Source organism: Pseudomonas sp. HP_14 (assembly GCF_055283875.1).
Genome location: NZ_JBTOQI010000042.1, coordinates 57,672 through 173,014 on the forward strand (window position 1 = coordinate 57,672; position 115,343 = coordinate 173,014).

Consider the following 115,343-nt stretch of genomic DNA (forward strand, 5'->3'; position numbering starts at 1 on the left):
CTTACCTGCCTCTGCCACCTCTTCAGGTACCGAAGAACCGAGGGTATTCAAGCCAAGCATTAGCGCAATTCGTGAACACGTCGCCCGCCAGGATGCGGATCGAATCCTTGATCAGTTTGCCGAGCGATTCACGGACGATAACTATTTCCCCGAAGGTGGTGACGGTTTGCTGTTCGCCATACTGACCTTGCTGCCTCAGTGGCCTGCGGACACGGGCATCGTTGTTGTAGATAACAAAGGTGGTTCGCTGGGCTCCTATCTCAAAGGCTCCGATTGGAGCGTTGTGGAGCAAACGATCACCTTTGTGCAGGGTGATGATGGTTCTTACTCTGCACCGGATAGCAACATGACCTACCTCACCGAGTCCTTGTTCTGGGTGATGTTCAGCCAACTCCCTCCAACAACCGAGATCGGTGACTGGGGGGAGGATAAGACGGTGCCGGGCCGGATCGTCAGGCTGCGGGCACAAGTTTCGGTGTGGGTGCGGTTGGAGCGTGCGAGGTTATTCGACGCCTTGATGGCGGATGACCACGTATCAAAATCAATGTCAGCAATTTCGGAGTCGAACCATTACCTTCCATTTTCGACAGTTGGCCTGCAAGACGGCTCCCCGGCCTTACTCTCGCTAAGCGAGTTAAACCCGCATCTACCTGTTGATCGTCTGGAAGATTTGTTGCGTACCCATGCACTGACTGAGCGCGAGGAAGCTGAGCTTTTAAATAACGGTGGGCTGCCTCAGCCCTTCTTTGTAGCGCTTCAAGATTCGCGAGCTGAATGGGCCCACGACCGAGCCATCGACGGGCTGCTCCATACTCGGGTTTTTGACCCGCAGACCGATGCTTTGGCCCGTACCTTGACCGAGCATTTACTGAGGACCCGACTGGGTCGCGAGATGCGTATCACGACCTACGAAGAAGGTCACCAATCGGCCGAGCGAGATAGCCATCACCTGGCCCTGGTGAGTTTCGGCGAAGGGATTTATGGGCGCAGCGACGAGGAGGGGGGGCGTTTCAGTCGCGCAGGAAATGACACCGACAGTTTCTACCTAGCCATCAGCTATCAACTGCAGGATTTCGAACGTAACGTTCTGGGTTTGAAGTCCGAAGACGATGTAACAGCTTTGCGAGGTGCCGTAGCCAAGCTCGCCATTGATGAAAACGGAGGCTGGTTCCCCTTAGAGGGGGTCGAGCGGCCCACGTGGTTCATTCAGGCTTCGACAGCCGATAAAGCAGCCTGGGAAGAGGCTGCCCATGAGTACATTCAGGCTTTAGTCGAAGCGCAAGCCCCTGGCGTACCTGATGTCTTGGCCTACGGCGACCCTGCGCAATTGCATAGGTATGTCCGAGCAGCTTCGCGCGAGAGAATAAAAATTGATCATGGGTTGGATCTGGAACCTGACGATGTAGTGATTGAAACCCTGACCCCCGTAGTGGAAGGAATAGTCATCATCGATGAGCCGGTGACTACTAAAAAGAAGTACCGGAAAGAACTGTGCAGCCTCACAGAATTGAGTCTGAAAAATTTCGGATTTCTCGATCTTCTGTCGAGTTCAACGATCACCGCACGGAATCATCTGGAAGAGCCCATCCCGGCTCTTTCCTTTGACTACCTGTACGACCTTGTTCGTGATCTGGATGTGGGCGAAAACTACGTTAAATTCCTGACCACGCGCTTGTCGACGTCTGCGGAAGGGATGTGGCGTAAAGAGCGCTATATGCAGGTGATGGAGGTGCAGATGCGCCTGCAAGCCCTGGAAGCAAGTATGTCAGGCGAGTTTGCTGAAGATGACCAGCCCGCAGGCCGCAGTGATCGCGCTTATCACTGGGTTATGGCGGCACTTGATCATCCGGTCGAGGGCGCCGAGCGAGCGAAAGTAGACGGTCATCAGATTACGGTTCAACGCATGAAGGTCGGCGGAGTGACGCTGGATGGGCTTTTGTTGATTGCTCCTGTCTCACGCGAGGCAGTGCCTTCGGTCGTTCTGTACATACCGCAAGCACCCGACGGGAAATGCTTTCGTTTATTCGAAGACGGGCGTGAGCTGCGCAAGGAAGTCTTTCGCAACCCCATTTTTCTAGAGTATTTGATAAGCCATGCGCCCTCGCCATGGCAGACGCAAGTCAGGAAGTCGTTGACCGTAGACGCACGCAACATCTTGATAGATTCAGTCCCCCTGCGCCGCAATCTCTATGACGCGGCCTATGAGGCACAAGTCGCGCATGTTATCTCGGCAGTCAACGAACAAACCAACACTAAGTGGGAGAGGAGTTGGCAGGACGCTTGGGATACCGCTATTTTTGTTGCAGACATCGCACTGATGTTTGCGCCTTTCTACATCTCTGTGCCCGTCACCGCGTTGCAAGTGGTTTATTCGATCATTCAGGGTGTAGTGAGTACCTACAAAGGGGAGCGAGAGGCCGGGTTGTATTTCAGCGAGGCTGCAATCTTGCTGATGGGCTTGTTCCTTGGAGCGGGAAAACGTCCGCCCAGAGCAGGGGGCTTGGGTAGGGTCAGTTTCAATCCAAAATCAGCGCTAAAAAGAGTGCCAGACGGCTTGCAGCGGCGCACCGATGGCGTATTTAACGGCGTTTATGAAAAAGGTCATAGCGGTGGCATTTCGCGCTTCTATGTCAAGGACGCCAGTAAAACCTATCTGGTTCGCTATGACCGTGATTATGCAACCTGGCGGTTGATTGATCCCCGCCGTCCGGATGCCTATTACCAGGCGCCGATCAGCTTCGAAGGCGGCGCATGGACGCACTCAAAAGTCGGGCTGTTGGGCGGCGGCCGCAAGGCTGTAAAAGAACCGACGCCTGGGCCCTCTGGTGCGAGTGCCGCACCCAAGCGCTATACCCTGGACGTTGCCGGATTCGAAAACTCCAAGCCGTTTAAAAAAGCGGATCCGCATATTCAGGACGCTTTAAGGCAGTCGGTAGAGAGAGTCACCGAAAAATACATTGAGAGAGGCGGCGGCAAATTTCATGGTTACGAGGAGAAGGGAACGGGCAGGTATATTTCCACGTTCGATTTAACCGGTATACCGGGTGGCAAGGGCAGAGGGCCGTGGCGATTGCAAGTGATCGAGCGCGTGGTACTTGATGAAAGCGGTCAGGTGGTAAAAGTCCCGGGGCAACCGGGGGTACTTGAGTTCTATAAGCTCCTGCCCAGTCATTGACTTGCTGGAGGTCCGAAGGCTATCTGCTTCAGGACCGGGCTCAGCCGAGACAGGTGTTGCTTCAGAAGTGAAGTATTCCCGCCTGAAGCCAGTCCCACGGCTGCGACAAATCGACCCGATAGATAAAAGGCACGGCTCCAGCCGTGCCTTTTGCGTCCACGTCTGAGAAAATGCCCGCACTTTTTTTGCGGATGCCGACATGACTGCCTTGAAGAACGACCGTTTCCTTCGTGCCCTGCTCAAGCAACCCGTGGACGTCACCCCCGTCTGGATGATGCGTCAGGCCGGCCGCTACCTGCCGGAGTACCGTGCCAGCCGCGCCAAAGCCGGGGACTTCATGAGCCTGTGCATGAACCCGGAGTTCGCCTGTGAGGTCACGTTGCAGCCGCTTGATCGTTATCCGCATCTGGACGCCGCGATCCTGTTCTCCGACATCCTGACCATTCCGGATGCCATGGGGCTGGGCTTGTACTTTGAAACGGGCGAAGGTCCGCGCTTCAAGAAAACCGTCAACACCCTGGCCGATATCGAAGCCCTGCCGATCCCTGATCCGCAAAAGGACCTCGGTTATGTGATGGATGCAGTAAGTACCATCCGCCGCGAGCTGAACGGTCGTGTGCCGCTGATCGGTTTCTCCGGTAGCCCTTGGACCCTCGCGACTTACATGGTGGAGGGCGGTTCGTCCAAAGACCATCGCAAGTCCAAAGCGATGCTCTACGAAAACCCACAGGCCATGCACCTGCTGCTGGACAAGCTGGCTGACTCGGTTATCGCCTATCTGAACGGCCAGATTCTGGCAGGCGCACAAGCGGTACAAGTATTCGACAGCTGGGGCGGTAGTCTTTCCGATGCGGCGTATCAGGAGTTCTCGCTGGCTTACATGCAGAAAATCGTCAACGGCCTGATCCGCGAGCACGAAGGTCGCAAGGTTCCGGTGATTCTGTTTACCAAAGGCGGCGGTCTGTGGCTGGAAAGCATGGCTGAAACCGGCGCTGACGCACTGGGCCTGGACTGGACCACGAACATCGGTGACGCCCGCCGTCGTGTAGGTGACAAAGTCGCTCTGCAAGGCAACATGGACCCATCCGTGCTGTACGCGAGCCCGCAAGCCATCCGCGCCGAAGTCTCGCGAATCCTCGCTAGCTACGGCAGTGGCAACGGCCACGTATTCAACCTCGGCCACGGCATCACCCCTGAAGTCGATCCGGCTCATGCGGGTGCTTTCATCGACGCTGTGCGCGAGCTGTCGGCGCAGTATCACGGTTGATGCACTGACCCTGTAGGAGCTGCCGAAGGCTGCGAAAGTGGATGCCTGACACATCGCGTTCGCAGCCTTCGGCAGCTCCTACAGAGAGCGCTTATATTTGTGTCTTGACCTGCAACGGCGGCAACTTCGCCAACCTCAGTGCCACCCCCAGCGCAATCAACAGCAGCACACCAATAAACAACCCGATGCCGTACCACCCGCCGTAATGCCAGCACACCCCGCCCGCCGTTCCGGCCACGCTTGAACCTGCGTAGTAACTGAACAGATAAAGCGACGACGCCTGGCCTTTGGCTTTGATTGCCCGTCGGCCAATCCAGCTGCTGGCCACCGAATGTGCACCGAAGAAGCCGAAGGTGAACATCAACACGCCAATGATCACCAAGGCCAATGGCTCGAACATGGTCAGCGCCATGCCGGCCAGCATCAACACGATCACCGCCCACAGCACCTGGCGGCGGCCCAGTTTGTCAGCCAGTGAGCCGATCTTCGCCGAGCTGTAGATGCCCGACAGGTACACCACCGAAAACAGTCCGACCACTGCCTGACTCAGGTGATAGGGCTCGGCCAGCAAGCGATAGCCAATGTAGTTGAACAGGGTCACGAAGCTGCCCATCAGCAGGAACGCTTCGAGAAAAAGCAATGGCAGGCCTGCGTCACGAAACTGCATGACGAAGCCATCAATCAGGCTGCGCGGCTGCAACGAGCGTGCGCGAAAGTTGCGCGATTCAGGGAGGATTTTCCAGAACACCGCTGCGGCGATCAGCGCCAAAATACCTACCACCATCAATGCCACGTGCCAGCTGACGTAGTCGATCAATACGCCCGTGATAACCCGGCCGCTCATGCCGCCAATCGCGTTGCCACCGATATACAGACCCATGGCCAGGCCAATGTGGTTGGGGTGAATTTCTTCACTCAGGTAAGTCATCGCCACCGCCGCCAGCCCGCTGAGAGACAGGCCCACGAACGCTCGGGTAATCAGCACGCCTTCCCAACTGGGCATCAACGCGCTGGCAAGGGTGAAGATCGCGGCGCAGAACAGCGCCAGCACCATCACAGGCTTACGCCCGAGCCGGTCGGAAATTGGCCCGGTGATCAACAAGCCGATTGCCAGCATGCCAGTTGATACCGACAAAATCAGGCTGCTCTGTGCCGCATTGATCGAAAACTCTCGGGACAGCACCGGCATCATCGGTTGCACGCAGTACAACAGCGCAAACGTCGCGAACCCGCCGGCGAAAAGCGCGAGCACCGTGCGCATGAACAGCGGTGTGTCTTTCTCGATGTAAACGTCACCCAGGGGGATGGCCGCTTCAATCGTTGTCGATTGGGTTTGCGGAGTAGAAGGGCTGACGGCAGTGTTCACGGTGGGCCTCAAAGAGCGTCTGGCGGGCAATGAGAAAAAAGAATATAGCTGGCTAATCATTCTTTCCAATATATTGTTCGACCTGTTTGATAGGTAAAACGACTCATTGGGAAGGCTATGGAATTACGTCATCTGCGCTACTTCATTGCGGTCGCCGAGGAGTTGCATTTCGGTCGCGCCGCGCTGGTTCTGGGGATCTCTCAACCCCCGTTGAGTCAGCAGATCCAGGTGCTGGAACAGGAACTGGGCGCGCGTCTTTTTGAACGCACCAACCGGCGTGTGGAACTGAGTGAGGCCGGGCGGCTGTTTCTGGATGAAGCCCGACTGGTGTTGGCTCAGGTCGATAAAGCTGCGGATGTCGCCCGGCGAGCGCAGTTGGGGGAGCTGGGTGAATTGAAGATCGGCTTTACGACCTCGGCACCTTTCACGTCGAGTATCCCGCAGGCAATCCTCGCGTTTCGCCAGACTTTTCCAGCGGTGCACCTGTCGTTGCAGGAAATGAACAGCAAGGAAGTGGCTGCCGGACTGGAGGATGAGTCGATTCAGGTGGGCATCATGCGCCCCTTGGCTTTACCGGATTCACTGGTCGTTCATGAACTGCTACGCGAATCGCTTGTGGCAATCATCAACGCCGACCACCCGTTGGCGCAGAGCAGCGACCAAGGCATCCATTTATCAGAGCTGGCGAATGAGCCCTTTGTGTTCTTCCCGCGCACCTATGGCAGCGGTTTGTATGCGCAGCTTGTCGATCTGGCCAGAGCCGCGGGCTTCAGCCCACTGATTACCCAAGAGGCAGGTGAGGTCATGACCATTATCGGTCTGGTCGCTGCCGGGCTTGGCGTAACCGTGTTGCCTGCTTCCTATCGACGTATGCGAATCGAGGGCGTGGTCTATCGCACGCTACTCGACCCGGACGCGACCAGCGCGGTATGGCTGGTGCAGCGCAAGGATCAGCAATCGCCGATGGCTAAAGCGTTTGTGGAGTTGGTGACGCGCCGGACGGAGGACGAATAACTCGTTAACTAAGGGGCACCAGGGTCAAGTTCTGTCGTAATCTGGTCAACATCCGTGACTTCTCGATCCAGACATCGGAGGGGGCCGGGCAGATAGATTCGGCCCGCCAGTCTCTTTCCGGACTGCCCCACGATCTGAAAACCATGGTTGGGCGCTTTCAGTTGTAGTACCGACTCTCCCGTAGAGGACTGCGACGCCGCGCTGCCGCGCAGCAAACGTGGACCCTGTAGAAGTGAGCTTGCTCGCGATAACGGTAGACCTGTTGAGAAATTATTCTCTGACCTGACGCTATCGCGAGCAAGCTCACTCCTACAGAAAGGTATTACAAATCAGAAAATTGTCGTTTGTTTAATGAGGGCTGCCGAAGGCTGTGATCGCCGTGTTTCGGGCTGAATGCTTCGCATCCTTCGGCAACTCCTACCACTATCAGCAACGTGGGATCAGTCCACCTTGCTCAAATCACCCTTCAACGCAACGCCAGCGATGAACGCGCCCGCGTGGCACTCATAGTTCACAGGGTCTTTGCGTTCGATGCTTTTGTAGTAGCTGGTGATGTTGGTCACGGCGTTGGCGTTGGCGTTTTTCGCTGCGCCGTACATTTGCAGAATGGCCGATTGCAGTACCCACTCACAGGCTTCTGTGTCGCTCTTGTTGAAGGCGTTGGTTTTCTTGTTGGTCACGGCGCCTGGGCTGACGACGGTGACCTTACCTTTTGGTGGCACGCCCGCCAGGTAGAACTTAACGCTGCCGTCGATTTTGCCAGCGGCGGTCATGTCATTGATGACTTTCTGAAACGGCAGAAACAGCGCCGTGTCACGAGCCTGGCTGACGCCTGGCAATACGGACAGGGCGATGGCGGCAGCGGCGATCCAGGGTTTCAATTGCATAACGGTCTTTCCTTGAGAGTGAGTGAATGAATCAGGACCAGCGACGGAAAATCAACGACGTGTTGACCCCGCCAAAAGCAAAGTTGTTATTCATGACGTATTCGTGGCTCATTTGCCGGGGTTCGCCGCGCAGGTAATCCAGATCGCCGCATTGCGGATCGACCTCATCGAGGTTCAACGTATGGATGTAGCGGTCGCGATTGAGCATCTCGATGCAGAACCACGATTCCAGTGCGCCGCAGGCGCCCAGGGTGTGGCCGAAAAAGCTTTTCTGCGAACTGATCGGCATGCGCGAGCCGAACAGGCTGCTGGTGGCGAGGGTTTCAGCGATGTCGCCTTGCTCGGTCGCCGTGCCGTGGCCGTTGACGTAGCCAATGGCTTCAGGGGGCAAGTTGGCATCTTCCAGCGCCAGCTCCATCGCGCGGCGCATGGTCGCCTGCTCAGGCCGGGTACTGTGTGCCCCATCGGCGTTGCTGCCGAAGCCCACCAGTTCCGCGTGAATGTGCGCGCCACGGGCCAGCGCGTGCTCCAGTTCCTCAAGCACCAGCATGCCGCCGCCCTCGCCAATTACCAGACCGTCTCGTCCGGTGTCGTAAGGGCGCGGGCTGGTGTGCGGCGCATCGTTCTTCAGGCTTGTGGCATACAGCGCGTCGAAGACCATTGCTTCGGTAGGGCAGAGCTCTTCGGCCCCGCCGGCCAGCATCAATGGCAAACGCCCGAATTTGATTGCTTCATAGGCATAACCGATGCCCTGGCTGCCGCTGGTGCAGGCACTGGAAGTCGGAATCAACCGGCCGGTCAGGCCAAAGAAGATACTGATATTCGCTGCCGTGGTGTGCGGCATCATCCGCACGTACGAGTTGGCGTTAAGCCCCACGGCCACGGAGTTGAGCAGCATGTTGCCGAAGGCTTTTACATCTTCGGTGCTGCCCGTGGATGAACCGCACGCGGTGCCCATGCGTCCGTCACGGATGATCGGGTCGTTGAGCAATCCTGCGCCAATCAAGGCTTGTTCGGATGCGCCCACCGCGAAACGGGAGACACGGCCCATGCTGCGCAGTTGCTTGCGAGTCCAGTGGGACGGCACGGCGAAATCATCGATAGGGCCAGCCAGGCGCGTATTCAGCTCGGTGAATCGATCCCACTCGTCCATGCGCCGAATGCCACTGCGGTTGGCATTGAAGTTGGCTTCGATGCTCGCCCAGTCGCTGCCTAATGAAGTGATCCCGGCCATGCCGGTAACGACGACGCGCTTCATCAGCACAGGCCTCCGTTGACTGCCAGCACCTGGCGAGTGATATACGCGGCTTCGGCGGACATCAGGAAATTCACCGCGCCCGCGACCTCTTCAGGGGTGCCCATGCGCTGCGCGGGGATCATCTTCATCAATTCATCCACAGGAACATTTTCGTCGAGCATGGCAGTATCGATCAGCCCGGGCGCGACGCAGTTAACGGTGATCTTGCGCTTGCCCAGCTCAATGGCCAGCGCCTTGGCTGCACCGATCACACCGGCCTTCGACGCGCTATAGTTGACCTGCCCGCGATTGCCGATCAAACCGGAAACCGAAGTGATGCATACAATTCGGCCTGCCGCACGGCGACGTATCATCGGCATCATTACCGGGTGCAGCACGTTATAGAAGCCATCGAGGTTGGTTCTGAGTACCACGTCCCAATCATCGTCGCTGAGGGCCGGAAATGCGCCGTCCCGAGTCAGGCCTGCGTTGAGTACGACGCCGTAATACGCACCATGGGTTTCCACATCGGCTTCCAGAATGGCTTTGCTGGCTTCGCGGTCAGCCACATCGAATTGCAGGATGCGCGCCTGACGACCCAATGCGACGATTTCCGCCTGGACGGCTTCGGCTTCGCTGCGCCCGTTACGGCAATGCAAAATCAGGTCGAAACCCGCTTGCGCCAGACGCAGCGCAATAGCGCGGCCAATGCCACGGCTGGAGCCGGTGACCAGTATCGAGTCAGTCATGTGTGGGCTCCTTCGGCCAGGTATTGGTCAGGGTTGGGCGGGCAATACACACTGAGGCGGGCGAAAGCGTCAATGGCCGGGCCGGTCAGACGGCATTCAAAAACCCCCATACCGCTGTCGTCCTGCAGAGAACGCAGCGCGTGAATGGTCAATTCGCTGCCAGCGGGAAAGTGGTCGACGTTGCATTCGAACTTGCGGCTGCCGAGCAGAAAACCGAGTACCACGGGTTGATCCTGAAGGCGCGCCTGACAGCCAGCGTAAGCGGCAACGCTCTGGGCCATCAATTCAATGCCAACCCAGGCAGGCATATTGCCGTTGGCGTCATTGAGCAGACCACCGGGCGTGACGGCCAGGCGAGTGTGAATCTGTTCTTCGTCGAACGACAGGACCTCATCGATGAGGATCATGTCGCCAGCATGCGGCAGCAGTTCGGCGAGCGGCCAGGCAATCATGAGGCGTCTCCGATAATCAGGCTGATGTTGTTGCCACCGAAGGCAAAGGAGTTGCTCATCAAGTAGCGCTGGGGCGTTTGCGCCAGGCGGGTGTGTGTATCAGTCCATTGCAAGGGCGGCAGCGCCGGGTCGGGCTGGCCATCCCAGGCATGAGGGGGCAGCGCATGGTCAGTGTTTTCCGTGGCCAGGCTCAGCCAGCAGAACGCGACTTCCAGCGCCCCGGCTGCGCCCAGGGTGTGGCCGGTCATGGGTTTGGTCGAGGAGCACGGCACGCCGTCAGGGAAAACGGCTTTCACTGCCAGGCTTTCCATCGCGTCGTTGTGCGGCGTCGCGGTGCCATGCAGGTTCAGGTAGCCGATCTGCGCGGCTGTCAGTCCGGCATTCTCCAGTGCCTGTTGCATGGCTTCACGAGCACCGCGTCCGCTGGGTTCTGGCGCCGAAATATGGTGCGCGTCGCAAGTTGCACCCGCGCCCAGCAAGGCAATCGAATGCTCGCCGCTGGCTTCGCGGGTCATCAGAAACAGTACGGCGGCTTCACCGATATTGATCCCGTCACGATTGCGCGAAAACGGATTGCAGCGCTGTGGCGAAACCGCTTCTAGCGAAGAAAAGCCATTGAGCGTGAGCTTGCACAGCGTATCGACCCCGCCGCAAAGCACTGCGTCGCACAGGCCGATATCCAGTGCACGCCGGGCACTGAGCAGCGCGCGTGCGCTCGAAGTGCAGGCCGTGGAAATCACATAAGACGGGCCGCTCAGTTGCAACCATTCCGAGAGGAACGTTGCCGCCGCGCCGAGTTCCTGCTGCTGGTAGTGGTAATCGGCGGGAAATTGCTGGTCGCTTAACCAGGCTGCAATACCGCGCCCGGCTTCGTCTATGCCCGAGGTGCTGGTGCCGAGAATCACGCCGATGCGATGGCTGCCATAGCGTTGGATGGCCTGACGGATTTCCGGCTCGATTTGCAGTGCTGCCGCCAGTAACAGCCGGTTATTGCGGCTGTTGTGGGCTGCCAGAGAGTCAGGGATGGGCGGCAACTCTGTTTTCACGGCGCCTACCGGCAAGACTCGCTCTGGTACCCAGCCGCCTTCCTCGACCATGCCGGACGTGTCCGCAGCGAACAGCCGACGCGCGACCTCTTCACGACCACTGCCTAAAGAGCAGATCAGACCCAACGCATTCAGGTAAGCGCTCACTGCACGGCCTCGCTGTTCAACGGGCTGATGCCATAATTGATTCTGTCGTTTTTGCCGATCAGGACGATTAATCGAAAGGTGTCCGCGCTGCTGTATTCCACGCCCCAGCGCTCATCAAAAATGCGCTGCGTCCCCCGGCGCTGCGCCGTGGGGTAATTGCGATTCAACTCGCTGTCTGGTGTCAGGGCAAACAACAATGCAGCAAACAACTCACGGGCTTCGGCGTTGGGCGGCAACAGACCGTCGGCCTGCCATTGACCCTCAATCAATTGCTGACGCGCTAAAGGAATACCCAGCGGGTCCATGAGTGACCAGCGCAAGCCTTTGGCTTCCTGCTGAATCACCAGCAACCAGTCTTGACGCTGATCGGCCTGCTGACGTTGCACGTGCAGTTGCATCGGCAAATGCAGATCGGGGACCGAGACAGGCAACGGTGCTCTGCTGGCGCAAGCGGTCAGCAGCAGGATTGAGGCGATCAGCAATGCGCGAATCATGTGTTATCACCCTCCAGAGGCTTGCGCGCCACCACGTTGACCAGCGTTTCTTCACGCTGGCCGACGGGGGCTGGCTTACGCAGTTTCAGACGTTCCAGCAAACCGAAATCGCTGGAGCGGCTCCACCAAAGATACGGGTAAGAAACATTTTGTGCACCAAACTGAAAGCCTTGGTCGCGGAGCATTTGCAGGTACTGTTCGGCGCTCTTCTGCACGTGCATTGGGTGGCGGAACAGCCAGCGGATAACCCACGTATCGATATAGGCCTCGGTGGATTCGGCGAATAGCAGATAACCACCGGGCTTGAGTACCCGGTAGAACTCGGCGAGGGCTTGCTCCTGCTCCACCAGATGGTGAAAGGTCTGATGGCAGAAGAGAATATCGACACTGGCATCTGCCAGTTTCAGCGCGGCGCAGTCACTGCCGATCAATTCGACGTCAATGCCGTGAGCACGGGCTTCTGCACGGCTCATGGTCAGGCTGTCGGGGTCAGCGTCTACGCCCAGCAAGCGGGATGGCGCAAACACGTCGCACAGTCGCTTGAATGACTTGCCCTGACCACAACCTGCATCGAGCAGTACCGGCTGGCTCGGCGGTGCGCCGTCGAACAGGCTGCGCAGGTCGTCGATTGCCACCCGCAGCACGCGGTGTTGCCAGGTGTGGCTGCGCAGGAACCACAAGCCGAAACGGGTTTCTTCGACGTATTTGTCGCTCAGGAATGGCCCGCTCATTGAGGTGTGCTCGCGCAGATTTCAGACAGCATGCGCAGGCGGCGCTTGGGTTCCGCTACAAACGGATTGCGCTCGTCCCAAGCGTAGCCAGCGAGGATTGCACAGATCATGCGGCGGATATCCCGCGTGCTTTCCGGGTAGAAGATGACATCCTGGAAGGTGCCCTCGTACCAGCCTTCGACATAGGCGCGGAAGGTGTCTACGCCACGCTTGAGCGGCGTCGCGAATTCAGTTTGCCAGTCGACCGTTTCACCTTGCAGTTGGCGATGCAGAACGCCTGCCGCCATGCTTGCCGAACGCATGGCTATGGTCACGCCCGAGGAGAACACCGGATCAAGAAATTCAGCGGCATTGCCCAGCAGGGCAAAGCCCGGGCCGTGCAGGGTTTTGACGTTGGCCGAGTAACCGCCGATGGTCCGTGCCGGGGTATCCCACACGGCGTCCTTGAGCAGTGTTTTCAGGTGTGGAGTTTCGTCGACGAACTGACGCAGGCAGGCGTCCAGGTCCGCAGGGCGGTCCTTGAAGCGCTCCGAGGCAGCAACGACGCCCATGGAACACCGGCCATTGCTGAACGGGATCGACCAGAACCACACGTCGCGCATTTCAGGATGGATGCTGACGAGGATCTTCTCGCGGTCAAAGGACGCCGGGAAATGGTCCTCGACGTGGGTGAAGACCGCTTGGCGTACCGGGAAATTCGACGGTGCTTCCAGGTCCAGCAAGCGCGGTAACACCCGACCATAACCGCTGGCATCCAGCACGAATTGCGCCTGCACCTGATACTCGCTGCCGTCTTCGCGGCGCACACTCAGTACCGGCTGAGGGCTATCGAAATCCCCCGCGATGATTTCTTCCTGATAGCGAATTTCCACACCCTGCAAGGCAGCCTGATCGGCCAGCAACTTGTCGAACTCGCCGCGTTGTACCTGAAAGGTCGATGGTTGCCCTTCGCTGAAGGTGTCGCCAAAGTCGAATGCGCTGTACTGATCACGCCACGCAAATGCAGCGCCGTTTTTCTTCTGGAAGCCAGCGGCTTTCACCGCATCGAGCATGCCGGCTTCTTCGACGAAGTCCAGGCAGTGCGAAAGCAGGCTTTCACCGATGGAAAAACGCGGGAACTGCTGGCGCTCGATGATCAGTACGTCATGGCCTTTGCGTTTGAGCAGCGCTGCGGCGATCGCACCGGAAGGGCCTGCGCCAATCACAACGACTGTACGACTTTCCCTATCAGTTATTGGCATACGACTTCCTTACTTGATCGACAGCGTTAACGGGTGGCAGAACCGGAGCGCGGCCCATGCCCAGCAGGGCAGGGATCAGCGTGGCGAGCAGGCTCATGAGCATCAGCGCGAAGTACAGCGTCGGGCTGATCAGTTGTTGTTGCAGGAGCATATTGAGAAAGACGATTTCGCTCAGGCCGCGAATATTCAGCAGCACGCTTTCGCGCCAGCGGCTGGCACCGGCGAAGGAGGGCGTTGCCCACCTCAAGCCCAGCCAGTTGCCGAGCATCTTGCTGGCAATCGGCAGGAAAATCAGCGCACCGAGCTGTGCCCAGCCGAGGCTGCCCATGGCGCTGTGCACATTGATCTGCACGATGCCGAAGGTCAGGATCAGCGGAATGGCCAGCCAGGTTTGCAGGCGCATGAACCACGCGCGGTTGATCGGCAACACCCACTGTTGCTTGAGTCGCGCCATGCACAGCAGGTAACCAATACCGAAAATCAGCGCATTGAGCCGGTAATGCTCGGCCACTACCAGCAGGGCGAAAAACGTCACGCTGTAAACCATAGGCTGGCGCAGCCGCAGGGCGCGAAGCAGCAAGGGCACGCACGCGCCGAGCAGCGGTATCAGCAGGCTATTGATGTTCAGGCTGCCTTGGGCGATGCCGAACAGGCTCCAGCACATCAGGTCAATAAGGATCGCGGTTTGCACCAGACGCCGGGTTGCTTCGGGCGGGTAATCGATATGACGTAGGTACAGGTACAACACCGGGATCGCGGTAATCGCGAACACCAAGCCAAGGGCCAGCGAGCTGATCCACGGTTGAGCCGGCAAAAACCACATCGCGCAGCACAACCCGGCCACGAACGGCACGGCAAAGCTCGGCAATGCGACCTTCAGGCTTTGGCGGTCCATTTTCACGTCGATGACGTCGCTGAGAATATGCCCCAAAACGATGGCAAAACTTAGGCCGTACAGGGTTTTCAGCCACACCGGCGCAACCAGTTGTGCGCCGCTCAATTGCCAGTGGGGTTCAATCCAGAACAGCATGATCAGCGGCAGGGCGAAGGTGGCCAGCAGCAACTGACTGACGATCGGGATCAAGCCGAAATAGCGCCCCAACCGAGTCGCTACGGCAAACATCAATAGAGCCATCAGCCAGAACAGCGCGGTCATCATCAGTGAGCCTCGCTTTCAATGGCAGGTTTGGTGTGTCGACTGGCGGCCCACGGTGCGAGCATGAAGCTGAACGCCAGACCCAGGCTTACCGACAGACCAAAGTTGCTGATCGCTGGCGTACTGGACACAGCCAGCAAACCGAACGAGAGCCAGGTGGTGACGGCTGCCAGCAGAGTGCCGAGCAGGCTGACCGCTGCGCCGCCGATCTGCTCGCGCATCAGGATCGCGTAATCGACGCTGATCGCAGTCACCAGCAACAGACCGAACAGGCTGAACAAGGTCAGTGGCTGGCCGAGCCAACCAAGGCTTGCCAGGCTGCACAGCGCCGCGAGCAACGGCAGAGCGACGATACGCAATGCGCCGCCAAAGCCGAATGGCGCGATCAGCAGCAACACGATCAGGACGCAGGACGCCAGTTTCAATTCGGCGGCGCTGATCTGGGTCGCCGCGAATACACTGTTGAGCTGCCCCAGACGATCAACCAGCCGCACACCCGGCAAGTCCTGGGCCTGCAAACGTAGCAGGGCGGCGCTGTTCAAACCCTGCAGGCTGACCATGCCTGCGACACCGTTTTTGCTGGCGCCCAGCCACAGCACCCGCCATGGCTCACCCAGCGGACCAGCAAGTGCTGCGTCGATGTCAGTGACCGGTAACGCCTGCAATTGAGTCAGTTCAGCCTGCAGAGCACTGCCTGGAACACCGAGGTCGGTCAGCGTTTGCCAGTGCTCAGGCAGCCGCCCCAGCGCGTCACGTACTGCAGCCTGGTCGGAGGGCGAAGCAATCAACTGGTTCAACGCCAGGTAACCGTTCAGTTCGTCCAGATTCACCAGTTGGTCAAGGCGGTTTGTTAATGCTTTCTGGCGCTCCAGCAGTTCTTGCTGATCCTTGCCTTCAACCAGAAAGAACTGGCTGGTGGGTTGATAACCCGTGATCCGCGCAATGGCCTGTGCTTCCTCGGTGAGCTGTGGCGGTGCCGATATCCATTGGCGGATGTCATTTTTGGTGTTCAGTTGCCAGAGCCCGGCCACGCAGAACATCAGCAACAGCGCGAGCAGGATGGGCGTGCCGATGCGGCGCAGCAAAGCTTCGCGCCAGCTCAGCAGGCGTTCGGCCAGATGCAGTGGCCATTGAGCAGGCTGTAATTGGGTATTGTTGAGCAGCGCGGGCAACAGGCAGACGGCGGTGAGATAAGCGCCGATCAGGCCCGCGGCAGAGAACACTGCGATTTGCGTGAGTGCCGGGAAGGGCGTCCAGGCGAGCGCAAGATAGCCGATGCAACTGGTCGCCAGACTGAGGCTCAGCCCTGGCAGGGTCAGACGCAAGGCAGGCCAGCTGCGCCAGGGTTTCAGGCTCCAGCTCTTGGACAGGTAATGCAGCGGGTAATCCACCGCCACGCCAATCAGGCTCGAACCCAGCACCAGAGTCATCACGTGCATGTGGCCGAAAAATGCGACGCAGGCGACGGCGCCGAATAGCATGCCGACCAGCACAGGCACGAACGCCAGCAACACACGCCAGCGTCGGAAAGCCAGTAGCAGCAACAGCAAAATACCCGCTGTAGCACCGCCACCTACCCAGGTTATTTCCCGGCTGGCCTGACGCTGACCGTCGGCTGCATACAGCAGACCGCTGGCCGCCAGTAGCTGCCCGTTGGCCTGCGCCGCCTGTTGGCGGGATGCGCTGAGCAAATCGGCGACCCGCAGCGGGAGTTGCATATCGAACGCATCGCCGTGGGTGCGTGCTCGCAGCAATACCCAGCTTTTACCGTCAGCGCTGGCAATCAATGCCCCGCTGCCAATGTCTGGCTGTACCGAACCATGCTGCGGCATGCCGTTTTGTATGCGTCCGGTCAAACCCAGCCAATCGTCCTGGCTCGGCACCAGACTGAAGCCGCTGAACGGGTCAAACAGGCTTTGCACGCGCTGTTGAATGAACGCTTCAGGATGTTCGATCAGTTGCGTCCGGTCCGCTGTCGGCAGCATCGCCAGTCGGCCTTGCAGCAATTGTGTACGCAACGCGGGCAGATCGGCCTGCAGGCTCCACTGGACCTTGTCGAACAAACCGCTGGCTTGCCATTGCTCGCCCAGTTGCCTGGCCAGGTTGATGGCTTGTTGCTGATCCGTATGGCCGACCAACACCAGCATTTCGCGGTTCAGTGGTTCTTGCATGCGCTGTTCGGCGCGCAGTTCCAACGCATCGGGGCTGCTGCCTGGGACCAGTTCCATGAGGTTGGCGGACAGCGGCGCTCCGTTACGCCACTGCCAGCCAGCGAGGGCCAGCACCGCCAGCAGGATGATCAGGAACAGGCGTGGCAACAGGCGTTCAATTCGCAAAATCAGCACGCTCCGCATCGTTCAGCGCAGGCACGCTCTGGCTATCGACCATCTTCAGTAACGTGCTGTCACCTTGGGTTTCCAGCAGTTCGATGCGCTGCACCAGTTCGCCACCCTCAATGTTGATCTGCCTGAACACTTGTTGCAGTAACAGTGAACGAGGTGTCAAGGTAAGTTGCCAGGCGTTGGCGTCGCCTTTGAGCTGCAATTCGAAGTCGCGCTGCAGGCCACTGCTGTCGCCCTGCAGGACGGCCAGAAACAGGCGGTTCTGTTCAGCGCCCGCGCTTTTGTTCGGCAGCAATTGCCAGCCGTTGGCGGCGTCGCGTCGAGCTATGCCTGCCGCGCTGATTCGGTAGTCCTGCTTGAGGGGCGTATTCAGCAGCCACAACAGGCCAAATTCCTTGGCCAGTACAAAGCGGCCTTTGCTGATCAGCGGTGTGGGCAGGGCACGCAGGTGTTTTTCCTGGATGAAGTTGCCGCGTACCACGACCGGTTTTGCCAGTTGATCGCTGAGCTGTTGCAGGTCGAAGGCGTGGGCCAGTGGCGACAGGCAGAGCAGAGCCAGAAGGCACCCCCCTGAAATGCATTTCTGTAGGAGTGAGCTTGCTCGCGATAGCGGTGTAGCAGTCAACACATTCAGCGATTGGAAAAACCAATCGCGAGCAAGCTCACTCCTACAGAGGGACGCGTCTACCGTATTCATGGCAACACCCTCTCAACCGCGTCGGTGAAGGCTTTCGGCGAAGCCAGCTGCATCTCGCGGGTTTCGATGTCTACCGCTACCTGAATCGAACTGGCCCGGGTCATGCGCTCGCCGGTTTCGGCGTCGCTGATCAGGTAGTTGATCTTCAGGCGGTTCTCCCACTCAACAAGGCTGGCGCGCACGATCAGCCGTTGGCCAAAGACCGCGCCGCGCACGTAGCGCAACTGGATGTCGATCACTGGCCAGCCGTAGCCGGATTCGAGCATCTGCGTGTAGTTGTGGCCGATATGGTCCAGCAAGGCGCAACGGGCGACTTCCAGGTACTTGATGTAATGACCGTGCCACACGATGTTCATCGAGTCGACGTCGAAAAAGGGCACCAGCACTTCAGTGTCGACATCAATTACGCCTTTACTGCGCATGCAACCTCCAGTGGCGATCAGCGATACGTTGCAGGCATAAGCGCAGTTCGCCCTCCAGTGCACGGTCTTCGATCACGGGTGGGAAATCCACGGCCAGTTGCTCGTGCATGGCGGCCAGTGCTGGCGGCAGAGGGCGCGCATCGGCGGCTTTACTGCGCAGCCAGACACCCTGATTGGCAGCGATCAGCGTGGCGGCGGCAACCTGTTCGGTCAGCTCCAAAACGCGAATGGCGTCGCGGGCAGCGATGGTGCCCATGCTGACCTTGTCCTGGTTATGGCATTCGGTCGAGCGAGAAAACACGCTGGCTGGCATGGTGTTTTTCAGGGCTTCGGCGGTCCACGCACTGGTACCGATTTGCACGGCTTTGAAGCCATGGTTGATCATCGCCCGGTCTGCTGGTGCGCCAGACAGATTGCTCGGCAAACCGTGGTTGTAACGCTCATCGACGAGGAGCGCGAGCTGGCGATCCAGCAGGTCGGCGACGTTGGCAACGAGGTTTTTCAGGCTGTCCATGGCGAAGGCGATATGACCGCCGTAGAAATGCCCGCCGTGCAGTACGCGCTCGGCTTCGGCGTCAATAATCGGGTTGTCGTTGGCGCTGTTCAGCTCGATTTCGATGAACGAACGCAGCCAGTTCAGGCTGTCAGCCAGCACGCCCAACACGTGAGGGGCGCAGCGCAACGAGTAGCGGTCTTGCAGGCGGTGCAGCGGTGCAGTGGGGGCGTCGATGGCCAGGTCTTTGCGCAACCACGCTGCTACCTGCATCTGGCCCGGATGCGGCTTAGCGGCGAACAGTCGTTCGTCGAAATGCTCCGGATTGCCTTGCAGCGCAACTACGTTCATCGCGGTAATACGTGTTGCCAGTTGCAGCAGGTAGTCAGCGCGGGCAAAGGCCAGGCACGCCAGGCCGGTCATCACTGCGGTACCGTTCATCAACGCCAGGGCTTCCTTGGGGCGCAGTACCAGCGGGTCCCAACCCAGTTCGCGATGCACATCGCTGGACAGACGGCGTTCGCCGCGGAACATCACTTCGCGCTCGCCGGACAAGGTCGCTGCGACGTAGGACAGCGGCGTAAGATCGCCACTGGCGCCCACCGAGCCTTCTTCAGGGATCAGCGGCAATACGTCTTGATCAAGAAACGCCTGCAGCCGCTCCAGCAGTTCAATACGCACCCCGGAAACGCCGTGGCACAGCGACTGCAGGCGCGCAGCCAACACGGCGCGGGTGGCTTGGGCGTCGAGTAGCTTGCCGAGTCCGCAACCGTGGAAGGTGTACAGGTGACGTGGCAACGCTTCAACATGTTGCAGCGGAACGGCGACCACACAGGAATCACCGTAGCCGGTGGTCACTCCGTAGATCACGCCTTCCTTGTCCAGCAACGAGTCGAGGAACTGCGCGCCTTTGGCGATGCGTTGACGGTAGGCGCTGTCGTTTTGCAGGGCCGTAGGCACTTGGCGGTTGGCCAGGGCCAGCACGTCTTCGATCTGCAATGCGCGCTCGCCGAAGGTAACCGGCTCAGGAACTTGATTCGTCATCGGACTTCCAGAAAGGGTAGAAATTGAACCACTGTTGCGGAGCTTGCAGGCAGTAGTGGCCGAGGCGGTCGGCATAACGCTGGGCGTGTTCTGCAATCACTTGCTGCCGGTCACTGCGCCGCCATTCGATGGCGTCGGCAAACGGCTCCAGCGTCACTTGATAACCGCTGGGACGCTTGAGACAGAAAATCAGGTTGATCGGGCATTTCAACAGCCCAGCCAGCAGCCAGGGACCTTGCGGGAAAGCAGCCTTGGCACCGAGAAAGTCGACCCGGGCATTGCGTCCGCCGTGCAGCGCCACGCGGTCACCGGCGATGGCCAGCCATTCCCCGTCATCCAGGCGCTGGCTCAGTTGCAGCATCACCGAAGGGTCCAGTTCGCTGACTTGAATCAGGCGCAGATTGGTCGCACCTGCCTCGCCCAGCAGCCGGTTGAAGCGCTCGGCGTGCTTGGTGTGGACGAGCACATTCATGGTGACTTTTTCGCCCAGCTCGGCGAGTGCACGGCACACTTCGAGATTGCCCAGATGCGCACCCACCAGCATCTGACCGCGCTCACCACGTAGCTGAGTGCGCAGCAACGCGGGGTCAACGATTTCGATCTGTTCCAGGCGCAGCTTGCCATTCCAGACGTCAAGCTTGTCCAGCAGCGAGTCGGCAAACGCCATGAACTGGCCGAACACGCTTTTATGTGTTGGCATCAGCTCTGGTCTGGCGCTCCATTCGGACAGGCGCTGCTGATATTCCCAGGCACTCTTGCGTGCCTGGCGACCGAACAGGAAGAAATACAGCACGATGCCGTGCAGCACCGGGCTCAGCACCCGACGACCCAGATGACGTACACCCCAAGCGGTGAGTTTCATCAGCAGGAAACTGCCGCGCTCTTCGTGCTTGGCCCAGTGCTTATCGCTCATCGCTGAACCTCCCGGTAGGAGCGAACTTGTCCGCGAGAGCGTGAGTACATCCGACGCACAATCGGCGCTTGGCATAGGGTCTTCGCGAACAAGTTCGCTCCTGCCGGATTTCTTGCAAACACATCGCTCATGGCAACCACCGCCGCCAGAGGATCAACGGGAAACGCCCCAACATGCCGAAGAACAGCTTGGTGTGCATTTTCGAGATCAGTGCGTTGTCATGGAACAACCGGAAGTGTGACAGGCCGTCCTGCGGGTAATGCACCTTGGTCGGCAGCCACACCATCGGCTGATTGAGCCAAGACAAGCGGACGAGGATTTCCGAATCGAAGTCCATGCGTTTGCCCACCTGCACGGTATTGATCAGATGCAGGACGGGCGTCAGCGGGTAGACCCGGAAGCCGCACATCGAATCCTTGATCTGCAGGGACAGACTGTTGACCCACACCCAGAAGTGCGTGAGGTAACGCGCATACAAACGGCCTTTAGGCACGCTTGCATCGTACTGCGGGTAACCACAGATCAGTGCGTTGGGCTGCTGGCGGGATGTATCGAGAAAAACTGCCAGATCAGCCAGGTCGTGTTGGCCATCAGCATCCACTTGCAGCGCATGGCTGAAGCCCAGGCGCTGGGCTTCGCGGAAGCCCGCCATGACCGCGCCGCCCTTGCCCTGATTGACCGGCAGGGTGACGAGATAAACATGTTCGGTTTGCGCTAGATCACGTAACACCGTGGCACAAGACGGACTGCTGGCGTCGTCCACCAGAACACACGGCAAACCAGCGGCGAGCACTGCATCAACCACTGCGGGCACCGCCAGTTCATGGTCGAACACCGGGATAATTGCGCAGGGGTTATGCATGGGAAGGAACCCCGCAGAAAATGGTCAGATGCAGGTTCCTATGGGAGCGGTGCTTGCCCGCGATAAGGGTGCCGCGATTCTCAGGCCAATCGCGTCCAGCCTTATCGCGGGCAAGCACCGCTCCCACAGGAACGGCGTTTGCCAAGCCGGTCGCAATTCCCTGTAGGAGCCAACTTGTTGGCGAGGTGTTTTGCCTGACACACCTTGTCAGGACTCTCGCGAACAAGTTCGCTCCTACCCGGAATTCGAGCGCATTTAAGTCAAGCATCACCCGCCTCCAGCAATATCCGGCCGCTGGAACATGGCGCATCTCCGTTGCGGAAGGCGAAGTACAGCTTGCCGCGTTCGGCGTCGAAGCGCAGGGTCAGGCTGATCTGGTCGCCAGGGCGTACCAGTTGCTGGAACTTGAGCACTTCCATGCCGGCAAATTTTGGCGGCAGATCCAGCAGGCGCTGACCCAATGCCATTGCCCAGTTCACTTGAACCACGCCAGGCAGTACCGGCACCGTCGGGAAATGTCCGCTGAAGTAAGCCAGGTCCGGCGGTACGCCCAGTTGCAGATGCCACTCGCCATCAACGTTGCGCTGCTCAAGCACTTCCGGTTCTTGCCCGCGAGGCGCCATCAACAGCGCCTGAACTTCAGCCTGAGGCAACTTGCCCTGTGCGTTCAGGGGTAACTGGCGCAGCATGCGCCAGCGACGAGGCAGGGCGATGGCTTCGCAATGGCCGCTTAAATGCTGGCGCAGGGTTTGTGTCAGATGACGCCGCCCTTGATTGCGGAAGGCGTACAAACCGCTGGCGCTGAGTACCAACAGAGCCCCAAGCGAGGCACGATTTTCCTGGACCACGGCGAGGCGCGCTTCAGCGACCCATTCATGACTGATCAGCGCTTGTTCCAGCAGCGGCAGGGAAATGCGCTTTTCTTCAAGCTTGACGATACGATCCAGCCGCCCGAGCAATTCAAAGCGGCCATCGTCGGCCATGCGAACGGCGTCTGCAGTCTGTTCGATGTGGCCAGCAGGCATGTAGGTCGAACTGATGCGCAAGGCTCCCTCTGCATCCTGACCTAATTCAACACCGGCGAAGGCTTGCCACAGGCTCTCGCCCTGGCGCCACGCAATCCCACCTGTTTCCGAGCTGCCAAGGATTTCAGTTGGCCACTGGCCCAGACGCTGGTGAAGGCTGACGGCTGCCTCTGTTGGCAGTGCGCCACCGGAGGAGAACACCCGGCGAACTTTGCCCAGACCTGGCCAGTCGAGGTTGTCGCCCATGCGTTTGAGCAGCGCGGGGCTTGCAACCCACGCAAACTGCGGGAATTCGCGGCTGGCGCGTTGCAGGTCTTCGGGGAACGGCAGTTGTTTGCGCACGAAGCAACGGCCCGCGCTCAAGGGCCACAGCACGCGGAACAGTAGACCGTAGATGTGCTGAGTCGCGACGCTGCCAATGATGCATGCCGCGCCAAGGTCGGCGCCCCACAGTTGTTCCAGTGCGTCGATCTCGTTGGCCAGTTGGCGCAGGCGCTTTTCGATCAGCTTGGGTTCACCGCTTGAGCCGGATGTGCACAGGCTGAGGCGACACTCATCAAGGTCCAGCAGCGCAGGCTGCAGTGGCTCGGCATGCAACTCATGCAGTTTGCTGTCAGCGGGTTGGTCGGTCAGCCAGGCATCAACATGCCCAGACCAGCGCTCACGCGTCTGAGCCTGCAAGTCGGCGGGCAGCAGTACGCTGATACCGGCTCGCCAGGCCGCAAACAGGGCAATCGCCAGTTCGCCTGCATCTTCAAGATGCACCGCCAGGCGCTTGATGCCTCTAGCCTGCAAGCCCGCTGCGACGCTTAACGCCTGCGCGCAGAATTGCGCATGGTTCAGCGTCGGGGCCTGCGTCAGCTCGCGGGCCGATTGCGGGTCTAGCAACAGACGTTCGAGTTTTATCCAGTCAACAACCATCCGGTTCATGCATTCCATTTCATGCCGCGCCTCTTACTCGGCGGCGGACTAACCATTCGCCTGCAAACAGCAGACCCATCAATCCATATGAAACAAGCCCGGTGTACAACGCCCACCAGGACAACGGAGCCCACAGCGTCAACCCCGCGGCTATAAACCCGTTCGCCAGAAAAAAGCAGCACCACACGACCGTTACCTGACGTGTGTAGCGAATGGCCTTTTCGGGCAGATGCGGGTCGCTCAGGCGCGCCAGTCGCTCAACGATCGGCGGGCCATAGATCAGGCTCATGCCGAACAGACTCAGCATTGAGGCGCTGATCAATACCGGATACCAACGCAGCAACTCCGGGCTGCCCAGCAGCGCCAACAACAGGCAAAAGCCAATGGCGATCAGGGCGGTGATCAGTGTTGCGGGACGCTTGCCAGCGGTGAGCGCCCGTCCCAGCCACAAGACACCCAGCAGCAGCGCAAACTGCCAGGGTGCGAAATGCTCGGTGCCGTAGTAAACCGCGAACGGGTACAGCACGCCCGCCAGCAGAAGACCCAGGCCGATCAGCCGTTTCATTCGGCGGTGTTGGCCAGACGGTAAACCGCCTCGACGACGTCATTGACGGTGCGTACTGCCTTGAACTCTTCGGCGGCGATTTTAGTGCCGGTCTTGCGTTTGATGTGGTCGATCAGGTCCACGGCGTCAATGCTGTCAATTTCCAGATCCTGATACAGATTGGCTTGCAGAGTGACTCGCTCAGGCTCAAGTTCGAACAGCTCGACCAGCGCATCGCGCAGGATTTCGAAGATGTCTTCACGGGTTTGCATGTCAAATCCTCAGGCCGCTTGTCGTGCGCTGACGAACGCCGCAAGGCTGTCCACGCTAGTGAAATGATCACGGGTGTCTTTGGCGTCCGCGTCGATCTTGATGCCGTAACGCTTCTGGATGGCCAGGCCCAGTTCCAGGGCGTCTACGGAATCAAGACCCAGACCTTCACCGAAGAGGATCTGGTCATTGCCGATGTCATGGGTGCTGATGTCTTCGAGGCCCAGGGCGTCGATGATCAGCTGTTTAATGTCTTGATGTAGAACGCTCATCTGAGGCGAGCTCCCTGATGAAATAGTGATGCAGGTGATCGTTGAGCTTGCGCGACGCGACAGGCGCCGGGCCAAGCGCAGCAAAGGCGTGTGGATCTATATCGGCACCGACGCGCAAACTGAAGTGCACACGACGCAAAGGGATGCGGTACCAGGGTTCGGCCTTGGTCAGCGTGGTCGGGCTGACCTGAATGACGACCGGCGTGATCACTGAGGCACCTCTTAGCGCAATTGCCGCTGCGCCGCGATGGAATTCTGGTGCGCAGCCGGGCTGAGTACGCGTGCCTTCCGGGAAAACGATCAGGGTCTGGCCGCTGCGCAATGCATCGGCGGCAGTGTCCAGCATCTCGGCGCTGCCATCGTTGCTGATGTAGCCGGTCGACCGCACCGGGCCGCATGTGAAAGGGTTTTCCCAGAGGCTGTGCTTGACCACGCAGTTGGCATCGCGCACCAGCCCGATCAGAAACACCACGTCAATTAATGACGGGTGGTTGGCAATGATCATCTGGCCGGGGCGCCCCAGTCGTTCTGCGCCTTCTACTTCGTAAGTCAGCACGCCGCTGCGCGCCATGCGCTGAATAAACACCCAGAACAAACGGCTGATGGTTCTTCTGGCCTGCTGGCGTTTTTTCTCGGCATTGCCTGGCAGACAGCGCAGCAGGGGGAAATACAGCAAGCGCAAACATAGCCCGCCCAACCCGAACAGGGCAAAACACATCGCAGTAGCGAACAGGCGCCAGTAATAGGCGTCCTGACGCTTTTTCAGTGGTTGCGTTGCCAGTTCCATAACCGGTTCTTCCAAGGGTGTTGGCAGTTGTTCTGTAGGGTGTTGAGCGCTCGCAGCAGATTCAAGGCATGGGGCCATTCGCTGCAGGGCACCGTTTTGTCGCTGCTGTCTTGCAAGGAAAGCTGCCAGTCCGTTCCCGGCGTCAGCAACAAGCCAACGGCATAAGGGAAGGGCACGTCATCTATCCAGTCTGAATAAGCGTGGGGCGGTTGTTCTTCAGTCACGATCAGCAATACCGCAGGTGCACCTTCGGCGAGCAGTGCGGCCGCTTCGAACGCGCCGTGCTCAAGCCCGTCGCCAGCCGCAGCCAGGGCAGTCATTTCGCTGGTTTCGCCCCGCATGATCGACCACAGGCCAATGACCGCGTTGTGCACGGACAGGCTGAACTGGGTCGGGGACAGCGGTTGGCTGGCCGCGACGTCGCGCAGAATTTCGAACGTGCGCGGCGTTTCACCATGGCGTGACACGAACACCAGGGGCAAACGCTCGTGGCCTTCAGCCAGTGGCCAGCCTACGGCGAATGCCATGCGTGCCAGGCGCCCCAGACGTCGACGCTGCATGGCGGGCAGGAACGACACGTCAGGAGCTTCATCGCTGCTCTGCAAAGGCGTGGGATGCTGGCTCCACTGCTGCCAGTCGTCGACCTGAGTCAAACCCGGTGCCCAGGCGCGCCATTGTGCGATGTCAAAGGTGATCAATGGATTATCTTCCCGCCCCTGCGGGCTACTGCTACTGCGATATTGCTGGCAATTTGCCGGGATCGTGCGTATTTCCGGGCAAACGTCGGGCATTATCCCGATGAGGATGAGGAGTAGCAATTTGTAAAAAACAAATATGCAGAAATTTGCCACTTTTCCAGCCGGATTTTGTCTAGCGGCTGGCTGTAGCACTCGCCCTTGTCACGTGCATTGCATAGACTCCAGCCATCCACTATTTCCCCTGTAGTCAATTCAGGGACCAAGGAGGTCAACTCATGCGTCGGGTGGTTTTCAATCAGAAAGGTGGCGTTGGCAAGTCCAGCATTGCCTGCAACCTGGCAGCCGTCAGTGCTAATGAAGGGTATCGGACGCTTTTGATCGATCTTGATGCTCAGGCGAACTCAACTCAGTACCTCACCGGTTTGACGGGTGACGACATCCCTATGGGTATTGCGGATTTTTTCAAGCAGACGCTTTCGTCAGGTCCATTCGCCAAGAAAAACCAGGTGGATATCTACGAAACACCGTTCGATAACCTCCATGTCGTAACGGCCACCCCGGAATTGGCGGACTTGCAGCCCAAGCTTGAGGCCAAGCACAAGATCAATAAGCTCCGCAAGTTGCTGGACGAACTGGACGGTGATTACGAGCGGATTTATCTGGATACACCCCCTGCGCTTAACTTCTATGCCGTTTCAGCGCTGATCGCCGCAGATCGAGTGCTGATCCCTTTCGATTGCGACAGCTTTTCTCGTCAGGCGCTGTACGGGCTGATCAAGGAAGTGGAGGAGCTTCGCGAAGATCACAACGAAGATCTGCAAGTTGAGGGGATCATCGTTAACCAGTTCCAGCCGCGGGCCAGTCTGCCTCAGCAAATCCTCGACGAGCTGATTGCAGAGGGGTTGCCAGTATTGCCGGTGTATTTGAATGCTTCGGTGAAGATGCGCGAATCACATCAGGCCAGCAAACCGCTGATCTACCTTGAGCCCCGCCACAAACTGACCCAGCAGTTCGTGGAGCTTCATCATTTGCTGGAGACCAGGGCTTAGGCAATCAAGACCTGCAGGAGCTGCCGAAGGCTGCGATCGCGGTATACCGGGCGGAACGTCTCGCAGCCTTTGGCAGCTCGTACAGAAAATGTATTCGCCTGAGACGTCAGGTTTTTCTTCTTGAGCGAAGGTCGCCAGGCTTCACTCCTTCTCTTACCGCAGCATTCATCCTGTCCGTGACAAGCCTTGCCCGTTTGGCCAGGCCTTTCGGGATATCAATTGCTGCATCCATATCTGCTGCCAGGCTTTGCTGCGTCGCGATCAACTGATGGCTGCCGGGGGCGCAGTCGCATTTAACGTGGTGGCCATGGGTTGCGACGGCGATGTATTCATCAATGAAGGTCGGGTTGCCCTGGGCGATGTAGCCGACCGTTGCGCAGACCGGGCACCAGACGGGGTCACCCATCCGCGCCAGTCTGCGCTGGTCCATGAGTTGTGTCGCCGATGCGCTCAATACAAAACCACCGGTGGTGGTTGGATCGTCTTCCCTGACTACATAGGACATGGATCTGCTTCCGTTAAACGAGTCGGACTCAAATCCTAGGTCTGAATAACGCAGCCGGGAGGGGCAAATCGCGGTTTCGGAAATCCCCTACGGAAAAATCAGCAAGGCGTAGTCACTGCCTTGCCGTAGACCGACTCAGATACCCTGGCTTTTCAGCCACGCCAACAGTTGCTGCAACGGAAACGCACCGCTCTGACGAGCGACTTCCTGACCGTTGCGGAACAAAATCAGGCTTGGGATCGAACGAATGCCCAATTGCCCGGACAACTGCTGATTGGCTTCACTGTCCAGTTTGGCCAGTCGGCAGCGCCCTGCCAGTTCATTGGCCGCCTGCTCGAAAATCGGCGCGAAGGACTTGCACGGGCCACACCATTGGGCCCAGACATCCACCAACAGCGGCAAGTCGCCTTTTATCTGGCTGGCGTAATCGCCTTGGGTCAGATTGAACGGCGTGCTCAGCAATACCTGCTGTTTGCAGCGGCCACATTTGGGATGGTCGCCCAGGCGCTCGTTCGGGATTCGATTAAGCCCGTTGCAGTGCGGGCAGGGGATCAGCATGGGGTCGGACATGATGCCTCCAAAATCTAGTGACGCGCAGATTGTACTGCTCGCTTCCCACTTGGCTGTAACTGGTTTGGGGAGATTAATGCCCCTAGGCTGGTTTCAATGATTCAGTGACGGAGCAAACCATGAAAACGCTGGGCGTTATAGGCGGAATGAGTTGGGAATCCACCGCCACCTATTACAAATGGCTCAATGTAGGCGTTCGGGATGCGCTGGGCGGCCTCCATTCGGCGCCGATCCTTCTGCATTCAGTCGAATTCTCGGGCATCGCTGCTTTGCAAAAGTCCGGTGAATGGCACGTTGCAGGCGAGCAACTGGCCCAGGTCGCACAAGGTTTGCAACGAGCTGGCGCGGGCGCGCTGTTGCTGGCGACCAATACCATGCACAAAATCGCTCCAGCCATTGAGGCTGCGGTGGACATCCCGCTGTTGCACATCGGCGATGCGGTCGGCCAGACCCTACAAGCCTCCGGCGTGTCCCGCGCCGCACTGCTGGGCACGCGCTTCACCATGCAAGAGGACTTCTATCGCAACCGCCTTGCCGAGCGCTTCGGCATTGAATGCCTGCTGCCTGACGCCCAGGCCATGGCCGAGATCGACCGGGTGATCTTTGCCGAGTTATGCCTGGGGCAATTCAATCAACCCGCTCGGGATTACTACCTGAGCGTGCTTGAACAGCTGCGCGATCAGGGCGCGGAGGCGGCGATTCTGGGCTGTACGGAAATCGGCTTGCTGCTCGAAAGCGTTAAATGTCCGTTGCCGTTGATCGACAGTACCGAGCAGCATGTGGCGATGGGGTTGCGGTGGTTGCTTGAGCTGTAGGATTGGTCCCTTCAGATAAATCGCCATACATCCAGCCAAATGCATTTCTTGTAGGAGCTGCCGAAGGCTGCGAAAACATTCATCCTGACACATCGCCATCGCAGCCTTCGGCAGCTCCTACAGAACCGGTGTTTGCAGTGCTATTGCGCTGGTACAGAGGTCGCTGACAAGTGCGGTAGTTATATATTGTGTTGTGTAGGGCAGTTCTTACAGTAAATAAAGAATGTTCGGAAATTGCTCTTTTCTTGCCTTTAATATCCAGCAAATGCGGGCTTTCTCCCGTTGGCTATCCGTTCGGATGGTTGTGACTTTCTGTGTTTGATGATTACCTTTTTCTCAGGTTTTAATAATAGATAAAGGTAAATAACAAATGAAATTAATTAATGCGTTGGCGTTCGCGTCGCTTTCTATCGCCGCTGTTTCAGGTGTTGCACTTGCGGGGCCTGAGGCTACCGTGACGTTCAAGAATAACTCGGACGATGTTGCGGACTATGATCCGGTGAGTATCAGTGCGTATACCTACGCTCACGCCAATCCAAAGCCACCTGTTCATGTCGAGTCGCGGTCAACCGGACTCTTTAGGGTCAAAGGTCCTACCGCTGATGTGACCTCGGTCATTTTTCAATACAAGATCGGGAGGAAAGTTTGCAGGTTTAAAACCAGCTATTTAAAACTTCCTGGCCGTAACGGTGCGCCAAGGTGGAATAAAAGTGTCGAGGAGACGGGCGGCGCACGTTGTGAAGTAAGAATTACCGCTGTTAATCAGTCAAATCACAATTGGGCTGTGGAATTCACGATGAGGTAGAAGTCCAGATTGATAGGTTGTCTGGTCGCAGGGCTGTTATTTAGTTCTTGTGGCCAGACGGCGTGTTTGTAATACCTTATCGCTTAGAGGTTAGTTATGATTAGTACTGTTTACAGTGCCTGCAGCGCTCACGTCAACTCGACCAGACAGAGCGGCGATATAACATCAGCATCTCTCCAGAAAAAAGAACCAATAACCCGTGATGCATCATCCGCCAATGCGACATTATCGACGCTTTCTCGGCAGCTAGCAGACAGTGCGTTACGTGCTGAACATAGAGACAAGACTATGGATCGCCGGCAGTTGGGGGCCGAAGCCAGCCGTATCATGAGCCAAATAGCTGAGAGTAACTGGCGACTACTAGACAGGGCCGATTACAAGATCGAGCTTCCCGATACAACCGACCCTGAGCTGTTGAAGAGGGCCCGTCAGGCCGCTGAGTTTGTCGCTCGTTATGCTCACAACCACGTGGGTGCTAAAAATCCTTTTGACGGGCTTTCCAGAGAGCAGTTGAACCTGATTGTCTATGACGATGAGGGACCGTATACGATGGACGAAAGAAGTGCAGCCTGTAGTGCTGTGTGTGAAATTGAACGCAAATGGAATCACGCTTTATGGGGCCCGGAGCGCCTGGAGTCAGCGGCCAATAACGGCAAAACGCCCATGTTCCTGACTGAGGTGCTGGCTCACTATCGGACGCTTGAGCCCATTGAGCAGGCCCAGTACCCCGATATTTACGAGGGCCGTTTAGAGCGCGAAATCAAAGAAGCCAGCGACCCAACCTCAACAGATAAAAAAAGCGACTTTGAATTGTTATCGCTTTTTGAGTTTCTCGCCCGCTATGGATTTCCCGGGGACAAGAAAAAACCTGGAATTCTCGACGAGGCCTTCAATGGCGAGGCCTCCATGGCTGTGAACAAAAAACAGGCACCCACCGTCAGGACGAGCAGCTTATCTCCAGGTGCTTCCCCCACTCCGGCGGCCGCTGAGCGTAGCTAGCCATACCCGGTTGTTCGTTGAACGGATCGCTGAGGACTTTATGCAGGCGGCGGACTTCTTCGTAATCACCGTTTTCAGCGGCATCGATGGCTTGTTGCGCCAGGTAGTTGCGCAGGATGTATAGCGGGTTGACCGCATGCATGCGCGTCTGGCGTTGCTGATCGGTGCCGCTTTCTTCACGGCTGATGCGCGCGACATACTGTTCGGCCCAGTTGTCGAAGCCTTTGATGTCGACGAAGTCATCGCGTAGCACCCGCAGTGCTTCGGCGGCTGGTGCGTCGCCAAGGCGACGGAAGAACAGTGTGTAATCCACGCCGCTGTTCTGCATCAGTTTGAGCAATCCGCTGATCAGTTGTTCATCAGCGTCTTCGCCGCTGGTCAGGCCCAGGCGACGGCGCATCAAGTCCAGGTAGTGAGCCTGATAGAGCGGCAAAAACAGGCCGATGGTCTCACGCAAGGCTTCAACGCTAATGAACGGGGTCAGCGCCTGGGCCAGTGCGCTCAGGTTCCATTGGGCAATGGGCACTTGATTACTGAAGGCGTAGCGGCCTTCGTGATCAGAATGGTTGCAGATGAAGTTCTGGTCGAAATCGTCGAGAAAGGCAAAAGGCCCGAAGTCGAAGGTGATGCCCAGAATCGACATATTGTCGGTGTTCATCACGCCGTGGCAGAACCCATAAGCCTGCCACTTGGCGATCAATTCGGCATTGCGCTCGACGATTTCCTTGAACATTGCCAAGTAAGGCTCGTCCTGTTCCAGGCACTGTGGAAAATGCATCGCCAGCACATGTTCGCCGAGCGCCTTCAACTGCTCGGGTTGTTTGGTGTAATAAAAGTACTCGAAGCTGCCAAAGCGCACATGGCTCTGCGCGAGGCGCAAGACCATTGCGGCGCGCTCCTGCTTTTCACGCCATACCGGTGTGCTTGAGCCGATCACGCAACCTGCGCGGCTGCTCGGGATACCCAATGCGAACAGGGCCTCGGAGGCGAGAAACTCGCGGATCGATGAGCGCAGCACGGCGCGACCATCGCCCATGCGCGAGTAGGGCGTCTGTCCGGCTCCTTTGAGATGTAAATCCCAGTGCTCGCCCGCATCGTTATAGGCCTCGCCGAGCAGCAGGCCGCGACCGTCGCCCAGACGTGGGTTATAGGAGCCGAATTGATGGCCCGAATAGACCATCGCCCGCGGATCGGCGTCAGCCCAGAGTTTGTGGCCGCTGAATATTTCGGCAAATAGCGGCAGCTCGGCTTGCGCGGGATCGAGGTCGAGCAGGGCCAGAGCTGCATCGCTGGCGACTACCAGCCGGGGCTCGGCAATGGGTTCAGGCAGGACCGAAGTGGAGAACGCATCGCCCAGGCGGGCAAAGCGATTGTCGAAGGTCAGTTCGTCGAGGGCTTTCACAGGCCTTCTCCAGCAGAATGTCCGAGTATTCTGCTGGGTTGATCCGGATGCGTCCAGCGCTCCCAGGTTTGTTGGAACGAGGCTTGCCCGCGAAGAACGCTAATGCGATTTGTCTGGCCTGCCGAGGCGCCTGGTTCGCGGGCAAGCCTCGCTCCAACGGGTCGGTATTTGCTTTAATCCAGCCGCAGCTCCGGCGGCTCTGGCTGGTCTTTCGGCGCGGGTTTGACCGGCTCCGCAGATTCCAGCTTGAGTGGCCCGCTTGGTTTTGGCTCTTCGTCGGTAGGCACCAGTTTGTACTCCTGGCCATGCAGGTTCTTGAGGTAAACCTCCATCTGCCGGAACGAGATGTTGATGTGCTGCTTCTTGAACTCTTTGTTGATGAAGCGGTTGATCTCGTCGAGCACCGGGTTACGGTCGCCCAGATCACGTACGTGCATGCGCAGCTCATGATCCAGCGTGCTCTCGCCGAAGTTCAGGAAGTACACGATCGGCTCGGGGTCTTTCAGAACGCGTGGGTTATCGCGTGCCGCCTTGATCAGCAGGGTGCGAACCAGGTCCAGATCAGAGCCATAATCCACGCCGAGCTTGAGCGTGACGCGGGTAATGGTATCGGTCAGCGACCAGTTGATCAGTTGCCCGGTAATGAACGTCTTGTTCGGGACAATGATGTCCTTGCGATCAAAGTCGGTAATGGTCGTAGCGCGGATACGGATCTTGCTGACCGTGCCCGACAGGTTGCCGATGGTGATCGTGTCGCCAATCCGCACCGGTCGTTCGAACAGGATCATGATGCCTGAGATGAAGTTGGCGAAGATCTCCTGCATGCCAAAACCCAGACCCACCGACAGCGCCGCCACCAGCCATTGCAGCTTGTCCCAGCTCACGCCAAGCGCTGACAGCGTAGACACGAAGCCGATACCGGCAATGGCGTAAGAGAGCAACGTGGTGGTCGCGTAAGCACTGCCTTGGGCAAGGCTCAAACGCGACAGCACCAGCACTTCCAGCAGGCCGGGCAGGTTACCCGCCAGCACAAAGGTGATGCCGATGATCACCAGTGCGCCGATCATGTCGCCGAGGCTGATCGGCACCATGCTCATGGTTGCACCCGTACCGCTGGTGTATTCGTACAGGGTGATGTTGTCCAGATACGAGAACACAGTGATCAGGTCCGACCAGACCCAGTACAGCGCGGCGACGAAACCGGCCAGCAGCGCCAGACGAATCAGACGCAGCGACTGTTGGTTGACCTGTTCGATATCGAGCGTCGGTTCCTCCACGACGGCGTCACCATCGCCAGCTTCTTTGGCGGCCTGACGTTTAGCCAGCGCTCGCTGATAGGCCAGACGGCGTGCGGCAACACTCAGCCCGCGCACGAAAGTCGCTTCGATCACCAGCCAGAGCATCATGAGATACAAGGTGTCGATCAACCGGTCACTGAGCTTCAGCGCGGTGTAGTAGTAGCCGAAGCAGACTGCGACAAACAACGCGATAGGCAGTGCTGTGAAGGCCAGGCCCATGGTTTTGCGGAACAGCGAGGCGTTGTGATTGCTCGGGCTGATCAACAGCAACCGGCACAGCAGTAAGGCCATCAGTGCATAGCAAGTCAGCACCACGCCAATGCCCAGTACATCATCGGCCAGCGCTGCAGGTTGATGCTCCGCCACGGCGACTACCGCCACCAGTGCCAGCACTACCAGGCCAAGTCTGCGTATCCAGCGTTGCAGGAATTCGACCTGAGCTTTTTCCCAGCGGAAATGCAGCTGGGCTACGCCACCCGGCGCGAGAATCCGGTAAGCGGTATAGAACACCAGCCATGCCAGTGCGATTTGCAGCAAGGCTTCGCCCAGGTTGGCATTTTGCCCTCGCGCATCGATCTGCAAGGCATAACCACACAGCGCCAGTGCCAGCGCCACTGGCATCGCCAGCAGGATATTGATCAGAATCGCCAGCGGTGTCTGCAACTGGCTGTCACGCTTGAAATGGCCAATGTCGGCATGCAGTTTGTTGAGCTTGTTGTAGAGCGCTTTGCGCCTCCAGGTCAGCACACCGATCAACAGCAGCAGCGGCAGGAACAGGAGCGGGCGCTGAGTCAGGCCATCGCTAAGCTCGCTGACGCTTGAGGCCACCGGCAAGGTTGCGACCTGTTTCTGCAGGCGCGGCCAGATGCCCTGAAACCATTCGATGTCGAGCGGCTTGTTGCTGGGGATCCAGAACATTTGCTCATCCAGCGTTGAGCGCAGGCTGATCGCCGTACTGACCAACTGCTTCTGGTTGAGCTGCAACGTAATGGATTCATTGAGCAACGCGCTGAGTTCGCGGTTCAGACGCTCCAGCAGGTCGCTGCGGGTTACGGCTAGGTCCAGCAGGGTTTTACGCAGTTGCGGAGTAATGTCTTCCGGCGGTTGCGTGGCCAGCAGTTTTTCAACGTAGGCGACCGGGCTGCTCATCAATTCACGTTGCTGATTGACCTCGAACTGATACAGGCGGATGTCTGCGATTTCGTCCGCCAGGCCTTTGTCGAGCTGCAAGTGCGGCAATGACTGCTTCTGTTTGTAGAGAATCTTTGACAGCAACAGGCTGCCGCGCAGCACGTTGATCTGCTCGTCCAGGGCCTGATCGGTCTGGGTCAGATTATCCAGCTGTTGTTTGGTCTTGAGGTTTTGCTGGGTCAGTTCGTTAAGGCGGTCGGTGCCACGTAACAGGTAGTCGGACAGCTTCAGGTTGGCAGCGCTTTCGGTCGCCAGCAGGCTGCTGCTTCCAGCTTTTTGGGCTTCCAGAGACAGCTGCGTCACCGTCTGTTGCGACTGGGCGCGACGCTTGTCGTTGATCAGGTTTTGCAGCTCCTGGATTTCCTGCTCCTGGCGGCTGACCTTCTCCACCAGCAAGTCGTGCTGGCTGTTACCCAGATCCTGCAACTGGCTGTTGCCGGCCAGTTCCTGGCGACGCAAGACGTTCAAGGCGTTGATTGATGCCAGTTCAGCGTTTAGCTGATTGCGTTGGTCGGCGCTGACGTTTTTACCGTTGTCTTTGCCCAGCTTGAGGGTGTTGTTGATTTGCTGGATACGGTTCTGATTGTTGCTGATCTCGGCTTGAGCCCGCTCGGGACGGGTCTGGGCGGTGATCACCATACTGCTGGCGTCGCTCAGGGCTTTTTGCAGTTCGCCTTGCTGAGTGCTGCGCTCGCTGAGCATGTTTTCCAGTTGCGGAACATCAAGGCTGCCGTAACGTTGGGCGACGGGGATGATCCTGCTGCCCTTCAGTCGCGTCAGTTCTCGCTGGTTTTCCGCGATCTGCTTCGGCGCATCGGCCAATTGTTGCTTGAGTGCTGTGAGCTTTTGATCGTAGTCCCGCTTGCTGTCGATAAAGCCAAGGGTCTGTTCCAGCACTTGCTGCAGGGCTTTTTGGTCAGCGTCCGGCAGTTTGCGGTCGGCTATCTTGTCCAGACTCTGCTGTACCACCTCGCGTGTAGGCGGGTCGGCGGCGAGCACCGGGAAAGAAGACAGGCAAAGGCCGAGCACAATGGCAGCAAAAAAAGTACGCAGGGGCAACATAGACACCGGTCGAGCTGATCGAATAGAAGGGCAGTTTAGAGGAACAACCCAGGGCCCGGGTTGCTTCCTTCCGGGAATCTGACGCCGACTTTGAGGATCTTGTTCCCCTCCATCACCGCAACTGTCCAAATAGTTCCATTCCATTCGATCTGGTCACCGACAACCGGCTCGCCACGATTCTTCTGCACGATGAACTGGCTCAGCGGCATGTTGCCGTCCTGGCCATCCAGCTTCAGGCCATACAAAGCCGCTACGGCGCTGAGCTGGGCGTCGCCCTCCAGCACAAAGTCGCCAAAGAAACGCAGGTCGAGACCGCGCTGCGGAGCCTGGCTGAAAAGCTTGCCCAAGGCTGGGAGGTCATGTTCGTGGCCGATGACGCAGAGCAAATCACCCACTTCCAGGGTTGTACTACCCGACGGGTGGAGCAGTTGCTGGCCCCGGAACAAGGCTGCGATACGTGTGCCTTCAGGCATTTTCAGCTCGCGCAAGGCGGCGCCGATACACCATTTTTCAGCGCCGAGGCGGTAGACGAACAGCTCCCATTCGCTGGTGACATGAACTTCCAGTGGCGCTCGGGAAATCGGCGCAGGCTCAGGCGGAACCGTGACCTTGAGCAGCTTGGCCATCCAAGGCAGGCTGGTGCCTTGCACGAGGAGAGAGACCAGCACGATAAAGAACGCCAGATTGAAGTACAGCTGCGCATTGGGCAGGTTAGCCATCAGCGGGAACACCGCCAGAATGATCGGTACTGCGCCACGCAAGCCGACCCACGCAATGAAGGCTTTTTCACGGCCATGGAACGCCTTGAACGGCAACAACCCGACGAGTACCGAGAGAGGTCGCGCAACGAGGATCATCCACAGCGCCAGACCCAATGCCGGGATTGCGATCGGCAGCAGGTCGTGCGGCGTGACCAGCAGACCCAGCACCAGAAACATACCGATCTGGGCCAGCCATGCCATGCCGTCAAGCATGTGCAAAATACCGTGGCGGCTGCGGATCGGGCGGTTACCCATGACCAGTCCGCAGAGGTAAACCGCCAGAAAACCGCTGCCGTGGACGGCGTTGGTCAGGGCAAAGACCGCCAATCCACCGGCGATCACCAGAATCGGATACAGGCCGGCAGCCAGATTTATGCGGTTGACCAACTGCAACATGACCCAGCCGCCGCCCAGACCGATGACGCCGCCGATGCCGAATTCGCGAATCAGGTGGGTCAACAGACTCCATTCGAGGCTGGTCTGGCCGTTGGCAAGCATGCCGATCAGCGTCACCGTGAGGAACACCGCCATCGGGTCGTTACTGCCGGATTCGATTTCCAGGCTCGCGGTGACCCGTTCGTTCAGGCCTTTGCCGCCCAGCAGCGAGAACACCGCGGCAGCGTCCGTGGAGCCGACAATGGCGCCGATCAGCAAGCCCTGGATCATGTTCAAATTGAACAGCCAGGCCGCGACCATGCCTGTCAGAGCCGTAGTAATCAGGACCCCAACCGTCGCCAGAGACAGCGCTGGCCACAACGCGACGCGGAAACTGGAGACCCTTGTACGAAGGCCGCCGTCGAGCAGAATCACAGCCAGCGCGAGATTGCCCACCAGATAAGCGGTGGCGTAGTTATCAAAAATAATCCCGCCGCCGTCTACGCCCGCGACCATGCCGACCGCAAGGATGATGACCAGAATCGGGATGCCCAGGCGCGAAGAAAGCGAGCTGACCAGAATGCTTGCACCCACCAGCAACGCGCCGATCAAGAACAGGCTGTTGATGGTCGTGGCATCCAAGGGCATTACTCCAGGCAGAAAAATGATAAAAAAAGAAAGGGGCAGATGAATGACCATGCAGTCACCGTGCCAACGGATTCTAACCTGTTGAATTGGTTGGCTGTCAAAGCATTGCTGTTGATTGGCTGAACAGGATGTTCAATAGATGGCTTGAACTGTAGGAGGGCTGCCACGTGTCCCTGGTAAGGCGCTGCCGTGAAGCAACCGGTGACGTGTAGGAGCCAACTTGTTGGCGAGGCGTCGGACCTGCACAGTATGGAAATCCGCTTCGCCTACTGGATTGAAATGCATTTTCTGTAGGAGCCGAAGGCTGCGATTGCGGTGCGTCAGGATAAATGCTTCGCAGCTTTCGGCAGCTCCTACAGAAAAGCATTTAACTCCAGGCATACCGCGTCATCGGCATGCCCCCGGGAGTGAACCCGCCTCCCGCAGAGTACGCGGTGTCCCCCTAAAACCAGGCTTCGTGCATGTTCAGGCATGTCCCGTCACGCGCTTCCAGAATCGCCAGTTCGTGATGACAACCTGGCACTTCCCAGGTCAGGAAGTAACGCGCAGCCTGAAGTTTTCCTAGGTAAAAATCCTTGTCTGCCGGGTTGCCCGTCGCCAGGCCCTGTTGTGCGTGTATCGCCTGCTCCAGCCAGCGCCAGCCAATCACGGTGTGCCCGAAAACCTTGAGGTACAGCGCCGAATTGGCCAGGGTCGTGTTCACTTTCCCCAACGCCAGATCGCCCAGCAGGCCGAGGGTCACGGCTTGCAGGCGTGCGACCAGTTGTTCCAGTGGCTGGCGCAGTTCAGTTAGTGCTTCATGGGGCTGGGCGCGTTGACTGGTATCGGCAATCAGCCGCAGCAACTGCTTGAGGCCCGCGCCGCCATTTTGCGCAAGCTTGCGGCCCAGCAGATCCAGTGACTGAATACCGTTGGTGCCCTCGTGGATCGGGTTCAGGCGGTTGTCGCGGTAATACTGCTCTACCGGATATTCCCGGGTATAGCCATGACCTCCCAGTATCTGGATCGCCAGCTCGTTGGCTTTCAGGCAGAACTCCGACGGCCAGGCTTTAACGATAGGCGTGAGCAAGTCCAGTAATTGTTGAGCCCACTGGCGAGCCTCTTCGGTTTTGCCAGTCGTGGTGTCGTCAAATAGCCGAGCGGCGTATAGCCCCAGATCGAAAGCGCCTTCGACATAGGCTTTCTGGGTTAGCAGCATGCGTTTGACGTCGGCGTGCTGGATGATGGGCACTGGCACGCTTTCAGGGTTTTTGCTGTCTGGCAGCCGACCCTGTGGTCGCTCGCGAGCGTAGTCCAGCGAGTATAGATAGCCCGCGTAACCGAGCATGACAGCGCCCATACCGACGCCAATACGCGCCTCGTTCATCATCTGGAACATGCAGTTCAGGCCCTGATGAGGTTTACCCACCAGATAGCCAACACACTGACCGTTATCGCCGAAGTTAAGTGCTGTTGAAGTGGTGCCGCGCCATCCCATCTTGTGGAACAGCCCTGCCAGAATCACATCGTTGTGGGGGCCAAGGCTGCCGTCATCGTTGACGAGGAACTTGGGTACGATAAACAGCGAAATACCTTTCACACCGGCAGGTGCATCCGGCAGCTTGGCGAGCACCATATGCACGATGTTTTCCGACAATTGATGATCGCCGCCGGAGATGAAAATCTTGTTGCCCCGCAGACGATAGCTGCCGTCCTCGTGGGGTTCAGCACGGGTGCGAATATCTGAAAGGGATGAGCCAGCGTGGGGTTCGGTTAACGCCATGGTGCCGAAGAAACGGCCCTCGATCATCGGTTGCAGGAAACGATTTTTCTGCTCTTCGCTGCCAAAACTTTCGATCAGGTTTGCCGCGCCCATGGTCAGGAACGGATAAGCCGTAGAGCCTGCGTTAGCGGCCTGGAAATGTGCAAAACAGGCTTGGGATAACAGCGTCGGTAATTGCATGCCGCCGTCTTCAAAGCTGCGTGTTGCATTCAGGAAACCCGCCTCGAGAAAAGCATCAACGGCAGGTTTTACCTCGGGAATCAGAACCGCTTCGCCATTTTCATAGCGCGGCTCGTTTTCATCAGCTTTGCGGTTGTGCGGCGCGAAGTACTTCTCAGCGACGGTGCGCGCCGTGCCAATCGCGGCATCGAACGTCTCCCTATTGTGCTCGGCAAACCGTTCGCGTTGGGTCAGCGCTTCGGCATCCAGCACTTCATAAAGCTCGAACGCCAGATTGCGGGAACTGAGCAGCAATTCGGACATGACCCTGTACCTTTTTGTTGAAATAGGTTGAGTCTAGGCGCGTGTTCTTGGGCTGCACAGGATGATTGATTTGGGTGATGGTGGGGGAAAGCAGGCGTGCGGCTGCTTGGCAGGCGCGGCTCATTGGGCGTGATTACCGACGTCTCGCGAACAAGTTCGCTCCTACCGAATAGCGTCGTGTCAGGTAGGAGGCAACTTGTTGCCGAGACGACCTGTCTGGCTTGCGTTTATCGAGCTTCAACTCCCGCCAAAGAGCGATCCACTTCGGCCCGGGCATGCCATCAGGTGAACGACGGAGAAGGCCAGGTCGCGTTTCGGGCCGTTGAGGCTGTCGCCGGATTCGTAGGCGGTGGCGGCTGCGCAACGCAGCAGGTCGGAGATGTGGAGCAGGGATTGTTCGAGGTTTTTTTGCGGTGGAGCTGGCGTTACTGTTGTCATTGTAAGTGTTCCTTAATTGAGCCACTCGCAATCGCTGCTAAACAATTGAGGGTGGCGGCTTTGTCGCGGGTTAGCAGACCGGGAAACACTTACCAAAACCGGCGCACTCGAAAGTGCCCCACGCAAAGCCGCCATAGCGTTGCGTCTTGCGTGGTAAGCGTTAATCAGGCTGCTAAACCCGATCACTGATGAGCAGTGACCGACGCAGCCTAAAGAGGCAAAAACACCCACGCAACGGGGTCAGGAGTTTCTAGGAAGTTTCACGCAGAAGAAAGGGAGAAGCCTGTCGGAAACGCCCATTTTACAGGGCGTTTCGTTAGCGAAAGTAACCGGGTTGCTGTGGGATCCAAGGCATCTGATTGAAATACTATCCCTGTGGGAGCCGGGCTTGCCCGCGATAAGGGCACCGCTATCTAAACTAAACCGCTTCCAGCCTTATCGCGGGCAATCCCGGCTCCCAGAGGTCGGCATCATTCAGTGGGACCCGCTAGCCATGTGGCCTGGTTGCGGCCGTAGTGGTCAGTCAGGTCTTACGCCAGCAACCTCAGTAGCGTTGTGATCGACCCGGATGTTCCGCCAATGAGAATCTTGCCGTCAGGCTGAACCATCACGCCTTTGACGAAGCCGATCTGGTCATTGGTAAACGTGATTGATCCTGTCCCTTCGTTGCCGAACTCGATGTCCAGCAAGCCATCAGGCAGGTAGCGGGTTAGCAGGTTGCCAGTCATCACGCCGCGATTAACCACGAGGATTCTGCCGTCAGCGTGCAGTGTCATGTCTTCGCCGACTTCGCCTGGGATGCGAACGGGTTCGCCGCGATTGAATGTCGGGTCGATTCGCCCGGTGGCGGTCAAACGAATCATGTGGCTGGCCGCGCCGATCTCGGAGCCTGAGTCGTTAATCAACGCAAGGACTTTGCCATCAGGCAGGTCAATCACCCTGCGGCAAGAGCTGTAACGGGCATCCACCATCCTGACCCTGTACACACCACCCTCGGCAAAGCCTTGATCGAGTTCGCCTGTACGGGTCATGCGCAGTATATAACCGTCATTGCCTACTTCACCGGCCAGATAAAACGAGTCATCAGCACTGCGCACCATGTGCAAGGTAGATACATAACTATTACCCGTCAGGAAAGTTGCCTTGCCATCAATGCCGAAATAAGGTTCGTCTGTTTCGTAGTTACGGCAATAAATAACACCCCCGTTACGGTCGGAGCTGGCCAATAAGACGGCTTCACCCATACCCAGTAGTCGCGGAGTGGAATATTGCGGACCCTCGGCCAGATCCATGACGTACATCAGTCGCCCTTCAGGGTCATATCGGAGGAGCGGAAGTTGTTGGGACGCTGAACCGGTGATGAAGAATGATCCATTGTTCAACCTGGCGAAACCGCTGGCGCTCTGTGCGAGGACATTCGGTGGTGCGATGGTAAGGCCGTCCTGCTTGTCGCCGAAGCGGGTATCGAAGTTACCGTTGAGGTAAAGGGAGGCAACACCCGGGATAGGCGAATTTGGTGTTTCGCGTTCGTAGGCCCCATAGATCATCAAACGCAGGCCGGAGGCATCCATGGCCAGGTTCGACAAGTCATTACGAAAGTTGCCCGGTGGGCGGACATCAAGTTTGCCATTGATACCAAAGGCAGGATCAAACTCAGTTCTTTGATTGTGTAAGATTGTCATTCTTTAATCTCTGATTGCGTTAATTATATAGTTTTCGAAAGATGAATTAATCAGTCGATAGAGGCGTTTAATCACAGAGTATTAGAGAGTGCAATGAATTTTTAGTGTCGCATACGCAGGCGTATGGGTGAGGTATAAGTGCAATTATCTGCGGTGGTTTAAATCTGTTTTTATAGCGAATCAATAAGTGGCTTAGTTGTCAAGATTTTAAAGTTATGGCAATAAAAAAGAGAGCCGAAGCTCTCTTTTTTAAATCCCGGCCAACCATCAACCGATGGTCATCAAGCTCGCATTACCCCCCGCAGCGGCAGTGTTGACGCTGAGTGCGCGCTCAATCACCAGGCGCTCCAGTGCTACGTTGGTTTCGCCATGGGACAGCCCGTTGACGCCAACGATGGCGCCCGGACGCTGGGCCACTTGCTCGCAAACAGCGCGCAGTTGATCCGAGTCGCCGTGGTGCAGAACGGCATCGATCAGCACCTCGTCTTTCGTCCAGTCGGCCACCAGCTTGATGCGCGCCTGTACTTCTTTCGGCAGGCGGGCACGCAGTGGTTTGCTCAACGCGTTGTCCGGCCAGACTGCGCTGCTACCCACGGCCAGAACGGCAGCCAGTTGAATAAGCAGGTCGCTTTCCGCTTCGGCAAGGCAGAGCACGTGTTCGCGCGGCAGGATGCTGTAGCTGTTGCGCTCGCCGGTAGGGCCTGCCAGCAGGCGAGTCACGCCGCTTTGCGATTGCACGGCGAACTGGCTGCAGAGCTGATCCAGCTCGGCTTGCTGATTGCTGGTTGCCCAGGTTTTCAGAGCCTGCAATGGCTGGCTCAAGGCATCCCGCATGCGGGTGTCGGGTGCCGCCAAAGCATCGCCACGCACGAACGATTGCTCGATGGCGTCGACCGGGCGGGTCGAAAGCAGGCGATACAGATACAGCGGACCACCGGCTTTCGGCCCTGTGCCCGACAGACCTTCGCCGCCGAACGGTTGCACACCTACTACAGCACCGACGATGTTGCGGTTAACGTAAACGTTGCCCGCGTTAACGTTGTCGATGACCTTGGCGATGGTCTCGTCGATGCGGGTATGCACGCCGAGCGTCAGGCCGTAACCGGAGGCGTTGATCTGACCGATCAACTGGTCCAGTTCCTTGCGCTTGTAACGGACCACGTGCAGCACCGGGCCGAAGATTTCACGCTGCAACTCGTCGAAGCTTTCGAGTTCAATCAGCGTCGGCATCACATAAGTACCGCGCTTGATTTCGTCGCTGTCGGCGATTGCAACCTGATAGACCGTGCGGCCTTTGTCGCGCATGCCTTGAATGTGTTTATCAATGCCCGCCTTGGCTTCGGCATCGATCACCGGGCCTATGTCTACAGACAGGCGCTCCGGGTTGCCGAGACGGCATTCAGCCATGGCGCCCTTGAGCATTTCGATGACGCGGTCGGCAGAGTCTTCCTGCAAGCACAGTACACGCAGGGCCGAGCAGCGTTGACCGGCGCTGTCGAAAGCTGAGGATACGACGTCGATGACCACTTGTTCTGTGAGCGCCGACGAGTCGACGATCATTGCGTTCTGGCCACCGGTTTCCGCGATCAGCGGGATCGGGCGACCTTGAGCGTCAAGGCGACCGGCGATGTTGCGTTGCAGCAGCCGAGCAACTTCGGTGGACCCGGTGAACATCACACCTTTGACCCGATCGTCACCGACCAAGCGGGCGCCCACGGTTTCACCGCGGCCGGGTAGCAATTGCAGTACGCCTTCGGGAATACCGGCTTCGAGCAGGATACGAACGGCTTGTGCGGCAACCAGTGGTGTTTGTTCCGCAGGTTTGGCCAGTACCGGGTTACCGGCTGCCAATGCAGCGGCGACCTGGCCGCTGAAGATCGCCAGCGGGAAGTTCCAAGGGCTGATACACACCACCGGGCCCAGCGGGCGGTGCGCGTCGTTACTGAAATCGTTGCGCGCCTGCACCGCGTAGTAGCGCAGGAAGTCCACTGCTTCGCGGACTTCAGCGATAGCGTTGGCGAAGGTCTTGCCAGCTTCGCGAGCCAGCAGGCCCATCAATGGCTGGATTTCGGCCTCCATCAGGTCGGCGGCACGTTCCAGAATCGCAGCGCGTTCAGCTGGCGGGGTGGCTTGCCAGATAGGGCCGGAACTCAGGGCGCAGAGCAGGGCGTTGTCGACATCTTCCAGGCTGGCTTCCTGCACTTGTCCGACCACGTCACGCAGGTCAGACGGGTTAAGCAGCGGGGTGAAAGCGCCTTCACTGGCCGGGCAGCCGAGCATTGGCGCGGCCTTCCAGTCGTTGTGCGCGGTGGCCAACAAAGCTGAAGACAGCGAGCCGAGACGATGTTCGTTGGCCAGGTCGATACCGCTGGAGTTGGCGCGCTCGGCACCATACAGATCACGCGGCAAGGGGATGCGCGGGTGCGGCAGGCCGAAGCCGCCTTCCTGAGTCGCCATGCGCTCGATGCTGGCCACTGGGTCAGCCACCAGCTCCTGAATGGAGATGGACTGATCAGCAATACGGTTGACGAAGGAGGTGTTCGCACCGTTTTCCAGCAGGCGGCGCACCAGATAAGCCAGCAATGTTTCGTGGGTGCCCACCGGGGCGTACACGCGGCACGGTCGGTTCAGCTTGCCATCGGCAACCTTGCCCACGACTTGCTCATAAAGCGGTTCGCCCATGCCATGCAGGCACTGGAATTCGTATTGGCCGGGGTAATAGTTCTGACCGGCGATGTGGTAAATGGCCGACAGCGTATGCGCGTTGTGTGTGGCGAATTGCGGATAGATGACTTCCGGCACCGACAGCAGTTTGCGTGCACAGGCAATGTAGGAAACGTCGGTGTACACCTTGCGGGTGTAGACCGGATAGCCTTCCAGGCCTTCGACCTGAGCGCGCTTGATTTCGCTGTCCCAGTAAGCGCCTTTCACCAGGCGAATCATCAGGCGGTGGCGGCTGCGTCGAGCCAGATCGATCACATAGTCGATCACATACGGGCAACGCTTCTGGTAAGCCTGGATCACAAAGCCAATACCGTTCCAGCCGGTCAGTTGCGGCTCGAAGCACAGGCGTTCAAGCAGGTCCAGCGACAGCTCAAGACGGTCGGCTTCTTCGGCGTCGATGTTCAGGCCGATGTCGTATTGCTTGGCCAGCAGGGTCAGCGAGAGCAGGCGCGGATACAGCTCTTCCATCACACGCTCGTACTGGGCGCGGCTGTAGCGGGGGTGCAATGCCGAGAGCTTGATGGAGATGCCCGGGCCTTCATAGATTCCACGGCCGTGTGACGCTTTGCCGATGGAGTGGATCGCCTGCTCGTAAGAAGCCAGGTATTTTTGTGCGTCATGTTCGGTGAGTGCAGCTTCGCCGAGCATGTCGTAGGAGTAGCGGAAGCCTTTGGCTTCGAAGCGGCTGGCGTTGGCCAATGCTTCGCCGATGGTTTCACCGGTGACGAATTGTTCGCCCATCAGGCGCATGGCCATGTCCACGCCTTTGCGGATCATGGGCTCGCCGCTTTTGCCGATGATCCGGCTCAGGGACGATGTCAGCCCGGCTTCGTTGTGGGTCGAGACCAGTTTGCCGGTCAGCAGCAGACCCCAGGTTGCAGCATTCACGAACAGCGACGGGCTGTTGCCCAAGTGCGGCTGCCAGTTGCCGGTGCTGATCTTGTCGCGGATCAATGCGTCGCGGGTGCCTTTGTCCGGAATACGCAGCAGCGCTTCGGCTAGGCACATCAGGGCTACACCTTCCTGGGACGACAGGGAGAATTCCTGCAGCAGCCCCTGAACGATGCCTGCACGGCCGCCAGCGCTCTTTTGGTTACGCAGCTTTTCGGCAATGGTCGCGGCCAGTTTGTTGGTCGCTTCAGCCATCGGCACAGGCAGGCGCGCCTGCTCAATGAGCATCGGCACTACTTCCGGTTCCGGTCGGCGATAGGCCGCAGTAATTGCAGCGCGCAGTACTGATTGCGGGAGGATGCTTTCCGCGAACTCGAGGAAGCACTGGTGCGTCGTGTCCACTGGCAATTCGCCGTGGTCATCGCCGTCTTTGCCAGCCGTGCCATTGAGTTCGGAAAGGGTTGCACCACCTTCGAGCTTTTCCAGGTAATTGAAAATCGCCTGTTTGATGAGCCAGTGCGGAGTCCGGTCGATGGACTGAGCGGCTACTTTCAATCGCTCGCGGGTCGGGTCGTCAAGTTTGACACCCAGGGTGGTGGTCGCCATGTGCTGTCCTCATCATGCCACTGCAATGTGGCCTTGGTTGTCGGACAAGATTAGCCATGAGCAGGTCGAGGTGCAACCGGGTGCAACCCTTTTTTACTGAATATTTTCGCGGCCTGCCAGCCGGTCCTGGTTCGATGTTCTGTGGTGCACAACTGCAGTGCCGATGTTCGGACGAAAGGAAGCTCACGCTCTGGAACGGGGCAAACTTCGCAAAAAACTAGCAACGATGACATTGAGGTGCAACTTTTTGGCCGTAAATGGGTTGCACCGCTGATGAGTTGTTGAATAGGATGCGTCGCGATGTCGCATGTGCGACCAAGAATTGTTCTCGCGGGACCGGCTTCGGCTGGGAGTGGGGCCAGAAAATCTGCCGCTTTCTTTCTGCGCCTTGGCTATTAATCTCCCGGTCAAAGTCGGCCTCGCTAAATAAAAACAATGCCAAGGCGAAATACCAATGAGTGTCAGCAATCCCACCCTGATCACCTTCGTGATCTATATCGCAGTAATGGTGCTGATCGGCCTGATGGCTTATCGCTCAACCAACAACCTGTCGGATTATATTCTGGGCGGTCGCAGTTTGGGCAGCGTCGTTACGGCGTTGTCGGCCGGTGCTTCGGACATGAGCGGCTGGCTATTAATGGGCTTGCCCGGTGCCATTTATATGTCGGGCCTGTCTGAAAGCTGGATCGCGATCGGTCTGATTATTGGTGCATATCTGAACTGGCTGTTTGTCGCCGGTCGTTTGCGTGTACAGACCGAGCACAACGGTGATGCCCTGACACTGCCGGACTATTTCACCAGTCGTTTCGAAGATAAAAGCGGCTTGCTGCGGGTGATATCCGCCGTGGTCATTCTGGTGTTCTTCACTATTTATTGCGCCTCGGGCATTGTTGCCGGTGCACGCCTGTTTGAAAGCACCTTCGGTATGTCTTACGAAACCGCACTGTGGGCTGGTGCTGCAGCAACCATCGCTTATACGTTTGTAGGTGGGTTTCTCGCAGTGAGCTGGACCGATACGGTGCAGGCAACACTGATGATTTTTGCTTTGATCCTGACGCCGATCATCGTGCTGCTGGCGACCGGTGGCGTTGACGCGACATTCCTTGCCATCGAGGCCAAGGATCCAGCCAACTTCGACATGTTCCGCAACACCAGCATCATCGGCATCATTTCCCTGATGGGCTGGGGCTTGGGTTACTTCGGTCAGCCACACATTCTGGCGCGCTTTATGGCGGCAGATTCGGTGAAGTCGATTGCCAGCGCACGGCGCATTTCCATGACCTGGATGATCCTTTGTCTGGGGGGCACCGTGGCGGCGGGCTTCTTCGGGATTGCCTATTTCTCGGCGAATCCCGATGTCGCCGGGCCAGTTACCGAAAACCCTGAGCGGGTATTCATTGAGCTGGCCAAGCTGCTGTTCAACCCTTGGGTGACTGGCGTATTGCTCTCGGCGATTCTGGCTGCGGTGATGAGCACATTGAGCTGCCAACTGCTGGTGTGCTCCAGTGCGTTGACCGAAGATTTCTATAAAGCCTTTCTGCGTAAAAGCGCTTCGCAAAAAGAGCTGGTCTGGGTCGGGCGTGCGATGGTGCTGCTGATCGCGATCATCTCCATCTTGCTGGCTGCCGATCCGAACAACCGTGTACTTGGGCTGGTGAGCTATGCCTGGGCTGGCTTCGGCGCTGCATTTGGTCCTGTGGTGTTGATTTCAGTGCTCTGGAAAGGCATGACTCGCAACGGAGCGCTGGCGGGTGTGCTGGTCGGCGCTATTACTGTGATCGTCTGGAAGCAACTTGGAATCTGGGGGCTGTACGAAATCATCCCGGGCTTCCTGTTCGCCAGCATCGCCATCGTTGTGTTCAGTCTGATTGGCAAAGGGCCTTCGGCTGGCATGCAATCGCGTTTTGAATTGGCCGAGAAAGAGTTCAAGGCGGCGAGCTAGGCCAGATGTAGGGGCTGTAGGAGTGAGCTTGCTCGCGATAGCGGCTGGCCAGACAGTAATTTCTTAACAGGTCTACCGTTATCGCGAGCAAGGTGGATCGCCACCCCGGTCGCTCCTGCAGGGTCCGTGTTTGCTGCGCGAGCGCGCGGCGTCTGGACGACAGGAGCACCCCTGCAGAGAGGCGGGGTTTCAGGGATGCAGCACTAAATCTTGTTGTGATCGATGTCCAGCTTATAGAAGGTGGCTTTACCGCCTTCGCTGCTGTAACCCTTGTTGTCTTGCACGTAAACCCCCGCTTTGAAGTACAGCGGCTTGTCTCGCCAGGTGGCGCTGATCGGGCTGCTCCAGTTCTTCCCTCTGGCGCTGACACTCAGGTCGCCACCAGGGCTGAGGTGGATCTTGTAATTGAACCTCTCGTTCAGCGGCACACCTTCTGCTATCGGAATGACGCGGCTTTTATCATCGTCATAACGGTTGCGGACTTTGGCAACGATGTTTCCTGATTTAGTGTCTTCTTTGTACTGATACTCAACTTTGAGCATCGGCTCGGTACTTTCGTAGGCATGTATCTGGCCAATCACGATCTTGCCGGAAGAGGGCACTTGATTCACTTCCAGGGTCGCGTCGAGAAAGTTGTCGGCCTGTGGGTACATCCAGTTATGTAACGTACCGTCGGCCCAGGTCTCTCGAAGTTCGCTGCGCGGGTATTTGGCGTTGGCGGTTTTCGAACCGGTGACGGGTGACCAGAAAAAGATGTAACCCGACTCAGACCGGAAGTACTTGCCGTCATAGCCTTTCTTCAGTTGGGACGTCTCGATGGTTTTGGGGGGCGAACCCACAGGAATGCTCAGATTCCACGAAGCCATGTCTACCATGTGATGTTTTCCAATATGTCGCATTGCCAGTAAGAGGCGTCTATGTCAAGCCTTTGCGGGTTGTTGTTATACGTTCTCAATAACGTTCTGTTAACGATTAATTGTCGAACGGGTGACGTCAAAGTGCTGTCACATTGGCTGTAGGGCATGTACTGATTGGCCTGTAGGAAATGACCGTTAGTCGGGTGGATATGAACTTTAGCGAAGGCTGTCACAAAGCCACCTTCAGTTTCCGTCATATCCGACTAGAGTTATCTTGATTGGAAATCGACGCGACGGTCCCTGAATGTCGTGCTACATAAGAGAAACTGCATGGAATGCGCGCAAACCAAGCCGGGTGATGGCTGTTCTGTTTTGTTGGTTGTTGATGACTACCCAGAGAATCTGGTGACCATGCGCGCTGTTCTGCAGAGGCAGGACTGGTGCATCGTGACTGCAAGCTCCGGAATCGAAGCGTTGACTGTGCTCCTGGAGCGCGAGGTCGACCTGGTGCTGCTTGATGTGCAGATGCCGGGCATGGACGGTTTTGAGGTCGCACGCCTGATGCGCGGCAGCCAGCGAACGCGGCTGACCCCCATCATTTTCCTGACTGCCAACGAGCAGTCTCAGGACGCCGTACATCGTGGTTACGCCAGCGGCGCCATCGACTACCTGTTCAAACCCTTCGATCCCAACGTACTCAGGCCAAAAGTCCAGGCTCTTCTTGAGCAGCAGAAGAACCAGCGCGCCCTGCAACGGATCTCTCGAGAGCTGGAAACGGCCCGGGCCTTCAACGCATCAGTGCTGGACAACATCGACGAGGGAATTCTGGTCGTCAGCGAGGCCGGGCTCATCAATTTCGCTAACCCGGCTATCTGTCGGTTGCTCGGTGCCAGTACCGAGCAATTGAGAGGTACCAGCGTGATTGATTACCTGGTCGAGCCGCAGGTCTCTGATTGGGCGCAGTCAGGGTTCTATCGTCACTATCGCAACGCTGAAATCTACCGTCTGCACGATGCCGTTCTGCGTACCCATGAAGGCCGCAAACTGCCAGTGGCATTGTCGTGCGCGCCTTTGCCCGTAGAGCAGAAGGCCATGGTATTCAGCATTCTGGACATGTCGGTGGTCCGCGATCTTTATCAGCAACTCGAGCAGCAGGCCGTTACCGATGCATTGACTGGCTTGCTCAACAGACGGGGGTTTTACCAGGCGGTAGAAGGCTTGTTGTTACGCAACGAGCAAGCTGGGGGATTCCTGGTGTTGCTGTACCTTGATCTAGACGGCTTCAAGCGCGTCAACGATTCTCTGGGGCATGACGCTGGCGATCAAGTGCTGCTTTGGGTTTCCCAGCAGCTCAAGGATTGCATGCGGCCTTATGACGTGCTGGCGCGCATGGGGGGCGATGAGTTCACCGTGGTCATCGATGGTCTGGACTTCCCCGAGCAGGCTGCCAAGGTGGCGGAAAAGCTGATTGAGCGGGTATCAGTGCGCAGGCAGGTCGACGGCCTGGATGTCACGCTGGGTGCCAGTATCGGCATTGCCACCTATCCCGACTGCGGTTCCAACCTCGACGGCTTGCTGCGTGCGGCGGATATTGCCATGTACGAGGCCAAGCGGGCCGGTCGCCAGCAGTATCGGTTTTACGACCAGGAAATGAACGGCCGGGCGCGTTCGAGGTTGATGCTCGAAGACAGTGTGCGCAGCGCCATCGATGGTCATGATTTCTCCATGGTCTATCAGCCGCAGGTATCCATCGCTGATGGCAAGTTGCGCGGTTTCGAGGCCTTATTGCGTTGGCAGCACCCGAGCGCCGGAGATGTGCCGCCGGGCGTGTTTATTCCGCTGCTGGAAGAAACCCGATTGATTAATAAGCTGGGCGGCTGGATCTTCGAGCAAGGCGCCGAACATCGTAGCCGCTGCAATGATGTTTTTGATGCTGGACTGGTGCTGAGCATCAGCATCAGTCCAACCCAGTTCTGCATGCCTAATCTTGCCTCTGAGTTGCGCCGCGCCATGCAGCGCTACGATCTGAAACCAGGCCAGTTGGAGGTTGAGCTCACCGAAGCATCGCTGGTGCACAATCTGGCCCACAGCCGTAACCAGATCCGCCATTTGCATGACATCGGCGTGAGTGTGGCGCTTGACGATTTTGGTGTCGGCGAATGTTCGCTGACGCATCTGCGCAACCTGGATATCGATACGCTCAAGATCGATCGGCACTTCATCGCGGGCATGCTCACAACACCTCGCGACACCGCTGTAGCGCGCAGCATTATTGACCTGTGTCGCAACCTCAACGTGCTGGTGATCGCTGAAGGGGTCGAGACCCTCGAGCAATACCAGTGGCTGGCTGACAACGGTTGTCAGCTGATTCAAGGTTACCTGGTCGGACGGCCCATGCTGGCCGACGACGCGCTGCGCTTTCCGAAGTTATTCGACTGGGAGAGCCTGAAACAGCATTGATTTATGTACACTGGCGCCTTTCGAATCAGCGTTACGGCTCATGACTGCATCGGCGATGGCTCCTCTCAAATACCTTCAGGCCTATCCTCCCGCGCTTCAGGATCAGGTTCGGCAGTTGATCGCCCGCAACAAGCTGGGTGAATATTTACAGCAACGTTACCCCGGTCGTCACGAGGTCCAGAGCGATAAAGCGCTGTATGCCTATGCCTTGGGGCTCAAGCAGGAATACCTGCGAAATGCGCCGAACATCGACAAAGTGCTGTTTGATAATCGGCTCGATCTGACTCATCGCGCACTAGGGCTGCACACCACGATTTCCCGTGTGCAGGGCGGCAAGCTCAAGGCCAAGAAAGAAATTCGCGTCGCCTCGTTGTTCAAGGAAGCACCCCCGGAGTTCCTGAAAATGATCGTTGTGCACGAACTGGCGCACTTCAAGGAGTCCGATCACAACAAGGCGTTTTACCAGCTGTGCGAGCACATGCAGCCGGGGTATCACCAGTTGGAGTTTGATCTGCGGATTTACCTGACCTGGCGGGATAGGCAGTAGCACCTTGTTGGAGCGAGGCTTGCCCGCGAAGATATCACCTCGATAAACCAGGCACACCGCGTTATCGTTCTTCGCGGGCAAGCCTCGCTCCAGCAGGACGTACTTCGAATATTAGAAAGGCTACCCATGGACGTCAGCAAAACCAAATCCAGCTTCTACCGCCGCTTATACGTGGCGTATCTGATCGACAGCGAACTGGCCAGCAACGTCCCGGCATTGGTCGAGGTTACCGGCATGCCCCGCCGTACGGCGCAGGACACGATCGCCGCGCTGGCGGATCTCGATATCGAATGTGAGTTCGAGCAGCTTGATGGCGCCCGTAATCATGCCGGGCAATACCGCATTCGTAGCTGGGGCGCGATAGATAAAAGCTGGATTGCGGACAACCAGGGGCAGATCAAAACAGTGCTGGGTTACCCCTGAGTCCGCCGTACCTGATCGCTACTCCAGGTCGCGGCGCATGCCGATGTGGGGGATTTCGTCTTCCAGATACACCTCGCCTACCGGCTCGAAGCCGTACCGGGCGTAATACCGTTGCAGATGCGCCTGGGCTGATAGATAGATCGGCTGATCGGGCCAGGTTTTCTCCGCGTTCTCCAGCGCCTGCTCCATAAGCTCGTGGCCAATGCCGCGGCTGCGGATCGAGGGCGCAGTCACTACGCGGCCGATAGTCACGTCGCCGCCTTGCTGGATCGGATCAAGCAAGCGCAGATAAGCGACCAGTTTGTCCTCCTGCCAGGCCATCAGGTGGCATGTATCACCGATCAGATCCTGGCCGTCGATATCCAGGTAAACGCACTTCTGCTCAACCACGAACACCTCGGCGCGCAATTGCAGGATGGCGTAAAGCTGCTCCTTGCTCAGGTCGGTGTGGTGTTTGCAGATCCAGTTGATTGGCATTTCGCTGACTCGGTGAAGAAACGTTGAGCGAATACTACCTCATCCGGTCATATACCCCATAAGCGCCTGCAAAGAAGGCCCTATGAATGTTTCGTGAAGCTGGCCGATAACCCTTTGAGGTTTTTGCGAAGCGCCGCACGTAATGTCATCTATGTGTGAGTTGTGAAAAGGGTTATATGCAGCTTCAATGAGGCTACATGCCAGCATGGATGCCGTGTACGCGGGGTCTCGTCTGTCATCATCCGGGCAATGCTCGTCTCAGGGAAAAAAGCATGTCGTGTGTGCTTAGAGCCATAGCTTTACTGGGATTTCTGCTGACGGCTCAGGCCAATGCGGAGGAAAAATTGCGATTGGTGGCCGATTCCTGGCCCCCGTTTACAGAAGCTTCATTACTCAACAACGGTCTGGCCACTGATCTGGTCAGTACTGCACTGCAACGTGCCGGATACAGCACCGACTATGCGCAGGTACCTTGGGCGCGAGCGCTGCTCGGGGTCGAAGAAGGTCGTTACGATGTGCTGATCAACGCGTGGTTCAGCGATGAACGTACACTTATCGGTCAATTTTCCGAAGAGTATCTGCTCAACCGTGTGCGTTTCCTCAAGCGCAGCCGGTCCAGCGTTCAGTTTCAGGATTTGAGTCAGCTCTACGAACGGCCGATTGCGGTGGTGCGTGGGTACAGCTATTCCAGCGAATTTGATAACGACAAGTTGCTGGAGAAAGTGCCTGTGAGCAATTTCTCCATGGCGCTGCGCATGGTCGCGGCGGGGCGGGTGGACCTCGCGGTAGAGGATGAATTCGTCGCCCGCTTTTATCTGGCGGCGGAGCCCAAGAACGTTCGCGACAAGCTTGAGTTCCTGTCTAAATCATTGAGCGAAAACAGCCTGCATATTCTGGTCAGCCTCAAGAATCCGGGGCATCAGGGCATTGTTGAAGCTTTCAACCGGGAAATTGCCGCCATGAAAGCTGACGGCAGTTACGCGGCAATCTTCAAGCGACACGGTCTGTAGCAACAGGCTCTGGCGCCTTGATCAAGTGCGCCGCCAAGGTTCGCAGCGGCCCCAGTTGACGGCAGATCAATGCCAGTTGGGTCTGTACCAGACGCTGACTTTCATCGAGTTCATCGGGCATTTGCTCAAGCTCAGCGGCCAGCGCCTCTTCAGCGTCGCTGTGGATCGCCACCGGCTGCTTCTCGGCGAGGCCTTGGGCGATTTCATCAATACTGGCCGCCAGCGTCGTGCCCGCGCCATTAATCAGCTGCTCGTGGACCTCTGCCGGTAGCTGCGTTTCGCGGTGCGCGCCCAGGCCTGACAGATAACTGAGCAAGGTGTGCGAGAGCACCAGAAAGCGGAAACCAACGTCCGCTTCCTTACGGAAATGGCCAGGCTCCATCAGCATGTTGGCCAGCGTAGTGGACAGCGCTGCATCGGCGTTGTGAGCGTTACGCCGCGCCAGGCGATAAGCCAGGTCGTCGCTCTTGCCCTTGGCGTATTGCTGCATGATCTGGCGCAGGTAGATGCTGTTGCAGGTGAGGGTATTGGCCAGCACCTTGTTCAAACGTCGTCCTTGCCAGTCCGGCAGGAACAGGAACACTGCAAGCCCTGCAATCAGGCTCCCCAGCAGGGTATCGAATAGACGTGGCAGGAACAGGCCGTACCCGTCGCCGACCTGATTGAAGCAGAACAACACCATGATGGTGATGGCTGCAGTCGAGAGTGTGTAGCGGGTGGTGCGATTGACGAAGAACACCACACCCGCCAGCACCGCACACATCGATTGCAGGATCGGGCTGGTGACCAGATCAAACAGTGCCCAGCCGATGGTCAGGCCGATGGCTGTGCCAATGATCCGCTGGCCCAGCTTGCGACGCGTTGCGCCGTAACTGGGCTGGCAAACGAATACCGTGGTGAGGATGATCCAGTAGCCTTGCGACGGGTGAATCAAATGCACCATCGCATAGCCGACCACCAGCGCCAGCGGCAGGCGCAAGGCGTGGCGGAACAGCAACGAGGTCGGGGTCATTTGCAGGCGCAGGCGCGTCCATGCGTCCTTGAGGGTACGTGGCGAGCGGTCCAGCAGCGAGCTGTCAGTGGCATCGGCCACGGCATCGGGGTTGCTGGCATCGCTGAGCAGCCGGTCCAGGGTTTCCAGGTTATTGGCCAATGCGCGCAGGGAGCGCAGCAGGCCGCGCCACGCCGGGTTGCTCTGGATGCGCAGGTGCTCCAGCGAGGCGCGTAGGTCTTCCATGGCATAGGCAAAGCTGTCGTTGTAAACGAACGGCTGGCGCAGCTGGATCGACTCGGACAATGCCTGGCAGGCCGAGCCTTGCTGGCGCAGCAGGCGTTGGCAGCGGAACAGCACATCGCTGTGGAAGAACGCTTCGGCCAGTGAGTTGTAAGGGTAGTGCGATGAACTGGCGCGCTCGTGGATGTCCTGCGCGATGAAGTACAGCTTCAGGTAGCGGCTGACTTTCGAGCCGGGCCGACCGTTGCCGACCCTGTGCAGAATGATTTCCTTGGTGGCGTTCAAGGCCGCGACGACCCGGCCATTTTGCTGGGCTAACTCCAGACGACGTGCTTCGACGTCCAGTTGGCGAATCGGCTCGAACAGGCTCGATTTCAACTTCAGGTACTGACCCAGTTCGCGAAACAGGCGCGCCAGTGCCTGTTGCACTGGCTGGTTGGAAAACAGCATTTGCCACAACACTGACAGCAAGCCGTACCACGCCGCGCCCGCCACCAGCAGCATCGGTTCGTGCCAGAAGTCCAGCACTTCGCCGCCACGCTGATCGACGCCGATCATGGTGTAAACGGAGAGAATCAAGGTGCCGTAGGCAATCGCGCTATAGCGCTCGCCCAGCGCGCCGAGCATGGTCAGCGCAAAACTGGCAATCGCCAGTGATATGGCAAAGATCCACGGATACGGAAACAGCAACTCCACGGCCATGGCGGCGACGCTGAAACACACCAGCGTCACCGCGAGTGCATTGAGGCGGCCTTGCCAGCTGTCATCGGTCTCGGCCAGGGCGCAGGCGATAATTCCCAGGAACAGCGGGATCAGCAAGCCCATCTCATTCTGGTACCAGCACAGCGCCATGCTGCCGGTCAGCGCAATGAAGACTCGAACGCTATAACTGAACTTATCCAGCGCCCACAGACGGCGGAAGGTATGACGAAGAGATTTCGATGCCATAAAGGAGCTGTTTCACGATTGATCAATGCTGAAGTGGATATGTACAGGCCTGAGCCGCATCTGTACATCCGGTTGGCGAGATTTATTCTGTGGGGCCGGATGCAGAGGTTAAAAACTGTGGGAGCTGAGCTTGCTCGCGATAAGGCTGGACGCGATCTAAAGTGAATTGCCTCCAGCCTTATCGCGAGCAAGCTCAGCTCCCACAAGGATTAAATCGCACTCCAGTCATTAAACAAACTGCGCAGCCGCATACCCTGACGCCCAGGCCCACTGGAAGTTGAAGCCGCCCAGATGCCCGCTGACGTCCAGCACCTCACCGATAAAATACAGCCCCGGTGATTTCAGGGATTCCATCGTCTTGGAAGACACTTCGCGTGTATCGATACCCCCCAGAGTGACTTCGGCGGTGCGGTAACCTTCCGTGCCTGCCGGTACGACCTGCCACGAGGCCAGCTTTGTGGCGATGTCCGCCAACTCGGCGTGGGTGTACTGCTTCATAGGCTTGGACACGAACCACTGCTCGGCAATCAGGTTGGCCATCTTCTTGGTGAAGATTTCCCCCAGCAGGGTTTTCAGTTCACTGTTGGGCCGCTCGGCTTGTTGCTCTGCCAGCCAGTCAGCAGCGTCGTGATCAGGCAGCAGGTTGATTTCCACCGCGTCGCCGGGATGCCAGAACGAGGAAATCTGCAAAATCGCCGGGCCACTGAGGCCGCGGTGGGTGAACAGGATGTTTTCGCGAAAGCTCGTGTCGTTGCAGCTGACCAGACAATCCATCGACGTGCCGGACAGCTCTGTGCACAATTCTTTGAGCTGGTCGGTGATGGTGAACGGTACCAGCCCGGCGCGGGTTGGCAGCAAGGTATGACCGAACTGTTTGCCGACCTGATAACCAAAACCGGTCGCGCCCAGGGTGGGGATCGATAAACCACCGGTAGCGATCACCAGCGATTCACAGCTGATGTTGCCCAGCGTTGTGGTCAGGCTGTAACCGCTTTCGGTTTTCTCGATCTGCTGCACGGAAGTGTCCATGTGCAGGCTGGCACCGGCTTGCTTGCATTCGTCGAGGAGCATTTCGAGGATGTCGCTGGACTTGTTATCGCAGAACAACTGCCCGAGCTTTTTCTCGTGGTACGGCACGCCGTGTTTGCCCACCAGACCGATGAAATCCCACTGGGTGTAACGCGCCAGCGCCGACTTGCAGAAGTGCGGGTTCTGCGAGAGGAAGTTGCTCGGCTCGGTGTACATATTGGTGAAATTGCAACGCCCGCCACCGGACATGAGGATCTTCTTGCCGGGCTTGTTGGCGTGATCGATCAGCATCACTTTGCGGCCACGGCCAGCAGCGGTCAGCGCGCACATCAAACCTGCGGCGCCAGCGCCAATGATCACAACGTCAGTAACGGGCAAAGCGATTTCCTCGGGGTGTGATGTTTTATGTGGGAGCAGAGCTTGCTCGCGATAAGGCTGGACGCGATCTAAAGTGAATTGCGTCCAGCCTTATCGCGAGCAAGCTCTGCTCCCACAGGTCCTGCATTTGGCTTTAGATCTTACAAAATCCGCACGCGCAGCGATTTGCCTTTGATCTTGCCGTTGTTCAAGCGCTCAAGCGCCTGTTTGGCGACGCCGCGTTCAACTGCTACATAAGCCTGGAAATCGAAGATCGCGATCTTGCCCACCTGTGCGCCAGGAATACCGGCTTCGCCCGTCAGCGCGCCGAGAATGTCTCCTGGACGCAGCTTGTCTTTACGGCCCGAACCGATGCACAGCGTGCTCATGGTCGGGATCAGTTGCGAGCCGCCAGCGTTCTTCAGGCTGTCGAGCTGTTCCCAGCGCAGCGAAGCTTTCTGGATTTCTTCGATGGCGCGGGCGCGCTGGCTTTCCGATGGGGCGACAAGGCTGACTGCAACACCTTTTTCACCCGCACGACCGGTACGGCCGACGCGGTGAATGTGCATCTCCGAATCACGGGCCAGCTCGACGTTGATCACCATGTCCAGCGCATCGATGTCCAGACCACGGGCTGCAACGTCAGTCGCAACCAGTACCGACGTACTGCGGTTGGCGAACATCGCGAGCACTTGATCACGGTCGCGCTGTTCGAGATCACCATGCAGACCCACGGCGGAAATGCCTTTGGCGGTAAGGTGATCGACCACTTCCTGACACTGCTGCTTGGTGAAGCAGAACGCTACGCAGGATTGCGGACGGAAATGACCGAGGACTTTCACGACGGCGTCGAGACGATCTTCCGGGGAAATCTCGTAGAAAATCTGTTCGATCTGGCTGTCGGCGTGCAGCGCTTCGACCTTGACGGTCTGCGGGTCGCGCATGAACTTGGACGACAGCTGTTTGATGCCCACTGGGTAAGTGGCGGAGAACAGCAGGGTCTGACGCTTTTTCGGCGTCTGCTCGATGATGTCGGCGATGGCGTCGTAGAAGCCCATGTCCAGCATGCGGTCGGCTTCGTCGAGGATCAGCGTGTTCAAGCCATCAAGCACCAGCGAGCCTTTGCGCAGGTGCTGCTGAATGCGGCCCGGAGTACCCACGATGATGTGCGCGCCATGTTCCAGCGAGCCGATCTGTGGGCCGAACGACACGCCGCCACACAGGGTCAGGACCTTGATGTTGTCTTCCGAACGGGCCAGGCGACGAATTTCTTTGGCGACCTGGTCAGCCAATTCGCGGGTCGGGCACAGCACCAGCGCCTGACAGCCGAAGTAGCGCGGGTTGATCGGGTTGAGCAGGCCGATACCAAACGCAGCGGTCTTGCCGCTCCCGGTTTTGGCCTGAGCGATGAGGTCCATTCCTTTGAGAATCACCGGCAGGCTTTGCGCCTGAATCGGCGTCATCTCGGCATAACCAAGGGACTCCAGGTTAGCCAACATGGCGGCGGACAGGGGCAAAGTATTGAAAGCGGTGTTAGTCACGGTATGGGCCTGCAAAACAAAATGTCGCGCAGTGTATCAGGTCACAGGGCCATCAGGCGCGCTCCCGCCGGGTGGCAGTAATGCATTCCCTGGTAGGAGCGAACTTGTTCGCGAGGGATGGATCGGCTTACGCAGGGCAGACGTCTCGCGAACAAGTTCGCTCCTACCGGTCAGGTGGCGCCTTGGCTTTAGCTTCACGCGGCGGCAACTGCAGGAAGATCCCCGCCGCCAGCATCGCCATCACCCCCACGGTCAGGAAGGTCAGCTGGAAGGCGCCCAGCACGCTGCTCACTTCGCCGGTCGACACCTGTTCGGTAAAGCCGCCCAGCAAGGCTGCCGCACACGCCACGCCGAAGCTCAGGGACAACTGCGCCACTACCGACAGCAGGCTGTTGCCGCTGGCGGCGCTGGCGTCGTCCAGATCGATCAGGGTGACAGTGTTCATTGCGGTGAACTGCAACGAGTTCACCGCTCCCAGCAGACCCAGATGCACCAGCAGTACCCAGTAAGGTGTTTGCGCATCCACTAGAGCAATACTCGACAGCAGAATACCGAGCATCAGCGTGTTGCCAGTGAGGATGATGCGATAACCCAGCCGCTCGATCAGCCAGCGCGCCACCGACTTGGCGAACATCGCTGCAGCCGCCAAAGGCAGCATGCTCATGCCCGCTTGTGACGGTGAATAACCCAGCGCCACCTGGAGCAGCAAGGGCATGAGGAAGGGCAAGGCACCACTGCCGAGACGGGCAAACAGGTTGCCGAGAATGCCTACCGCGAAAGTACGGGTGCGGAACAGTGAAGGTGCGAACAGTGGCGACTCAACGTGCCCGGCCCGCAGCCAATAGGCTGCCAGACAACCAAAGCCTGCGAACAACAACAGCACCACGCGTAGATGCGGCAAGTGCAATTCACCGAGGCCTTCCAGGGCTATCGTGATCAACACCATCGACGCGCCAAACAGCGCGAAGCCTATGCCGTCGAATTTTGTACGGCCGCCGCCTTGCAGGTCAGGGATGAAGTGATGCACCGCCCAGCAGCCGAGGATGCCTACCGGAATGTTGATCAGGAAGATCCAGTGCCAGCTCAGGTATTCCACCATCCAGCCGCCCAGGCTCGGACCCATTAAGGGACCCAGCAGGCCGGGCAGGGTGATGAAGCTCATGATCCGCACCAACTCCGAGCGTGGATAGGCGCGCAGTACGATCAATCGCCCGATGGGTAGCATCAATGCGCCGCCTAAACCCTGAACAATCCGTGCGCCAACCAGCATGCTCAGTGAGTTGGAAACGGCGCACAGCAGCGAGCCAAAACTGAACAGCAGGATCGCGCTGAAGAAAATCTGTTTGATGCCAAACCGGTCTGCGATCCAGCCGGAAGCGGGGATCAACAGGGCGATGGTCAGCATGTAGGCGATGACCACCGATTGCATACGCAACGGATCTTCCGCCAGCGAGCGCGCCATGGAAGGCAGCGCGGTATTGAGAATCGTGCCGTCCAGGCTTTGCATGAAGAACGCGATAGCGACTACCCAAGGCAGCCAGCGAAGGGTTTTTTCATCCAGAAGCGGTGTGGTGGTCGGCATGTGGGTCCTCTGTTGTCGGAAACGATCCTGAGGCTGATCGATATCCTGTGGGAGCTGGGCTTGCCCGCGATGGGGTTGGACGCGATATACCTGATATCTGCAGTGTCCTTATCGCGAGCAAGCTCTGCTCCCACAAAAGCCTCATTTCACAGTGATTTTTCAGCGGCCTTTAAAGCGTCAACGTCAACTTGCTGATTAACGCACCGGGCAGCTGACTGGACGCTGTCTGGCGCTCACTATAGGTACTCGTGGACAGAATCAGTTCCCGCTCTTTGGTCAAATCTTCCAGTGCGCTGCCCAGCAGGCTGTACGCGCTGTCATCGAAACGCATGGTGCTAACCGGGGCCTGGATCTTGCCGTCTTCAACCCAGAACGTCGCAAAGCGCGTCATGCCGGTCAGACGCGCGGCGGGCTGGTCGGAGTAGTTCAGGTACCACAGATTGCCGATGTACAGCCCGGTGCCGATCTTCTCCAGAATCTGCTCCAGTTCCAGATTACCCGCCGCCATACTCAATGAGTTCGGCGCTTCCCAAGGCTCCGCGCCATTGGCCGTTAAACCGTACTCGGCGGCGCTGGCAGAACCCACCAATTGCTCGCGGCCTCTGCCACCCGCGATCAACGCCAGATCCCGACGTGGATAACCCTCACCGGAAAAGGCTGGCGACAGCGAACCGCTGACCTGCTCGTCGAGGCTCACCAGCGGGCTGAACTGAGCATCGCCGCTGTACAGCCGTTGCAATGGACTGGTCTTGTTCGCCAATGATTGGGCCGAAAAGCCGCCCCAACACAGCATGCCGATAATTTCATCCATCGCCGCAGGAGCCAGATAGGCACGGTATTGACCCGGTGCCAGGGTTTTCAGCGGCTTGCCGAGAAACTCCAACTGTTGGCGAGCCAGCTCGAAACGACGCGCGAAACCTTCGTCGCTCCAGTCGTGCCCGGCATAGTTGGCTTTGACCGCCTGACCGCTCTCGTGAAACAGGCTCCAGTCGAAATTGAAGCTGTTCGCCTCATGCCAGCCAAACGCGCCCCACGAACTGGCGAAACCGCGGTATAGAGGCCCGGCAGCATAGAAGCCGACCAGATCAAGCCCTTCGCCGAGTCGTGCGATGTGTTCGACCACATGTTCGCTGTCCGGCAACGGCAAGTCTTGAACATTTGTGTTCTGCCAGGCCTCGGTGTTGGGCTTCAGGTAAGGATCTTTCGGCAACAGCGCTACCGTTTCACGCAGTTGCTGCAAGGCGTCGCTCAAACGCTGACGATCCAGCTCGCCATCGCCGCTGAGGGTCAGTTGCAAGTCGGCGTGGCGCTCGTCGTCGATCAGTTTGAGGGTCACGCTGGCCTGCTGCACATTGCCGACCTGACGCACCTTGGCGTGATTGAAGCGAATGAAATCCGACTCTTCCGCGCTGTAGGCGAGGGTGAAATGTTCTGGATCGCTGATGGCGTTGTTGAGCGCTGCGACCAGTGCCTGAAACTGCTGTTGATGCGACATCAGGCATCCCCTCCGAATACATCGACTTGCTTGAATACGCAGGCGGGTGAGGCGTGGCCGACGCGTACCACTTGATTGGGTTCGCCTTTGCCGCAGTTGGGCGTGCCCAACACCTTGAAGGTGCTGGCGTCGCCCACGGCGCTGAGGTTTTTCCAGAACTGCGCGGAAATCGCCCGGTAATTCGGGTTCTTCACCACGCCTTTGAGTTCGCCATTCTCGATCAACTGGCCCCACTCGCAGCCGAACTGGAATTTGTTGCGCGCATCGTCGATGGACCACGAGCGGTTGGTGGACATCAGCACGCCGTGTTCGATGTTGCCGATCAACTGGTCGAGGGACTTATCCCCAGGCTCGATGTTGAGGTTGGCCATGCGATCGATCGGCGGACGATTCCAGTTGCACGCGCGGCTATTGGCGACGCCTGGCAAGTCAGCGCGGTATTGCGACAGCGCGCCGCCCAACGGTCTTTCCAGCACACCTTTGCGAATCAGAAACTGTTTGCTGGCGGGTGTGCCGTCATCGTCGTGGCTGTAGCTGGCCAGTTGCTCAGGAATGTCCGGATCGAAGGTCACGTTGAGCAACTCGGAACCGTATTGCAGGTGGCCGAAGTCACTGGCTTTGACGAAGCTGGTGCCAGCGTAGTTGCGCTCGTCACCCAAAATACGATCCAGCTCCAGCGGGTGGCCGATGGACTCATGGATTTGCAGGATCATTTGGTCTGGCGTCAATAGCAGGTCCCGAGGACCATTTGGCGTGTTGGGGGCCATGATCAGTTGCAAGGCTTGGTCGGCGACTTTGCTGGCCGCGCCCACCAGTCCGCAACTGGCGATGACTTCCGCGCCGCCTTGCTGGCCGAAGTTGTCCCGGCCCAGGCTGCGAGTCTGGCTGTCGCTGCCGTCGTAGGCGGTGACGGTCATGCCCGGATAGACAAAGCGCTGCGCCCGACGAATCTGTGCGCCTGCATTATTCAGATAAATCTGCTCGACGTTTTCCAGGCCGAGCGTGACTTGCCAGTTCACCAGTCGCTCGTCTTTGGGCACGGCGCTGGATTCGCTGAGCAACAGCTGGAGGCAATCGCTCAAGGGCGGGAAGGCGTCCTGCAAATGTGGCGACAGGTAGTCAGCCTGCGCGGTCGCAACAGGTTGATCGCTGAGGTTCAGCAGTGCGTAAGGTGCGAGCCTGAGGGCGTGGGCTTCGGCCTGTTCCAGCGCGGCTTGCAGACCCCGTTGGGAAATGTCCCGGGTTGCTGCGTAAGCTTCGACGCCATTGAGGCGCACGGTCAGCATCGCGCCTTCGTCAGTGCTCAAGTGCGGCGGTTCAGCGACGTTCTTGCGCACGCAAAGATGCTGGCTGGTTTGACGGACATAACGCAGGGAGAAGAACTGGGCACGGCTCTGCAAGGCGGAAAACCGCTGCTGGAGCTGAGCGGAAAAATCGAACATGCAGCGTCATCCTTGTTCGGGTGAGGCGGGGGATTCGGCGTTGCCTGGTCTGGCGTCTTCGCGAATGAATTCGCTCCCACAGGTGGATCGCATTTCAATGTGGGAGCGAATTCATTCGCGACGGGCGCGACGCGGCGTAGAGCTGAACGATGGCGCTAGATTAGGCCTGTGGCCATGTCGGGATCAAGCGCGGGGAAGGGAGAGGTTGTGGGAGCTGAGCTTGCTCGCGATAAGGCTGACGCGGTTCACACTTCAGATCGCGGCGTTCTTATCGCGGGCAAGCCCGGCTCCCACAGGTTCCATGTCATCCAGTGGGCTCGGCTACGGTGTCACCGAGTTTCAAGGGGAGACTTCGAGCCCTCCCACAGGTTTTGCATTTCAAGTCTCACTGCGCGGTACGGCTCACTTCCCGCACTGGCTTGCCACGTGCTGGCTTGTCACCCGCCACGAAGTAATCAGCAGTGCTGCGAGCCAGAGGCGCGCGGCCGCGGATCTTGTCGGCGATTTTCTCGGCGATCATGATAGTCGGTGCGTTCAGGTTGCCGGTGGTAATCAGCGGCATGATCGACGCATCGACTACACGCAGGCTCTGCATGCCGTGCACGCGACCCTCACCGTCGACTACAGCCATTTCATCGGTGCCCATCTTGCACGAGCAGGATGGGTGGTAAGCCGTCTCGGCATGTTCACGAATGAAGGTGTCGAGGTCTTCATCTGACTGAACTTCAATGCCAGGGCTGATTTCACGGCCACGGTACTGGTCCAGCGCAGGCTGCTGCATGATTTCACGGGTCAGGCGAATGCCGTCGCGGAATTCCTGCCAGTCCTGCTCGCTCGCCATGTAGTTGAACAGGATGCTCGGGTAGTCACGCGGGTTCTTCGATTTGACCTGCACACGACCACGGCTTGGCGAACGCATGGAGCCCACGTGAGCCTGGAACCCATGCTCCTTCACGCCCTTGGTACCGTTGTAATTAATCGCTACCGGCAGGAAGTGGTACTGAATATTCGGCCATTCGAATTCTTCGCTGGAACGGATGAAACCGCCCGCTTCAAACTGGTTGCTGGCGCCGATGCCCGTGCCCAGGAACATCCACTCTGCACCGATGGCAGGCTGGTTCCACCACAGCAGCGACGGGTACAGCGACACCGGTTGAGTGCAGGAATATTGCAGGTACATCTCCAGGTGGTCCTGAAGGTTCTGGCCGACACCTGGCAGGTCATGAACCACAGGAATATCCAGCGCGTTCAGAACTTCAGCCGGGCCTACACCGGAGCGCTGCAGAATCTGCGGCGAGGCAATCGCGCCGCTGCACAGCAAGACTTCTTTACGCGCTTTGGCTTCGATGCGCGCATCGCTGTCGCCGACCAGATAGCTCACGCCCACGGCTTTTTTGCCGTCGAACAGGATTCGATCAGTCAGCGCGTGAGTAACGATGGTCAGGGTATCGCGCTTTTTGGCTTCATCCAGATAACCGCGAGCGGTGCTGGCACGACGGCCTTTGGGCGTCACAGTGCGGTCCATAGGACCAAAGCCTTCTTGCTGATAACCGTTGAGGTCATCGGTGCGCGGGTAACCGGCTTGCACACCGGCTTCGACCATGGCGTGGAACAGCGGGTTGTTACCGGCTTTTGGCGTGGTCACGCTGACCGGACCGTCGCCGCCATGGTAGTCGTTGGCGCCGATGTCACGGGTTTCTGCCTTGCGGAAATACGGCAGGCAATCGGCGTAGGTCCAGTCTTCCAGGCCAGGGTTCTTCGCCCAGCCGTCGTAGTCCATCGCGTTACCGCGGATGTAGCACATGCCGTTGATCAGCGAAGAGCCGCCGAGGCCTTTGCCGCGACCGCACTCCATACGGCGACCGCCCATGTGTGGCTCTGGGTCGGTTTCGTAGGCCCAGTTGTAGCGACGGCCTTGCAGCGGGAATGCCAGCGCCGCAGGCATTTGTGTACGAAAATCCAGACGATAGTCCGGGCCGCCAGCTTCCAGCAGCAGAACGGTGACGCCTGCGTCTTCGGTGAGACGGGCTGCCAAGGTGTTACCGGCCGAACCTGCGCCGATGATGATGTAATCGAATTCCTGGGACATTACTGCACCCTCTTTAAAGAAATGGGGAGGTCACGCTGTCCCGGTAGGAGCGAACTTGTTCGCGAGGAGGTATGCCGGACACACCGCATCGCCTGCCTCGCGAACAAGTTCGCTCCTACCGGGATTTCGGTCGTTTCTTAGAACACCGAAGCGTAATCGCCCAACTCAACCTGAACGGCCTTGATCCGCGTGTACTGCGCCAGCGAACTGATGCCGTTTTCGCGACCTACGCCTGATTGCTTGTAGCCGCCGACCGGCATTTTCGCGTCGGACTCGCCCCAGGCGTTGATCCAGCAGATACCCGCCTCAAGCTGGTGAATCACACGATGCGCGCGGTTCAGGTCTTTGGTGACGATGCCCGCCGCCAAGCCGAAATCAGTGTCGTTGGCGCGGCGGATGACTTCTTCTTCAGTGTCGTAACCGAGGATGCTCATCACCGGGCCGAAGATTTCTTCCTGGACGATTTTCATGTCGTCAGTGCAATCAGTGAAAACCGTTGGCGCGACATAAGCGCCCTTGGCCAGTTCACCTTCGGTCAGTCGCTCGCCACCGGCCAGCAGGCGTGCGCCTTGCTCTTTGCCGGAAGCGATGTAGCCCAGTACGTTTTCCATGTGGGCGAAGCTGACCAGCGGGCCGAAATTGATATTTTCGTCTTCCGGGTCGCCGACACGGATGCGCTTAACGCGCTCCAGGATTTTTGCTTCAAACGCGCTCTTCAACGCATTAGGTACAAACACGCGTGTGCCGTTGGTGCAGACCTGGCCGGAGCTGTAGAAGTTGGCCATCATCGCAACGTCGGCGGCGCGATCCAGATCGGCGTCGTCGAAGATGATCAGCGGCGATTTGCCGCCCAGCTCCATGGTGACTTCTTTCAGGGACGAACCCGAAGCGCTGGCCATGACTTTCTTGCCGGTTTGCACGCCGCCGGTAAACGAGATCTTCTCGATGCGCGGGTGCTCGGTCAGCCAGCTGCCCACTTCAGCGCCGGTACCCGGCAGCACGTTGAACACGCCGTCCGGTACGCCTGCTTCGGTGTAGATTTCAGCCAGCTTCAAGGTGGTCAGCGAAGTGACTTCGCTCGGCTTGAAGATCATCGCGTTACCGGCAGCCAGCGCCGGAGCGGACTTCCACAACGCGATCTGGATCGGGTAGTTCCACGCGCCGATACCGGCGACCACACCCAGCGGCTCGCGGCGGGTGTAAACGAACGAGGAGGTGCGTAGCGGGATCTGCTCGCCTTCGATGGCGGGTACCAGGCCTGCGTAGTATTCCAGTACGTCTGCACCGGTCACGATGTCGACGTATTTTGTTTCGGAAAAGGCTTTCCCGGTGTCCAGGGTTTCCAGTGCGGCCAGTTCATCGTTGCGTTCGCGCAGGATGTCCACGGCACGGCGCAGGATGCGTGAGCGCTCCATGGCGGTCATTTCGGCCCAGATTTTCTGGCCTTTCTCGGCGCTGACCACGGCGCGTTCAACGTCCTCTTTGGAGGCACGCTGGACTTGAGCCAACAGCTCACCGTTGGCAGGGTTGATAGCGTCGAAAGTCGCATTGCTGGTGGCGTCGACGTAACCGCCGTCGATGTAGAGTTTTTGCTGTTCGAAACGGGCCATAAAGTCCTCGCAAATTCAGAGTGGCTGGCGATGACTGACGTCAGGTTGCCTTAGCGATTTGGGCAACTTTGGTGCGTAGTCGTTCGGTGCTCGCCTCATCAAATGTGAAACGTTTCAGCTCACCGCTTTCGCCAGTTGGAAATCCATGTATTCGTAGGCGATTTGCAGCGCCTGATCGGTGTCGAACTCATCGCCCGACAGCGCGCCGCGTAGCCATAAACCGTCGATCAGTGCCGCAAGACCGCGGGCCGCGCTTCGCGCTTGCTCCGGTGCCAGTACGCGGCGGAACTGACAGCACAGGTTTGAATACAGACGGTGATCGTTGATCCGCTGCAGCCTGTGCAATGACGGGTGGTGCATGCTGGTGGCCCAGAAGGCCAGCCAGGTTTTCATTGCCGGGCCGTTGACCTGGCTGGCGTCGAAGTTGCCCTCGATGATCACTTGCAGATGCGCCCTTGGGCTGTCATCGATGAGGGCCTGACGACGTTCACGTACGGTCAGGATCAGGGCATTCATCAGGTGGCGCATGGTGGCTGCGATCAGGCCGTTCTTGTCCTGAAAGTAGTGGCTGATGATGCCGTTCGAGACGCCTGCCAGACGAGCAATCAGCGCAATGCTGGCGTCGCCCATGCCGACTTGATCGACCGCTGTAAGCGTGGCCTGGATCAACTGCTGACGGCGTATAGGTTGCATACCGACCTTGGGCATTCGCTAAATCTCCTGATTCGCCTGACTGATCGCTCTGCCCAAAAAGGCTCAGCCAGTCTAAAGATTTTTTATTGAACGTTCAATCAATAAAAAATGATGGGCGTGCGGAAAGCCTTGTAGATGCACATGTGTGGGCGATGAAATTCAGTTCCCTTGTGGGAGATTCTATGTTCGCCTGCTATGTGGGAGCAGAGCTTGCTCGCGATAAACGATAACGCGGTGTCTCTTAAAGCTGCGTCTCATGCATCGCGAGCAAGCTCTGCTCCCACAAGGGGCTGTGGTGTGCTTTTACCCTAGATTCTTGCCGAGCAGTGCGTGGTACAGCTCACTGTCGCCGAGAATCCCGACCACTTGATTGCCATCCTGCAGCACCAGCTTGTTACCGGTTTGATAACGAATCTGCAGGGCGTCGCGCATGCCGATATTGGAGTGCACCAGGGTCGGCTTGCGGTCCAGCGTGTCCATCGGCTGGCCCGGCGTCCAGTTTTGCAGGTCGAGTTGACCGGCACCCTGGCGTGCACCTTTGATGGTGTTGCCTTCGGCCAGATCGAGCCATGAGTCTGCACCCGGGTCCAGACACACCGAACCATTCACTTTGGTGCAGTTGTCCAGTGTGCGCATCAGGCTGCGGCCGCACAGCACGTTGAGCGGGTTAGTGTGTGCGACGAAGGTACGCACATACTCATCGGCGGGGTTGAGCACAATCTGTTCCGGCACGCTGTACTGCACGATGCGACCGTCTTTCATGATCGCAATCCGGCTGCCCAGCTTCAGCGCTTCGTCCAGGTCGTGGCTGACGAACACAATGGTTTTGTTCAGCTTGCTCTGCAGGTCCAGCAGTTCGTCTTGCAAGCCCTGGCGAATCAGCGGGTCGAGGGCCGAGAAGGGTTCGTCCATCAACAGAATGTCGGCGTCCATGGCCAGAGCCCGAGCCAGACCGACACGCTGCTGCATGCCGCCGGATAATTCGTCGGGCTTCTTGTTGCGCCACTGCGTCAGGCCCACCAGCTGCAGTTTTTCATCCACCAGCTTGCGGCGTTCCTTTTCCGGGCGGCCCTGCATTTCCAGACCAAAGCTGATGTTCTCGCGCACCGTCAGCCACGGCATCAGGGCGAACTTCTGGAACACCATGGCGATGCGTTTGGTGCGCATCAATTTCAGCTCTGCCGGTGTGCAGTTGGCGATGTTGATTTGTGAGCCTTCGTGCTCTACATAAAGCGCGCCGCGGCTCACGGTGTTGAGGCCGTTGATGCAGCGCAGCAGGCTGGACTTGCCCGAACCGGACAGGCCCATCAATACACAGATTTCACCTTTCTCGATGTCCAGACTGGCTTTTTCCACGCCGACGATCTGGCCGGTTTTCTTCAGGATCTGATCACGGGTCAAGCCTTCATCAAGCAGCTTGAGCGCTTCGCGAGGATCATTGGCAAAGATAACGTCGACGTTATCGAACTTGATAATGCTCATGCGTCAGCCCTCACTTTGGTTTCGGGTTGTTTGCAGATACGGTCGAGCATGATTGCCAGCAATACGATCGCCAGGCCTGCTTCGAAGCCTTGGGAAATGTCAGCAGTGTTCAATGCGTTGACCACGGGTTTGCCCAGGCCATCGGCGCCCACCAGTGCGGCAATCACCACCATCGACAACGACAGCATGATGCACTGGGTAATACCGGCAGCGATGCTCGGCATGGCGTAGGGCAGCTCGATTCGGGTCAGCAGTTGACGACGCGATGAGCCAAAGGCTTTACCGGCATCGAGCAATTCATGGGGAACATCACGGATACCCAGATACGTCAGCCGGATCGGCGCCGCAATGGCGAAGACCACCGTTGAAATCAGACCGGGCACCACGCCCAGGCCGAACAGCGTCAGGGTAGGGATCAGGTAAACGAAGGTCGGTACGGTTTGCATCAAGTCCAGCACCGGGCGCATCACGGTGTAGAACATCGGTTTGTGGGCGGCAACAATGCCCAGCGGCACACCGATGATGACGCAGACGAAGGTCGCGAACAGCACTTGTGCCAGGGTTTCCAGGGTTTGATCCCAGTAGCCCAGATTAAGGATCAGCAGAAACGACGCGACGACGAACGCAGTCAGGCCCCATTTGCGCTGGATGAAATGCGCGAGCAGAGCGATCAGGCCGATCAGCACGAAGGGGTTGAACCAAGTCAGCGCAAACGTCAGGCCGTGGATCATGGTTTCAAGCGATGACGCGATTGCATCGAAAGTGCTGGCGCCGTGTTGGGTCAGCCAGTCTACGAAGGCCGCGATGTACTCGCCTAAGGGAATTTTATGATCTGTCAGCATGGTATCGATTGTCCGCTTGCGGGAGAAAAGGGGGACAACAGGCGGGCGCACCCGCCTGCTTGTCTGCTTACTTCGTCAGCTTGGCTTTTGCTGCCTCCAGGCCAGGCTTGCCGTCGATGGTGGTGACGCCTGCCAGCCAGGTGTCGAGCACTTGCGGGTTGGCTTTCAGCCAGGCTTTGGCCGCAGCGTCAGGCTTTTGCTTGTCGTCCAGAACCTTGCCCATCAGCGTGCTTTCCATGTCTAGGGTGAACGACAGGTTTTTCAGCAGTTGGCCGACGTTGCTACATTCCTGTGCGTAGCCTTTACGCGTGTTGGTGAAGATGGTGGCCTGACCGAAGTTCGGGCCGAAGAAGTCATCGCCGCCGGTCAGGTACTGCATCTTGAAGCGAGTGTTCATCGGATGCGGTTCCCAGCCCAGGAACACCACATCGGATTTGCGACGTTGAGCGCGATCAACCTGAGAGAGCATGCCTGCTTCACTGGATTCAACGACTTTGAAACCGGCGTCTTTCAGGCCGAAAGCATTCTTGTCGATCATGCTCTGGATCAGGCGGTTACCGTCGTTACCAGGCTCGATACCGTAGATTTTGCCGTCCAGTTCTTTCTTGAACTTGGCAATGTCGGCGAAATCCTTCAGGCCCTTGTCGTAAAGTGCCTGAGGAACAGCCAAGGTGTATTTGGCGTTCTCCAGGTTGGCGCGAATGGTCTCGACGGTGCCTGCATCACGATAAGGCTTGATGTCGTTTTCCATGGTCGGCATCCAGTTGCCGAGGAAGACGTCCATGTTCTTGCCGTCGGCCAGAGACTTGTAAGTGACTGGCACGGAGATCATCGTGGTTTTGGTTTTGTAGCCGAGGGATTCAAGAACGGCGCTGGTGACGGCGGTGGTGACAGTGATGTCTGTCCAGCCGACATCCGAAAAGTTGACCGTGCTGCACTGCTCAGGCTCAGCGGCCTGTGCCAGCATCGGTAAGCCCAGCGCAACAGCCAGTAGCAACGATTTAGAACCTTTCATTAGCGGACTCCCTTGGTGTTTTTTTCTCGCTATCAGCTTCGCAAGCTGACGCGGTTGGTGTTTTTTTGGCTGAAGTACAAGGCGTTTGATCAAGGCTCTTCCACTGCGCTGGCGAACGAGTCGATACGGATCATGTAACAGCAAAAATCAAACGCCTACAGGGGGCGTCGTAACCAGTACACAGGGCGTCGTATCCAGTGTTGGTGACGTCGCTTACAGGTTTTTTCCATGCCGTAAGGTCTCTTTTGCCGCGCGAACGCGGCAAAAAACGGCATAAGTCATCGCTCCGGGACTCAGCGAATCACGGGCGACGTTGGTGGGGATGTGCGTGTCGTTACGGGATGCCACAGGCGTTGCAAAAGCCTGATGATGTGCGCATCCCGGCAGGTAACAGCAAGAGCGTAGCAGCCGCAGCAGCGTTTGCCGTTAGCCCTTGAACCACTCATCACGGTGGTTTTGGATGGTCATTTGGGTGTTATGTTCCCTGTCGGGTGGAGATTGGTCACGTCGTGGGACAGGCCCCAGCCGGGAAGAGGCCGTTACATCCGACACACATCTGTCGTCAGAGACTGCAGACGTGGGACCGGCTTTAGCCGGGAAGGCGTAATTATTAGCGCTGCAAATGTAGCGAATGTACCGGCCTCTTCCCGGCTAAAGCTGGTCCCACGTTAATGCGCGTTGCGCTTACGACTGCGCACTTATTGACCATACCCGCGGATTGCCGCCACCTTTTGGCGCAATGCTATGTGCTGGCTTTCGAGTTTGCGAAGGCCTGTGCATTGAGTGACATTCCTGCGCCACTCCTCGTTTCGAGCCTGCACACAAGTGCTACCGAACTGCTCACCCGCCATGCACAGCACGGGGCGCAACCGACGCTGACGTCGCTAATCGACAACTCAGGTCGCTGCTGACTAGACGCATCGCGACGTCGTTTTCAGGGGTTATTGAATGAGCATTCAACTTTAGGCATGGCATTTGCGTTGTCATCACAAAGCCCTGCTTCAAATAGGGCAATAACAAGAGCCTCCGCCTGAGGCCTCCAATCCGCTTTGTGTGAGGAGATACAGTGATGACTTCGTTTAACTCCGGGGCCCAACCCCAGAATCGCGCACCACAATCCATTGGCTTTCTGCTGCTGGATAACTTCACTCTGATCTCCCTCGCCTCAGCGGTTGAACCTCTGCGTATGGCAAACCAGTTGTCGGGCCGCGAGTTGTATCGCTGGACCACGCTGAGCGCTGATGGCGGTCAGGTCTGGGCCAGCGATGGCCTGCAGATCACCCCTGATGCGGCCATGCACAAAGCCCCGGCGATGGACACGGTGATTGTCTGCGGCGGCGTCGGTATCCAGCGCACGGTTACTCGGGAACACGTCAGCTGGCTGCAGAGTCAGGCGCGTCAGTCGCGTCGGCTTGGTGCAGTCTGCACCGGCAGTTGGGCGCTGGCCTGCGCCGGTTTGCTGGATGGTTTTGATTGCAGCGTGCACTGGGAATGTCTGGCCTCGATGCAGGAAGCTTTTCCTCGTGTTGCAATGAGCACTCGCTTGTTTACCCTGGACCGTAACCGCTTCACCAGCTCAGGCGGTACCGCGCCGCTGGACATGATGCTGCACTTGATCAGCCGTGATCATGGTCGTGAACTGTCGGCGGCGATTTCGGAAATGTTCGTCTACGAGCGTATTCGCAATGAGCAGGATCACCAGCGCGTGCCACTCAAGCACATGCTGGGCACCAATCAGCCGAAGCTGCAGGAAATCGTTGCGCTGATGGAGGCTAATCTTGAAGAGCCTATCGACCTGGATGAACTGGCGGTTTATGTCGCTGTTTCCCGGCGTCAGTTGGAGCGCTTGTTCCAGAAATATCTGCATTGCTCGCCGTCGCGCTATTACCTCAAATTGCGCCTGATCCGTGCCCGGCAACTGCTCAAGCAAACGCCAATGTCGATCATCGAAGTGGCTTCGGTGTGCGGCTTTGTATCGACGCCGCACTTCTCCAAGTGCTATCGCGAGTACTTCGGCATCCCGCCACGCGATGAACGCGTCGGGTCCAACACCGCCCAGCAAGTGGCAATGATGCCGATCCCGCAAGCCATGGTCCTGGCGCCGTTGTCTGGCCCGTTGTCGGCGTTGAGTCAGGCTCGCAATGAGTCGACGTTTGCGAGTGTGAGGTTGTAACACGCCAGCGTGGGTGTCCGACAACGTGGGACCGGCTTCAGCCGGGAAGATATTCGAGCCGACACCCCAAGTTTAGCGGTGCAACACCCTTCGCCTTCCCGGCTAAAGCCGGTCCCACAACTCGACGTGGGACCGGCTTCAGCCAGGAAGACATTCGAGCCGACACCCAGGTTTAGCGGTGCAACACCCTTCGCCTTCCCGGCTAAAGCCGGTCCCTCGTCGATATCAACCGGCGCCAAATCTGGGGTTTGACATACGCTTTCCTGGCTTCAGCCTTATCCCTTCCTGCTCATGCTTCCCTCCTCTTTATTGATTGTTCGCTATAGAACTGCACCTTCCCTATCGTGATTAATACTTAGACAACCTGATTGTTCAGGTGCACGATAAGAATAATCACGTGTGGTGTAATTAGTTAAATAACGTGTGTGATGCCGTTAGTAAGAAATGGTCAGGAGGTTGGTGTAACAGATAATAAGGAGGCTGTAATGAACAGGATGTGGATAGCAAGTTTATTTGCAATGAGTCTGTTGGCCTGTTCGACAGGCCAAACACCGGTCAGTGCGCCACCACCGCTTCCTGCTGCAGTTGTTACCGATCAGGAACTGGTTGATCGGCTGAACGCTCACTACCAAAGTACTGTTGAACAGTGCACTGACGGCACGCCTGCTTATTATTGCTCAGGGGTAATGCTGCGCACCGCGACTTATAACTCCACTTATCCGTTCTGGACTCATAGCCCTCCTGCTGCAACCCTGGGCTCTGTGACGTTCTCCTATATCCGCCGTGATATTGGAAGTAACGGTACTGATCTGGGCAGTGGCTTTATCTTCAGCGACCAAGAGACAGCGCTGGCACAAAACAAGGCACCCATCGTCCGCTGTATTTATCCCTTTATGGCCGGAACGCAAAGCAGTGGGCGTCCGGGTTTTGGCTGTGGCTTCGCAGCAACCAGCGCACGACAGGAAGCGGATCTCAGCACCTGCGCAACATTGGCAACGCCCGCTGTTACCGCGCCGTTATGGCTGGAAAATTTCCGTCGATTTGGGTCGAGCGTTTATAAGCAGTGTTCATTGAGTTCGCTGGTTGCCAGCCAATTCAAGGCCAGCCTTGATGCGCACAATGGCGTTGATGCAGCCCATACCGTCACTCGTAATGAGTTACTGATTGCCACTTGGCGCGAAGACACACCAGAGCAGTTGCCGATTGAGGCATTTTTCTACAATGCTGCAACGGGGGGCATTTTGAACGCACAGTCCCTGCGCCATGCCTATTATCTGAAAACATCACAAAGGCTGCCCATCGTCAGGGTTAACTTTGCTGCTGCTGACAAAAATATATTTACCTGGAGTGCCGCAGACCAGGTCGATGGTTGGGAGTTGGCAGATCGTTTGAACGGGCGTTATAACGCCACGTCCAACGATTGCAACGGCCAGGCTGCTTATTATTGCAACGGCGTGATTGCTCGCATGACGACTTACGGTGCGGGCTTTCATTCATGGAACCCTAATCCGAGTGGTCAAAATGATGTTTCATTCACCTACCTCAGGAAAGACCTCAAGTTTAATCATGGCCCGTACATGGGGCAGGTGGAACAAGGGTTTATCTTCAAAGAGGCCGCTGCTTATGGGCAGCAGGGGATTTATCCATTGGTGGTGCAATGTTCGTTCCCCTACGACGGAGCCACTGCTGAGCGGGACCGGACAGGCTGTGGTCAGAATCAGTATTTTCCGGGAAGCAGTCAGCGCTGCGCGGAGCAGGGCATCAATAGCCTTGCTGCATGGAAAGCTCATTTCTTTTCTCAACCATTGGCGGTTAACAGATATCGTCACCAGTGCGGTTTGGGAACCGATCAGGCAAGTTTTGCGTTGAGTCTGTTAGCCAGGGAAAATCCCCAGGCGGAAATGAGCGGGATGGCGCATAACGAAATCCTGATTGGTCGCTGGCCGCAAAATATTCCCCAGCAGTTGCCCATTGAGGCCTTCATCTACATTTACGACCAGAGCCGGGCGCTAGGACTTGAGGGCGCGCGGTATATTCAGCGTGATTACTACACCCAGAGCCGAACAACCGTTCCGGTGATAAGCGTCGCGTTCAAAACCGGGGGCGATAACATTTTCAGTTATCACCCGAGTGATCAGGGGCTTTGATGCACGGTCTGTTAACGATCTGATGCCGTTACAGATTTAGCCAAGAGGCCATGTCGTGTTTTGCTTCAGATGGTCATCGCGTCAACTCTGCCTGCGGCCCTGCTTATAAAGGGCCAGCGCCGGAAGCAACTGCTGATCAATCGCTTGCCTCACCGCGGGCAATAGGGTCGCGCTGCCGCTGAACATTTGTTCGACCAGGCAGCGCAAGGCGGTGGCGCGGTCTTCAGTCAGACCGCTGACGGCTTGTGCACACGCTTGTTCGGCCGTTGCGCCGGTAGGCACCTCTAAGCCGATGGCTCTGAGCTGGCTGATCAAGTCCTCCTGGTCAATCAAATCCGCGTGCATCATCCCGGCTGCTCCTTTTTTGTGAGGTATGCAGCGATTCTGGTGTCGCTTTGCCCTGCCGGCAAGGACCGTATGCCGGGATGTCCAGCATGCCTACGAACAGGTCGTTTTCGGCTAAATGCCACGAGGGATCAACAGATAAGCGGTGCGGCCCAGACTTGCAGCACACAATAAAAAAGGGCCGTGAGGCCCTGTTTTATTCAGCAGTGTTTACCAGCTATAACGCACCCCGACATTGACGCCCCAAGGCTGTTCGATGTTCTCGCCCTTGCTGTAATCAACGTCAGCGTGCAATTGCAATACATCCGTCAACTGCGCTGCGATCCCGGCACCGATTTCACCCCGGCTGCCTGACAAGTCGTTGCTGAACGTGTTGCTGTTGACCTTGACCCGGTTGCCCTTGGCAAACTCATGGGCCATAGCCACCTTCACGTAGGGCTGGATAAAACCACCACCTTCCATTGGGAAGTTGCGACCTACGCTGGTGCCCACCTTGCCAAGGAAGGAATCAGCCTTGTTGCTGCGCGCATCCATGCCATTGTCCAGCGAGTAATTCTCTCCCGACACCCACAACGCCGAGCCTTGCACATACGGTTCAACGAACCAGTCATCAGCCAGTTTGATATGTTTGCCCGCTTCGACCGACGCACCGATACCGTTGTTGGTGTAATCGCCACCGGACTTGGTGCCGTCGCTCATGCGTACATCGGATTTATTCTTGAAGCGGTTGGCCTTGAGGATCGCATCAATGTAATAACCGCTGTCGGACAACCAGGTGGTGTAGGCACCCAGGTAATAACTGTCGACCCGGCCGGTAGTTCCTGCTGCTATGTCCAGATCCGAACGGCTGTAGCCACCCAACACACCCACCAGCCACTGACCGCTGGAAGCAGGCAGCGCCACATCGGCGCCATAGGAAATACCCTGCTGGTTCTGCTGATAAGCCGTGCCGCCTGCAGCAGACATGTTGTATTTGTTGCCGTAGGCGCGAGCCCACGCGCCACCTTCGGTCTTGCCATAACGCAACTCACCCATACGACTGCGCAGGCTGGTCAGTTCGCCGTACCAGACGGTAGGCGCTGCACTGAACAAACCAATGACCGAACGTGTACCGGGCGTAATGATAGGTTTGCCTCCATCGTCATATTTCTGAACCAGAAACCAGTCGGTCCCGCGCTGTTCCAGTTCATAGGCGAATGTGCCGAAGTCGACTTGTCCGCCCACCACACCAAACGCTGCGTTACTGCCTGCGCCGGTATGCACGACTTGTTGATCCTGGTCGCCCAGGCTCGGGTCGACACCCGTGTTCTTGATCTGCAGTTCGTAATTACCCGTTGCAATCCCGGAAACGTCAATGAAATCGCTTAGGTGCGCGGCCAGGTCCGTATCCATGATGAAGCGGCCATTGCCCGATAGCGTACTGACCGATAGCCTCTCGAATGTCCCGTCGCCGCTCCCCAGCTTCACCGTGCCAGTGCTCATGCTCAGGTTGGTGACGCCTGCACCGTCGTTGGTGGTCCAGGTCGAGTTATCCAGACTCAGGTTTTCAACATTGCTCAGGTTGCCGCTGATGGATGAGTTGTTGACCAGGTTGAGTTGATCAACATTACTAATGTCGCCGGTAATACGTGAGCCGTTACTGGCGCTGAGGTTGACGGTGTCGGTCACGTTGCCAGTCAGGCTCGAACCGTTGTCCAGCGTGAAATCGGTCACATCGGAAACGTTGCCGGTAATGCTGGAGTTATTGTTCAGGCTGAGGGTGTCGCTTTGCGTCAGATCGCCGGTCAGCGTTGAGCCATTGTTCATGGTCATATTGGCGACATTGGTGACATCGCCAATGATGCGCGAGTTGTTGTTCAGCGCGACATTGGCGGTGGAGTCATCACTGATCAGAATGCCGCCATTGAGCGTGCTGTTATCGACGCTCAAGTCGACAGTGGAGTCGTCGGAAACCTCTAGCGCCAAGCCGTTTCCGCCGTTTACCGTCGAGCCATTGGTAATGCTGATAACTGAATTCGTGGGTGTTCCGTAGTACGACGCAACCACAATCCCACTGCCGTTAATGCCGGTGATCGTTGAGCCGTCCACAGTCAGTGGCGCATTTTCCGGGTCGGTCCCCAGAAAGTTAGCGGACAGACGTACGCCCGTAATGTCGCCGGTCACGTTGCTACCGTTTGCGATTGTTACCAGGCCACCCGTGGATAACAGGCCTATGCCACTGGTTCCTGACCCGTCATCTTTACCGTAAACATCGGTATTGGAGAGAACCAATGTGTTGTCCAGCGATACGACGACGCCGAAACCCGTTCCGGTGATCGTGCTATTGCTGACCGCGGCCTGTGAGGGTGGATCCACAAAGTCACCATTGCGATCCACTGTAAGGCCAGTGTCGTTGGTGCTGGTAATCGTCGCCCCATCGATAGTTGCGAAGGAGTTAAGCAAGTAAATGCCGGGTCCGGCGGACGTTACAGTTGCCGCATTGATAACCAGTCTGGAGCCAGAGCCCGCTTCAATTGAACCGGTGGTAGCGTTTGGGTTGACGGTCAATTCTGCGTTTGAAAGTGTCCAGTTCTCGGTGCCGTCTCCAGGATTAACGATTGCTGAATCGCCGGGTCCCAAGTTCGCGGCTCCACTTTCAGAGGCAAGACCGATAGCCAAACTAATGGCTATAGCCAGCTGGGAATAGTGAGCACGCCTGGGTGCGGAAATCATGATGTTGTGCCTCAAGTAATAGGAGTTGCCAAGGGGGCGCTATTGGACCTCATAAAAAAGTCGGTAATGCATAGGGTATTTCACCCAGTCTTGTAGGAAGTTTCCTGCATGCATGTATGAATCCGAGAATGCTGGAGTGGCTAGATGCCTTCAGAAAAATCGCATGCCTGTATTTACTGGCTGAAACCACTGGTCGTGGTAGCTTTCATCCAGTCGAGATCCTGCGCACCTCGAAGCGCTATATCTATTTATTGCCACAACTAGTAATAGTCAGAGTGAAAAGTTTTGTCAAAAAATACTTGCGGTGTGTTAGTTGTCGAGATAGCGGGCGTTAGTTGAAATAGCGAATGGCGATAAGCAAACAGTGTTAATGGGATGATACAACGCTGGTTTTTTAAGCGTGGGGGCGTTGCGCAAAAGCTGCCTGTTATCGCAATTGCGGACCTGAGCTATAGCCAATGAATCTTGGCGCGGCAGTCGGTTTCTTTCTATTTTTAAACATGCAATGACAAAAGAATTTATTGATGAGTAGTGGTGTATTTTGTTATTGCCTCGACGCAGGAATGGAGTCCTGACCAGGCAGCACTTTTTACAGATGGCTATTGCAACCGGGTGTTCAAGATCATCCCGTGCGATCACTTAAAGTGCGTGGTTTATCGTGTCTCTTATTTCTTCATGGAATTAACAGCGCCCCCTTCATTTCAATGGGAGGGGCCTAACGCATGTGAGTAAAGATAATGGACGACAAAGTACGTAACACCAGGTTTTCAAGGGTGGGTATTTATAACGAGCGTCAAAACGGCCCTCGTCCCACTCCTTCAGAGCCTCAGAACGCCAACATGCCAGCGACAGTGATAGCAGCAACCGGCGCATTGGAAGACCTTGATGAAGGCCCCGGTTACTATCTATTGCCCCAAGCCATTGTTGATCTGGCGTTACCCGTTCAGATCAAGTGGTGGCCTGCTATCTCGACGAATTCGGTTCTTCGTGTTCGCTGGAATGGTGTAGACATTGGCGCGCGGATCCCCATAACTGCCGCCGACGTGGCCAACCCGGCAAAGGTTTTTGATTTCACTGTTCCCGCAGCAATGATGGCTGCCAACGCCCACGGGCAATATGCCCTGCAGTACACCACCGGTCAGCCGCCCACTGGCACGATCAATCAGACCTTTTCAAGGTCGGTGACGATGATCGTTGATAGAAATCCCCCAGGCGGTGAGCTCAAACCACAGCTTCAATTTGTATCGGATGTGAGCGACGGTATTACTGAAGCGGATCTGGATACGAACGATAATCTGGAAGCCATCGTCGCAGATTACTACGACATGAAAATCCAGGATGTCGTAGTGCCCTGGATTGGCTCGGCAGATGGTTCTTCCGGCGAGTTTATCCCCGCTGCCGAGGAAGTCGTCGACGACGATGAGATTGGCACCCAGAAAGTACATATCTTTTTCTCAAGGGTTTTGCTGGAAAAGTATGGCGATGGACCGGTTGCGTTCAGCTATAAGCTACGCGACCGTGCAGGCAATGAAACAACCGTTAGAGCGCCGGATCGTGTCGTCGACGTGCTGCTCAAAGATGCCCCGGAGAACTTCCTGGCCCCATTGGTGCCCAGCTTTGATGACGGCATGATCACCGATACAGATGCGCGGCTGCCCGTGACAGTGTCAATCCCGCAATACACCAACCCTAAGCCGGGGGACGTTATTATGGTGCACTGGGGTACCGTCAATTTGACAGGCAGACCTCTTGCACCCGGCGAAGAATTGCTGGACCCAATGATTACAGATATCCAGGTGCCGTATACGCAGTTGCTCACGCCACCTGCTCAGGTGGGCTCCGTGGTTGTCACCTATACCGTCAGAAGGGGCATCAATACCTTCCCGCCCTCCCTGCCCACGACCGTACAGATTGACCTGAACATTCCAGGTGGCCCTGACCCCGATCCCACCACTCCGGAGAACGAGAACCTGAAGCCGCCCATTGTCATCAGTGATGACGGCAACGGTACCGTGGGGGCAATTCCGGCGGATGACTACGAGAAAGACGCGCAGGTGACCATACCGTGGCAAACCGTGGATAACCGGCAGGCCATGGCTGAAAGTGACCAATTGGCCGTCATGTGGCATGGCCGCAGGGTGATCAATCTCACATTAAACGCCACCCAGCCCACCAGAGATCTGGTCCTGCCCATTCTGACCCGTGACATCCAGCTGGAGGGTGCTGGCCTGAAAGATGTCACTTACACGTTGACCCGGGCGCTGTCTGTGACGCCTCATACTTCTACTGCCCTGTCGCCCAAACTCCCGGTACTCGTCGAGTCGGATGTCGGCCTGCCGGGGGATGGAAGACCACTGGCAAAACCAACGCTACCTGAGGCTTACGCCGACTCGGGCTTCCTGATTATCGACCGTACGCTGGGGTATGACGGCACTCCTGTCGAGTGCCCTCTAACCGACACCAACATAGCAGCGTTCGATTTTATTCAGTTGTTCTTCGTGGGGTATACCGAATATGACGGTACTGGAGCACCCATCGAACCTTCCAGGTATGAACTGAGGCGACCCATTACACCTACAGAAATAGCCGCACAGAAGGCTGTAATTGATGTTCCGGCCTATATCATGCGCGCGCTGTGCTTCGGCTCGGTTAAACCTACTTATAAGGTGGAAAACGCGATGGGGGCTACGGAGTCGGACCCTGCCGATGTGGTAGTGGTTCAACTTTCGACCGGGGGCGATCCAAACTGCACCTTGCCTTAGTTTTGATGCCGGTACTGACAGGCGATATTCGCCTGTCAGTCGTTTTCATCTGAGAGAGGTTTTTCTCATGCCTAATATTCAAGTCGCGTCCGCGCTGCAGCGCCCACCCCCCTCAATGCCTGAACCCGGCATTCCGGTGATCGATCAAATAAACAAAGGCGGCCTGGGTTACGACGAGTTGCGCAAATCCCCGATAGGACCCGTCAAAGTAACAGCGCCCCTTATACCCGGCGCTATTCAACCCAATGATACGTTGGTGTTGTATTGGAATGATGTGCTGGTGGACTCCTATCTCATTAGCCTAGAACAAATCCGCACGGGTTTCTTAGTCTTCAATGTTGACCCAAACCGTATTCTGGATGGGGACGACGTTGAGGTCAGGTATCACTCTTTCACTGGTTTGGCCGGTAATGAAGCGGTCTCATTTTCATACTATGTGGACGTTGATACTCAAATACCCGGCGATCCTGATCCCGTTCCACTGACACCCACACTGAATGAAAATCTTGCCAAGCCCAATGGTATTCCGCTGGTTATTGACGATGCTGTTGCCAGCCAGGGTGTTACGGTCACTATCGTGCCCTGGTATTTCATGGAGGAGGGGGATGTTCTGACGTTGACCTGGGGGCAGACCCCGCTGAAACAGCCACCGCTTACTGCTGCGCAGGTTGGCAGACCCGTCGTGATAAGGGTAGACACGGCAACGATCCTCTCTACGCCCAATACACTGGGGTTAAGGGTTTTTTATGACATACGGGACGTTGTCGGGAACTGGTCACTGTACTCTTTGCCCGCCATCACTGATGTTGAAGCCGGGCCCAATACCATGCCCGCCCCTAGAATAGAGAAGGCTGTCGGCGACAATGACCTTGATCTGGCAGAGTTGGGCACCAGTGATGCCAATGTCTATATCCCGGTTTATCAGAATTGGAACGCTTATGATTCGGTGGTGCTGCACTGGCTTGGCGTAACCGCTGGGGGGCTGCCTGTCGAGGAAAGCGTGAGCTACATCATGCAACCGGAAGATGAAGGTTTCCCGGTCAGGCTGCAGGTGAAGAACGAGACGGTGGTCGCTATCGCAGGCGGCCGAGCCATCGTTTATTACGAGGTGAACGGTCTACGCCGTTCCCGCAGGGTGTCAATTACGGTCAGCGGCGCCATTCAACCGTTGCGAGAACCATCGGTACTGGAGCAGGTTGGGGGCATGCTCGATCCAGCGAATGTTGGCGCTACGGGGGCAACTGTCGTAGTGAAGGCCTATCCCGGTATGGACAGCACCCAGCGGGTCATCCTGTACTGGAATGGTGTCACGGCGGGTGGCGGGCACACGCAGTTCACTGAAGAGAAACCAGGCAACAATCTGGCGCAGGACATCACCTTCAAAGTGCCCAAAGCCGCTCATGTGGATGGGTTGGCCGGCGGTAGCGTGGATGTTTATTACACCGTGCTCAGTGGGGTCGTGAGTCGGGATTCTGCTCACGTTCCATTAAGCGTCAAAGCAGAGTCGCCAGGCTTCGATTTACGCCCGCCTCGGGTTCCCAAGGCTTACGGCGATGGCACGCGTCTTAACTTCGACTCTGCCATGTATTACGACGATTATCTGCCGGTTATCGTCAGCTATACGGGGATGGCTATCGGGCAAAAAGTGCAGCTGCGTTGGGCGGGAACTGTTGTCTATCAGGAAGAAAAAACCGTAACCGTCGTCGGTGATCTGGAGTTCCTGGTGCCTCGCATGGAAGTGATCGACGTCATCGGTCGCTCAGTCTCCATCACCTACACCGTCACACTGGCCAATGGAACAGTCGTCGGAACGTCCCCGGCATTACCGCTTCAAGTCGATCCCCAGACGTATGACCTTGTGCCACCGGTGCTTTCTGCGGACAACCGAAAAGTCACCTTGCATTACACGGACATGCATTCACCTCATACCGGTCGGGTGCGCTGGGAGGGTATCGTCAAGCACGATACCGATGAGCAAAATCTGGATACCCGTCCAGAGGAGTTCGACATTCCGACGACCTGGGTCACTGAAAACAGAGGTCGTGAGGTGTTGATCAATTACACGGTGTATAGGGGGGAGGGGCGGCACTTGATCTTTTCCAGAGTGCTTAGAAAAACGTTTTGAGTGCTAGCGGTCATTTGGTAAATCCAGGGACGCATCAGCGTCTCTGGATTTATGAAGTGACTTAGGGGATGGGGATAACCTGGTCACCGACTAAATACCTGAAGGTCGCCTCACTGGCTGGAGTTCCAGGTAGCCATAGGGAAATGATCGGCAATGAAATCCCCGTCGCACTTTTAAAGTCCCGTTGATCATTTTGTGCATCAATCAAACCTTGCGGCGACCTATTGACGTAAAAGAATGCCTCCAGTGGCAGCACTTTCCCCAAGCCGTCCTGCCAAACTGCTAATCTGAGTTCATTCTGAGTGGCGAACGATTCAACGTTGATTAATGCCATCCCTTTAATCGTCGCATCAAACGCGGTGGCGGCACCGTCATTCAGTGCGTCCCTGACATCAAACCCACACTGGGCAGCACGCGTGCTTCCACTCGCTCTAAAGTGGTTGTACCAGGCTGTTGCCGTATAAATGCCCTGGGCCTGGCAAGCTGCGCTTCCGGGGATACCCGTATATGCGCCACACCCCTTGTTTACTCTGGCGGAGGTGCCTGCATCCAGTGGGAACGCACAGAGAATTTCCGGGGTGATTTTATTCCCAGCGTGGTAAACCGGCAGGAAGATATAACCGTTGCTATAGCCGTATGCCAACTTTTGATATTTAGAGTCTTTTCTCAAGTAGGAAAAGGAAACACCGCCAGAAGTGTGGTTGGCCGGGCTATTATCCCAGGAATGACGACCAGCCTTATAGCTGGTGCCGCGTATCAAAACCCCATTGCAAAGAAACGCCGGTCGCGAAGGCGCGCCACAGGTGACGGCCGTATCGGCATACCGGTTGGTTAAATGACGCTGTGCATCTTCGCCAATGCCTGATATACCGACCGCTTGTAACTCGGGTGTTCGCATTGCGGTTGGCGCGTCGTTAACAGCGGTTGAAGTACAGCCCACGAGGGCCAGACTGAGGAGTAGGGAGTGTAATTTTTTCATGTTTAATACTCCGGAATGAAGCGAGAGGACATCCCATCGCTAACTAATTCTGGAGGTAAAGTTAAAGAATAAACACTGTAAGGCGTGGCAGTTTTAATAGGATTTCGACGTTGAAAATTCTCACTGATTTCGAAGTAATCTAAGCACAATAATCAGGCACCTTTAGAGGCTTTGTCCTCGATAAATGGGGTGGCGGGTGTTTGGGTAATGCAGGGCGCGTGTCTAAACCCTTGGGCAACAGGATTATGTATCAAGGGTGTGGTAAAAGCCGACAGCGGAACACCACGCCGAGATAACTGAGGCGTTGATTATTTCCAATGGGTCTTATTTCGTGCGAGGTGTTAACGCTGCCGCCCGCTAAACTTCCTATGCACTAATCAACGTTAGTGTCCCTTTAAAAAATCAGCCGTAACCCCTCCCACCATCCACCCACACGGCCAGCCCCCAACTGATCCCGCCTGGACAACAAACACGGCATATCCCGCAACCGGATCCACGCCTCATCCTGCCAACGCACCACGTTCAATTCGCCGGTCTGCCACGCCAATACCCCTGGCGTCAGGCCGTTGTGGCTATCCGAATTCGAGGCGTATCTCAATCGTGGCAGTACGCTGCAGGTCAGCCATTTGCGCAGCGGTAGATTGGCCGGGTTGGGGTGGTAGACGAGCAGGGCATACACCGCAGACTCACTGACCATCAGGGTTTCTTTTGCTTCGCCGTAGTAGCTCATCAGCACGTTGCGGCGCTGGTCGGGGGCGAGTTTTCGGGTGAAGCGTTCTTCGAGAAACAGGCCCATCATGCGGCCCAGATCCCGTGCGCAAAACCACGCCTGGCGGTCGATGAGCAGGCCGTGCAAGTGGTATTTATGGCGGTTGAACACCATGGGTTCTAAAGGCGGTTCCATTGCTGTCTGTCCGTATTGGCTTTAGTGAGAGACCAAAGGCGTCGGGAGCTAAGAACACCACTAAGAAGTGCCGGCATATTCCCCCGAAGGGTCTTGTATTAGCCGACTCCCGACATAACAGACATGCAAAGGCATTATGCGCCCGGGATAAACGAATTTATCGCGGGCACAAAAAAACCGCTGGCTGTCGTGGCGGGTGACGCTTAGCAGAGTTCTTAGGCTCAGGGCGCGCATGATTGGGCAGACGGTTTTGATCGTAAATGCTGGCACGTGTGTGTGGATGTGACCGACGGCGTGAGCCGAGTGATTTTCACAGCCTCTGTGATGCCACAGCCCGCCAGTACCGTGGCTTCCCCAAGTGGCGAGCCTGATAGAACGAAACATGACGCCCCGGGGCGCAGCTCATTGCCGAAGAGTCTAGCGATAGTCCGATTTGATCATTCCCAGGCGACAGCCTTCAACGATACTGCAAGTTGCTCACCCTTCGCGCTGACATAAAGCAGTTGTCAGGAACTCTGCCATTAGCCAATGCAGGTGAACGATGCACACCTACTCCGAACACTCCACTTATATCCCGGTCGCGATAACCCGCGTGGTTGACGACCGCTGCAACTCTCTCGCGAACCCCGGTACTGCTTATCACCCCAGCCTGATGCTTTTTGGCCAGGGACCCTCGAACAGAACGGTTTTCATACTGGATCATGGTGAACTGGCATGGACCACTGTGGTGGTGGGTGTAGGCGCCTGGACTAAGACCTGTACTGCTTCGAAAGGCCATCATCGCTTTAGCGTGTGCACCAGTGATGGCGATATATCGCCGGTCTGGGAGGTCACCGTTGAGGTACCGCGCCAAGTAAAACCGCCGGTTAGCTTCATGTCTTCGGACCGCGAGATCTATCGCATTGAATGGTGAGCCAATGGATAGCCGATCACGTCCCAGTACGTCTCTCGCGGTACCTGCTGCTACTACAGGTATCGTGGACAGTCAGAGCAACCGCTGCGGTCGAAGTGCCCTGCCTTGCCCGTATCGATAGGGCGCTCTTACATTCGAGGACAAGCTGGAATGCGGATTCGACTAAGCCGCCTGGCAGGCGGTTGTCAGCCTGGATCGCCGGATCAGATCGTTGGTGCTGACTGTTAAGCCGGGTACAGACTGGCTGTATGTGGATAACTTCACCTTTGCCTGAATACGCTCACCGGGCAGTTTGACCTGATCTGAACTCTGGCTTTTGCTAAACTGCGCAGCCTTCGAGGAGCTGCCATGAATTACCGTCACGCCTTCCATGCCGGCAACCACGCCGATGTACTCAAACACTTGATCATGACTCGCTTGTTCGCCCTGATGGCGCGCAAGGAACAGCCGTTCGCCTACATCGACAGCCACGCCGGGCTGGGCCTTTATGATCTCAAAGGTGATCAGGCCAGCCGAACTGGCGAATACCTGGAAGGCATCGCGCGACTGTGGAATGCGCCGGACTTGCCTGCATTGGCGGCCGATTACATGCAGTTGCTGCATGACATGAACCCCGATGGCGAACTGCGTTACTACCCCGGCTCCCCGGAAATCGCCCGCCGCTCGACTCGCGCCAATGATCGGGTGTTGCTCAACGAGAAGCACCCGGAAGACGGCCGCTTGTTGAAAGAGAACATGAAAGGCGACCGTCGTGTGGCTGTGCATCTGGGCGAAGGCTGGCATGTGCCACGTGCGCTACTGCCAGTCGGTGAGAAGCGGGCAGTGTTGCTGATTGATCCGCCGTTCGAACAGCTCGACGAGATGAAACGCTGCGCCGTGGCCCTGAAAGAAACCATCGGCCGTATGCGCCAGACCGTGGCTGCCATTTGGTACCCGATCAAGGACCCGCGTCTGCTCAAGCGTTTCTACCAGGACCTCGCAGAAACCGGTGCGCCGAAGCTGCTGCGTGTCGAGCTGTATGTCCACCCGCTGGACACCCCCGCCAGCCTCAATGGCTCAGGCCTGGTCATCGCCAACCCGCCTTGGGGCCTTGAAGAAGAACTGCGCGAGTTGCTGCCGTATCTGGCGCAGAAGCTGGGTCAAACCAAGGGTGACTGGAAGATGGATTGGTTGATTGCGGAGTGATGTTTAAACGGCTGCGGTAATACTGGGTAGGAGCGAACTTGTTCGCGAGGCGATGTTCCTGATTACGCAAAACAAAAGCCTCGCTAACAAATTGCCTAACCCAATCAATTCCCCGCGAGACTCGGCGGCATGCAAACACCCGTCCCGCCAATCCCGCAATAGCCCTGCGGATTCTTCGCCAGGTATTGCTGGTGGTACGCCTCGGCAAAGAACACAGTCGGTGCCTCTTCGATTTCGGTGGTGATTTCACCTAGCCCGGCTTTGGTCAGTTCAGCCTGATACACCGCGGCGCTGGCCTTGGCGGCGGCAAGTTGTTCTGGTGTGGTGCAGTAGATCACCGAACGGTATTGCGTGCCGATGTCGTTGCCTTGGCGCATGCCTTGAGTCGGATTGTGCAGTTCCCAGAACTGGGTTAGCAGTTCGTCGTAGCTGACTTTTTCCGGCTCGTAGACCACTAGCACGACTTCAGTGTGGCCAGTCAGACCGGAGCAGACTTCTTCGTAAGTCGGGTTAGGCGTGAAGCCACCGGCATAGCCGACGACGGTGCTGACGACGCCGTCCCGTTGCCAGAAGCGGCGTTCGGCACCCCAGAAGCAACCCAGACCGAAAATAGCGAATTCCACGTTTGCGGTGAACGGGCCCAATAGCGGGTTGCCGTTGACGAAGTGGGTTTCCGGGAGGGCCATCGGCGTTTCGCGGCCAGGCAGGGCTTGGTCGGCAGTTGGGAGTACGTTTTTGTTCACGAGAATTTCCGAGCGTAGAGCCATGAACCTTTTCCTCATGGTGGGATGCGGGCGGGCCGCGAAGGTAATCAGGGCGCGACTCCCGGTAGGAGCGAACTTGTTCGCGAGGCGATGTCAGTTTCGCCGTCTCGCTAACAAGTTGCCTCCTACCGAGGGCGGCGTGATGTCAGTTAGCAGCAAGTGTGCCCCAAACAAGCGGGCAGGGGGAAGCCTGTCAGGCAGACGGTCCGCGTGGGTAGCGGCGGAGTTTGGCGATCAGCTCTTCGCCACGGATCGGTTTGTCGAACAGATAGCCTTGGCCCACGTCGCAGCGATGGCGGCGCAGGAAGGTTAGCTGGGCGGCGGTTTCGATGCCTTCGGCGACCACTTTGAGCTTCAGGTTGTGGGCCATGGCGATCACTGCCGAGGTGATTTCCATATCGTCTTCATCATCCGGAATATCGCGGATGAAGCTGCGGTCGATCTTGATTACGTCGATCGGGAATTTTTTCAGGTAGCTGAACGATGAATAGCCGGTGCCGAAGTCGTCCATGGCCAGGGAAAGACCCATTTTCTTCAGGGAGTCCAATTGCTGGCGGGTGTCTTCAGTGGCTTCCAGCAACAGGCCTTCAGTCAGCTCCAGTTCCAGCAGCGAAGCGTCGAGCTGTTCTTCCTTGAGGATTGCAGCAATCGCGCCGACCAGTTCCGGGTCAGAGAACTGTTTGGGGGACACGTTGATCGCCACTTGCAGATTGCCGAAACCAGCGGCAGTCAGTTGCTTGCTCATCCGGCAGGACTGGCGCGCAACCCATTTGCCGATCGGGATGATCAGGCCGGTTTCTTCCGCCACACTGATGAACTGATCAGGGCGGATCATGCCTTTCTCTGGGTGGTTCCAGCGCAGCAGCGCTTCCATGCCGATCAGGCGACCGCTGAGCAGGCACAGTTTGGGCTGATAGAAGACTTCCAGCTCGTTCTGGGTCAGGGCGCGGCGCAGGTTGTTTTCAACGAACAGTTTGTAGCTGGCCTCGGCGTTCAGGGCTTCGGTGAACACCTGGACCTGATGCTTGCCGTTGGCTTTTGCCTTGTGCAGTGCCAGACCTGCGTTTTTCATCAGGGTCTGCGGATCACGGCCATGCAGCGGTGCGCAGGCCAAGCCTACAGAGCCGGTGACGCTAATCAACTGATTGTCGACGAAGATCGGCTTGTCCAGTGTCGCCAGTACCTGGCTGGCAATACTTTGCCCGGCATCAGGTCCGGTCTGATCCAGCAATACGGCGAATTCGTTACTGGCGAAGCGCGCCAGGACATCGCTGGGGCTCAGCGTGTTGCGCAGGCGTCGTGCAAGGCTGATCAGCAGTTTGTCGCCGGTCTGGTGGCCCAGGCTGTCGTTGATGCGCTTGAAGTTGTCGATGTCCACCAGCAACAGGCTCATGGGCGTGTCGCTGTCCCGGGTAAAACGCTCGTCCAGGGTACGAATGAATGCCGGCCGATTACCCAGGTTGGTCAGGTTGTCGGTATACGCCAAACGCTCGATGCGCTGTTGGGCCAGCTTGTTCTGGGTGATGTCTTCGTAGATGCCGATGTAGTGGGTCAACTCGCGGTTGTCGCCATATACCTTGGAAATCGATAGCTGGCCCCAGTAGGGTTCCAGGTTTTTACGCCGACTCTTGAACTCACCCTGCCAGCTGTTGCTGTTCGCCAGGCTGGAGTTGGCGTCCTTGAGCAAATCGTTAAGGTTCTCAAGGGCAGGCAGTTCCGAGAGCTTATAGCCGTGCACCTCGTCAGTGGTGTACTGGGTGATGGCTGTAAAACTCGGGTTAACGTACTCGACGACGCCATCGCAATTGACCAGCAGGAAGGCGTTGGCGCTTTGCTCCACTGCGCGCTGGAACAAATGCAGCGCGCTGGTGGCGGTGCGCCGGGTGTGGTTGTTGATGGCTTGGGCGAACTGGTCGGCGAGCTCACCGGCAAACGCAATTTCATCGGACTGCCAGGCGCGCGGTTCGCCGGTCTGCTCCAGGCACAGCACGCCCATCACCTGGCCGTCGATACGAATGCTCGCGTCGAGAATAGCGCTGATGTCACGCGGCTTTAGGCTGGAGGCCATTTCTTTGGTGCGCGGGTCCAGCTGGACGTCGTTGGCATCGATGGCGCGGCTGTTATGCAGCGCTTCGAGGTAGCTCGGATAACGGCTCGCGTCGACAGGCTCCGGCAAGCGGTATTCGCCCGTATCGCGGCGATATTCGGAGATAGGTTCAAGCATCTGGCCGTTGAGGTACCACATGCTTGCGCAGGAGATGTTGTAGATCTCGCAGGCGCTTTTGGTAATCAGTTCAGCTGCTTCCTGCAGGGCATTGTTGGTGCTGTAGCGCTGACGGGCGAGATGCAGGATCAGGTTTTGCTGTGCACGGACACGCTCAAGGTGCTCAAACTGTTCGCGCTGGGCTTGCTGATTGAGCTCCAGAGCGATTTGCAGGCGAGAGTTCTGGGTTTCCAGATCCGGATTGCTCGACAGGTCGGCATCAATCTCCAGGCCGTCGACCACCATCAGGTAGCCGCGTAACAGGTGCCGATTGTGCTGTTTATAGCCCTCACCAATTTCCACCACGCTGAGTGGGCCGCGAGCGGTATGCAGGGTGTAGCGCACGCTGTAGTGCGGTGTGGTGGCGAGTTGCGATTGGATGCTGTCGTGCAGGTGATAACGGGCTTCAGGTTCCATCAGGCTCGCATAAGGCGAGCCCAACAAGGCGCAGAGTTCCACGGCAGCCAGGCCGAACTGTTTTTCACAGTTTGGATCGAGGTAGAGCAGCGCCCAATTGGCCTCATTCAGCCGCTCGAAACGCAGCATGCCGAGCCGCGAGGGCACAGGCAATTGCGTCACTACCTCGGCCGCCGTTCTACCGGCAGCATCGGGTTGGCTCTTCATGAAGAAACTCGCTTTCGGAATACTGATCGCGTGCGGGCAAGGCCCTTTCTGATTTCGCGTGTGGCAAGGTTGCATCATGCAGCACTGGCTGACAAGGGAGCGCGGTGGCTTAGTGCTATAAATGTTTGAGATGAAGACGTCACTTGTATGCGTTATTCGAATTAAGTGCTCTAGATCAATGGTTTGGCGGGAGCAGGGTAAGAACGTGGATTAGCGGCATTTCGCCGCACTTTGCCAAATCGCACACAAAAAAAGCCCCGCCAGTTGGGCGGAGTTGAGGTCGAGCGGTTTGGCCGGGTGAAAATTACCGTATCGGTAGGAGCGAACTTGTTCGCGAAGCTGGCGACCGGGTGTGTCAGGTGCACACCTCGCGAACAAGTTCGCTCCTACCGGATTATGCGTTTCGCGCAGATGATTGAATCCTGGATAAAAAAAGCCCCGCCAGTTGGGCGGGGTTGAGGTCGAGCGGTTTGGCCGGGTGAAAATTACCGTATTGGTAGGAGCGAACTTGTTCGCGAAGCTGGCGACCGGGTGTGTCAGGTGCACACCTCGCGAACAATTTCGCTCCTACCGGGTTATGTGTTCCGTGCAGATCATGGGGGGGCGCAGACAGATAGGCGATTTTGTGTCCCATGCCGTTCAAAAGGCCCGCGACCGGATTATGCGTTTCGCGCAGATGATTGAATCCCGGATAAAAAAAGCCCCGCCAGTTGGGCGGGGTTGAGGTCGAGCGGTTTGGCCGGGTGAAAATTACCGTATCGGTAGGAGCGAACTTGTTCGCGCAGCTGGCGACCGGGTGTGTCAGGTGCACACCTCGCGAACAAGTTCGCTCCTACCGGGTTATGTGTTCCGTGCAGATCATGGGGGGGCGCAGGCAGATAGGCGATTTTGTGTCCCATGCCGTTCAAAAGGCCCGCGACCGGATTATGCGTTTCGTGCAGATGATTGAATCCCGGGCAAAAAAAGCCCCGCCAGGTGGGCGGGGTTGAGGTCGAGCGGCTTGGCTCGGTGAAAATGGAGCAGCATTCCTGGTTCTGTAGGAGCGCACGAGCAACGCGAGGCCGCGATGGCGATGTATCAGGCAGAACGCTATCGCTGCCTCGCGGTGCTCGTGAGCTCCTACAGGTCCTCGGCTTACAACAGGATCGTGCGGATATCAGCCAGCAAGTCGCTCAGGCGCTTGGTGAAGCGCGCTGCAGCTGCGCCGTTGATCACGCGGTGATCGTAGGACAGCGACAGTGGCAGCATCAGCTTCGGCTGGAAGGCTTTGCCATCCCAAACCGGTTGCATGGTTGCCTTGGAAACACCCAGGATCGCCACTTCAGGCGCGTTGACGATCGGCGTGAAGCCGGTGCCGCCAATGTGACCGAGGCTGGAAATGGTGAAGCAAGCGCCCTGCATTTCGTTCGCCGAGAGCTTCTTGGTACGGGCTTTTTCAGCCAGCACAGCAGCTTCGGCAGCGAGTTGCAGCAGGCTCTTCTTGTCGACGTCCTTGATGACCGGTACCAGCAGGCCTTCAGGGGTATCAACAGCAAAACCGATGTTCACGTATTTCTTGCGGATCACCGCTTTGCCGCTTGGTGCCAGCGAAGCGTTGAAGTCCGGCAGTTCCTTGAGCAGGAAGGCGCAGGACTTGAGCAGCAGAGGCAGGATGGTCAGCTTGACGCCCGCTTTTTCGGCAACGGCTTTCTGCGCGACACGGAAAGCTTCCAGGTCGGTGATGTCGGCCTGGTCGAATTGCGTAACGTGCGGAATATTCAGCCAGCTGCGGTGCAGGCCGGTGGCGCCCAGTTGCATCAGGCGGGTCATCGGCACTTCTTCGATTTCGCCGAAACGGCTGAAGTCGACTTCAGGGATTGGCTGGATGCCCGCGCCGCCGCTTGCGCCGCCTGCTGGAGCTTCCTTGGCCTTCTGCATCATGGCTTTGACGTAAACCTGCACGTCTTCTTTCAGCACGCGGCCGTGTGGGCCGGTGGCGCTGACTGCGCTCAGTTCAACGCCGAATTCACGAGCCAGCTGGCGAACCGCCGGGCCTGCGTGAACCTTGGCGCCGTCTTTGGCAGGCGCTTGTGGTGCAGGTGCAGTGGCTGGCGCTTCTGCTTTTGGCGCAGGCGCGGCAGCAGGGGCAGCTTCAGCCTTGGCCGGGGCCGCAGCAGCAGCTTGAGCCGGTGAAGCGGCAGGCGCGGCGCCCGCTACTTTCAATTTCAGGATCAGGTCGCCGGTGCCGACTTCGTCTTCGAGCTTGACGAGGATGGCTTCAACAACGCCCGCGGCTGGAGAAGGGATCTCCATGCTGGCCTTGTCGGATTCCAGGGTGATCAGCGATTGATCAGCGGCGATGGTGTCGCCAACCTTGACCATCAGTTCGATGATCTTGGCTTTGCCCGACGAACCGATGTCCGGTACGTGGATGTCTTGTACGGTTTCAGCGCCGGCAGCAGCTGGCTCGGCGGCGGGTGCAGGAGCAGCGGCTTCAGCTGGCTTTTCAGCAGCAGGTGCAGCAGCGGCCGGAGCAGCGGCTTCAGCAGGCGCAGCGGCCGCTTCGCCTTCAACTTCCAGCTCGAACAGCTCGTCGCCTTCTTTCAGGCGATCGCCCAGCTTGACCTTCATGGTCTTGATGACGCCAGCCTTGGGAGCAGGGATTTCCATGCTCGCCTTGTCCGACTCCAGCGTCAGAACGCTCTGGTCGGCTTCGATGCGATCGCCGACCTTGACCATCAATTCAATGACTTCACCTTCACCGTTGCCGATGTCGGGTACGCGAATTAGCTCACTCACAATGTCTCTCCTTCGGAGAACCTGTTCACTCTCGATTGCGCTGTGTAAGTCAGTTACAACAAAACAGCCTCCAATGCTCATTTACGCCCGTAAATTCCGCATCTTCAGCTGCTTTGTCGCTCCTCTTTCAGCGCGTTATACGATCTCGAAGCAGACTCTTAACAATCCAGTGGGTTGCGTTTTTCAGGATCGATGCCGAACTTGGTGATGGCTTCAGCCACGACTTTAGGTTCGATATCGCCACGATCAGCCAAGGCTTCCAGAGCGGCCAGCACAACGAAGTGACGGTCGACTTCGAAGAAGTTACGCAGTTTCTTGCGGCTGTCGCTGCGGCCGAAACCGTCAGTGCCCAGAACTTTGTATTCCTTGGTCGGAACCCACTGACGGATCTGGTCAGCGAACAGTTTCATGTAGTCGGTCGATGCAATCACTGGACCTTTACGGCCAGCGAGGCATTCTTCAACGTAGCTTACGGCTGGCTTCTGGCCAGGGTGCAGGCGGTTGCTGCGCTCTACGGCCAGGCCGTCGCGACGCAGTTCGTTGAAGCTGGTAACGCTCCAGACATCAGCACCGATGTTGAATTCGTCACGCAGGATTTTCGCCGCTTCGCGAACTTCACGCAGGATGGTGCCCGAGCCCAGCAACTGGACGTGGTGCGCCGCTTCCTTGGTGTCTTCTTCGAGCAGGTACATGCCCTTGACGATACCTTCCTCGACACCGGCCGGCATGGCTGGCTGGGCGTAGGATTCGTTCATCACGGTCAGGTAGTAGAAAACGTCCTGCTGTTCTTCGAACATCCGGCGCATGCCGTCCTGGATGATCACTGCCAGCTCGTAACCGTAAGTCGGGTCGAAGGTGCGGCAGTTCGGGATGGTCGACGCCAGGATGTGGCTGTGACCGTCTTCGTGCTGCAGACCTTCGCCGTTCAGGGTGGTACGGCCGGCGGTGCCGCCGATCAGGAAACCACGGGTGCGGCTGTCGCCAGCGGCCCATGCCAGGTCACCGATACGCTGGAAACCGAACATCGAGTAGAAGATGTAGAACGGAATCATCGGCTGGTTGTGGCTGGAGTACGAAGTACCGGCAGCGATGAAGGAGGACATAGCGCCTGCTTCGTTGATGCCTTCTTCGAGGATCTGGCCTTTCTTGTCTTCGCGATAGAACATCACTTGTTCTTTATCGACTGGCTCGTAGAGCTGGCCGACGGAAGAGTAGATGCCCAGTTGGCGGAACATGCCTTCCATACCGAAGGTGCGGGCTTCGTCCGGGATGATCGGCACGATGCGCGGGCCAACTTCCTTGTCCTTGACCAGTTGCGAGAGGATCCGCACGAAGGCCATGGTGGTGGAAATTTCGCGGTCGCCGGAACCGTCCAGGATTGCCTTGAGGGTTTCCAGTGGCGGAGTCGGCAGGCTGAAGCTTTCAGCGCGACGCTGTGGAACGAAGCCGCCCAGCGCAGCACGACGCTCGCTCAGGTAACGGGCTTCGGCGCTGCCTTCTTCTGGCTTGAAGAATGGCAGGGCTTCCAGCTGGTCGTCTTTGACCGGGATGTCGAAGCGATCACGGAAGTGACGCAGGCTGTCGACATCGACCTTTTTGGTGTTGTGCGCAGTGTTTTTCGCTTCGCCAGCACCGGTACCGTAACCTTTGATGGTCTTGGCCAGAACCACGGTCGGTTGACCTTTGTGGTTAACAGCCTGGTGGTACGCCGCGTACATTTTGTACGGGTCGTGGCCGCCACGGTTGAGTTTCCAGATTTCGTCGTCGGACAGATCAGCAACCATCGCCTTGAGTTCTGGCGAGTTGAAGAAGTGTTCACGGACGAACGCGCCGTCTTTGGCTTTGTAGTTCTGGTACTCGCCGTCGATGACTTCGTCCATACGACGTTGCAGGATACCGTCGACGTCTTTGGCCAGCAGTGGGTCCCAGAAGCGGCCCCAGACTACTTTGGTCACGTTCCACTGAGCACCGCGGAACACGCCTTCGAGTTCCTGGATGATCTTGCCGTTGCCGCGCACCGGGCCATCAAGGCGCTGCAGGTTGCAGTTGACGACGAAGATCAGGTTGTCGAGTTTTTCACGACCGGCCAGCGCGATGGCGCCCAGGGATTCCGGCTCGTCGGTCTCGCCGTCACCCAGGAAGCACCAGACTTTCTGCTTGCCTTCAGGAATGTAGCCGCGATGTTCCAGGTACTTCATGAAGCGCGCCTGGTAGATCGCCTGGATTGGACCCAGACCCATGGATACGGTCGGGAACTGCCAGAAATCTTTCATCAGCCACGGGTGTGGATAAGACGACAGGCCGTTGCCGTCGACTTCCTGACGGAAGTTGTTCATTTGTTCTTCGGTAATCCGGCCTTCCATGAACGCACGGGCGTAAACGCCTGGCGATGCGTGACCCTGGAAGTAGATCAGGTCGCCGCCGTGCTCGTCGGTCGGGGCCTGGAAGAAGTAGTTGAAGCCGATGTCATACAGCGTTGCGCTGGAGGCGAAGCTGGAGATGTGACCGCCCAGGTCAGGGTCATTCAGGTTGGTTTTAACAACCATGGCCAACGCGTTCCAGCGGATCAGGGAGCGAATGCGGCGTTCCATGAACAGGTCGCCAGGCATGCGTGCTTCGTGAGTCACCGGAATGGTGTTGCGATAAGGCGTGGTGATGGCGTACGGCAGCTGCGAACCACTACGGGTGGCCAGCTCGCCCATACGGGTCATCAGGTAGTGAGCACGGTCTTCGCCTTCTTTGTCGAGAACCGATTCCAGGGCGTCCAGCCATTCCTGGGTTTCGACGGGATCGAGGTCTTGCATGGCTTGCTCCAGGGCGGAAAGGCTTCCAGAATCGGTTGCCTGAGTGTTTGCGACTGGCCTTGTGGGCAGACGACATAAATTCTTGGATGACCGGCGGTTGATCCGGCGGCGTGTAGTTTTACTACAAATCGTCGGCTATTTCAGCCTTTCGAACTGTAGGGTCAGTAGTAAAGCTACAGGGAAGCGTGTAAATCGTTCGTCTTGTGTTGTGGAATAAAACGTTCCTGTTGGTTGAAAACAAACATAAACGGATTAAATCAGATGCTGGCTGCTACAAAACTCAATATACCAGCAATTTATGACTTTTGTTCGACAGTCCTGTCAGTCGCTCGCAGGTTTTCTGCGCGCTACACAGCTCTTCGCACGCCGATCTAGGATAGACCATGAGCCTACCTTCGCTGGCCGATATTCCGGCCATCCTGCTGCCTTTAGTCTCTCGTGCGCAACAGACGTTTCGTACATCTCTTGCTGCTGCGTCGGACGGCGCTTCGGCATCTTTCGACGCCTGGCCTGAATCTCGTCGTACAGCGTTCGACCGGGTTTGCGCTTCCAGCGATTTTGTCACCGAACAGGTTTGTCGTGACCCGCAGATTCTGCTGGACCTCGCTGAATCCGGTGAGCTGGAGCGCAGCTTTGCTCCCGGCGAGCTGCGCGGGCAGATCGCTGCGGCGGTGGCTCAAGCCAGTAGCGAAGATGAGCTGGGGCGTAATCTACGTCGCCAGCGCACGCGTCAGCAAGTACGGATTATCTGGCGGGATCTGACTCGGCAGGCCGACCTTGTGGAAACCTGTCGCGATCTGTCCGACATGGCCGACGGCTGCATCGACCTGGCTTATCAATGGTTGTACGAGCGCCATTGCCAGCAGTTCGGCACGCCCACTGGTCGGCGCAGCGGCGAAGCGCAGCAGATGGTGATTCTGGGCATGGGCAAGCTGGGCGCGGTGGAGCTGAACCTTTCGTCGGACATCGACCTGATATTCGCCTACCCGGAAGGCGGCGAGACCGTCGGCGTCAAGCGCCCGCTGGATAATCAGGAGTTCTTCATTCGTCTGGGGCAGCGCCTGATCAAGGCGCTGGACCCGATCACGGTTGATGGTTTTGTGTTCCGCGTCGACATGCGCCTGCGGCCTTACGGTTCATCCGGGGCGCTGGTGCTGAGTTTCAATGCGCTTGAACAGTATTACCAGGATCAGGGCCGTGACTGGGAACGCTACGCGATGATCAAAGCCCGCGTCGTTGGTGGCGATCAGGCTGCGGGCGAGCAGTTGCTGGACATGCTTCGGCCGTTCGTCTATCGGCGTTATCTGGACTTCTCGGCCATTGAAGCGCTGCGCACCATGAAGCAGTTGATTCAGCAGGAAGTACGCCGCAAAGGCATGGCGGAAAATATCAAGCTGGGTGCAGGCGGTATTCGCGAAGTCGAGTTTATCGCCCAGGCCTTCCAGCTGATTCACGGCGGCCGTGACTTGAGCCTGCAACAACGCCCGCTGCTCAAGGTGCTACGCACGCTTGAAGGGCAGGGCTATTTGCCTGCGGCGGTCATCGATGAATTGCGCCAGGGCTACGAATTCCTGCGTTATACCGAACACGCCATCCAGGCCATCGCCGATCGCCAGACGCAAATGTTGCCTGATGACGCAAAGGATCAGGCGCGCATTGCCTTCATGCTCGGCTTCGCGGACTGGCAGAGTTTCCATGAGTGCTTGATGCATTGGCGTGAGCGTGTGTCGTGGCATTTCCGCCAGGTCATCGCAGACCCGGATTCGGATCCGGACGACGAGCAGCAGGAAGAAACCGAAGTCGTAGTCGGCGTGGAATGGCTGCCGTTGTGGGAAGAGTCCCAGGACGAAGACGCCGCCTGCCGCCAGTTGCTGTCAGGCGGGTTCGTCGATGCCGACAAAGCGCTGAAGAATCTCAACGATTTGCGCAACAGTTCGCAGTTGCGCTCCATGCAGCGGTTGGGGCGTGAGCGACTGGATGCGTTTATTCCGCGTTTATTGGCGCAGGCGGTCGAGCACGATAATCCCGATCTGGTGCTTGAGCGAGTGCTGCCACTGGTCGAGGCCGTCGCTCGGCGCTCGGCTTACTTGGTGTTGCTCACCGAAAACCCCGATGCGCTACGTCGGTTGCTCACCCTGTGCGCCGCCAGCCCATGGATCGCCGAGCAGATTGCCCGCTTCCCGCTGCTGCTTGATGAATTGCTCAATGAAGGCCGTTTGTTCAGCCCGCCACAGGCGCTGGAGTTGGCCGCAGAGCTGCGCGAACGTTTGACGCGCATTCCCGAGGATGACCTTGAGCAGCAAATGGAGGCCTTGCGTCATTTCAAACTGGCGCACCGGCTACGAGTGGCCGCTTCGGAAATCACCGGCAGCCTGCCCTTGATGAAAGTCAGCGATTACCTGACCTGGCTGGCCGAGGCGATTCTGGAGCAGGTGCTGGCGCTGGCCTGGCGACACACGGTCGCGCGTCACGGCACGCCGTCACGGCCGGATGGCAGCCTGTGTGATCCGGGCTTTGTCATTGTCGGCTACGGCAAGGTCGGCGGCATCGAGCTGGGGCATGGTTCGGACCTCGATCTGGTGTTCATCCATGATGGCGACTTGCAAGCCGAAACCGATGGCGCAAAACCCATCGACAGCGCGCAGTTTTTCACCCGCCTGGGGCAGCGGATCATCCATTTACTGACCGCTCAGACCAACTCCGGTCAGTTGTATGAAGTGGACATGCGCTTGCGTCCGTCCGGGGCGTCGGGGCTATTGGTCAGTTCACTCGGTGCTTTTTCCCGCTATCAAGAAAATGAAGCATGGACGTGGGAACATCAGGCTTTGGTCCGCGCGCGGGTGCTAGTGGGCAGTCACGAAGTCGGGCATGCATTCGAAGGCGTGCGTGCAGCGGTATTGGGGCGTGAGCGGGATTTGCCGAAGCTGCAGCAGGAGGTCAGCGAGATGCGCGCCAAGATGCGCGGCAGTCTCGGCACCAAGGCTACAGCGGCCGGTACGGCGGCGAATGCCTTCCTGGCGACGGTGCCCTTCGACCTCAAGCAGGATGCCGGTGGTATCGTCGATATCGAATTTATGGTGCAATACGCGGCCTTGGCGTGGTCCCGGGAACATCCGGCACTGCTGCGTTACACCGATAACATTCGTATTCTTGAAGGGCTGGAGGAGGCCGGGTTGATACCTGCCAGCGATGCCAGCCTGTTGCGCGAGGTCTACAAGATCTACCGCTCGGCCGCTCACCGTCAGGCCTTGCAGAACCAGGCCGGTGTCGTGCCGGGGGATCAGTTTGAAACCCAGCGGCGTGAAGTGATGCGGGTCTGGGGGGAGATGGGGTTGAGCTAGTTTTTTCAGCGCCCCTTATGCCCCCATCGCGGGCAAGCGCGCTCCTACAGGCGGTCCGCGTTGTGCTGTAGGAGCGCGCTTGCCCGCGATGACGTCAGTGGAAACGCTGAATGTTCTGGTAGATCTATATAAAGCTATGACAGGGAGGCGTCGGGTTGTGTGGGAACGTCACGCAAGCCGATCGGCCTCCCTGATCGTTTCTGTCGTTTTGGATGAAACATGAGAATTCTGATCGTTGGGCCTAGCTGGGTAGGCGACATGGTAATGGCGCAAACGCTGTTCCAGTGCCTGAAACAGCGCCACCCTGAATGCGTCATCGATGTTCTGGCCCCTGAATGGAGTCGCCCGATCCTTGAGCGTATGCCTGAAGTGCGCGCGGCGCTGAGCTTTCCTTTGGGCCACGGTGCGCTGGAACTGGCTACGCGTCGCCGGATCGGCAAGTCCCTGGCGGGGCAATACGATCAGGCCATCCTGCTGCCCAACTCGTTGAAGTCTGCGCTGGTGCCTTTTTTTGCGGGTATCCCGAAGCGTACCGGCTGGCGTGGCGAGTTTCGTTACGGCCTGCTCAACGACGTGCGCACCCTCGACAAAGAGCGGTATCCGCTGATGATCGAGCGCTTTATGGCGCTGGCGTATGAACCCGGTGCCGAGCTGCCGCGTCCGTACCCAAAACCTGATCTACGCATTGATCTCACCACCCGCGATGCAGCGCTCGCCAAGTTTGGCCTGAGCCTGGACCGTCCGGTGCTGGCGTTGTGTCCGGGTGCCGAGTTTGGTGAATCCAAGCGCTGGCCCGCCGAACACTACGCCAAAGTGGCCGAAACCAAGATTCGTGAAGGTTGGCAAGTCTGGTTGTTCGGTTCGAAAAAGGATCATCCGGTCGGCGAAAGCATTCGTGACCGGCTGATACCGGGGCTGCGCGAAGAGTCCGTCAACCTCAGCGGTGACACGTCGCTGGCTGAAGCCATCGACCTGCTGTCGTGTGCCGATGCCGTAGTGTCCAACGATTCCGGTCTGATGCACGTTGCGGCGGCACTGAACCGCCCGCTGGTGGCGGTATACGGCTCGACGTCGCCGGCTTTCACGCCACCGCTGGCTGATCAGGTCGAGGTTGTGCAACTGGGCATCGAGTGCAGCCCGTGCTTCGACCGCACCTGTCGTTTTGGTCATTACAACTGCATGCGCCTGCTGGAACCCGATTCGGTGGTACAGGCGCTGGGTAATCTGGGCGCCACTCCGGTGGAGGTTGCCTGATTGCGGGTATTGCTGATCAAAACTTCATCGCTGGGTGATGTGATTCACGCGCTGCCAGCGTTGACCGACGCGGCACGAGCCTTGCCGGGTATCCGCTTTGACTGGGTCGTGGAGGAAGGTTTCGCTGAGATTCCGACCTGGCACCCGGCGGTTGGCGAAGTGATCCCGGTCGCCATCCGGCGCTGGCGCAAGAACCTTTGGCAGACATTCAAGACGGGAGAGTGGCGGCGCTTCAAGCAGCGTTTGCGCGGCACTCGATACGATCTGGTGATTGATGCGCAGGGTTTGCTGAAAAGCGCCTGGCTGACGCGCTATGTTGGCGCGCCTGTCGCCGGGCTGGACAAGGATTCGGCCCGCGAACCGCTTGCGAGTCGTTTTTATGACCGGGCTTATCCGGTTGCGCGTGGACAGCATGCGGTTGAGCGTTTGAGACAGCTGTTTGCTCAGGCACTTGGTTATGCAGTGCCTGCCGACCTGGGCGATTACGGTCTGGACCGTGGACGCTTACTGGGTGCCGACGCAAATAAGCCGCCATTCGTACTATTTCTGCATGGCACCACTTGGGACACTAAGCACTGGCCCGAGCTGTATTGGCGGCAGTTGGCCGAGCGAATCGGCGAGCAGGGCCTGCAGGTACGCCTGCCATGGGGGAACCCCGCAGAAAAGGCCCGTGCCGAGCGTATCGCTGAAGGTCTGGAACACGCGGTCGTTCTGCCTAAGTTGAATCTGGCCGGTGTCGCTCAGGTGCTGGCCAGCGCACAGGCCTGTGTGGCCGTGGACACTGGCATTGGTCATCTGGCGGCGGCGCTGGATGTGCCGACAGTCTCGCTGTTTGGTCCGACCAACCCTGGTTTGACGGGCGCTTACGGTAAGTCACAGGTTCATCTGGCGGGTGATTACCCGGCCTGTGCGCCTTGCCTGCAAAAGAAATGCACCTATCAACCGACGGATGAAGACCGCCGTCAGTTCGATCTGAAACGCGAGTGGCCGATGTGCTTCACTCGTTTGAATCCCGAGCGGGTAGCGCGCCAATTGGGCACGCTGTTGCTGGCAAAGGAGCCCGGCTGATGCAACTGGCATTCGTACTTTATAAATACTTCCCGTTCGGCGGGCTGCAACGCGACTTCATGCGTATCGCTCTGGAATGCCAGCAGCGTGGGCATCAGATCCGGGTTTACACCCTTATCTGGGAAGGCGAAGTGCCGCTGGGGTTTGAAGTGCTGGTGGCGCCCGTCAAGGCGTTCTTCAATCACCGACGCAATGAAAAGCTCAGCGCCTGGATGGAAGCAGACCTGGCCAAGCGCCCGGTAGACCGTCTGATCGGCTTCAACAAAATGCCGGGCCTGGACGTGTACTACGCTGCAGACGGTTGCTTCGAGGACAAGGCGCAGACGTTGCGCCATTCGCTATATCGCCAATGGGGCCGCTATCGCCACTTCGCCGAGTACGAGCGAGCGGTGTTCGCCAAAGACGCGAAAACCCAGGTGCTAATGATTTCCGAAGTCCAGCAGCCGCTGTTCATCAAGTATTACGACACCCCGTTGTCGCGCTTTCATCTATTGCCGCCGGGCATTGCTCAGGATCGTCGCGCTCCGCCTGACGCGCCGCAGATTCGCGCCGCGTTCCGCAAGGAATTCGGGCTGGCTGATGATGACCTGCTGCTGGTGCAGATTGGCTCCGGATTCAAGACCAAGGGCGTGGACCGCAGCCTGAAAGCACTGGCCGCATTGCCTGCCGACCTTAAAAAACGTACCCGACTGTTTGTAATTGGTCAGGACGACCCCAAAGTATTCCAGCTGCAAAGCGCTACGCTGGGCTTGGGTGATCACGTCACCTTCATGAAGGGGCGCAGCGATATCCCGCGCTTCCTGATGGGGGCCGATGCGTTGATTCATCCGGCGTACAACGAAAACACCGGTACTGTCTTGCTCGAAGCACTGGTGGCCGGGCTGCCTGTGCTGGTCAGTGCGGTGTGCGGATATGCTCATTACATTGCCGAGGCCGACAGTGGGCTGGTGCTGGATGAGCCGTTTGAACAGGCACAACTCAACGAATACCTGGCGACCATGCTGGCCGACGATAGCGCACGCGCTGACTGGGGTCGCAATGGTCTGGCTTTCGCCGACACAGCAGACCTGTACAGCATGCCGCAGCACGCGGCCGATGTGATTCTGGCGGAGCACCACGCATGAAGTTGTTCCTTGCTGAACCGTTCAAGACGCTTTGGGCCGGGCGCGATGCCTTTGTCGAAGTGGAGGCGCTGAGCGGTCAGGTCTATCGCGAACTCGAAGGTCGGCGCACGTTGCGTACCGAAGTCGACGGTCGCGGTTATTTCGTCAAGATTCACCGTGGCATTGGCTGGGGCGAAATCGGCAAAAACCTGCTCACCGCTAAGCTGCCCGTGCTCGGTGCAGGCATGGAATGGCAGGCCATTGCCCGCCTGAAAGAGGCTGGCGTGCCGACCATGACTGCCGTGGCCTACGGCGAGCGCGGCAGCAATCCTGCGGCGCAGCATTCCTTCATCGTGACTGAAGAGCTGGCCCCTACCGAAAGCCTGGAAGACGTCAGTATCAATTGGCGCAACGAGCCGCCCGAGCCTCGGCTCAAGCGTGCCTTTATTGCTGAAGTGGCACGCATGGTCGGCATGATGCATCGTGCCGGGGTCAACCATCGTGACTGTTACATCTGCCACTTCCTGCTGCACACCGATAAACCGGTGACCGCTGATGATTTCCGTCTCTCGGTGATCGACCTGCACCGTGCCCAGACGCGCCGGGTGATTACCCCGCGCTGGCGCAACAAGGATCTGGCTGCACTGTACTTTTCGGCGCTGGATATCGGCCTGACCCGACGCGACAAATTGCGCTTCCTCAAAGGTTATTTCCAGCAGCCGTTGCGCCAGATTCTGGCTGAACAAGCCCGGTTGCTGCGCTGGCTGGAAGTCAAAGCCGACAAGCTCTATCAGCGTAAAGTCCGCTACGGGGACGCGCTCTGATGGCGGGTTGGAATCTGGAGCCGGCTTACGCCTCCCTGAACGAAGACTTCGGCAGCCTTGATGCGGTGTTTGCCTTGCAGGGCGAGCAACTGACTCGTGACCCGCTGTCCGAAGTGATCAAGGTTCAGCGCGAAGGCGTGAATTATTACGTCAAGCGCTACGTCGGCGCGGGCAAAGGCTTGCGTCGCTATCTGGGGAAACCGCGGGTCAAGTCCGAGTGGCAGAATCTCAAGCGTTTCGCCAAATGGGGTATCCCTACCGCTGAAGTGGTTGCCTGGGGCCTTGAACGCCGCGGTACTGCTTATGATCGGGGGGCGTTGATTACCCGAGAGCTGCCCAATACCGAAGACCTGTCTGCTTTGGCGGGGCGTAAAGACCCGCGGCTGGCCGACCGTTCGTGGGTTGACGTTATAAGCCGTCAGGTAGCCCGCTACACTCGCGCGATGCACGACCAGAACTTCACTCATAACGATCTGAAGTGGCGCAACCTGCTGGTCGACGATAAGGCCACGGTATTCCTGATCGATTGCCCTAATGGCGCGTTCTGGTGGAGCTTCATGCTGCGGTATCGAATTACCAAGGATCTGGCGTGTCTGGATAAGTTGGGCAAATATCATCTGTCCAACACCCAGCGTCTGCGCTTCTATTTGCAGTATCGACAGCGGGCGCGGTTGAACGAGTCCGACAAGAAACGCATCCGCCATGTCATCAGTTTCTTTGAGGGCCGCGAATGACCGATTTTATTGCACCCAGCGAGCGGCCGTTGCTTGAACGGCACGGCCTGGCCGACTTCGACTCGCTTTGGGAGGTCCAGCTTGATGCTGTGGATGAGCCCAATACCGGTCGCGGTGGCTGGAGCAGCGTGTTCCGCATGGAGCTGGAAGGCTCCGGATTTTATCTCAAGCGACAAAGCAACTACCTGACTCGCACTTTGCACCATCCGTTCGGCGAGCCTTCGTTTTCCCGTGAGTTTCGTAATATCAGCCGCTATCAACAACTGGGTATCCCGGCGTTGCAGGCGGTGTTTTACGGTGAGCAACGGGTCAATGGCGAGCGCCGTGCAATCCTCATGACGCGTGCGCTGGATGGCTGGACTGATCTGGACACGCTGCTGCAGCAGTGGCCTGAACTGGAAAGTCAGCAGCAGTCAGCGATTCTGCAGGCCTGCGGTGAGTTGGCACGCACGCTTCATGCTGCCCGGCAGGTGCATGGGTGTTTCTACCCCAAGCATATTTTCATGCGGGCCAAGGCAGGCTTGTATCGCGCGCAGCTGATCGACCTGGAGAAAACCCGGCCCTTGCTGCTGGGGCAGCGTGACCGGATCAAGGATCTGGAGCCGTTGCTGCGCCGAGCGCCTATGTGGAGCAGCGCGCAGGTCCGCGAGCTGCTGGCGGCATACCTGCAATCGGGGATCGACAGCCCCAAGGTCGAAGACCTGTACGTGCTGCTCGGTAAACGCGGCAGTCACAAACGCGCTGCGCGGCGCAATGAACATGAAGAGATCCGTTGATGCGTCTGTCTGAACTCAAAGAGGCCGGACGCACGCCTGTCCTGCCGATCAATCTGGCGCTGGCCGATGCCGCTGGCGCTGCTGAATTGCAGTTGCTGACGTTGCTACGGGTGTTGCCCGGACAGCGTTACGTGGGCGCAGGAGTATGGCGCGGTCGACCGGTGTTGGCCAAGTTACTGGTCGGCCCTAAAGCCGCACGGCATTTTCAACGTGAACTGGAAGGCGTACGCGCGCTGGCAGCGCAGGGCATGACCACGCCGCTGCTGCTGGCCGACGGCTTGCAGGACGGTGAAGGCGGCTGGCTACTTTTCGAGTTCCTTGAACAGGCCAATAGCCTGGGGGATGCCTGGCTCGCAGTGGCAGATCAGACGCCTTTGAGCGACGCGCAGCAGGAGGTGTTGGGCGAGGCGTTATCGGCCATCGCTCAGTTACACCTCAAAGGGCTGTGGCAGGAAGACCTGCATCTGGACAATCTTTTGCGCTGCAACGGCAAGTTGTACTTGATCGATGGCGCGGGGATTCGTACTGAAGAAGCGGGTAAACCGCTGTCCCGGCAGAAAGTGCTGGAAAACCTCGGCGTGTTTTTCGCTCAGTTGCCCAAGTCACTTGAGCCTTTCACCGAAGAACTGCTGGTGCACTATTTGCTGAGCAATGGCGAGCATGGTTTGCCCATGGAAGCGTTGCAAAAGCAGATCGACAAAGTGCGCGCCTGGCGCTTGAAGGATTACCTGGAAAAGGCCGGGCGTGATTGCAGTCTGTTTGCTGTGGTGGACGAGCCTTCACAGTTGCGTGCGATTCGGCGGGAAGAAGAGGCAGCGATGCTGCCGATACTGGCCAATGCCGATGCACTGCTGGACCAGGGGCATCTTTACAAGACCGGTGGCGCGGCCAGTGTCGCCCGGGTTGAGGTCGATGGCCGTGCGCTGGTGATCAAACGATACAACATCAAGGATCTGGCGCACTGGTTCAAGCGGTTCTGGCGTCCGAGCCGTGCCTGGCATTCATGGCGCGAAGGCAATCGTCTGATGTTCCTCGGCATTGCCACACCGAAGCCGCTGGCGTTGCTGGAAACCCGCTTTTTCGGTTTGCGGAACAAGGCTTACCTGGTCACCGAGTTTTTGCCGGGGCCGGATATCATCGAGCGCTTTGCGCCGTATGTAGCCTCGGGGGATGCTCCGGAAAACGAGCTGGTGGCGCTGGATCAGCTTTTCGAACAGTTGATACGGGAACGCATCAGCCATGGTGATCTGAAAGGCCACAACGTGTTTTGGCATCAGGACCGTTGGGCGCTGATCGATCTGGATGCGATGTGCCAGCATACCTCGCAGGCCTCGTTCGCCACCGCTTTCGCGCGGGACCGCGCACGCTTCATGCGCAACTGGCCTGAGAGCAGCGCGCTGCACCAATTGCTGGAGCAGCGGCTGCCGAAGGTTTAGTTATTTTGGGTAGCAGTGAGCTGCGTTGGAGCGAGGCTTGCCCGCGAAGAGCTAAAGCGCGGTTCGTCGGACACATCGCGTTCTCGTTCATCGCGGGCAAGCCCGGCTCCACAAGATCATCGCGCCTTACGCAACTCGCGTCAGATTGATTTCCTCCAGCCCGACGATCAGGGCATCCATGTCTTCGTAAGGGTGCAGGTGGACCGAGGCCCAGGTGGCTCGCTCCACATACACCTGCCCTTGGGCGTTAACCTTCACCGGAGTGCGATGAATCGTATTGTCCCGTGAGCGATGGACGATGACCGGCAAACTGTTATCGCTCTCTTCGACGAAAAACATGCCAGGCCTGATCAGTCGTTCCTCGACCGGTAACGATTGTGCGGGTCTGACGGCAACGGTGGGTTTGAATGTTTCCATCTCTATCCGAAAGTCGCTTTTGATGAAGCTCTGTTGGCTGTTTAAGTTATCGGTCAGCTTTTCTCCAGAATCTATCGAGATGCCTCGGGCCTGACCGGGCTTTACATCGATCACTCGTACGCCAATGCCGCCTTCCAGTTCGGCGAGGCCCGGCACGATTTTTTCGAAGGTGTTGGCATGGCTGTTACCGACCAGTGCAATCCACTTGTGGGCGCCCATGACGTCCTGATGTTTACGCACTGTGCGCGAAGCGACGTGGCTGAACATCTGTTGGCGGGTGGTCGGCGCCAGACTTTCAAGGTCTTTGAGGTAGTAACTGGCCGTACAGTCGAGGGCCCTGACTTCCAGACCCTGAGCTCTTGCTTTGTTGATCAGTTGCTCAAAAGTGTAAACGCCGTCGACGTCGGTGTGATGGCCTCGGTCGAGCTTTTTCAGGTCATGGAGCAGGGTTTTGCTCATGTAACCGGTGTCGACAAAACGATCCAGATCGGCCTGATGCACGTCGCTGAGCAGGTGCTCGATGTAGAGCGTTTTGACATCTTGTCTGGCCAGTAACGGCAAGTTATCGATAATCAGCTTTTTGCTGGCAATCGATGAGTGAGACTCTCCAATGACTACGCCATCGACGTGTTGATACAGGTCTTCGAGAAAGTCGCTATGGCTGATACCTGGCGCGACCGCCGGCAGTGTTGGCCGAGGCGGCAGTTCTTTGACGATGATGGTGCGAGCATCCTTCTGTAATGCGTGACGCAGGTTGAAGAATTGGTCACTGACCAAAGAGTGTTGCTTATTGACGCTGAAATAACGCGAGTCCAGCCCGCGATTCTCGAAATGGATCAACTCATGCAGGGTGTCGCGTGTGTCGGCGGGCATTGAATAAGCGGGGTCATGCAAGGATACCTGAATGGCTGTGGGTGGACTTTCAGCCGGCCAGCGCTGCGCATCGACAGGTTGCCAGCCGCTGGCGTCATTCCATTCAAAACCAGGCTTGCCCGTGTACGGGTTCTCGCTTGCGACTCTTGATTTGCCGTGCACCTGCTGATAAAGAGCGTCATCCAGTCGGCTGGGTGGCGAGGCTGTCAGGGCTGTTGCAAGGCTCGATGTGCCTTGATCATTGATCAACGGGTTGGCCATTTCGACCCGGAAATCGGACTTGCCGAACGCAGTACCGGTTTCTTCAATTTCCCTGCTGATAACGGTGGGTCGACCGAGGGGCACGTCATGTACGCGTACGCTGATCGCGCCTTGCAGCTCGGCGATGCCTGGGACTTGTTGATAAGTATTGGCCAGCTTCTGATCAAGTAAGGCCACCCAGCGCCGTGATGGATGAGACGTAACGTCGGCGCTGATGACCGTATGTGCGAAAAAGTTGCTCATCTTTTGTTCGGTTGCAAGGTCGCCCGCTGCTATGGCCACCGGGTTGTTGTGCAACGGGTAGCTGACCGAAGAACTGATCGGTCGAACCTCCAGGCCGTGGTGGTGCGCGGTCTTTATCAAGTGGTAGTAGTCGTATTCCTTGCTGCGGTTTTTCAGGGCGCCGCTATTAAGGTCTTCCAGCCAGAATTTCAGATCACTTGAGCCTGCTTTGCTTCTGGCCCCCAGTTTTCGGTATTTCTCCAGCTTGTACATATGCAGATCAGTAAACAGATGCTGGATGTACAAAACCTTTACGTCCTGTTCAGCCAGCGCGGCCATGTTTTCGATGAGCAGACGCTTGCTGGCGAGGGACCTTGGCGCCTCGCTGATGACCATCGCGTTGCTGTTTTCGAAGATTTTCCTGATCAGCCCGGTTGCTCCGGCGTTCACGTCCAATAGCGGTAACACCGGGCGTGGTGCTGGAGTGGCGGTCGTGAAAAACGCTTGTGCATCACGATAGAGCTTTTCTCTTTGAGCAGAGAACTTCGAGCGCATCTCGGCGAACACTGCCGTGAAATACTCTTCAAGATCCAGCCCCAACATCTCCACCGAGTTGCCGGGATTAATGAGGCTGCTGAAATATGGGCGTGATTGCAGCGGCAGTTCATAGGGCACAACCGCACTGGTAATCGGATCAGCGGACGTCGCAGCTTCACTCACCAGCGGCCTGAAAGTGTCGTCCATCCCGCCACGTAGATTGAGTCGACGCACTAACTGCCATTTGCCCTGTGCGTCCAGCCGTACCGGGCGCTTCCCAAAAAAAGCGAACGGGTTCTGCGGGTCGATGATGTTCCAGTAGCGCGCACCTGCATCAAAGTGAACCTCGAAAACCTGAGTCCCGAGTTCGATGTAGTACTTGCCGTTCACCTGGCTGACACCTTTACCGTGGCCTGATGACAGCGGGATCACGTCTTCCAGCGAGACATTCACCGGGATTACCGGCTTTACTCCGTCCGCATTCAAGAGGGTGGTCTGACCGGCAGGATGGCTCAAAGGACGCCATGTTCCGTCGAGGTCGCGTCGGGCGAATTGTTCGGTAGCCTCCGCTGCCTTGATCTGATCGCTGCCCATGCGATACACCGACGCGTGGCCATTCGCGTTTGGCTTGCTGCGCCAGAAGGTTTCACCTTCCAGCTGCACGGGGCGCAAATCCGTCGGGTTTGGTACTCGCGCAACGTTGTTCGCTGCAGGAATGACTGACGAAGGTTTGCCGCTATGCCCGAGTTGGCGCAGCGCACCGAAGCCTTTCATGCCGGCAGACAAATCTCCTGCGGCACCCAGGCTGTTGAACAGCGAACTGAGAATGTAGGCGCTGGCGGTTTCCCGGTCGCCATTGGCGAAGGCTTGCAGGGCTTTCATGCTGTCGTGCAGGGAAAGCAGCGCGCCCACTGCAAAGCTGGCGGGCGGAAACGGTAACGTCACCACAGTGGCGACCAGTTCAAACGTGATCCAGGCCAGTCTGGCCAGCATGTCACTGCGGCCGGTGGTGGTGTCTTCGACATCGCGCAGTTGTCGTTCGAGGGGGCGATTGAAGCAGATGTCCTGAAAGTCGCTCACCGCATCACGAGGTACAACAGGCGGTTTGCTCTCACCGCCTTGTTCCATGTCGCGCAGAAAAAACGACAGTTTGCGGCGGGCATCAATCCGGCAGCGGTCTTTGTAGTAATCGATCATGCCTGCGCTGGAGAGTGAGGCTTTGAATTCGCTCAGCAGGCGGAACTCCAGGCCATCCGGTGCTTGCGGTGTATAGAGCATTGTTGCCTGAGTCGAATCAGTGGATGACAGCAGGTAACACCCCTGTACAGTTTCTACCTGAGTCAGCTCGACTTTGATGGGGGAAGCGGCGTTGTAGAGATCCTTCGCAACTTCGCCTACCACGGAAATATCGGTGCCTATCAGCGGGTTTTCCAGACGCAGTTGCACAGTGTGCAACGGGTATTGGCGTCGCGCCTGGCTGTCAGTCTGGTGCAGATGATCCATGGATAACCTGAGCCACTGATATTGCGGTGAGCTGAGCTGACCTTTGAGATAACTGCGCAGCGCAGCCGCTTTCATCTGCAGCACGGTGATTTGCAGGCTGCTGCGTCGGCGATGCTCGTAGCCGGGAGAATCCGGCGCGAGCAGGGTATCCCTCACCAGTTTGATGTAGTCGTCGCTCAGCCATTTGCCATGCACCGAACGGGCGACTTTTTGGGCGCTCAGTGGCGTCAGGTCAACATGGGGCGGGCCGCTGAATGTGGCTTGGGTGTCGGCGCCACCGTTCAGGAATCCGAGGGTATCGTCATAGCCGTTGCGCAGCATCTGGGTGTAGCTGAGCGTTTCACGTTGCGAGGTAATGATGATCTGATCGGGATCGACGCTTCCTTCAGCCACTCCCAACAATTCACTGATTTTCTTGCTGGCGCGCTGATGAACATAATCCTCGAAATCCTGAGCCTTGGTCGGCGGTTTCGCGTGGAAGTTTTCTGTGGCACCGGCTATCGAGTCTTCCAGGGCCAGCAGTTCCTGTCGCTCGACGAGGCTGGCGCGCATGTACCAGTCCGGCGTTCGTTGCGCCTGATCGGCGGCGGCCACTCGCACGTGTTGGCGCACGAACTGTCCAAGGGCCTGGTTGTAATGGCTGCGGGTGATGAGCTGAACATAATTGGCTGGCGGATGGGGTTTGAGGCGCAACGCGGCAAATCGAGCTTCCAGGTTTTCACGACTAGAAACAGACACCTGTTGAAGCAGGTATTGGCTCATCTCCGGCGACGTTGTCCAACTGACCAGTTCATGGGTGAGTTGGGTCTGGTTGTCGAAGGCTTGAAAACGCTGTGCCCTCGGTGCGTCGGAGGCAAACATCACCAGTCGCTCAAGCCGCCCCTGGCTGTCGTTTTTGCGAAACACCAACAGCCCGCCAAGCGTTTCTGCGTCATCAAGCTTGATCTGCTGAACCTGTAGACCGGGCGTTGTCTGTCCTGTCGCATCGCCGTCGGTCTGTTCAATGATCGCAAAGTCCTCCGCAGTTATATGCGCCTGCATCTTCGCTGCGTACGCCAGGGCGACAACCTGTTTACGCGTCAGGCTGCGCATCAGTTGCTGATGGTGTTCAGTGGCGTAGGTCGTACGCTGGTATTCGCGAAAGGCGGTGCTCAGGTTCAGGTCGTCCACCAGAGTCGCCACGTAAGCCGGGGTCATCAGTGGATGACTGGTCTGCATGTCCAGACCGTCCAGGCGAAAGGTGGTCAGGGTCTGGAACGCCGAACTTGCATCCCGATCCCCGGGATGCAATCCGTACAACGCGAACTGCAAAAGTGAGCGCCGGGTTGTATAGAGTTCGCCAGTGATTGCCAGACGACGCTGCGTCGTGACCATGACTTGCGCTGGCTCCAGCTCATACCCGAGGTCAGAAGCGATACGAGCGCGCAGTCGCATCCGGGCAAATTGTTCATGGGACGCCGCCCCACCCAAGGCGCTGAGCAGCGCGGTGCGGCACTGCTCGTAATGGGTCAGACGCTGCTGATATTGAGTGAGGTCGCTCTGACTGGCGACTTTGACCCAATGGGGCAACGTCTTGCGCTGCTTGCGTTCCCAGTAGGCAATTTCACGTTGTGCCAGCATGGCGCCAGGACCAATCAGTCCTTGCATACTTACCGCTGCGTCCAGTCGCGCCGCCCTGTGCTCTGCCGCCTGTGCATCGAGGTATGCGTGACGCACATCGTTGCGTTGCTTGTCGAGTTGGCGCTCGAAGGCGTGTGCAAAAGGGTTACCGGTAACAGGCTGCAGTTGCAGGTCAGCTGCGGTGAAGGGTTCCAGATAGAGATTTGGATCTTGAGTGATCGTCTCCAGCAATTGCTGGTCGCGCTGCTGCGCATTGTTGAAAAACGCATGACGCAATACATCGTTGTTGAGGTACTGAACAAGCGTTTCAGCAAAGGCGGTCCGGCTCGCAAAACCCTCTGTACCCATGCCGGGCAGTGCCAGCAAAGTCAGGCCTGTCATTGAAATGAACACCAGAGCGCCAGCAATCTCAACCGTCGTCCGGTTATTAAGTTGCACATGCAGGGTGAACACCTCCAGAGAGCGGCCAACCTGTTTGCTGACCCGGGGCAGAGGTAAGCAAGCAGCATATTGCGGGCCCAGATTGCGCTCGTGGTTTTTGATGATCACTTCGTTGCGCAGTGCCTGTTCCATGCCATCAATGAACAGGGCTTTACGGCTCTGGCCTCTGGCTCCGGGGGCTTGCCAGAAATCGCTGAGCTGTTGGAGCAGGGCGGTGACTGCGCTTTCTTTGGCCGTGTCGTCCTGCCCCCCAAGCGCTTCAAGTGTCGCGGCGCTGGCCTTGGGCAATGACTTGAGTTCCTCGGTGAACATGATGTCTAGCGCGCTGAGTCGATGCAGTGCGGCAACCGCCAATGGCAAGGTCTCTGCTGGCGTGGGAGGGAGCTGAGTGAGTTGTTGCATAAGGTTCAAGAATCCTGAATGACAGATTGATCAAAATGCGGCCCAGAAGCTGTGCCGCTTTGAGTTCAATCAATCAGGAGTGGGGTGGGTGGGGGTGTTAGATAGTTAGTGGGGAGGGCAATCCTGGAGGTGCTGAGGAGAATATGCATTTGCAGAAACGTCCCACAGATCAAGCGCCGCAAGCCTGACTTCTTGTTACCGCGTGTTAGTGCAAAGTCCCGCCTTTTATTCAGGCCAAGGACTTGCCCATGTTCAACCCCGCCAATCGCGCCTCGTTCACGCTGGAAATCGCCGGGGTTGAGCATGAATTGCGAGTGCTGGCCTTTACCGCCAAGGAATCCATCAGCCGTCCGTTCAGCGTACGCATTGAGCTGGTCAGCGAACGCGCCAATCTCAAACTGGAAGACCTGCTGCACCGCCTGGCGTTTCTGAGGTTCGACGCCGACGGTAATGGCCTTCACGGGCAGATCGGCGAAATCGCTCAGGGTGATTCCGGCAAGCGCTTTAACCACTATTTCATTCAGCTGGTGCCCAGCTTCAAGCGTCTGGAATACCGCCGCAATCATCGGATCTTTCAGGGCAAGACGGTCCCGGAGATCATTGCGCTGGTCCTCAAGGATCACGCCATCTTCAGCAATGGGTTTGCGTTCAGGTTGCGCGAGCCCTGCAAGCCTCGCGAGTACTGCACCCAGTATCAGGAAACCGATCTGCATTTTGTGCGCAGGTTGTGTGAGGAAGAGGGTATTCATTTTCACTTCCAGCACAGCGCAGATGAACATTTGCTGGTGTTTGCCGACGACCCGATTCAATTGCCGGTGCTCAGGCCTGCTGTCGCGTATGTGCAGAACAGCGGTCTGGTCGCAGAAGGTTCTGTCATCAATAGCTTCAACGTGCGCCTCGCCACGCGCTCGGGCAAGGCCAGCCACCAGACTTATCACTTTCAGTTGCCTGAGGTGGACCTGCTCAGCAGTGCGGGCAGTGATGGGCGTAAGGAGCTGGAGGATTACCAGTATCCGGCGCCGTTCACTGATCTCAGCGTCGGTACGCGTCAGGCGCAAAAGGCTTTGGAGCGAAACCGCAGTGACGTTCAACTGGCCAGTGGTTCGAGTGACCAAAGTGCGCTGATCAGTGGCCACTTGTTTGAACTGACGCATCCTAATCAGGAGTGGAATCAGCAGTGGTTATTAACCTCGGTTTTTCATGAGGGCAAACAGCCGCAGGTGCTGGAAGAGTCGATGCCTCGGACGTCGGGAGCGTTTACACAGGACTATCGCAACCGTTTTGAAGCCATCCCCGGCAAGGTGCCGTTTCGTCCACCTCTCAGACACCGCAAACCAAGGGTCTTAGGCAGCCAGCACGCGGTGGTCACTGGCCCGCAGGGCGAAGAGATTTATTGCGACGAGTACGGCCGGGTGAAGGTCAAGTTTTTCTGGGATCGTGAAGGCAAGCGTAACGAGCATTCTAGTTGCTGGCTGCGGGTCGCCACCGGTTGGGCCCATGAGCAATACGGCACGGTGATGATTCCGCGAGTTGGCATGGAAGTGATCGTCGGTTACTTCGAAGCCGATCCCGACCAGCCTTACGTTCAGGCCTGTTTGCCCAATGCCGGTACGCGAGCGCCGCTGAACCTGCCCGCGCAAAACACCCAGACCGTGCTCAA

80 protein-coding genes and 1 pseudogene (2 of these 81 cut by a window edge) are annotated in these 115,343 nt (G+C 57.7%); 27 read left to right on the top strand and 54 right to left on the bottom strand.

What is annotated here, in order from left to right:
- Together ACYASS_RS20870 and hemE are read left to right on the top strand one after the other, a co-directional pair.
- Positions 1-3,175, top strand: the 3' portion of a protein-coding gene (locus ACYASS_RS20870; RefSeq protein ID WP_463587519.1) for a dermonecrotic toxin domain-containing protein. 17 nt of this gene lie to the left of the window's left edge; 3,175 of the gene's 3,192 nt are visible here — the last part of the coding sequence; the start codon falls outside the window, past its left edge; it ends in the stop codon at positions 3,173-3,175.
- A 199-nt stretch (positions 3,176-3,374) separates the two neighbouring features.
- Positions 3,375-4,442, top strand: a complete 1,068-nt coding sequence (gene hemE, locus ACYASS_RS20875) for a uroporphyrinogen decarboxylase (RefSeq protein ID WP_463587520.1) — start codon at positions 3,375-3,377, stop codon at positions 4,440-4,442.
- A 91-nt stretch (positions 4,443-4,533) separates the two neighbouring features.
- Here hemE and ACYASS_RS20880 read toward each other — a convergent pair whose 3' ends face one another.
- On the bottom strand, positions 4,534-5,808 hold the full coding sequence (locus tag ACYASS_RS20880) for an MFS transporter (RefSeq protein WP_463587521.1): 1,275 nt from the start codon (positions 5,806-5,808) through the stop codon (positions 4,534-4,536).
- A 117-nt stretch (positions 5,809-5,925) separates the two neighbouring features.
- Here ACYASS_RS20880 and ACYASS_RS20885 point away from each other — a divergent pair, with 117 nt between their 5' ends.
- Positions 5,926-6,822 (top strand): LysR family transcriptional regulator, encoded by an 897-nt coding sequence (locus ACYASS_RS20885; RefSeq protein WP_463587522.1) that lies wholly within the window; start codon positions 5,926-5,928, stop codon positions 6,820-6,822.
- Positions 6,823-7,262: 440 nt separating this feature from the next.
- On the opposite strand, the gene ACYASS_RS20890 is transcribed toward ACYASS_RS20885, so the two are convergent.
- The 21 genes from ACYASS_RS20890 to ACYASS_RS20990 all read right to left on the bottom strand — a co-directional run bounded on the left by ACYASS_RS20890 (position 7,263) and on the right by ACYASS_RS20990 (position 26,252).
- Entirely contained in the window at positions 7,263-7,709 is a 447-nt protein-coding gene (locus ACYASS_RS20890) for an excinuclease (RefSeq protein WP_243244262.1), read from the bottom strand.
- A 31-nt stretch (positions 7,710-7,740) separates the two neighbouring features.
- Complete coding sequence (locus tag ACYASS_RS20895; RefSeq protein ID WP_122664168.1) at positions 7,741-8,967, bottom strand: beta-ketoacyl-ACP synthase; 1,227 nt, start codon at positions 8,965-8,967, stop codon at positions 7,741-7,743.
- Positions 8,967-9,695 carry a 3-oxoacyl-ACP reductase FabG gene (gene fabG / locus ACYASS_RS20900; protein WP_243244263.1) on the bottom strand — a complete coding sequence of 243 codons (729 nt, stop codon included), beginning with the start codon at positions 9,693-9,695 and terminating at the stop codon, positions 8,967-8,969. The genes ACYASS_RS20895 and fabG overlap by 1 nt, the downstream gene beginning before the upstream one ends.
- Complete coding sequence (locus tag ACYASS_RS20905; protein WP_463587523.1) at positions 9,692-10,147, bottom strand: hotdog family protein; 456 nt, start codon at positions 10,145-10,147, stop codon at positions 9,692-9,694. Before ACYASS_RS20905 ends, fabG begins: the two co-directional genes overlap by 4 nt.
- A complete protein-coding gene (locus ACYASS_RS20910; RefSeq protein WP_463587524.1) occupies positions 10,144-11,340 on the bottom strand; it encodes a beta-ketoacyl-[acyl-carrier-protein] synthase family protein in 1,197 nt (398 codons plus the stop codon). The genes ACYASS_RS20905 and ACYASS_RS20910 overlap by 4 nt, the downstream gene beginning before the upstream one ends.
- Entirely contained in the window at positions 11,337-11,834 is a 498-nt protein-coding gene (locus ACYASS_RS20915) for a DUF3261 domain-containing protein (RefSeq protein ID WP_463587525.1), read from the bottom strand. The genes ACYASS_RS20910 and ACYASS_RS20915 overlap by 4 nt, the downstream gene beginning before the upstream one ends.
- Positions 11,831-12,565, bottom strand: coding sequence for a class I SAM-dependent methyltransferase (locus ACYASS_RS20920; RefSeq protein ID WP_243244267.1), 735 nt, complete (start codon positions 12,563-12,565; stop codon positions 11,831-11,833). Before ACYASS_RS20920 ends, ACYASS_RS20915 begins: the two co-directional genes overlap by 4 nt.
- Positions 12,562-13,806, bottom strand: coding sequence for an NAD(P)/FAD-dependent oxidoreductase (locus ACYASS_RS20925; RefSeq protein WP_463587526.1), 1,245 nt, complete (start codon positions 13,804-13,806; stop codon positions 12,562-12,564). The genes ACYASS_RS20920 and ACYASS_RS20925 overlap by 4 nt, the downstream gene beginning before the upstream one ends.
- Positions 13,793-14,965: a cation:proton antiporter gene (locus ACYASS_RS20930; protein ID WP_463587527.1), complete on the bottom strand. Its 1,173-nt coding sequence runs from the start codon at positions 14,963-14,965 to the stop codon at positions 13,793-13,795. Before ACYASS_RS20930 ends, ACYASS_RS20925 begins: the two co-directional genes overlap by 14 nt.
- Entirely contained in the window at positions 14,965-17,298 is a 2,334-nt protein-coding gene (locus tag ACYASS_RS20935; protein ID WP_463587642.1) for an MMPL family transporter, read from the bottom strand. The genes ACYASS_RS20930 and ACYASS_RS20935 overlap by 1 nt, the downstream gene beginning before the upstream one ends.
- Positions 17,288-18,001 carry an outer membrane lipoprotein carrier protein LolA gene (locus ACYASS_RS20940; RefSeq protein WP_463587528.1) on the bottom strand — a complete coding sequence of 238 codons (714 nt, stop codon included), beginning with the start codon at positions 17,999-18,001 and terminating at the stop codon, positions 17,288-17,290. The genes ACYASS_RS20935 and ACYASS_RS20940 overlap by 11 nt, the downstream gene beginning before the upstream one ends.
- Entirely contained in the window at positions 17,998-18,423 is a 426-nt protein-coding gene (locus ACYASS_RS20945) for an acyl-CoA thioesterase (RefSeq protein WP_122664178.1), read from the bottom strand. Before ACYASS_RS20945 ends, ACYASS_RS20940 begins: the two co-directional genes overlap by 4 nt.
- A complete protein-coding gene (locus tag ACYASS_RS20950; protein ID WP_243244272.1) occupies positions 18,413-19,960 on the bottom strand; it encodes an HAL/PAL/TAL family ammonia-lyase in 1,548 nt (515 codons plus the stop codon). Before ACYASS_RS20950 ends, ACYASS_RS20945 begins: the two co-directional genes overlap by 11 nt.
- Positions 19,941-20,873, bottom strand: coding sequence for an LpxL/LpxP family acyltransferase (locus tag ACYASS_RS20955; RefSeq protein ID WP_463587529.1), 933 nt, complete (start codon positions 20,871-20,873; stop codon positions 19,941-19,943). The genes ACYASS_RS20950 and ACYASS_RS20955 overlap by 20 nt, the downstream gene beginning before the upstream one ends.
- Positions 20,874-21,000: 127 nt before the next feature.
- Entirely contained in the window at positions 21,001-21,735 is a 735-nt protein-coding gene (locus ACYASS_RS20960; RefSeq protein WP_463587530.1) for a glycosyltransferase family 2 protein, read from the bottom strand.
- 260 nt (positions 21,736-21,995) lie between these two features.
- A complete protein-coding gene (locus tag ACYASS_RS20965; RefSeq protein WP_463587643.1) occupies positions 21,996-23,681 on the bottom strand; it encodes an AMP-binding protein in 1,686 nt (561 codons plus the stop codon).
- Positions 23,682-23,700: 19 nt separating this feature from the next.
- Complete coding sequence (locus ACYASS_RS20970; protein WP_463587531.1) at positions 23,701-24,246, bottom strand: COG4648 family protein; 546 nt, start codon at positions 24,244-24,246, stop codon at positions 23,701-23,703.
- A complete protein-coding gene (locus ACYASS_RS20975) occupies positions 24,243-24,497 on the bottom strand; it encodes an acyl carrier protein (RefSeq protein ID WP_122664184.1) in 255 nt (84 codons plus the stop codon). The genes ACYASS_RS20970 and ACYASS_RS20975 overlap by 4 nt, the downstream gene beginning before the upstream one ends.
- Before the next feature lie 9 nt (positions 24,498-24,506).
- A complete protein-coding gene (locus ACYASS_RS20980; RefSeq protein ID WP_027901954.1) occupies positions 24,507-24,767 on the bottom strand; it encodes a phosphopantetheine-binding protein in 261 nt (86 codons plus the stop codon).
- Entirely contained in the window at positions 24,742-25,554 is an 813-nt protein-coding gene (locus ACYASS_RS20985) for a lysophospholipid acyltransferase family protein (protein WP_463587532.1), read from the bottom strand. Before ACYASS_RS20985 ends, ACYASS_RS20980 begins: the two co-directional genes overlap by 26 nt.
- Complete coding sequence (locus ACYASS_RS20990) at positions 25,530-26,252, bottom strand: beta-ketoacyl synthase chain length factor (RefSeq protein WP_463587533.1); 723 nt, start codon at positions 26,250-26,252, stop codon at positions 25,530-25,532. The genes ACYASS_RS20985 and ACYASS_RS20990 overlap by 25 nt, the downstream gene beginning before the upstream one ends.
- 275 nt (positions 26,253-26,527) lie before the next feature.
- Here ACYASS_RS20990 and ACYASS_RS20995 point away from each other — a divergent pair, with 275 nt between their 5' ends.
- Entirely contained in the window at positions 26,528-27,301 is a 774-nt protein-coding gene (locus ACYASS_RS20995; RefSeq protein WP_463587534.1) for a ParA family protein, read from the top strand.
- Between the two features lie 106 nt (positions 27,302-27,407).
- On the opposite strand, the gene ACYASS_RS21000 is transcribed toward ACYASS_RS20995, so the two are convergent.
- Both ACYASS_RS21000 and trxC read right to left on the bottom strand, forming a co-directional pair.
- Positions 27,408-27,806: a PAAR domain-containing protein gene (locus tag ACYASS_RS21000; protein ID WP_463587535.1), complete on the bottom strand. Its 399-nt coding sequence runs from the start codon at positions 27,804-27,806 to the stop codon at positions 27,408-27,410.
- A 135-nt stretch (positions 27,807-27,941) separates the two neighbouring features.
- Complete coding sequence (gene trxC / locus ACYASS_RS21005; RefSeq protein WP_463587536.1) at positions 27,942-28,376, bottom strand: thioredoxin TrxC; 435 nt, start codon at positions 28,374-28,376, stop codon at positions 27,942-27,944.
- Positions 28,377-28,495: 119 nt separating this feature from the next.
- Here trxC and ACYASS_RS21010 point away from each other — a divergent pair, with 119 nt between their 5' ends.
- From ACYASS_RS21010 to ACYASS_RS21020, 3 genes are all read left to right on the top strand, one after another.
- Positions 28,496-29,191, top strand: a complete 696-nt coding sequence (locus ACYASS_RS21010) for an aspartate/glutamate racemase family protein (protein ID WP_463587537.1) — start codon at positions 28,496-28,498, stop codon at positions 29,189-29,191.
- A gap of 370 nt (positions 29,192-29,561) precedes the next feature.
- Entirely contained in the window at positions 29,562-29,996 is a 435-nt protein-coding gene (locus tag ACYASS_RS21015) for a hypothetical protein (RefSeq protein WP_463587538.1), read from the top strand.
- Between the two features lie 96 nt (positions 29,997-30,092).
- Positions 30,093-30,995 carry a hypothetical protein gene (locus ACYASS_RS21020; protein WP_463587539.1) on the top strand — a complete coding sequence of 301 codons (903 nt, stop codon included), beginning with the start codon at positions 30,093-30,095 and terminating at the stop codon, positions 30,993-30,995.
- On the opposite strand, the gene selO is transcribed toward ACYASS_RS21020, so the two are convergent.
- The 7 genes and pseudogenes from selO to putA all read right to left on the bottom strand — a co-directional run bounded on the left by selO (position 30,934) and on the right by putA (position 46,318).
- Positions 30,934-32,397 carry a protein adenylyltransferase SelO gene (gene selO / locus ACYASS_RS21025; RefSeq protein ID WP_463587540.1) on the bottom strand — a complete coding sequence of 488 codons (1,464 nt, stop codon included), beginning with the start codon at positions 32,395-32,397 and terminating at the stop codon, positions 30,934-30,936. The two genes, ACYASS_RS21020 and selO, sit on opposite strands and share 62 nt — an antisense overlap.
- 173 nt (positions 32,398-32,570) lie before the next feature.
- The gene (gene mscK / locus ACYASS_RS21030) at positions 32,571-35,948 is read right to left on the bottom strand and encodes a mechanosensitive channel MscK (protein WP_463587541.1); all 3,378 of its coding nucleotides are present in this window, start codon (positions 35,946-35,948) and stop codon (positions 32,571-32,573) included.
- A gap of 35 nt (positions 35,949-35,983) precedes the next feature.
- On the bottom strand, positions 35,984-37,726 hold the full coding sequence (locus ACYASS_RS21035; RefSeq protein WP_122664225.1) for a potassium/proton antiporter: 1,743 nt from the start codon (positions 37,724-37,726) through the stop codon (positions 35,984-35,986).
- Positions 37,727-38,174: 448 nt separating this feature from the next.
- Complete coding sequence (locus ACYASS_RS21040; protein ID WP_463587542.1) at positions 38,175-39,977, bottom strand: acyl-CoA dehydrogenase; 1,803 nt, start codon at positions 39,975-39,977, stop codon at positions 38,175-38,177.
- A 227-nt stretch (positions 39,978-40,204) separates the two neighbouring features.
- A pseudogene (locus tag ACYASS_RS21045) lies at positions 40,205-40,415 on the bottom strand (DUF6124 family protein).
- 530 nt (positions 40,416-40,945) lie between these two features.
- Positions 40,946-42,097: an NHL repeat-containing protein gene (locus ACYASS_RS21050; protein ID WP_463587543.1), complete on the bottom strand. Its 1,152-nt coding sequence runs from the start codon at positions 42,095-42,097 to the stop codon at positions 40,946-40,948.
- A gap of 267 nt (positions 42,098-42,364) precedes the next feature.
- The gene (gene putA / locus ACYASS_RS21055; protein WP_243244290.1) at positions 42,365-46,318 is read right to left on the bottom strand and encodes a trifunctional transcriptional regulator/proline dehydrogenase/L-glutamate gamma-semialdehyde dehydrogenase; all 3,954 of its coding nucleotides are present in this window, start codon (positions 46,316-46,318) and stop codon (positions 42,365-42,367) included.
- A gap of 454 nt (positions 46,319-46,772) precedes the next feature.
- On the opposite strand from putA, the gene putP reads away from it, so the two are divergent.
- Entirely contained in the window at positions 46,773-48,260 is a 1,488-nt protein-coding gene (gene putP / locus ACYASS_RS21060; protein ID WP_463587544.1) for a sodium/proline symporter PutP, read from the top strand.
- A gap of 203 nt (positions 48,261-48,463) precedes the next feature.
- Here putP and ACYASS_RS21065 read toward each other — a convergent pair whose 3' ends face one another.
- The gene (locus tag ACYASS_RS21065; RefSeq protein WP_463587545.1) at positions 48,464-49,135 is read right to left on the bottom strand and encodes a polysaccharide lyase family 7 protein; all 672 of its coding nucleotides are present in this window, start codon (positions 49,133-49,135) and stop codon (positions 48,464-48,466) included.
- A 312-nt stretch (positions 49,136-49,447) separates the two neighbouring features.
- On the opposite strand from ACYASS_RS21065, the gene ACYASS_RS21070 reads away from it, so the two are divergent.
- The 3 genes from ACYASS_RS21070 (at position 49,448) to ACYASS_RS21080 (ending at position 52,547) form a co-directional block, all read left to right on the top strand.
- Positions 49,448-51,577: a putative bifunctional diguanylate cyclase/phosphodiesterase gene (locus tag ACYASS_RS21070; RefSeq protein ID WP_463587546.1), complete on the top strand. Its 2,130-nt coding sequence runs from the start codon at positions 49,448-49,450 to the stop codon at positions 51,575-51,577.
- 55 nt (positions 51,578-51,632) lie between these two features.
- Entirely contained in the window at positions 51,633-52,124 is a 492-nt protein-coding gene (locus ACYASS_RS21075; RefSeq protein WP_463587547.1) for a M48 metallopeptidase family protein, read from the top strand.
- A gap of 126 nt (positions 52,125-52,250) precedes the next feature.
- A complete protein-coding gene (locus ACYASS_RS21080; protein ID WP_463587548.1) occupies positions 52,251-52,547 on the top strand; it encodes a winged helix-turn-helix domain-containing protein in 297 nt (98 codons plus the stop codon).
- A gap of 18 nt (positions 52,548-52,565) precedes the next feature.
- On the opposite strand, the gene ACYASS_RS21085 is transcribed toward ACYASS_RS21080, so the two are convergent.
- A complete protein-coding gene (locus ACYASS_RS21085) occupies positions 52,566-53,024 on the bottom strand; it encodes a GNAT family N-acetyltransferase (RefSeq protein WP_122664205.1) in 459 nt (152 codons plus the stop codon).
- Positions 53,025-53,296: 272 nt separating this feature from the next.
- Here ACYASS_RS21085 and ACYASS_RS21090 point away from each other — a divergent pair, with 272 nt between their 5' ends.
- Positions 53,297-54,034: a substrate-binding periplasmic protein gene (locus ACYASS_RS21090; RefSeq protein ID WP_463587549.1), complete on the top strand. Its 738-nt coding sequence runs from the start codon at positions 53,297-53,299 to the stop codon at positions 54,032-54,034.
- Here the strand turns inward: ACYASS_RS21090 and yccS are convergent.
- The 12 genes from yccS to ACYASS_RS21150 form a co-directional block, all read right to left on the bottom strand.
- The gene (gene yccS, locus ACYASS_RS21095) at positions 54,015-56,216 is read right to left on the bottom strand and encodes a YccS family putative transporter (protein ID WP_463587550.1); all 2,202 of its coding nucleotides are present in this window, start codon (positions 56,214-56,216) and stop codon (positions 54,015-54,017) included. The genes ACYASS_RS21090 and yccS overlap by 20 nt on opposite strands.
- A 228-nt stretch (positions 56,217-56,444) precedes the next feature.
- Complete coding sequence (locus ACYASS_RS21100; protein ID WP_463587551.1) at positions 56,445-57,623, bottom strand: BaiN/RdsA family NAD(P)/FAD-dependent oxidoreductase; 1,179 nt, start codon at positions 57,621-57,623, stop codon at positions 56,445-56,447.
- A gap of 140 nt (positions 57,624-57,763) precedes the next feature.
- The gene (dbpA, locus tag ACYASS_RS21105; protein ID WP_463587552.1) at positions 57,764-59,143 is read right to left on the bottom strand and encodes an ATP-dependent RNA helicase DbpA; all 1,380 of its coding nucleotides are present in this window, start codon (positions 59,141-59,143) and stop codon (positions 57,764-57,766) included.
- Between the two features lie 163 nt (positions 59,144-59,306).
- Positions 59,307-60,725 carry a multidrug transporter subunit MdtD gene (gene mdtD / locus ACYASS_RS21110; RefSeq protein WP_463587553.1) on the bottom strand — a complete coding sequence of 473 codons (1,419 nt, stop codon included), beginning with the start codon at positions 60,723-60,725 and terminating at the stop codon, positions 59,307-59,309.
- A gap of 169 nt (positions 60,726-60,894) precedes the next feature.
- Positions 60,895-62,220 carry a TldD/PmbA family protein gene (locus ACYASS_RS21115; RefSeq protein ID WP_463587554.1) on the bottom strand — a complete coding sequence of 442 codons (1,326 nt, stop codon included), beginning with the start codon at positions 62,218-62,220 and terminating at the stop codon, positions 60,895-60,897.
- Entirely contained in the window at positions 62,220-63,662 is a 1,443-nt protein-coding gene (locus ACYASS_RS21120; protein WP_463587555.1) for a TldD/PmbA family protein, read from the bottom strand. The genes ACYASS_RS21115 and ACYASS_RS21120 overlap by 1 nt, the downstream gene beginning before the upstream one ends.
- A 385-nt stretch (positions 63,663-64,047) precedes the next feature.
- The gene (betA, locus tag ACYASS_RS21125; protein WP_463587556.1) at positions 64,048-65,751 is read right to left on the bottom strand and encodes a choline dehydrogenase; all 1,704 of its coding nucleotides are present in this window, start codon (positions 65,749-65,751) and stop codon (positions 64,048-64,050) included.
- A gap of 137 nt (positions 65,752-65,888) precedes the next feature.
- Positions 65,889-67,361 carry a betaine-aldehyde dehydrogenase gene (gene betB, locus ACYASS_RS21130; RefSeq protein WP_463587557.1) on the bottom strand — a complete coding sequence of 491 codons (1,473 nt, stop codon included), beginning with the start codon at positions 67,359-67,361 and terminating at the stop codon, positions 65,889-65,891.
- Between the two features lie 114 nt (positions 67,362-67,475).
- Positions 67,476-68,069 (bottom strand): transcriptional regulator BetI, encoded by a 594-nt coding sequence (gene betI / locus ACYASS_RS21135; protein WP_463587558.1) that lies wholly within the window; start codon positions 68,067-68,069, stop codon positions 67,476-67,478.
- Between the two features lie 288 nt (positions 68,070-68,357).
- A complete protein-coding gene (gene choV, locus ACYASS_RS21140; protein ID WP_243244305.1) occupies positions 68,358-69,536 on the bottom strand; it encodes a choline ABC transporter ATP-binding protein in 1,179 nt (392 codons plus the stop codon).
- Complete coding sequence (choW, locus tag ACYASS_RS21145; protein WP_095092419.1) at positions 69,533-70,378, bottom strand: choline ABC transporter permease subunit; 846 nt, start codon at positions 70,376-70,378, stop codon at positions 69,533-69,535. Before choW ends, choV begins: the two co-directional genes overlap by 4 nt.
- 67 nt (positions 70,379-70,445) lie before the next feature.
- Positions 70,446-71,393 (bottom strand): choline ABC transporter substrate-binding protein, encoded by a 948-nt coding sequence (locus ACYASS_RS21150; protein ID WP_122664217.1) that lies wholly within the window; start codon positions 71,391-71,393, stop codon positions 70,446-70,448.
- 1,069 nt (positions 71,394-72,462) lie between these two features.
- Here ACYASS_RS21150 and gbdR point away from each other — a divergent pair.
- On the top strand, positions 72,463-73,566 hold the full coding sequence (gene gbdR / locus ACYASS_RS21155; protein WP_463587559.1) for a choline metabolism transcriptional regulator GbdR: 1,104 nt from the start codon (positions 72,463-72,465) through the stop codon (positions 73,564-73,566).
- A gap of 485 nt (positions 73,567-74,051) precedes the next feature.
- Complete coding sequence (locus ACYASS_RS21160) at positions 74,052-75,713, top strand: hypothetical protein (protein WP_463587560.1); 1,662 nt, start codon at positions 74,052-74,054, stop codon at positions 75,711-75,713.
- A gap of 81 nt (positions 75,714-75,794) precedes the next feature.
- Here the strand turns inward: ACYASS_RS21160 and ACYASS_RS21165 are convergent, their stop codons facing one another.
- Both ACYASS_RS21165 and ACYASS_RS21170 read right to left on the bottom strand, forming a co-directional pair.
- Positions 75,795-76,061: a hypothetical protein gene (locus tag ACYASS_RS21165; RefSeq protein WP_463587561.1), complete on the bottom strand. Its 267-nt coding sequence runs from the start codon at positions 76,059-76,061 to the stop codon at positions 75,795-75,797.
- Positions 76,062-76,268: 207 nt separating this feature from the next.
- On the bottom strand, positions 76,269-78,677 hold the full coding sequence (locus ACYASS_RS21170) for an autotransporter outer membrane beta-barrel domain-containing protein (RefSeq protein WP_463587562.1): 2,409 nt from the start codon (positions 78,675-78,677) through the stop codon (positions 76,269-76,271).
- A gap of 830 nt (positions 78,678-79,507) precedes the next feature.
- Here ACYASS_RS21170 and ACYASS_RS21175 point away from each other — a divergent pair.
- Positions 79,508-81,532 carry a hypothetical protein gene (locus ACYASS_RS21175; protein WP_463587563.1) on the top strand — a complete coding sequence of 675 codons (2,025 nt, stop codon included), beginning with the start codon at positions 79,508-79,510 and terminating at the stop codon, positions 81,530-81,532.
- Between the two features lie 67 nt (positions 81,533-81,599).
- Complete coding sequence (locus tag ACYASS_RS21180; protein ID WP_463587564.1) at positions 81,600-83,657, top strand: hypothetical protein; 2,058 nt, start codon at positions 81,600-81,602, stop codon at positions 83,655-83,657.
- 61 nt (positions 83,658-83,718) lie between these two features.
- Here ACYASS_RS21180 and ACYASS_RS21185 read toward each other — a convergent pair whose 3' ends face one another.
- Together ACYASS_RS21185 and ACYASS_RS21190 are read right to left on the bottom strand one after the other, a co-directional pair.
- Positions 83,719-84,636 carry a hypothetical protein gene (locus ACYASS_RS21185; protein ID WP_463587565.1) on the bottom strand — a complete coding sequence of 306 codons (918 nt, stop codon included), beginning with the start codon at positions 84,634-84,636 and terminating at the stop codon, positions 83,719-83,721.
- Positions 84,637-85,030: 394 nt separating this feature from the next.
- A complete protein-coding gene (locus tag ACYASS_RS21190; RefSeq protein ID WP_463587566.1) occupies positions 85,031-85,540 on the bottom strand; it encodes a BRO-N domain-containing protein in 510 nt (169 codons plus the stop codon).
- Between the two features lie 541 nt (positions 85,541-86,081).
- On the opposite strand from ACYASS_RS21190, the gene ACYASS_RS21195 reads away from it, so the two are divergent.
- Both ACYASS_RS21195 and ACYASS_RS21200 read left to right on the top strand, forming a co-directional pair.
- Positions 86,082-86,453, top strand: a complete 372-nt coding sequence (locus ACYASS_RS21195) for a hypothetical protein (protein ID WP_463587567.1) — start codon at positions 86,082-86,084, stop codon at positions 86,451-86,453.
- Positions 86,454-86,801: 348 nt separating this feature from the next.
- Positions 86,802-87,638, top strand: coding sequence for a 23S rRNA (adenine(2030)-N(6))-methyltransferase RlmJ (locus ACYASS_RS21200; protein ID WP_463587568.1), 837 nt, complete (start codon positions 86,802-86,804; stop codon positions 87,636-87,638).
- Positions 87,639-87,742: 104 nt separating this feature from the next.
- Here the strand turns inward: ACYASS_RS21200 and msrA are convergent, their stop codons facing one another.
- The 4 genes from msrA to aceE all read right to left on the bottom strand — a co-directional run bounded on the left by msrA (position 87,743) and on the right by aceE (position 96,871).
- On the bottom strand, positions 87,743-88,405 hold the full coding sequence (gene msrA, locus ACYASS_RS21205; protein ID WP_255877656.1) for a peptide-methionine (S)-S-oxide reductase MsrA: 663 nt from the start codon (positions 88,403-88,405) through the stop codon (positions 87,743-87,745).
- A 190-nt stretch (positions 88,406-88,595) separates the two neighbouring features.
- Positions 88,596-91,289 (bottom strand): sensor domain-containing phosphodiesterase, encoded by a 2,694-nt coding sequence (locus ACYASS_RS21210; protein ID WP_463587569.1) that lies wholly within the window; start codon positions 91,287-91,289, stop codon positions 88,596-88,598.
- A 1,134-nt stretch (positions 91,290-92,423) separates the two neighbouring features.
- Positions 92,424-94,067 carry a dihydrolipoyllysine-residue acetyltransferase gene (aceF, locus tag ACYASS_RS21215; RefSeq protein WP_463587570.1) on the bottom strand — a complete coding sequence of 548 codons (1,644 nt, stop codon included), beginning with the start codon at positions 94,065-94,067 and terminating at the stop codon, positions 92,424-92,426.
- A 158-nt stretch (positions 94,068-94,225) separates the two neighbouring features.
- Entirely contained in the window at positions 94,226-96,871 is a 2,646-nt protein-coding gene (gene aceE / locus ACYASS_RS21220) for a pyruvate dehydrogenase (acetyl-transferring), homodimeric type (protein WP_243244320.1), read from the bottom strand.
- A gap of 383 nt (positions 96,872-97,254) precedes the next feature.
- Here aceE and glnE point away from each other — a divergent pair, with 383 nt between their 5' ends.
- The 8 genes from glnE to ACYASS_RS21260 all read left to right on the top strand — a co-directional run bounded on the left by glnE (position 97,255) and on the right by ACYASS_RS21260 (position 107,407).
- The gene (gene glnE, locus ACYASS_RS21225; RefSeq protein WP_463587571.1) at positions 97,255-100,212 is read left to right on the top strand and encodes a bifunctional [glutamate--ammonia ligase]-adenylyl-L-tyrosine phosphorylase/[glutamate--ammonia-ligase] adenylyltransferase; all 2,958 of its coding nucleotides are present in this window, start codon (positions 97,255-97,257) and stop codon (positions 100,210-100,212) included.
- Positions 100,213-100,431: 219 nt separating this feature from the next.
- Entirely contained in the window at positions 100,432-101,466 is a 1,035-nt protein-coding gene (gene waaF, locus ACYASS_RS21230; RefSeq protein ID WP_243244322.1) for a lipopolysaccharide heptosyltransferase II, read from the top strand.
- Complete coding sequence (gene waaC / locus ACYASS_RS21235; protein ID WP_463587572.1) at positions 101,467-102,534, top strand: lipopolysaccharide heptosyltransferase I; 1,068 nt, start codon at positions 101,467-101,469, stop codon at positions 102,532-102,534.
- On the top strand, positions 102,534-103,658 hold the full coding sequence (locus ACYASS_RS21240) for a glycosyltransferase family 4 protein (protein ID WP_463587573.1): 1,125 nt from the start codon (positions 102,534-102,536) through the stop codon (positions 103,656-103,658). The genes waaC and ACYASS_RS21240 overlap by 1 nt, the downstream gene beginning before the upstream one ends.
- Positions 103,655-104,461, top strand: coding sequence for a lipopolysaccharide core heptose(I) kinase RfaP (gene rfaP, locus ACYASS_RS21245; RefSeq protein ID WP_463587574.1), 807 nt, complete (start codon positions 103,655-103,657; stop codon positions 104,459-104,461). Before ACYASS_RS21240 ends, rfaP begins: the two co-directional genes overlap by 4 nt.
- The gene (locus tag ACYASS_RS21250; protein ID WP_243244326.1) at positions 104,461-105,195 is read left to right on the top strand and encodes a lipopolysaccharide kinase InaA family protein; all 735 of its coding nucleotides are present in this window, start codon (positions 104,461-104,463) and stop codon (positions 105,193-105,195) included. The genes rfaP and ACYASS_RS21250 overlap by 1 nt, the downstream gene beginning before the upstream one ends.
- Positions 105,192-105,971, top strand: coding sequence for a lipopolysaccharide kinase InaA family protein (locus ACYASS_RS21255; RefSeq protein WP_243244327.1), 780 nt, complete (start codon positions 105,192-105,194; stop codon positions 105,969-105,971). Before ACYASS_RS21250 ends, ACYASS_RS21255 begins: the two co-directional genes overlap by 4 nt.
- Positions 105,971-107,407, top strand: coding sequence for a lipopolysaccharide kinase InaA family protein (locus ACYASS_RS21260; protein WP_463587575.1), 1,437 nt, complete (start codon positions 105,971-105,973; stop codon positions 107,405-107,407). Before ACYASS_RS21255 ends, ACYASS_RS21260 begins: the two co-directional genes overlap by 1 nt.
- A gap of 126 nt (positions 107,408-107,533) precedes the next feature.
- Here ACYASS_RS21260 and ACYASS_RS21265 read toward each other — a convergent pair whose 3' ends face one another.
- Positions 107,534-113,683 (bottom strand): dermonecrotic toxin domain-containing protein, encoded by a 6,150-nt coding sequence (locus ACYASS_RS21265; RefSeq protein ID WP_463587576.1) that lies wholly within the window; start codon positions 113,681-113,683, stop codon positions 107,534-107,536.
- Between the two features lie 248 nt (positions 113,684-113,931).
- On the opposite strand from ACYASS_RS21265, the gene tssI reads away from it, so the two are divergent.
- A protein-coding gene (gene tssI / locus ACYASS_RS21270) for a type VI secretion system tip protein TssI/VgrG (RefSeq protein WP_463587577.1) crosses the window boundary here: on the top strand, positions 113,932-115,343 show its 5' portion. The gene runs 604 nt beyond the window's last position; only the first 1,412 of its 2,016 coding nucleotides appear in the window; it begins with the start codon at positions 113,932-113,934; its stop codon lies off the right edge, out of view.

Bases quoted from the DNA above. Each gene is read 5' to 3' on its own strand.
- hemE (WP_463587520.1), top strand. From the start codon at position 3,375: ATGACTGCCTTGAAGAACGACCGTTTCCTTCGTGCCCTGCTCAAGCAA.
- ACYASS_RS20885 (WP_463587522.1), top strand. From the start codon at position 5,926: ATGGAATTACGTCATCTGCGCTACTTCATTGCGGTCGCCGAGGAGTTG.
- ACYASS_RS20890 (WP_243244262.1), bottom strand. From the start codon at position 7,709: ATGCAATTGAAACCCTGGATCGCCGCTGCCGCCATCGCCCTGTCCGTA.
- ACYASS_RS20895 (WP_122664168.1), bottom strand. From the start codon at position 8,967: ATGAAGCGCGTCGTCGTTACCGGCATGGCCGGGATCACTTCATTAGGC.
- fabG (WP_243244263.1), bottom strand. From the start codon at position 9,695: ATGACTGACTCGATACTGGTCACCGGCTCCAGCCGTGGCATTGGCCGC.
- ACYASS_RS20905 (WP_463587523.1), bottom strand. From the start codon at position 10,147: ATGATTGCCTGGCCGCTCGCCGAACTGCTGCCGCATGCTGGCGACATG.
- ACYASS_RS20915 (WP_463587525.1), bottom strand. From the start codon at position 11,834: ATGATTCGCGCATTGCTGATCGCCTCAATCCTGCTGCTGACCGCTTGC.
- ACYASS_RS20920 (WP_243244267.1), bottom strand. From the start codon at position 12,565: ATGAGCGGGCCATTCCTGAGCGACAAATACGTCGAAGAAACCCGTTTC.
- ACYASS_RS20925 (WP_463587526.1), bottom strand. From the start codon at position 13,806: ATGCCAATAACTGATAGGGAAAGTCGTACAGTCGTTGTGATTGGCGCA.
- ACYASS_RS20930 (WP_463587527.1), bottom strand. From the start codon at position 14,965: ATGATGACCGCGCTGTTCTGGCTGATGGCTCTATTGATGTTTGCCGTA.
- ACYASS_RS20940 (WP_463587528.1), bottom strand. From the start codon at position 18,001: ATGAATACGGTAGACGCGTCCCTCTGTAGGAGTGAGCTTGCTCGCGAT.
- ACYASS_RS20945 (WP_122664178.1), bottom strand. From the start codon at position 18,423: ATGCGCAGTAAAGGCGTAATTGATGTCGACACTGAAGTGCTGGTGCCC.
- ACYASS_RS20950 (WP_243244272.1), bottom strand. From the start codon at position 19,960: ATGACGAATCAAGTTCCTGAGCCGGTTACCTTCGGCGAGCGCGCATTG.
- ACYASS_RS20955 (WP_463587529.1), bottom strand. From the start codon at position 20,873: ATGAGCGATAAGCACTGGGCCAAGCACGAAGAGCGCGGCAGTTTCCTG.
- ACYASS_RS20960 (WP_463587530.1), bottom strand. From the start codon at position 21,735: ATGCATAACCCCTGCGCAATTATCCCGGTGTTCGACCATGAACTGGCG.
- ACYASS_RS20965 (WP_463587643.1), bottom strand. From the start codon at position 23,681: ATGGTTGTTGACTGGATAAAACTCGAACGTCTGTTGCTAGACCCGCAA.
- ACYASS_RS20970 (WP_463587531.1), bottom strand. From the start codon at position 24,246: ATGAAACGGCTGATCGGCCTGGGTCTTCTGCTGGCGGGCGTGCTGTAC.
- ACYASS_RS20975 (WP_122664184.1), bottom strand. From the start codon at position 24,497: ATGCAAACCCGTGAAGACATCTTCGAAATCCTGCGCGATGCGCTGGTC.
- ACYASS_RS20980 (WP_027901954.1), bottom strand. From the start codon at position 24,767: ATGAGCGTTCTACATCAAGACATTAAACAGCTGATCATCGACGCCCTG.
- ACYASS_RS20985 (WP_463587532.1), bottom strand. From the start codon at position 25,554: ATGGAACTGGCAACGCAACCACTGAAAAAGCGTCAGGACGCCTATTAC.
- ACYASS_RS20995 (WP_463587534.1), top strand. From the start codon at position 26,528: ATGCGTCGGGTGGTTTTCAATCAGAAAGGTGGCGTTGGCAAGTCCAGC.
- ACYASS_RS21000 (WP_463587535.1), bottom strand. From the start codon at position 27,806: ATGTCCTATGTAGTCAGGGAAGACGATCCAACCACCACCGGTGGTTTT.
- trxC (WP_463587536.1), bottom strand. From the start codon at position 28,376: ATGTCCGACCCCATGCTGATCCCCTGCCCGCACTGCAACGGGCTTAAT.
- ACYASS_RS21010 (WP_463587537.1), top strand. From the start codon at position 28,496: ATGAAAACGCTGGGCGTTATAGGCGGAATGAGTTGGGAATCCACCGCC.
- ACYASS_RS21015 (WP_463587538.1), top strand. From the start codon at position 29,562: ATGAAATTAATTAATGCGTTGGCGTTCGCGTCGCTTTCTATCGCCGCT.
- ACYASS_RS21020 (WP_463587539.1), top strand. From the start codon at position 30,093: ATGATTAGTACTGTTTACAGTGCCTGCAGCGCTCACGTCAACTCGACC.
- mscK (WP_463587541.1), bottom strand. From the start codon at position 35,948: ATGTTGCCCCTGCGTACTTTTTTTGCTGCCATTGTGCTCGGCCTTTGC.
- ACYASS_RS21040 (WP_463587542.1), bottom strand. From the start codon at position 39,977: ATGTCCGAATTGCTGCTCAGTTCCCGCAATCTGGCGTTCGAGCTTTAT.
- ACYASS_RS21050 (WP_463587543.1), bottom strand. From the start codon at position 42,097: ATGACAATCTTACACAATCAAAGAACTGAGTTTGATCCTGCCTTTGGT.
- putA (WP_243244290.1), bottom strand. From the start codon at position 46,318: ATGGCGACCACCACCCTGGGTGTCAAACTTGACGACCCGACCCGCGAG.
- putP (WP_463587544.1), top strand. From the start codon at position 46,773: ATGAGTGTCAGCAATCCCACCCTGATCACCTTCGTGATCTATATCGCA.
- ACYASS_RS21065 (WP_463587545.1), bottom strand. From the start codon at position 49,135: ATGGTAGACATGGCTTCGTGGAATCTGAGCATTCCTGTGGGTTCGCCC.
- ACYASS_RS21070 (WP_463587546.1), top strand. From the start codon at position 49,448: ATGGAATGCGCGCAAACCAAGCCGGGTGATGGCTGTTCTGTTTTGTTG.
- ACYASS_RS21075 (WP_463587547.1), top strand. From the start codon at position 51,633: ATGGCTCCTCTCAAATACCTTCAGGCCTATCCTCCCGCGCTTCAGGAT.
- ACYASS_RS21080 (WP_463587548.1), top strand. From the start codon at position 52,251: ATGGACGTCAGCAAAACCAAATCCAGCTTCTACCGCCGCTTATACGTG.
- ACYASS_RS21085 (WP_122664205.1), bottom strand. From the start codon at position 53,024: ATGCCAATCAACTGGATCTGCAAACACCACACCGACCTGAGCAAGGAG.
- ACYASS_RS21090 (WP_463587549.1), top strand. From the start codon at position 53,297: ATGTCGTGTGTGCTTAGAGCCATAGCTTTACTGGGATTTCTGCTGACG.
- yccS (WP_463587550.1), bottom strand. From the start codon at position 56,216: ATGGCATCGAAATCTCTTCGTCATACCTTCCGCCGTCTGTGGGCGCTG.
- mdtD (WP_463587553.1), bottom strand. From the start codon at position 60,725: ATGCCGACCACCACACCGCTTCTGGATGAAAAAACCCTTCGCTGGCTG.
- ACYASS_RS21115 (WP_463587554.1), bottom strand. From the start codon at position 62,220: ATGTCGCATCAACAGCAGTTTCAGGCACTGGTCGCAGCGCTCAACAAC.
- ACYASS_RS21120 (WP_463587555.1), bottom strand. From the start codon at position 63,662: ATGTTCGATTTTTCCGCTCAGCTCCAGCAGCGGTTTTCCGCCTTGCAG.
- betA (WP_463587556.1), bottom strand. From the start codon at position 65,751: ATGTCCCAGGAATTCGATTACATCATCATCGGCGCAGGTTCGGCCGGT.
- betB (WP_463587557.1), bottom strand. From the start codon at position 67,361: ATGGCCCGTTTCGAACAGCAAAAACTCTACATCGACGGCGGTTACGTC.
- betI (WP_463587558.1), bottom strand. From the start codon at position 68,069: ATGCCCAAGGTCGGTATGCAACCTATACGCCGTCAGCAGTTGATCCAG.
- choV (WP_243244305.1), bottom strand. From the start codon at position 69,536: ATGAGCATTATCAAGTTCGATAACGTCGACGTTATCTTTGCCAATGAT.
- choW (WP_095092419.1), bottom strand. From the start codon at position 70,378: ATGCTGACAGATCATAAAATTCCCTTAGGCGAGTACATCGCGGCCTTC.
- ACYASS_RS21150 (WP_122664217.1), bottom strand. From the start codon at position 71,393: ATGAAAGGTTCTAAATCGTTGCTACTGGCTGTTGCGCTGGGCTTACCG.
- gbdR (WP_463587559.1), top strand. From the start codon at position 72,463: ATGACTTCGTTTAACTCCGGGGCCCAACCCCAGAATCGCGCACCACAA.
- ACYASS_RS21160 (WP_463587560.1), top strand. From the start codon at position 74,052: ATGAACAGGATGTGGATAGCAAGTTTATTTGCAATGAGTCTGTTGGCC.
- ACYASS_RS21165 (WP_463587561.1), bottom strand. From the start codon at position 76,061: ATGATGCACGCGGATTTGATTGACCAGGAGGACTTGATCAGCCAGCTC.
- ACYASS_RS21175 (WP_463587563.1), top strand. From the start codon at position 79,508: ATGGACGACAAAGTACGTAACACCAGGTTTTCAAGGGTGGGTATTTAT.
- ACYASS_RS21180 (WP_463587564.1), top strand. From the start codon at position 81,600: ATGCCTAATATTCAAGTCGCGTCCGCGCTGCAGCGCCCACCCCCCTCA.
- ACYASS_RS21185 (WP_463587565.1), bottom strand. From the start codon at position 84,636: ATGAAAAAATTACACTCCCTACTCCTCAGTCTGGCCCTCGTGGGCTGT.
- ACYASS_RS21190 (WP_463587566.1), bottom strand. From the start codon at position 85,540: ATGGAACCGCCTTTAGAACCCATGGTGTTCAACCGCCATAAATACCAC.
- ACYASS_RS21195 (WP_463587567.1), top strand. From the start codon at position 86,082: ATGCACACCTACTCCGAACACTCCACTTATATCCCGGTCGCGATAACC.
- ACYASS_RS21200 (WP_463587568.1), top strand. From the start codon at position 86,802: ATGAATTACCGTCACGCCTTCCATGCCGGCAACCACGCCGATGTACTC.
- msrA (WP_255877656.1), bottom strand. From the start codon at position 88,405: ATGGCTCTACGCTCGGAAATTCTCGTGAACAAAAACGTACTCCCAACT.
- ACYASS_RS21210 (WP_463587569.1), bottom strand. From the start codon at position 91,289: ATGAAGAGCCAACCCGATGCTGCCGGTAGAACGGCGGCCGAGGTAGTG.
- aceE (WP_243244320.1), bottom strand. From the start codon at position 96,871: ATGCAAGACCTCGATCCCGTCGAAACCCAGGAATGGCTGGACGCCCTG.
- glnE (WP_463587571.1), top strand. From the start codon at position 97,255: ATGAGCCTACCTTCGCTGGCCGATATTCCGGCCATCCTGCTGCCTTTA.
- waaF (WP_243244322.1), top strand. From the start codon at position 100,432: ATGAGAATTCTGATCGTTGGGCCTAGCTGGGTAGGCGACATGGTAATG.
- ACYASS_RS21240 (WP_463587573.1), top strand. From the start codon at position 102,534: ATGCAACTGGCATTCGTACTTTATAAATACTTCCCGTTCGGCGGGCTG.
- rfaP (WP_463587574.1), top strand. From the start codon at position 103,655: ATGAAGTTGTTCCTTGCTGAACCGTTCAAGACGCTTTGGGCCGGGCGC.
- ACYASS_RS21250 (WP_243244326.1), top strand. From the start codon at position 104,461: ATGGCGGGTTGGAATCTGGAGCCGGCTTACGCCTCCCTGAACGAAGAC.
- ACYASS_RS21255 (WP_243244327.1), top strand. From the start codon at position 105,192: ATGACCGATTTTATTGCACCCAGCGAGCGGCCGTTGCTTGAACGGCAC.
- ACYASS_RS21260 (WP_463587575.1), top strand. From the start codon at position 105,971: ATGCGTCTGTCTGAACTCAAAGAGGCCGGACGCACGCCTGTCCTGCCG.
- ACYASS_RS21265 (WP_463587576.1), bottom strand. From the start codon at position 113,683: ATGCAACAACTCACTCAGCTCCCTCCCACGCCAGCAGAGACCTTGCCA.